The sequence below is a fragment of the Salinimonas marina genome, from assembly GCF_015644725.1.
In the GTDB taxonomy this organism is placed as follows: domain Bacteria; phylum Pseudomonadota; class Gammaproteobacteria; order Enterobacterales; family Alteromonadaceae; genus Alteromonas.
The window spans coordinates 1,238,312-1,353,654 of the sequence record NZ_CP064795.1 but is presented as its reverse complement, the minus strand read 5'-3'; the positions used below and the strand labels follow the sequence as shown (position 1 = coordinate 1,353,654).

Genomic DNA, 115,343 nt, shown 5'->3' with positions numbered 1-115,343 from the left:
GAACATATCCAGACCGACATCTGGACCCGGTTTCAGCGTCTTCGTGGTCACGAATGCTACAGCGTGTGTGCTGATGATGCACATGGCACCCCGGTGATGCTAAAAGCACAGGAACAGGGTATCACACCTGAAGAAATGGTCGCTAAAACCCGCGCCGAGCATCATCAGGATCTGCAAGACTTTTATGTTAACTATGACAACTATTATGTGACTCACTCGCCTGAAAACAAGGCATTGTGCGAAGAGATTTACACCCGCCTTGATAACGCCGGGTATATCTCCAAGCGTACGATCAACCAGTTGTACGACCCGCAAAAAGAAATGTTTTTGCCCGACCGGTTTGTTAAAGGCACCTGCCCCAGCTGCGGCGCCGAAGATCAAAACGGCGACAGCTGCGATGTGTGTGGCGCGACCTACAGCCCGGTAGAAGTGAAAAATCCCCGTAGTGTAGTTTCAGGTGCGACCCCGGTATTAAAGGAATCCGAGCACTTTTTCTTCGATCTACCTAAGTTTGAAGAGATGCTAAAGGGCTGGATCCGCTCCGGTGCCATCCAGGATGAAATGGCCAACAAACTGCAGGAATGGTTTGAAGAAGGTTTGCAGCAATGGGACATTAGCCGTGACGCCCCCTACTTCGGGTTTGAAATTCCAGGCGCACCGAACAAGTTTTTCTATGTTTGGGTCGATGCCCCGGTGGGCTACATGGCCAGCTTTAAAAATTATTGCGATCAAAACAATCTGGAATTTGATGATTTCTGGAAAGCCGGTTCGGATGCCGAGCTGTATCACTTTATTGGTAAAGACATCACTTATTTCCATTGTCTGTTCTGGCCAGCCATGCTTGAAGGCGCAGGCTATCGTAAGCCTACCGGCGTGAATATTCATGGTTTTGTGACCGTTAATGGCAAAAAGATGTCTAAGTCACGGGGCACCTTTATTAAAGGCCGTACCTATCTTGACCATCTGAACCCGGAATATCTGCGCTACTACTTTGCTGCCAAACTAGGCGACAATGTGGCCGACATCGACCTGAACTTTCAGGACTTTGCCCATAAAGTGAATTCTGATCTGGTTGGCAAGGTGGTCAATATTGCCAGCCGTTGTGCCAGCTTTATCACTAAGCGTTTTGATGGCAAATTATCCGACACCGTAATCGATCAAAGCTTACTGGACGAGTTCCATAATGCCGCCGATAGCATCGCGCAACTGTATGAAAAGCGTAAATATCATCAGGCCATCCGTGAAATCATGGCACTGGCTGACAAAGCCAACCAGTTTATTGATGCCAATGCGCCCTGGGTGACCATCAAAGAAGACGGTAAACAACAGTTTACCCATGATGTATGCTCACTGGGTATCAATATGTTCCGCATTCTGGTGACCTACCTGAAACCGGTATTGCCGGTACTGGCAGAAAAATCCGAAGCCTTCTTGAACGACACTTTGAACTGGGAAAGTACCCAACAGGTACTGACCGGCCATGCCATCAATAAATTCAAACCGATGATGCAGCGGGTTGAAATGGAGAAAATCGACGCTATGGTAGATGCCTCAAAAGAAAGTCTGGAAGCGGCCGCACCGGCAGCTGACCCTGACAGCGAACTGGCCAAAGATCCGGTAAGTGAAACCATCAGTTTTGATGAGTTTGCAAAGGTTGACCTTCGGGTTGCCCTTATTGCCAATGCCGAGCATGTTGAAGGCGCAGATAAGTTGCTGCGACTGGAACTTGATCTGGGCGAAGAAAAGCGTCAGGTATTTGCCGGCATTAAATCGGCCTACGATCCACAAAACTTAATTGGCAAGCACACTTTGATGGTGGCCAATCTGGCACCGCGCAAGATGCGTTTTGGCATGTCTGAAGGCATGGTGCTGGCCGCCGGCCCGGGTGGCAAAGACCTGTACATTATGGAGCCTCATGAAGGCGCCAAACCCGGAATGCGGGTGAAATAGATCGCGCAACCTGCGCATTGCTGGTAAAAGCGAGAGACAAAAAAGGCAGCTTTGACGCTGCCTTTTTTATTGGGCAGGGGTTTCAGAATGGCTAACCGACGCCGATAAACCGGCCCCCACCGTCGAAAAACGTGGATTGAGTTTCCATCTGGGACGTACCGTTGTCATCGGCCATACCCGTTTACGGGCCAGAATCACGTAGACCGACGAACACCACGGCAAATACCGGCTTAACTGATGATGCCAACGAGTCGGCAGCCGTTTACGCTGATTAAAAAACAGCATTGAAAATAAAATGTTTCGTTGCTCGATAATGTCATAGCCCAGCAGCCCCAGCCAGTCCTTTACCCGATGCGCAGAATAACAGCCTGCTTCGTGCAAAACATTATCGCGCTTAATCGGCAAATACCGCCCCAGCCCGGTCAGACTGTAGGGGTTAAAACCGCTTAAAATTATGTGCCCGCTAGGGGTCATACAGCGGTCTACTTCTCGTAAAATCTGGTGGGGGTCCTGAGCAAAGTCCAGCTCATTGGCCAGCAAAAAACCATCAATGCTGTTTTCCACATACGGTAATTCTGAGGCCTCGGCCACTACGCTTCCAAACGGACTGAGCCCCGGGGTCTGACCAAACTGATGGTTTACCGCACAGCGGGTCAGCTCAATCTGACTGCTGAGGTTACCCAGCTTCACCAGATGATAACCAAAAATGCGCTGGCTTAATTCATCACTGACCGTCGCGACCGCCCGTTTGATGGCAGCGCCGCCGGTAAACTCCGACCAGTCGGTAGGATAGCGTGGTACTTTTTTGCGCAGCGCCGATCTCATAGTAGACACATCTGATCTATCTGGTTGCAGTGGGCTTATCAAGTTTCTATAGTATCCTAATTCAACCATTTCACAAGCAGGTACGCCATGTCCCATGCGAAAGACGCCCTGCCCGATGGCATCAAAATCTCCCCCATACGGGCATTTACTGACAACTACATCTGGTGTATTCACAACCAGGATGAAGCGATTATTGTTGATCCGGGCGAGGCCGATCCGGTACTCGACTTTTTGAAAGAACAAAGTCTGACGCTGACCGGAATTTTGATTACTCATCATCACCACGACCACACTGGTGGTATCGCCAAACTCGTTTCCATGGCGCCGGACATTCCTGTGATAGGCCCCCGGGCGGTCATATTCGTGGTATTACCCGCTCGGTCAGTCAGTCCGATACCTTCACGCTGGAGAATTTGCAACTGTCGTTTGCGGTGACTGAAGTCCCTGGCCATACGCTGGATCATATTGCCTTTAACGGCCACGGGGTGCTGTTTTGTGGTGATACATTATTCAATGGCGGCTGTGGTCGACTGTTTGAAGGCTCCCCGGCGCAAATGCTGCACTCACTGAACAAACTTACCCAACTGCCTGCTGATACGCTGGTGTATTGCGCCCATGAATACACCGCCGCTAACCTGACATTTGCCATGGCCGTGGAGCCTGCCAATAGCGAACTGGCAGATTACCAACAGGAGGTGGAGCGGTTGCGTCAGCAAGATACGCCGACGGTGCCTACGGTGCTGGAAAAACAGCTGGCCATAAACCCGTTTTTACGCACCAATAAGTCCGCTGTGCAGCAGGCTGTGGCCAAAAAAAGTGATGAGTCACTTACCGATGAAGTGGCCGTATTTGCCGCTGTTCGGCAATGGAAAGATGGGTTTTAATGCAATTTACCGTGCTTCGCATTACAATATGGCGTTCAGGATCATCCTGTAAGCTTAGTTTGTATTAATAGAAGGTTCGGTTTTTATGCGTCGACAGTGGTTTGCTTTTTCCTCCATTGCCCTGGCTGTTTTTTTAAGCGGATGTCAGTCATCCACCTCTGAGCAGCAGGCGGATGCGGCAGCATCGAAGCAGACTGTGCCAGCGGCTTCTGCCGGTACTCCGGTCACAGACGATAGTTGTGAAGTGGGTAATGTGCCGGTAGAGGGTCAACAGGATTGCCAGGTTGCTAAAGCCGGTGTTATCGATGTTATTCATCCTATTGAAGATATGGATGTTGAGTTAAAAACCGATGAGCCCGAAGCCGAGGAGCCCGCCCCGGTTGAGATTACCGATGTATGGGATCGTATCGGTAACCAGCTTCGTTTTGAGATCCCCAACGACCGGCGGGTAACGGTACAGCGTAACTGGTATCTTAAACATCCTGAATATATGGCACGGGTCGTGGAACGCGCCCGCCCTTTTTTGTTTTATATTACCGAGCAAATCGAACAGCATAATATGCCGCTGGAACTGGCGCTGTTACCCATTGTAGAAAGTGCCTTTGACCCGTTTGCCTACTCTCATGGCCGTGCTGCCGGCATGTGGCAGTTTATCCCCGGTACCGCCAAGCGTTTCGGTATTCACCAGTCGTGGTGGTACGACGGCCGGCGTGATGTCAAAGCCTCCACTCAGGGCGCCCTTGATTATCTCACCTACCTGAATAAATATTTTGATGGCAACTGGCTACATGCCCTGGCTGCATATAACAGTGGCGAAGGCCGGGTCCGCAGAGCCATCCGAAAAAACAAAAAAAAGGGTAAGCCTACCGATTTCTGGGCGCTGGACCTGCCTCGCGAAACCCGTGCGTATGTACCCAAATTGCTGGCGCTGGCCGATATTTTACGTAACAAGCAAACCTATGATTTCGCCTGGCCGACCATTGATAATGTCCCGGTAATAGAAGTGGTGGACATCGGCTCTCAGGTAGATTTGGCGTTTGCTGCCGATCTGGCGGGTATGGAATTAGATGATTTACAGGCCCTTAATCCGGGTTTCAACCGTTGGGCAACCGATCCTGAAGGTCCCCATCATTTGATTCTGCCGATTGAAAAGGCTGATGCTTTTACCACTGAACTGGCCAGTATCGATCGCCAGGAACGTCTGAATTGGGTACGGCACAAAGTACGTCCGGGTGACAGCCTGCTGCGACTGGCAAAAAAATACCACACCACCGCCGCTATCATAAAGCAGGTCAACAATCTGGATACCAATATGATTCGTATTGGTCAGGCCATTATGGTGCCGGTGGCATTAAAAGAATTAAATGCGTATTCATTGTCGCAGGATCAACGCCTGGCCTCGTTGCAAAATATAGAGCGGGCCGATCATAAACTAAGACACACTGTGGTCTCTGGCGACACTTTTTGGGATTTGAGCCGTAAATATAAGGTATCGACCCGGGAACTGGCCAAATGGAATGGTATGGCCCCAACGATCCATTGTTGCCGGGTAAAGAGCTGGTGATCTGGTCCAACAAAGTCAGCAGTTCCCAACATAAAGATGCCATCATTAAAACATTGACCTACACCGTTAAACGGGGCGACTCATTATCCCGTATTGCCAGTAAGTTCAATGTTAAAGTAAATGACATTAAAAAGTGGAACGAGATCCAGAAGCAACGCTTTCTGCAACCGGGACAGAAGCTGAAATTATTTGTCGATGTGACCCGGCTAAAAAATATAGGATAAATAAATATGTTGAGGATTAACCGGGACAAACTTCGCCAAAGTAACGAAACGCCCTGGTTGATGCTCGATTTGTTAATGCTGGCATTATTGCTGGTGAATCTTTCCTGGCTTATCTTTGATGCGCTGTACGCTACCCTGGCAATGCAGCGCTTGCTGTTAGAACACCTACCGGGTTTTTACAGCGCCTACATGCCCATTCACAAAAACTTTTTGCTTATTGATTTGGTGTTCATTGCCATCTTTTTTATAGAGTTCTGTTTTCGCTGGTCGGTGTCGGTGGCAGAAAAAGAACATCCCCGATGGTATTTTTTCCCGTTTTTACACTGGTACGATATTATCGGTCTTATTCCACTGCCCGCTACCCGGCTGTTCCGGTTTTTACGGATATTTTCCATTTTGCACCGGCTTCAGAAAAAGCAGATTATCAGCCTAAACCATACCCGTGTGTATCGCTTTTTCTCATTTTACTATAATGTCTTTATGGAAGAGCTCAGCGATCGTATTGTGATTAAAGTGCTCGGTGATATGCAAAAGGATATTCGTCAGGGCGCGCCACTGGTAGATGAGATCAGTCAACAGGTGCTGACTCCGCGCCAGCCAGTGATTGCACGGTGGCTGGCCGGTGTTATGCAGCATATGGGCAATACCCTGGCAGGCCAGGACAAGGACTCGGTGATTCGTCAGCATGTACAGCAAAGTGTCGCGAAAGCGGTGAAAAACAATCCGCAAATGGCCAATCTGCAGTTTTTACCCGTAGTGGGTAAAACCATAGAAAGTACCCTGGAGCAAACTGTGACCGATATCGTCACTTCTTCGGTGGTGCATCTGCTCGCGGATATGGACGAACGCCGGATAAATCAGTTTATCGATAGTCATATTAAAGGTTACACCAATCATCATGATGATCTGGATCAGGAAGTAATGCAGGTTATTGATGAATGTTTTGAGCTGGTAAAAAAACACGTAGCGACCCAGCGCTGGAAAACACAACTAACCCCAGAGGGCGGCATTCCGCCTTATACGGACTCTCAATCACCTGTCACGGAAGCCACTAAACGCCCATGAGACACTCGTTAGAATTAAAAGTACCGCCCGCCATCGTATTTGCAGGGGCGCTGTTTGCGGTATGGCTACTGTCGCGTTTATCCGAACCGGGCTTTTGGTGGGGGCTGGAATTGGCCGGACGGCTACTGATTGGCGCTGGCGCGCTGGTCATCGTAGCTGCCACGCTGCAGTTTCGGCGGCATCGCACCACGCTGGATCCCAGGGAGCCCGACAAAGCGACGGCACTACTGACCCGGGGCATTTTTGCGTTTAGTCGTAACCCCATTTATCTGGCATTTGGATTGATTGTGCTGGGTTTCGCCCTGGCAGCAGAAAGCGTAGCGGCGTTGATTGTGGCGCCTTCGTTTATGGCCTACTTACAGCTGTTTCAGATAAAACCTGAAGAAGCCTATCTGCGCCAGAAATTTGGTCAGCGTTACCTGAATTATTGCCAGCGCACGAGGCGCTGGCTGGGAAGAACGCTTACTGACGACGCCAGGTAGTACCCTGGGCGCTGTCTTCTAATACCACGCCCATGGCGGTAAGCGCATCGCGGGCTTTATCCGCCGCAGCCCAGTCCTTGCCTGCGCGGGCATCGTTACGCTGCTTTATCAGCGCTTCGATTTGGGCAGCGTCGTCATCTTCACCCTGCAAGAAGCTCTGCGGATTATTCTGCAACAAGCCTAAAATGCCACCTAACTGTTTTAACACGCCGGCCAGACGAGCGGCTTCGCCGGTATCGTCACATTTATTTAAATCCCGCGCCAAATCAAACAGTACTGAATATGCTTCAGGCACATTCAGATCATCGTTCATGGCGGTTTCAAAACGACTCAGGTAGCCGCCGTGGGCAATATCAACACTGGTATCGGCCTCTACCTTTCGCAAGGCAGTATAAAGCCTTTCCAGGGCCGCCCGGGCCTGGGTGATATTGTCTTTTGAATAGCTTAACTGGCTGCGATAGTGCGCAGACATCAGAAAAAACCGCAGGGTTTCGGCATCATGCTGTTGTAATACATCGCGCAAGGTAAAGAAATTGCCTAGCGATTTAGACATTTTCTCATTATCGACCTGCACCATCCCGGTGTGCATCCAGGTGTTCACATACGGGGTGTCGTAAGCGCAGCACGACTGGGCCACTTCATTTTCATGATGGGGAAAAGTTAAATCCGAACCGCCCCCATGGATATCAAAATGGGCACCCAGATGTTTGTAATTCATCGCTGAACATTCGATATGCCAGCCTGGACGGCCATCACCCCAGGGCGAAGACCAGAAGGGTTCGCCGGCCTTGGCGGATTTCCACAATACAAAATCTAGCGGATCGTCCTTGCCGGCGGCCACATCCACCCGCGCCCCGGCGTTAAGCTGTTCCAGATTTTGCTTACTGAGTTTGCCGTATTCGTCGTACTTGCTCACATCAAACAAAACATCACCACTGCTGGCCTGATAGGCGTAGCCTTTATCAATCAGCGTGGTAATGATGCTGATAATCTCATCCATGTGCTCGGTAACCCGCGGTTCAATATCCGGCTGCACCAGATTAATGGCCGCAAAGTCTTCATGCATCATCTTGATAGTGCGCTGGGTCAGGGCATCCATACTTTCGTTATTTTCCTGAGCCCGGGCAATGATTTTGTCATCAACATCGGTGATATTGCGCACATAATTCACCTGGTAACCGAGATGGCGCAAATAGCGCACCAGCACATCAAACGACAGGTACGTTCGCGCATGGCCCATATGACTTAAGTCATACACGGTAATGCCGCACACATACAAGCCCACTTTACCTTGTTCGAGCGGTTCAAAGCGCGCTTTTTCACGGGTGCGGGTATTGTAAAGGTGTAGCATTATTAAGGATTCCTGTGGTATTTAAAGGCTGCAAAGTTTAGCACTGTCGAGCGCCCAGTCACAGTATTTGTTCATCCTGGGCAGCGGTAAATGGCGGCAGACAACTGGATTTGGCTAATTTAACTCAGGCAGTAAATAGGCTATGATTAACGCTTTCAAAACTGGCCTAAACAAAGGTAAAGAAGCATGGTAACCCTGAAAACCAATTTTGGTGAGATCAAACTGGAACTGTTTGAAGATAAAGCCCCTAAAACTGTTGAAAACTTCATCAGCTATGTCGAAGACGGTTTCTTTGACAACACCATTTTCCATCGTGTTATTAATGGCTTTATGGTGCAAGGCGGTGGTTTCACTGCTGATATGGAGCAAAAAGAAACAAAGGCACCGATCCAGAATGAAGCAAACAATGGTGTCGCGAACGAGATCGGTACGGTGGCAATGGCACGTACTCAGGACCCTCATTCAGCAACCGCACAGTTTTTTATTAATGTGGGCAACAACGACTTTTTGAACCATACCAGCGAGTCGGTAAATGGCTGGGGCTACTGTGCATTTGGTAAAGTGACTGAAGGCATGGACGTAGTAGAAAAAATTAAAGCGGTTAAAACCGGCAACCATGGTTTTCACCAGGATGTGCCAGTAGAGCCTGTAATCATCGAATCAGCGACTGTCAGCTAATTTGAGATAACCGTGGCGGGCGCGTACAATGCGCCCGTTCTTCTTACTGTTGTAGATAATTAATGCCCTTCACCTACTTTATTGCTGATCTTCATTTAAGTGCCGATCGTCCCGATATCACACAATGTTTGTTTGATTTTCTGGCTGACGAAGCGCCTCACGCAGAAGCGCTTTATGTACTGGGCGACTTATTCGAGGTTTGGATAGGGGATGACAATGTCACGCCCTTTAATACGTCGGTGGCGGACGCCTTCAGGCAATTAAGTCAGCAGGTGCCGGTTTACTTTATTCACGGTAACCGTGACTTTGCCATTCGTGAGCAATGGGCAGCCAAAGCGGGCATGCAGCTGTTGCCAGAACAGACCGTTATTGATTTATACCACACCCCTACCCTCATTACCCATGGCGATGAATTGTGTACTCGTGATGTGGCGTATCAGAAGTTTCGTAAAAAATCCCGAAGCTGGTGGTGGCCGCGTATAATGCTGGCATTACCCTTGTGGTATCGACGCAAGGTAGCAGCAAAAGGCCGTAAACAAAGTCAGCAAAACCAGCAGGGCTTACGTCCCGAAATTATGGATGTTACCCCCTCAGAAGTCGTCAGGACCATGAATAAATTTGGTGTACAACGCATGATTCATGGCCATACTCACCGCCCTAACGTGCACTGCCTGACCGTTAATGATGCCTGTGCCATTCGAATTGTACTGGGAGACTGGTACGAACAAGGCTCGGTACTCAAAGTCTGTCCGGACGAATTTGAACTGCAAACCCGTCGTTTCAGCCGTTAGTTACTTGCGTTGTCTTTGGTCTCTTCACGGGCTTCTTCTATGGCCCGCTGCTGCTTGAAGAACTGCTTTGAACGCAGATTATCATGCAGTTCTGAGTTAATGTAGGTATACAGAAACAAGCCAAAGATAAGCGGGGTAAAGACAACCACCGCTATCCACTCCAGCGAATTATAGCCTTTGTATCGCTCTGCAACCGCCTCATTCTGACACCGCTTGCGAAGTTTATTCAGGCGCCGGTGCATCAGCATAAAATTGACGATAGACACCACCGAAACAATCATCTTGGTCAGCGTTTCGACTTCAAAAATACTGGCTGCGGCGAACACCACACTGCACCCGAAAAAAACCATCATCCATAAATAGTCAAACAGCACCGGCCAGCGCCGCAGATGAAGCTGCTTTTCAGCCCGTCGCAAATACCCGGTAAAACGCACCAGCGCATAGGGCTGTACTACAAAAATTAAGGGCACCAGGGTCCAGGACCAGGGCGATAGTTCATCATCAGTGATACGCCGGATATCCCGTACCGCAAGATAGAACCAGATTGGCAGATAAAGGCCGGCAGTGCAGAATACCAACAAGCCTTCGAGTAAGCTAAAGCGTGGGGGCGCTGTGATAAAGCGTGCTTTGGCCTGATGCTGCATGGGGCTTGGTTTCTCCTGGCTCGGTTTGTCTAACGTAGTATGGTCAAGCACAGACCAGGCCATAAGCGCTCAGACTTATCACCTTCGTGTGATTATGGACGGCCTTGCTATCTTTATTTTTGTTGTTAGTGGGCCCGGGCCGTTCTGGTTCAGTCTTAAGATAACGTGATCTTAAAAAACTGTTTCGGCTTGCTCACTGTGTTGGACCGGTTTACCACTATGAAATTTAAAGTCCGTGTCGGAAGTTGCAATCAGTCGCGCTTCAACCTCCCCAAAATGCCGGATACGCTCACTGATATCTTCGCCCGCTACCTGTTCCGCTAAGGTCAGATAATCCTGAAAATGCCGGGCTTCGCTACGCAGCAGGGACACATAAAATCGTGCCAGCTCATCGTCCAGATGCGGCGCAAGCATGGCAAAGCGCTCACAGCTTCGGGCTTCGATGTACGCCCCACAGATAAGTTTGTCCACCAGGGTTTGCGGCTCGTAAGTGCGAACATGTCGCATCATGCCTTTAGCGTAGCGACCCGCACCGACATTATGATAGTCAATGCCCCGTGAATGCAAAATCTCAAGTACCTGCACAAAATGATGTAACTCTTCTTTAATCAGTAACACCATTTTATTGACCAGGTCATCGGCAAAAGGATTCTGGCCATGAGACTGAATCATTTTTTTCAGACCTGAGTGCGCGTTGGTAAAATTACCGTCACCCTGTTGCCGATAGACAAAGTCTTCATAAGGCTTTAACCAGGCCAGAAGTACTTCCCCATTAGCCTTGTCCACCGCATATCGGCGAATAAGCAACATAGCGGTTTGGGCAGCTTTAAGTTCACAATTACAATGATCGACTAACAACACCGGCAAATTCGCCGGTTTGATGGCTTCATCAATCCAGCTTTGCGGCGTGGGGCACTGTAAAAACTGATTTATCGGACTTAATAGAGTACTAACGTTCATGGGGTCAAAACAGATAAATTAAGGACGCCATGGTACCGTAAATTGCAGAGTGCGGACTAGGTTTGAAGACAAAAAGTTGCATTGATGGGCGCTAATGGGCACTTTTTGCCAGTCTGTTGTGGTTAATGTCTTGGTAAAGCGCTTGGAAAAGCGTATCCGGTTAGCGAAGCCAGTCGGCTAACGGCCGCGGTACTTGGGCCACGGCCTGGTTAAGGTAAACGTCTGGTCACACTATTTTAATGATTAGCACGTATCACGGCTTATACGGTAAGGCGGATCCCGGCGGCAGCGTTCCTGATACCGCTGATACTTATATGGAATGAATGCTGGTTGCGCTCTATTCCAACCCAGAAGCCATGGCTGCTCTGTTCTCCGGGCAAAACATTTTTTGGTTAGTGGGCAAACCTCGACACCTGCAATAGCGTGGCAGCCAATGCGCCTCACAGGCCGGTGATCGCTACAGACGCAAGCAAGCTCTTTGCTTTAAACTGAGTCATTTCTTGAACTCAGGCGTGAAAGCAATCGCGCTGTTGTAGCGCCTTTCTGGCGATGACTTCCAGCAGATGCTGAGCCGCGTAGGGAATACTGCGCTGGTCCCGTGGGTCCTGCCAGCTTTGCAAGGTACGTTCAGACACCCCGATTGTTGCTGCAAGGCTGGCCTGGGGCATCTGCGTAGCCTGCACCAGATACCGGACATATCCCTGATCAGGCCAATACCGTACGGTGGCATCTATGTGGATATCCTCAAGCTGGCCCCATCCCTGTAACTGCCAGCGCGCAATTTGATCACGTAATTGCCCGGTAAATGCCTGTTGCTGAGACCCATTCAACTCCAGTCCTTCGGGCATCGCCGGCAGCGACACATCATCGGTGCTGCTTTCTAACGCAAAGACCACCGGCGCAGCATCAGACTTTTGTATCGTCGGTTGCCCGTCGCGGTTGGTATGACGAGCAATCGCTATGACACCTACTGCCACCGGTGTGCGAAAAATTCCGCCGCCTGCGGGAATTTCTGAGGGCTTGAGCGGCAGCAGATCATTTTCTATGGTGGCGGCCAGTCTCAGTTCCCACTGGGGTGATACCCGCAGATAGTGAATCTCTGCGTCAGGCTGGGGCGCTTTGGGGCTTTGTGCAGACCAGGTCGACTGAGCAGTATTTTTCAATGTAATAGGGAGTTGTTCATTCATTGTGCGCATCCTGTATATCGTTTAAACAACCAGAGAAAAAATGGATTCGGTGCCGGTACAGGGCACTGATACCGGTCATGGCTATGGCTGTTAAACTACGTTGTTTTTTCTAAAATAATAGTAAAGTCTTGAAGCTCTTACGTAAATTCGCATTTGTCGGCCTGCCCCATCTTCTGCCTGAGCGCCCATCGAAAAAAATTGTCAATAACCGGCCATGAAGGCCCGCTGCTGCACATTCTTTGTCAAAGTGTGGCAATAAACCGATGTAGCATACCCTATCCGCAGTGAAGCTACCTCAGAAATACTGCCTGACTACCACGAAGCAGGCATAACCTGCGCAGGTATTGGTATTATAATGCGACTAAAAGCGGCAGACTAAACTTTGGGGCGCCGGCGCTAGCCAGCGAAAGCAACACAGACCTCCCAATCAATCACTTTATCGCTCATGGCTGTACAGCTCGTTACTATATATTTCTATGGCGTGAAGATACCAGCGATCTATCACCACGCACCGGGCAAAAAAGCCGTGTTTTATCGACTTGTGTTTTATTACTGAGGTTCCTGCCAGGCTAGGTTTTGCGCACTGTTGCACAGTTACACCCGGGTGGCGGTCGGTCCAAGACTGTGACTGTCCAGAAGCTGCTTCTCATTATCAAAATGTGTTCATTACTGAGGTCCCTGCCAGGCTAGGTTCTGCGCACTGTCGCACAGATATAACCAGGTGGCGACTAGTTCAAGGATGTGTCTGTCCAGGGCTGAATTGTGTCTGTCCAGAAACTAATGTGACTGTTCAGAAGCGACTAATAGCCAGGCTACGATCTGCGCGCTGGCACACGGTTACAATCAGGTGTTGGCCAGTCCAAGGTTATGATTGTCCAGGGGCTGCTCAGGTGCTGCTTTTCATTAGCGAAATATGTTTCATTGATGGCGCACAGTCACGACCAGGTGGCGGCCGGTCCAAAGCCGGGGTTGTGACTGTCCAAGGGGCTCTGCAGAAGCTGCTTCTCATTATCAAAATGTGTTTCATTACTGAGGTTCCTGTCAGGCTTCGTTCAGCGCACTGTCGCACAGATATAACCAGGTGGCGACTAGTTCAAGGCTGTGTCTGTCCAGGGGTTGAGTATTGCCTGACAAGAGAGCCAGAGCTGTGTCTGTCCAGAAGCTAACTGTACCTGTCCACGGGCTGGGAATTGCCTGACAAGAGCCTGGGTTGTGACTGTCCAGGGGCTAATAAGGTTGTGGCCGGTCCAAGACGGTGACTGTCCAGAAGCTACGACTAGCCAGGCTAGGCTCTGCGCAGTGGCTCACATATTCAATAAGGTTGTTGTGGCCCAAGGCTGTGGCTGTCCAGGCCTGAATTCAGGGGGCTGAATTGTGACTGTCCAAAAACTAGGCCTGTGACTGTCCAGAAGCTACATGAATTGTGACTGTCCAGAAACTAATGTGAGGGGGCTGAATTGTGACTGTCCAGAAACTACATGAATTGTGACTGTCCAGAAGCTTCAGAAGCTAATGACAATGTAGCAATTCAATCATTTTACCTGCACGAAAGGCTGTGGGACCAAACCATCTATAGATGTCACCGGTTATATATCAGGCGTCAATTATCCCAGCCCCACTACCCGCGTTTACCGCAACTCGCCTACCGCCACCTTTACCTTTGTGCATTTTTTAAACTTTTCCATTGACTCCTTTTCTTTCATACCGGATAGTAAACATGTAAACAGAATGTAAATAACCTGAGGAATATTATGATTCTGAACCATCTGCTGGGTATTTACACCCACCCGCGCGAAGAGTGGGAATGCATCGACAAGAAACACGAAAATTACGCTTATGCACTCAGTCACATATTGTTTATTGCGTTGATCCCCTCGCTGGTAACCTATTATTCAGGGACGCAGTTGGGCTGGAGTTTCGGGGCCGGAGAGCTAATACGGCTTACGCCGCAAAGTGCGGTCTTTTTGGCCACAGGAATGTACTTTGGGTTAGTTATTGGGGCCCTTTGCCTGGCTGTAATGATTCACGAGCTTGCCAATATTTTTGACGCAACGCCTACCTATACCCAGTCGCTGGAGCTGGCTGCCTATACCGCGACGCCATTGTTTATGGTCGGCTTCGCCGGCCTGTATCCTGAGCTTTGGTTTGTAATGAGTGTGGGGCTCATCGCGCTATCTTATTCGGTGTACCTGCTCTATTCAGGTGTGCCTATTATTATGCATATTCCTGAAGAAAAAGGTTTTATCTACGCAAGTTCAGTGGTCACCTGCGGTTTGGTGTTGTTGAGTATCCTCATGGCTGCCACGGTTATCGCTTGGGGTTCCGGTCTCGGCCCTGAGTTTTTGCATTAACCTGCAATGATTGATCAGCAATAATCAGCAATTACAAAAAACGCAGCCCGGGGGCTGCGTTTTTTTATTCCACTCAGCTTTTGTCAGTCTGAGTCCATATTGTGCATATCCAGATTGGATAGCTCTGCCTGCAATACCGGCGCCCGGCTAGACTCGCCCCGAGCTAAATCAATCCGTTCAAGATACGCCTGGTCAATATCGGCGGTGATATAATTGCCGTCAAACACAGAGGTTTCAAACCGCTGAATGTCAGGATTCTCTTCGCGTACCGCGGCCACCAAATCTGAAATATCCTGGAAGATAAGTCCATCAGCCTGGATCAAATCGGCAATTTGCTCAATTTCACGACCGTAGGCAATCAGCTCATTGGCAGATGGCATGTCGATGCCATACACATTCGGAAAACGAATTTCCGGGGCAGCTGAGGCAAAATACACTTTCTTAGCACCAGATTCCCGGGCCATCTCAATAATCTGGCCAGAGGTAGTGCCACGGACAATAGAATCATCCACCAACAACACACTTTTGCCTTTGAATTCAGAAGAAATGGCATTGAGCTTACGACGAACCGACTGCTTACGCATGGTCTGGCCCGGCATTATAAATGTACGACCGATATAACGGTTTTTCACAAATCCCTGACGATAAGGCAACTCTAACGTGTTGGCAATCTGTAAGGCTACATCCATGGAGGTTTCAGGAATAGGGATAACCACATCAATATCCAAATCGGCCCATTCCCGGGCAATTTTTTCACCCAGCTTACGTCCCATGTTTACCCGCGAAGCATAGACCGAAATACCATCAATAAAGGTATCAGGACGGGCAAAGTATACAAACTCAAAAATACAGGGTGAAGTCGATGGGTTCTCTGCACATTGTTGGGTATGCAGTTCGCCTTCTTCTGTAATGAAAATGGCTTCGCCGGGCGCCACATCACGGATAAAGGTAAAGCCAACCGCATCCAAAGCCACTGACTCTGAGGCCACCATATACTCTTCGCCCATAGCAGTAACGCGCTTGCCTAACGCCAGCGGCCGGATGCCATTTGGGTCACGAAACGCCACCACACCCTGACCAATAATGGCGGCCACTACCGCGTAGGCACCGCGAATCTTTTTGTGCACGCTGGTCACTACTTTAAAGACATCTTCAGCGCTAACGCTCAATTCGGTGCAATTTTGTAATTCATGCGCAAAGATATTAAGCAGGATTTCAGAATCTGATGAGGTATTAATATGACGACGGGCTATTCGAAAGACTTCTTCCTGCAAGTCATGTGAATTGGTCAGGTTGCCGTTGTGCGCAAACGCAATACCAAAAGGCGAGTTAACATAAAAAGGCTGAGCTTCGGCTGAGCTTGAGGTACCCGCGGTGGGGTAGCGCACATGACCAATACCCATATTACCTGACAAGCGCTTCATATGACGCGTGTGAAACGCATCACGTACCAACCCGTTTGCTTTACGTAAATTAAACCGGTTCTGCTCTATGGTTATGATTCCGGCAGCATCCTGGCCTCGGTGCTGTAACACCGTTAGCCCATCATATAACGACTGCGCTACCGGGGTTTTACCAACTATTCCGACAATACCACACATCTGATTTACCTATTTCAAGCGGGAGTTAAAAAACTGGAGCTGCCTTTTACAAAGGTAAAAAACCACTCAATAATAATTCCAAATTCTGGGATAAGCATAGACTGTTGCCACCAGAGTGCCGTTGCTGCGGCAGTAAATGTATCCAGAAAAAATAATAAAGCGCTGACAATCAGCAAGCCTCGCAGGCCACCAAACACCACCCCAAGTATACGGTCGGCGCCTGACAATCCCGATGCCTGCACAGCCCGGCCTACTATATGATTAACCATCCCGCCCAGGAGCAGAGCGACGATGAACAGTGAGGCAATCGCGGCACCATTTCGTAAAAGGGGATCTTCAATGCGGGTATAATAAACAGCAAGGTCGGCAAAAAACTGACTGGCAATAAAAAGAGCGCCAAACCATACCACCAACGAGATAGCTTCTTTGACAAAGCCCCTGACAAGGCTAATGAGGGTAGATATCGCAATGATACCCAGGATGGTAAAGTCTACCCAGTTCAACACGTTATATCGGCCTTTAATACTAGATGAGCAGATTTAAGCAAACTGCATCGTGACAGATGGCGCGCATTCTACCAGAAGCCCGGATCATTACCAATCGCAAAATAGTTTAACGAATAGACAAATCGGCTGTGTGCATTTGATGGCGCGAACAAAAGATAAGCGCCCGCTTAGTTGACTTTAAACTTGGTAATGCGCCCTTTCAGTCCCGTAATTTCTTTTAAATGAGGAATAGCCGAATCTAACTTTTTCTTGTTTAAATCCGGCCCAACAAATACTTTGGTTAATGATCCCGAATTGGTTTTTACCGGACGGCTAAACGCTCTGTAACCGCCTTTTTCCAGTTTCCTGAGTAACTGCTGCACATTTTTCTGATGCCGGAAGCTACCAAGCTGAACCACCCAACCTGCGTCCTCAGCGCCTGCAACCTGACTCACTACGGTGCGGCTGGCAAGATCATCAGAAGACGCTTCAGCTGTTGCTGCAGGTGCAGTGTCGGCTTCTGGCTCTGCCTGGTCATCGACCGCCTTCTCATTAACGATTTCAAGGGGACGTTGCGCTGCTTTTGCCACCCGTTCAGAAGGAAAGGTATCCGGCTCTACAATTGGTTTTTTTGCAGGGGTATCAGGAATGCTGGAAAATGTGGTTTGCTGGGTTTCTTTTTTACCATCTAAAAAATCAGGCAAAAATATGACCGCCAGTGCTACTACGATTACGGTGCCTACCAGGCGATTTTGCAAAGCCGAACTCACATCGTACTCCTGTTATATGTTGGTATCAGACTCATAGCGCATTATTTCTGCCACGGTTAAAAAAGAGCCAAACACCAGAATAAGATCGTCTTTTGTTGCCTTGCTTAGCGCAGCTTGATACGCCATCGCAACCTCTTCAAAACAGCTTGCCTGAGATTGCTGCTCATCTTCAAGAGTCTCCAGTAACGTTTGCGCTTTGGCCCCTCGGGGTCCAGCCGTGCTACCCAAATACCATAGGGCAGGAGACCCGGAAAATTCAGCCAGCGTGGCTTCTATAGATTTATCTTTGAGCATGCCTGCCACCAGATGCAAACGCATGTACTGCTGCGATTGCAACCAGCTAACCATGGCTCTCACTGCCTGTGGATTATGGCCTACATCCACTACCACCCTCGGTTCATCGCGCACCGTTTGCAAGCGACCTGGCATGGTGGTCTTACGAATCAGGCTGTGCACCTGCTTTTCAGCCGGTAACCACCCAAGATGATGTAACGCCGCCAGCGCCGTCGCGATATTCTGTCTGGGGATATGGGGTTCAGGAAGCTGGCTAAAGCAATGGCTGTCGTTTTGCCATTGCCAGTTTTGCGTCTGGGTAAAACGATAATCTTTGGTGGCCCATAGCGCGTCGACTTCGAGTCGGGAAACCTCTTCTTTCAAGCTGGAAGGCGGTACCAGCTCGCCTATTACCGCCTTTTTATGAGCGCGCATTATCCCCGCTTTTTCCCGGGCAATCGCTTCGCGGGTATTGCCCAGCCAATCCTGATGATCCAGATCTATAGTGGTGATCACCGCCAAATCTGCATCAATAATATTGGTCGCGTCGAGTCTGCCGCCCAACCCCACTTCCAGAATCAGGACCTCGGTGTTGTGTTGCTGCATCAGCAACAGCGCCGCCAGCGTACTAAACTCAAAGTAAGTTAACGTGATATCACCACGCGTGGATTCAATTTGATTAAATGCCTGACAAAAAGCGGCGGCGGCAGCCGGCTCACCATTGATTCGCACCCGTTCGGTATAACACAGCAAATGGGGAGAGCTGTACACACCGGTGGTTTTCTTCTGTTGTTGGCAGGCAAGTTCTAAAAAGCGACAGGTCGTCCCCTTGCCATTGGTCCCGCCCACGATTATCACGGTTTTATCTGAAAAATCTAATCCAAGGTTGTCGGCCACAGCCTTAACCCGATTCAGCCCTAAATCAATGGCGCTGGGATGGATAGACTCCAGGTGCTTGAGCCACTGCGCCAGATCCCCGGAAACTGGCGCAGTGCTTGTATTTGCGTTTTTCACTTAGTCAGTTCGATGCAGTTTTACCAACAGGCCATATAGCTTATCGCGCATATTGCGACGATCAACAATCATATCAATCGCGCCTTTCTCAACCAAAAATTCGCTACGCTGAAAGCCTTCTGGCAGCGTTTCGCGTACGGTTTGCTCGATTACACGAGGACCGGCAAAACCAATCAATGCCTTGGGCTCAGCCACATTGATGTCGCCCAGCATGGCCAGACTGGCAGATACCCCACCCATGGTCGGGTCGGTAAGCACTGAAATATAGGGCAAATGCTTTTCGCGCATTTTGGCCAGGGCAGCGGAGGTTTTCGCCATTTGCATCAACGACATTAGTGCTTCCTGCATCCGCGCTCCGCCACTGGCAGAAAAACACACCAGCGGAAGATTGTGTTCTAGACACACATTCACCGCGGCCACAAACCGGGCGCCCACCACCGAGGCCATAGACCCACCCATAAAGGCGAATTCAAAGCTGACCGCTACCACCGGCTTGCCTTTCAGTTTGCCCTTCATGGCAATCAGCGCGTCTTTTTCGTTGGTACTTTTTTGCGCCGCAGAAATACGGTCTTTGTAGCGCTTAGAATCTTTAAATTTCAGAATATCCTGAGGTTCAAATTCGCTACCAATTTCTTCCCGATCGTTTTGATCAAGAAATGAGTCCAAACGGCGGCGCCCACTGATGCGCATATGGTGGTCACACTTGGGACACACTTCCAGCTGTTTCTCAAGATCGCTTTTATACAATACGGCCTGACAGCTGCCACATTTTGTCCAGATCCCTTCTGGCACATTGCCTTTGGTGGAGGTCTGTGTCCGCGGAAGAATTTTTTGAATCCAGCTCATTTAAGAGAATCCTTTTGCTCGTTGGTTGTGCGGAGGCTTAGTTAATCTTTATTGGTGCACCGCAATGTTTCAATACAGCCCGCTATTAGACCACAATACAGAATAATCGAAAAAATAAAACTGGTCTTAGAAGTTAACCCTATCATGCCTGGTTAGTTATCCGGCAAAAATAAAGGCCCTAACGGGCGAGCGGGCAACGAAAACTGCTCGGGATAGGTGACATCCACCAAATACAAGCCATGGGGTTTGGCGGTCGCCGCGGCCTGGGTCCGGTCTTTGGACTGTAACAACTCGCTTAGCCATTCCACCGATTGCTCTTTAGCGCCTATCTCTATCAGGGAGCCTACGATATTTCTGACCATATGGTGCAAAAATGCATTTGCGCGAATATCCAGGATCACATAGCGACCTTGCCGGCTTACCGCAATATCGGTAATTTTACGAAATGGCGAGTTCGACTGGCAATGCGCCGCACGAAAAGCACTAAAGTCCTGTTCGCCCACCAGCGCCTGGGCAGCGCGATGCATACGGTCTTCATCCAGGGGTTTGTAAACATGGGTCACCCCTTTACCTAGAATGGCCGGGCGCAGTACAGCGTTATACATGATGTAGCGATAACGCCGGTGGGTGGCCGAAAACCGGGCATGAAACGCATCAGGCACTTCACATGCCCAGTTTACCGCCACCGAGGCTGGTAAATTGGTGTTCGCGCCCATTTCCCAGGCTTTAAGTGGCCGGGTATTTGGCGACTCAAAATGCACTACCTGTCCGGTGGCATGCACCCCGGCATCAGTGCGACCAGCACACTGCACATTAATTCTGGTATCAGCCACTTTTGAAAGCGCGTTTTCCAGATATTCCTGCACGGTTTTTACACCGCGCTGGCGCTGCCAGCCATAAAGAGCAGCCCCATCATATTCTATGCCTAAGGCGTATCGCCTCATGTTACCTACCCATTTTTAAAAAATCGGCTAAGTGTAGACTCAGGGCCGCCCAGATGCAATGTGTTCGCCGGGGCAATCTTCTTTGTTTGATGACAAAAACCGGCTTCCCGCCAGTTATCAATCCTGGTTCTGCATGCAGATAAAGCTAAAGGGTAAATACTGGTTTATTATACTTATTATTAGTCTCTCACTATGGCACTTTTTAACGCAAAGCCGACAGAACTGAACTAGGCTTTGTGTAAGTGGCTTGTGAGAACCGATATGCCTGATACAAATTATCCAACAACCATTGTCCCTATTTTATCCGGTGGCGGAACACGTTTACCGGCCCATATTGGTATTCTGCAGGCACTTGATGATTTGCACGTCTCCTACTCTACCATTGTAGGCGTTTCAGGAGGCTCCATTATTGCGGCCCTGGTGGCCAAAGGGCATAGCCTGACCTATCTGAAGCAGCTGGCCCTGACCACCGACTTTCGTCAGTTTACCGGCTTTTCGTTATGGCGGTTATTAAAACAGGGCGGGTTGTCATCAGGAGATCATCTGGAACAATGGCTGGATGCGCAACTTGAAGGCATTACGTTTGAGGCCTTACCCTTTAATCTGAATATTGTCGCCACCGACGTCAACGGCGGCGGCCCGGTTATTTTCAACCGTGACACCACGCCTACGGTCAAAGTCTCGCAGGCGGTACGCTCTTCCATGTCCATCCCACTGATATTCGCCTTCAAAGAATTTGGCGATAAGTTGTTGGTAGACGGTGCTATCTTATCTGAAGATGCCTTATTTCGGGATTGGCAGAAGGATGGCACGCCCTCGGTATGCTTCAGGCTTCGTAGTGAGCCCAGAAAAGAATCGTTAGCAGACAAAGGCCATTTTCCCCTGCCCCTTTATCTGACCATGCTGACCCGCACATTTATGTCGGCATTGTCCCGGGAGTATGTTGATACACGATTTTGGCAACGCACCATTATTATCAACACAGGCCAGATTTCAGCGGTCGATTTTAAAGCTGCACAAAGTACCAAACTAAAGCTTTATCAGCTGGGTTACGATACGACTCTATCTTTTATTCCTAAAAAGCTACAGCAGCAAAGCGAGGTCCCCGGCGAATGCCGGGGGCCGTGTTATCAAGGTATGAATCGGCACATTAGCAGGGTTGCGACCTTATACCAGTGTCGCTAACAGATCGCTGGCCTCTTTCTGCTGCTCTTCGCTGCCATTTTTAATGACATCTTCCAGTAGCTCACGGGCGGTTGGCATATCATCCATTTCCAGATAAACCCGGGCTAAATCAAGATTGGCGTTTTGGCCAGCATCCTTATCAATATCAATAATATCCGCATCATCGCTGATACCACTGTAGTCCGACAGGCTGACATCTAAATCCAGCGGCATTTCTTCAAACTGATTGCCTTCATCCTGCAGGCTTTCATCCAGTAACGACTCTACGGTCAGGTAGTCGGTCTCTTCATTTTTAGAAGGAGTGAGATCGTCAGGCTCATTGAGCAGCGCTGACAAGTCCAGATCGGGGTTTTGCTCTTTAAAGCGCCGCTCGGTTTCATCCGGCAGATTTGAGGGCGAAGCATCGGTAGTTGGCTCAGAAGATTCCCCGCCCATATCATCAAGCAAAGCATCAAAGTCAGAGCTTTCCAGCTCATCAAAAATATCTTTATCGGTGCCTTTGGTACCCGACAACCAATCATCCAGGCCGGGCACATCCGCCAACTCGTTGATATCACCCTGGGCAGGTTTTACCGACGGTATAACGCCTTCTTCTTCCTGCTCTAGCTTAAACTCAGGTGCATCATCAAAATCGCCCAGAATACTGTCATCGAACTCGCTCTCAGCCTGCGGCGCCCCGTCGGTAAACGAGGGGATGTCTTCCATCATCTGCTGATCAAATTCGGCCAACGCAGAGTCAAGAGGATCAACCTGAACGTCCGAGCGCGGTTCAGAAGCGGGGGTTGATTCCGCGGCCGTTGCTAAGTCCGCGGGGGCGGCATCGCTTGCTTCATCTTCAAACTCAAGTGAAGGCTCGCCGGCAAAATGGTCTTCTGACTCTTCAGGTTGCTCTATCTCGCTGAGCAGGTTCTCCGCGGCGTCTTCTGAAGCGAGATCCTGATTGGGCGCTGCAGTCGACTGAGGGCTGGGATCCTCCATCATGCTGTCAAATAAGGCGTCAATGTCCTCATCGGACATATCCTCATCGGTGAACTGACCGGCCGTTTCTGCCTCTGGTGTTTCGCGCTCGGTTATACCCTCTTCAGGTGTTTGTTCATCTTCATGAGTAAACTCATCACCGGATCTGGCTGTTTGTTCCAACTCGTGTTCAGCAGCAGATTCTTCTGTTGCAGCCGGTACGGTGTCACTATCGCTCATTGTATCTGCTGCTGAGTCAGACTCAGCTTCATCGCCGCCGAGACTGTCGAGCAGAGCTTCAATCTCTGCATCGGCCATGGCCGGGCCAGCGGGCTGCTCACTGACGGGCTCTGATTGTGATGTTTCAGCGTCGGTGGCACCCTCTTCAGATACTTTATCCTGTGCGGTGGTGTCATCAGCCGTACTTTCAAAAGGGCTTACTTCCGGAATTTCGCCTGACTGCTGCGATTCGCTGTCAGCATGTTCTAAGTCAGGCTGCGCTTCATCGCTTTCCAGACTATCGAGCAACGCTTCAATCTCTGCATCCGCCATGACCGGGCCGGCGGATTCATCGGCTGAGGCTGATGCTTCATCGTCGGTGTTCACCTCAGCAGGCGCGGACTCAGAATCAGACTCAGCATTATCTTCAGCCACACTAGCAAGCAGTGCATCGATGTCGTCATCGGCCGCATCCGTATCGCTGCTGTCGCTTTTTGATGCTGACTCGGGTGCCGGCTCAGGCTCAGACTCTGAATCAGGCTCAGCATCATCTTCAGCCACGCTATCGAGCAGCGCATCAATGTCGTCATCGGCTACATCCGCATCGTCGCTATCGCTTTCTGATGCTGACTCGGGTGCTGATTCAGACGCGGACTCAGAATCAGACTCAGCATTATCTTCAGCCACGCTATCGAGCAGCGCATCGATGTCGTCAGCGGCCACATCCGTATCGCTGCTGTCGCTTTCTGATGCTGACTCAGGCGCGGACTCAGTATCAGACTCTGAATCAGACTCAGCGTTATCCTCAGCCACACTATCGAGCAGCGCATCAATGTCGTCAGCGGCTACATCTGCTTCGCTGCTGAAGCTTTCTGATGCTGACTCGGGCGCTGATTCAGGCGCGGACTCTGAATCAGACTCAGCGTTATCCTCAGCCACGCTATCGAGCAGTGCATCGATGTCGTCAGTGGCCACATCCGCATCCGCGCGGTCGCTTTCTGATGCTGACTCGGGTGCTGATTCAGGCGCGGACTCAGTATTAGACTCTGAATCAGACTCAGCGTTATCCTCAGCCACGCTATCGAGCAGTGCATCGATGTCGTCAGTGGCTACATCTGCTTCGCTAATGTCGCTTTCTGATGCTGACTCGGGCGCTGATTCAGGTGCCTGCTCAGGCTCAGACTCTGAATCAGACTCAGCGTCGTCCTCAGTTACACTATCGAGCAGTGCATCAATGTCGTCATCGGCAACATCCGCCTCGGTGCTGACACTTTCTGATGGCGATGAGCCGACGCCGGCCGAGGGCTGTTCTTCTCCGGCAGAGATACCGGCTTCCAGTTCGGCTAATAAATCATCAGTAAGCTCTTCGTCCTGGCCGGCCTGCTCACCCGGTGAGGCTTCAATATCGCTGGGATCGCCTGCAGCATGATCAGTATCCAGTTCAGCAAGCAGCTCTTCAGACAGCGCATCCAGTTGTTCCTCACTATCATCCTGCTCGGCATTTAATTCCGCCAGTAACTCATCGCTTAACGGATCATCAAAACCTGCTGCGGGCTGGGGCTCTAATAACTCGTCTTCTTCAAAGTCATTTTCGGCTTGCAGCTGGGCAATAAGCTCATCAGAGAGTGGATCAGCAAAGTTCTCGGCATTATCGACATCATCAAGTTCGATATCATCCAGGTCATCGGCAAACGCATCCAAATCCTGGATACCCTGCGGCGAGGGTCCGCTGTTTTCTAATTCTTCACGCTCTATGTCTTCAGCGGTCGGCAGTCCGCCCATTTGTTCAAGCTGGTCTATCTCTTCGAGTATGCCATCGGCAAGCCGGTCCAGTTCGGCATTTTGCTGATTGATTTCATCATCCAGCTTCCCCAGCATGGCATCATCAACAGTGTCGTTGTCCGTAACAAAGCTTTTTTCACCTTTCGCCTGCTCGGCTTCCAGCAATTCATCAATGCTGATTTCAGGTTGTTCATCATTGCCCACGGACGCCGCCGTTATCGGGGGCAGGCTGTTGTCATCGGTGTCAAGCTCGTTAGCCAGCGCCGCATCATCAGTATTCACCGTGAAGTCGTCTTCAGAGACCGGCTGTTCGGAAGGTTTTTTCTCTGGGACCTCCTCCGGCTCTTCGGAAATTACGTCGTTCTGACCGGCCGAATCAATATCATCAACCTCTTCGGTTAACTCAACCGTATCCATGTCTTCGTCATCAAACAGGCTGTCCAGATCACCCTGACCTAATTCGCTGTCACCATCTTCAAAAATTTGCTCATTTTCATCGGGCACCAGCATGTCATCAGAGAAGTTGTCCAGCTCGGCATCCAGGGTATCTTCAAGCTCGCTGGACAATACATCATCCAGCAGTTCATCATCGTTAAACAGCTCATCATCAGACAACTCCGGCGTATCATCTTCTATGTCGGTGCTGATGCTACTGGCAATGTCTTCTGTCACTGTAGGCGGTGCCGCCTCAACCTCACTTTGAGGCGGCATTTCCGGCGCCTCGTGGTCGCGTTTTCTTAGGAACCAGGCTGCCAGACCGCCGGCCAGGAGTAAGGTTAATATGCCTGAGCCGATAATCAGACTTACAGGCTGAGTAAGCGTCGAGATAATGCTGGATTGTTGCTCGGCCTGCCGCGCGGCCTGATCCTCTTTAACCATGGCTAGCAGTTCACGCTGCAAGGCAAGCTGTTCATCCATCTGGCTTTGAACATCGCCTTCTACCTGTTGGCGCAGACTCATCAAATCAGTATTAACCTGCTCTACACGTTCATACAGCTTGCGATTTTCATCCAGCATTTGTTGTACATTGTTCAACGAGGCGGCAAATTGTTGACGCAATTCATCGAATTGTTGAATTTGTTGCTCATCCAGGCGGCTGATTTGTTGTTCGATGGCGGTGCGGGTATCGGATAAATCCGACTTTTTAACAAGGGGTTCCGGGGGTTTGATATTGTTGCTGGCAGAGGCCGGTTGCTTTAAAAGTTCGGCATATTGTTTATCATCGGCTTCAGCATTTGTGCGGGCCTCTTCAACATCAATACGGGCTGTATAGCGACGAGAAGGCAAACGCAGTGTGGCGCCTTCTACCAGAAGATTGCGGTTCTGTTGCTCAAAGGCATCGGGGTTCAGCTCATAGATCGCCTGCATAACCTGGTACATCGACAACGAACTGTCCTGCCGGTAGCGCTGCGCAATTCGCCATAGCGTATCCTGCTCGTCGATGGGACCATAAACCGCTCCCGAGTATTGGTTGGTCGCATCTTTGGGCCCACGAAGCTGGGTTTGCCGTTCCTGTGCGCTAATGTCGGCAGCGGGGAAAGTACTTAAACACAACAGCACCAACAAGCCCGATAAATGCAGTTTCATAGCGTTCCTATATGCCCTCAAGTGTGTTCACCGGTTCATGACACACAATCAATCAGAATAAGGTAGTCATGTTGCTTGTCACTAAACGGGCTTATTCTGAGCCTTTTATTTTTATATGGTGCAGGCCAGCCCCAAAGGCGGCCTGAAGTAAATCTATTTTTCAGATAGTTAGCAGCGTGAGCCAAACCTGCTCCGGGCACACGGCAGAATTATTCAGCACCCTGCTATGGGCAATTCGCTCGTGTACGTATGCTGCTGTAATATAAACTATAAACCAGAGCCGCCCGGCAATCTAGCTGGTTCACAAAAAACTAAAATAACCGCCGGCTTAGCTTATTCTATCGGCCGCAGGCAAAAAATATTTACCTGCCTGCCGAAGATTGTTTTACAGGTAGTCACGCACCAGGGTTTCAGCAATCTGCACACTGTTGGTGGCCGCCCCTTTGCGAACATTGTCCGACACCACCCACAGATTCAGGCCATTAGGATGGGAGATATCGTTACGCACCCGGCCCACATGGACCCAGTCATTGCCGCTGGCACTGGATACCTGAGTGGGGAACGCTGCCGGGGTGTCATAAAGCTTAATGCCTTCGGCCTGTTCTAATAACGCTTTGGCGTGATCGGCTTCAATCGGCATCCGGGTTTCAATATGAACCGCTTCGCCATGCCCATAAAACACCGGCACCCGAACCGCGGTGGCATTTACCAGCACACTGTTATCGCCCATGATTTTCTGGGTTTCCCAGGCCATTTTCATTTCTTCTTTGGTGTAGTCATTGTCCATAAACTCATCAATCTGCGGAATGGCATTAAACGCAATTTGACGGCTAAAGGCTTCTGTCTCAACTTCCCGGGCATTCAATAAGCTGGCGGTTTGCTTAGCCAGCTCTTCCATTGCCGACTTACCGGCACCAGATACCGACTGATACGTAGCCACATTAATTCGTTCAATACCAACTTCATCGTGAATAGGCTTTAAGGCCACCAACATCTGAATGGTCGAACAGTTGGGGTTGGCGATAATATTGCGGTTTCTGAAGTCAGCCAGAGCATGAGCGTTGACCTCAGGCACCACTAACGGAATATCGGGCTCGTAACGAAAATGCGAGGTATTGTCTATGACAATACAACCGGCTTCGGCGGCCAGCGGCGCAAATTTTGCTGAGACACTGCCACCGGCTGAGAAAAAACCAAATTGCACCAGACTAAAATCAAAATCATCGGCGTTTTGGACTTCGATCTCTTCACCTTTGAAATTTATCGTCGCGCCCGCTGAACGCTCACTGGCCAACGGATACAATTTATTGATTGGAAATTTCCGTTCTTCCAGTATTTCGATCATGGCCTGGCCCACCAAACCGGTAGCACCTAATACCGCAACATCAAAGGCTTGTGACATAGAAATAAAGTCTCCTGCTGATAACAACGTAAAATAAAAAAGTTAGAGCGTTTCTAACGTAAAACCGAGTCCGGTAAGCTGGCGCAAGATACCTTCCGAGACCACGCCTGACAAGCGCAATGTATACGCATTGTATTCGCGCCGTACCCGATACCCTTTTCGAAACGCCGTAAATTGATTAGATTCTGCCATCATCTGGCGAAAAAGCCTATCGTCCTCGGCAATATCATAGATACCTAATAACAGCTGCGCCAGCTCTGCAAAGCTTAATGCCTCTACCGACGGATCCCGGGGGGTAAAATCAAAGGGCATGGGCGCAGCCAGAAAATCTTCCATCTGCAACGCTACCGGTTGTGCTGCCGCCTCGCAAAATGCCTCGTAGACCAGTTGCGTGCCGCGCAGTTTGCCTTCAATACTATGGCCGGCAATGTGGCCGGTAGCAAACCACAGGAAGTCCAGCAGACGAGTATCTATCGCTGGCTCATTCATAAACACATCCAGCACCGCCGTAGGAGCCGGTTTTTGTTGCAGGCGTTGTGCCAGCGCCTGTTCATCGACGACTTCGCCCCGGCAGGCATTAATAAATAGCTGATGGGCAGATAAACCGGCCAGCTGCCTGGCCCCGATGAGCCCGGCTGTCGGGTGGGCGCCCTCGCGGGTAAAGGGAATATGCAGGCTGATGACATCACAGGCCATTATCTCTTCCAGGGCCACAAAATTACGCGAGTCACCGGCCTCTTCCCGGGGTGGATCGTTCAGTACATAACTGATGTTCAGGGCTTCCAGTAATCTTGAAAGGGTCGTACCGACATGCCCTGCCCCGACGATGCCCACAGTTATCCGATCGAGCTGGATTTTGTCCTCAACACTGGCTTTTAACAAAATACTGACCACGTATTCGGCCACGGCGATGGCGTTACAGCCCCCCGCATCGCGCCAGGCGATATTGGCCGACTCCAGATAAGGAATATCCAGATGATTGGTGCCCGCGGTCGCTGTTGCCACCATTTTTAATTGCTTAGCCTCTTGCAGCAGCGCGGCATTCACCACGGTGGTGGAACGTACCGCCAGATACTCAACATTCGCTAAATCAGCCGGGGAAAGAGCCCCGGTCTCAAAAGAGCGGGCCTGACCTAAAGCAGAAAAGTATTCGCCCCCGTGGGGAATGCTGCTTTCATAAAGAATGTTCATGATGCGGTAAATTCTCTTTTTAAATGCGGGATTATCTGGATAGCCAGCATAACACCGCCCTTACAGATAAAAAAACAGCGCCGGAACAGGCGCTGTTTTTATTCAGTTTACCACCACAATCGCTGATTGCTATTTGTGATAACGCTGCATCACCAAAGTCGCATTGGTGCCACCGAAGCCGAAGCTGTTCGACATGACGGTATTGAGCTCAGCATTGCGCATCTGTGTTACTACATCCAGCCCCTGAGCCTGTTCGTCCAGTTCGTCGATGTTGATAGAAGGCGCGATAAAATTATTTTGCATCATTAGCAGGCTGTAAATAGCCTCATTCACCCCGGCTGCACCAAGGGCATGCCCGGTCAGTGATTTGGTGGCACTGATGGGAACCGGTGAATCGCCGAACACTTCGCGAATCGCACCCAACTCTTTCACATCACCAACCGGTGTAGAAGTGCCATGGGTGTTCAGGTAGTCGATAGGCCCTTTGACATTTTCCATCGCCATCCGCATGCACCGAACGGCGCCTTCACCAGAAGGGGCCACCATGTCAAAACCATCCGAGGTTGCCCCATAGCCTACCACTTCACCATAAATGGTGGCGCCGCGGGCCAGAGCATGTTCAAGCTCTTCAACCACGACCATACCGCCGCCGCCAGAGCTGACAAAGCCATCCCGGCCGGCATCGTAAGTGCGCGAGGCAACCGCAGGGTTGTTGTTATATTTGGTCGACAGTGCGCCCATGGCGTCAAACTGACTGGATAACGACCAATGCAATTCTTCACCGCCACCGGCAAACACCACATCCTGCTTACCAAGTTGGATAAGCTCCAGCGCATTACCTATAGCATGTGCACTACTGGCACAGGCTGAGGCAATTGAGTAGTTCACACCACGAATTTTAAACGGTGTCGCCAGACACGCTGATACGGTGGACGACATACAGCGCGGAACCATATACGGCCCCACACGCTTGACACCTTTTTCGCGCAGAATATCGGCGGACAACACCTGATTTTCAGATGAAGCACCGCCAGAGCCGGCAATAATACCGGTGCGCTCGTTGGAAATATCTTTTTCCTCCAGCCCCGAGTCAGCGATAGCCTGCTGCATAGCCACATACGCATAGGCCGCGGCATCGCCCATAAAGCGCATCGCTTTACGGTCAATATGGTCTTTAAAGTCGATGTCTACATCGCCCCAAACCTGACTGCGTAAGCCCATCTCGGCAAACTGTTCAGAAAATGTAATGCCTGACTTGCCCGCTTTTAAAGAGGCAAGTACGTCGTCTTTATTGGTTCCGATGCTTGACGTAATGCCAAGTCCGGTGATAACTGCTCTTCTCATAATCTACCCTTAACTGTGCTGGGGCATATGGTAACGATTCTGGCAGACAAAGTGGTCTGCTCTTTCAGATATTGTTTATCAATTCATCAACGATATCGTAAACAACTATTCACACTGTATCATGCACGCTATGATCATGCAGTCTAATCACTACAAGGCAGGATTAATTGCGTGAAAACCCGCCACGCCACAGTACACTTTAATGAACAGGGCACTCCGGTGGCCGATGATTTTGATGATGTTTATTTTTCTAATGACAGCGGCATAGATGAAACGCTGCATGTTTTTGTGGGCGGTAATAGCCTTCCTGAGCGCTGGTTGCACCATACCCAGCCCCATTTTGTTATCGCCGAAACCGGCTTTGGTACCGGTCTGAACTGCCTGGTCGCAATGCAGGCCTTTGCCCGGTTTCGACAGCAACATCCTGAACATCCTTTACAGCGGCTATATATTCTTACCACTGAATGCTTTTTGTTAAAGCACGCTGATCTGCAGCGGGCCTTGGCGCATTTTCCCGGGTTAGCCGCCGGCGCCCGGGAACTGCTGCGCCAATATCCTTTAGGGCTGGACGGGTGTCATCGGCTGCACTTCACAGACTTTAGCACCACCCTGGATATCTGGCTGGGGATGTGCACGACCTGTTACCCCAATGGCACGCTCCCGGGGAGACGCCTGAGCAAGGACTAGTGGACGCCTGGTTCTTAGATGGCTTTGCGCCTAGCAAGAATCCGCAGATGTGGACCGAGGCCTTATTCGGGCAAATGGCCCGGCTCAGCAAACCCGGCACTACCTTCGCAACCTTTACCGCGGCCGGAATCGTCAAGCGTGGGCTGGCTGCGCAGGGATTTGCCGTTACCAAATGCCGCGGATTTGGCCGTAAACGCGACATGCTGACGGGCACCTGGAAGCCTGCAGAAGCGAGCACTGAGGGCGAGCGCGGGCCGCGCGCGGGGGTCTCTGATGCACCTTATTATCGCTACACCACCGAACCGCTCACGGCTGCTGACAATGTTGCCGTGGTAGGGGCAGGACTGGCCGGTGCCATGACCGCCCTGGCCCTGGTCCGGCGCGGCATCCGGGTAAGTTTGATTACTCAGGCCCAGCAGCCTGCCGATGGCGCCTCAGGTAACCCGCAGGGTGGATTCTATCCGCAATTGCATACAGTACGCAGTCCGGCCAGCGAATTGCAAGCCCACAGTTTTATCTATGCCCGGCGTTATTATGATTGGCTACTAGACCAGGGCGGGTCATTTGCCCATCAATGGTGTGGGGTATTGCTGCTTGATTTTAATGACAAGGTGGCAGCGCGCCATCAGCTGATGCAAGAAGAGCAAACCTGGCCGCAGGAGTTGATTGATGGTGTAGATGCGCACCGCGCCAGTAATCTGGCTGGGGTCAGCCTACCCTACCCGGCGCTGTTTTGCCCCATGGGCGGCTGGATAAGCCCGCCCCAGCTGGTTGAAAGCCTGATAGAGCAGGCTCAGCAAACCGGGTTACTGAGCTTTCAGCCAAACACCCAGGTGACGGGCTTCAGAACCCATCCTGACCATGTCACCTTAACTACCGGCAACACCGAAACAGATTTTTCCCACGTGGTTTTTGCCAGCGGCGAAAGCCCGGCGCTGTCGCTTGAGCAATATTTACCCCTGCGTCCGGTCAGAGGCCAGGTAGAAGCCGTTAAATCGGTGGCTCCGCTCAATCAGCTGCAAACGGTGTTGTGCCACAAGGGTTATCTCACCCCCGCGCTAAATGGTTATCACGCCATGGGCTCGACCTATGTAAAAAATGATACCGCGACAGAGACTCGGCAGCAGGAAAGCCAGCAAAATGAACAATTGCATCAGCGGGTACTGGGAATGACATCATGGGGCACTGCTTACGTGCCAGCGGCAAGGCCCGGGCTGCGACCCGGCAGACATTGCCTGATCATCAGCCCGCGGCAGGCAATCTGCCTCTTACTGCAACCACCTGTGAGCCATGGCTGGCGCTGGGCAAAGGCATTGGGTTGGCCAGAGTACCCACGCCGCCGGCCCAGCGGGTGCAGGTACTCACCGGCCTGGGTTCCAGAGGTTTAACCACCGCGCCAATGATGGCAGAAATCCTGGTCAGCCAGCTAACCGGCGAGCCGCTGCCGTTAAGCAATTCATTGCTACAAACCGTCAACCCACAACGTTTCATTGTGCGTCAGTGTATACGTAGCGAAGTGACCGGCAGTGGGGCGACCAAACCATAGATTCGGTGCCCCCCAGGCCGGGCTAGCGGGACTCGGCCTGGGGGTGGTTTAAGCTGGTAACCATAAAGGCAGGAATTTGTAAACTTGAGGCTGCCACCAGCTGACCGGTTTTCAGTGTGACTATCCGGGCATTAATCTGCACGCCTCTTGGGGTTTCCACCATAGTGCCGGTAAGCACATGATCGATGGCGGCCGTGGTTTTTAATAAGCGTGAATCGCGGGTTAGCGCAATATCGCCATGGGGCGTTACAAATAACGAAGGTGCCAGCTTATATTCCACCACCGACACCCCGTAATCCTGTAACACGGCCATCAGATATTCGGACAGCTGATTTCCCAGTACCGTGGTTTCCTGCAACGACTGGTTTAACCGGACAAAGCTGGCCACCCCGATATTGGCATCATCCAGACTCGGCGTATGGGCCATCAACTGCATGGCCAGCTGATCGGCATAGTCGTGCAGCGGTTTATGGGTGAGGCTGGCGCGAAAACCCGAAGGCAGCGGATCCTGATACTGGTGAGCTACGGGTTGAGGACGCTGGGTCATCAAATCACGGCGATCCGGCCGGTAACTTAAACCCGACCCGGTAGGAGCTGACACCACAGAGTCTTCACCGCTGACCTGCCAGCGGTCTGCCTGCGTGGAGGCCTGGGCTTGCGACTTCTGCGGGTCGATGTTGCTATACAGCAGACTGCACCCGCTTAGCGCCAGCAATGGCAATAATAAAACGCTTAGGGTAAATTTCATGCCCTTATCCTTTGCTCAGTTTCACACCGTCTTTGGCACCGTCAGGCTGGGTTCCATCGCTGGGAATAAGCGCATCCACCACATAAAAAGGAATAAGCATCTGCGCGCTGGCCACCACCGCGCGTGATTCAATCCCTAGAATACGAGCATTAACCAGCACGCCCCCCTGGTGTTTCGCCATGGTGCCGGTAAGAACATATTCGATGGGTAGGGTACTGTTTAACTCAAGGTAATCCCTGGACAACATAAAATCGCCCACATCTGAGATACGAATATAATCGGTGGCTTTGTGATCAAGTACCGGAATTCTGAATTTATGCAGCTCGTGCATAAACGACTCGGCCATCTGCTGTCCGAGCAAATTGGTTTGCTGCAAATCAGAATCAAGCAACGCAAAGTGTGTCACCGCCACCGGGGTTTTCACCGAGATATACTCCATATTGGAGATTAAATCCTGTGTCAGGTTTTTGACATAATCGCCCACATGCCGCGTCAGGGGCCGCCCTTTGTAGGCCCCCTGCACCGAGGAATAAATACGCGGTTTATCAATGGCCCCAAAACTGTCCTGGGCTGGTCCGGCGGCAGGTCGCGCCTGACGATCGGCGGCACTAATATCGACCACCGTCAGCGAACTGACCGGTTTACCCTGCGACTCAGACCCTGTAGTGGCCTGGTTTTGCGGCATCGCACTACAGCCGGTCAGCAGCAACAATGCTGCCGCTGCACTCCACCACGGCTTAATCATCTTTTTACCCCTTAGATTCGGTTCTGTATAATCGCCCGTTACGGGTGGTCACCTGTTCACTGCTCCAGAACAAGCCCGCCGGGAAAAATCGGGTGGCCGCGGCTACCACATCTTTGTTGCGGGCATCGATGATTTTAGCATTGACCATCGCTCCGCCCTGCTGATGTATCAGCGTACCGGTGATGTAATAGTCCACGCGCTGAAGCCCTGAAAGTTGTTCAACCTGACGGGACAAAACCCGATCGCTGTCATCACTCATTATTATATCGTTCGTTAGCCGAAACTCTTGAGCGGTAAACCCGCGTTTTGTGGCCTCAGTGACTAACCCCTGCTCCAGCTGATGTCCTAATTGCATCAGGGGTTGCTGTTCATTGCGGTCATAGCGCATGGTCCGGGCAGGCACGAACCCTGCGACCGCATAGCGTAAATGGCGTGCAGGGGCAAGACCATCAAACAGTTCGTTGGCCAGTAAATAGATTTCGTATTCGGTATTTCCCAGTGCATTCTCTGGCGAGGGCTGGACGGTAGCAGCGGAATCTGTGACCGAACTACACCCGCTCAGCAGCAGCGGCAGAATAAGAAGTGCGACCTGGCACAAAGAAATTTTCGGCCCTGGGCCGGGCTTGTGGTTTAAACGCCAATTCATCGTATACGCCAAAAAAATTACAATTCAGCAGTAGTACGGCAAGAAGTGTACCAGGTGGAATTTGACGCTTTATCAGCGACGCCCGGCCGGCAGGCAGGGAATACGGGCACTTGCGAGGCAAAAAAAGGAGGAAAAGACGGCAAACGGTCATCGTTTGCCGTCTGTGGCAGGATAAATCTTGCCGTGGGGCAAAGCTAAGTGTTTACCTTTGCCACCTGCTGTTGCCACAAGGCCCAGACTTTTTGTTGATCGTCGGCTTCAAGTTCCTTATTGGCAAAAGCATCTTTTAAGCTGGTCGTAACCGCCTTGTCCAGAACCTCCAGATTGGCCTCGGGCTCGACTTCAAGGGGTTTGGAAATCACGGCAAAATGTCCTTGCAGGTAACTGGCGATGAACAGCTCATCGTCATCGCCATGGTCAACCACACTATCGAGGTTTTGTTCTATCTGAGTGACCGCGTCTAAAAAAGATGGATCTGCTGTTTTGGGATTTTGCATCCTGGGGGAGTTCCTCTTATTGAGCCGGGTAGATGACTTTGTCTTCGTAGCCGGTTATTACAGTTAAACTGCCTGCTAATGCGGCATCTAGTGTTTCGTCGCCGGTATCCAGCCGCAACGGTTTTCCGTCCAGGGCCTGCAGCTTTTGCTTGGTAGCGACGATGAGAATATTGTGCTTGCCGAGCGTTTTCAAAAATGACGGGCTAAGCTGCTGATTGCCCCGCCCAAACACATGCCCCTGACCGCCAATAACGGTTACCACAAGCTTGGTGGGACTATCGCCGGTAAGCTCCACCAGCGTGCTGGCGGTGACATCGCTGGCCACCAGCTCGCCATTTTTAATCACATCGACCCCTAACAGGGTATTGGGTACATCCAGTTGTGCCATTATGCTGGCCACTGTGGAACCCGAGCCCATAACATAATAGGAGTCAGGGTCTTCGGTGATCATTTGCGCCAGGTATTCGGCGATGTCATCTTCCACCAGCTCTTCGTGTTCTTTGCCACCCATTTTCACCGCCTGAATATATTCAAGCTGTCGGGGCACCCGCATTTCGCCAAAATGACGAGCCAGCACTTTGCCCTCTCGAAACGCCTCTTCATCAATGTCACGTACTTCTGCGTCAAACTCGCTGACCAGCTCACCGGCGACCATCATGGCGGTGACTTTGCCCGCAGCCGACGGCGTGACCGCATAGACGCCAGAATGAATTTTACACCCGGCAGGCACCCCCAGTACCACCACGGCATTATTTAAACAGCGGTACAGATTGCGTGCGGTCCCATCGCCCCCGGCAAACAACAGCAAGTCAAGATCCTGCTGGGACAGGGCCGTAGCGGCTTCTTCGCTATGATGAGCTTCAGTTTGTTCAGCATCCGGGTGATAAACCACCTCACAGCTGAGCCCCGCGGCGTGACAACTGTCTTCGCCCATGGCCCCGGCCGCGGTAAAAAGCTTCAGGTTGGCGGTCTGATCCTCAAGCTGACGTAATGCTTTGGTCATTTTTCGCGGGGCTTCCTGCGCGGCCCCCATGGAAAGGGCTTTTTCACGAATCTCGGCGCCATCACTGCCTTTAAGTGCCAGGGCGCCGCCAATTCCGGCAAAGGGGTTTACCAATACGCCTAATCTGAATGCTCGTGACATAGTTATGCTGCCTTTTCCTTTTCCATTTCCAATAAGCGGGCCAGTGAGGCGTCTTTGGTGCCAAACCTGTGTTGTAAAGCCTCGATAAACAGACCGGCACGTGCCGGAAAACCGCTTTGTAAAAAGCAAAGCAGCTGTTGTTCTACCGCCCGGCTGAACCCTTCGCGATCTGGTTCCGCGCCATCAAGATTATCGGTGCTCACTCTGAATTTTCGGCCTGCGGCCAGGGTAAACGCCCACTCTATCGCCTGCGGTTTAATCTCCACCTGCTCAAAAGCTGCCTGCTGTTGGGCATTACGGCCATCGGGGCAATACCAGTACCCATAGTCTTCCAATAAACGCCGCTGCTGACCGGCCACACACCAGTGCGCCACCTCATGCAAAGCACTGGAAAAAAAGCCATGGGCAAACACAATACGATGATAGTCACAGTCTGTATCAGCAGGCAGGTACACCGGCTCATCCGTGCCCCTGACCAGTCGCGTATTGAAACGCTCATAGAAGCTCGAATTGAATACCCTGATCAGGATATCCACCTGAGGATCCTGATTGGCATGGCCCTGTTCGGCATTGCAATGGCGAGACGAAAATTGCGTATCCACTTTACCCCTGAATCGGCTGGCACTAAATGGCGCTGAGTCTAGCAAAACCGCGGAGGTAAGACCATATCTCAAAGTCGTCGCCCACGGTTGCCACTGGTTTAAGAAAAATGGTACAACCCCTGCCTGTTTGATGAAAATAATACCTCTATGCAAACATCATTACCCTGGCTGTACCCAAAGCCATACGTGGTGGACTGGACCATCAGTGCGGCCCATATTGATCACTACGGCCATGTAAACAATCAGGCTTATCTGGCTCAGGTTGAGGCGCTGGCCTGGTCTCATACCAATGCCCTGGGATTGAGTTTTACCGATTATCAGCGACTTGACCGGGCCATGGTCATTCGTCGCCATGAGCTGGATTATCATCTGGCATGTCATGAGGGTGATACCCTTAAGTGTGCCACCTGGATAACCTCCTGTGATCAGCGCCTGACCCTCACCCGCGAATTTCAGTTTGTTTGTCAGCGGCGGCAAAAATCCGTATTTACCGCCACCACCCGTTTTATTTGCACCGCCTTGTCTACCGGCGCGCCAAAACGATTGCCTCCCGAGTTTATTGATATTTATGGCAGTGCCTGCGTGTTTTAAGAAGACGGTTGGCACCGGTCGGCCGCTGTTGCTGCGCTAAACCTGTGTTAGATTTAATGTTTGTAAACGATCCCATCCGGTTTTGCTGTGCGTAGGAAGAGGCACATTGTCAACTGAGGAGGAAACTACAATGGGTGTATTAACAGGTAAATCCGTTGCCATTCTTGCAACCGATGGTTTTGAACAAGTTGAACTAACTGAGCCAATGAAGCGCGTGAAAGATGAAGGTGCCGAGGTCCATATTGTTTCTCTGGAGTCGGGTCAGATTCAGGGCATGAACCATGACGAGAAGGGCGACACATTTTCTGTAGATAAAACCGTCGATGAAGTTTCAGCCGATGATTATAACGGTCTGATTCTGCCTGGTGGCGTACTTAATCCTGATACCTTGCGTACTAATGACAAAGCCGTGCAGCTGGTACGTGATTTCTTTGTTCAGCACAAACCGGTCTCGGCAATTTGCCATGGACCGTGGTTGCTGGCCGAAGCCGATGTATTAAAAAATCGCACCATCACCTCTTTCTCATCAATTAAAACCGACCTTATTAATGCCGGTGCAAAATGGGTTGATGAAGAGGTAGTGGTAGATCAAGGTCTTACCACCAGTCGTGACCCCAACGATATGGAAGCATTTTGCAAGAAAGTTGTGGAAGAACTTCGCGAAGGAAAGCACGAAAAGCAAACTGTCTAGTGATTTAAGCCCATCCGCGATTGCAAGCCGGGTGCTCTCACCCGGCTTTTCTTTCCCTAACCGAGATATCTGATGACTGATTTATTTTCTGCCGGTAACACCGGCAATATCGAAATTCGAAACCGTATTTTTATGGCCCCGCTGACTCGCAGCCGTGCCCATGACGACACCGATGTGCCTTCTGATATGGCCGTAACCTATTATGAGCAACGTGCGTCGGCGGGCCTGATAATCGCAGAAGCCACGCAGATTAATCAGGAAGGCAAGGGTTATGTTAAAACGCCTGGCATTTACTCTCAGGAACAGGTGAACAAGTGGCGTGAAATCACCGATGCGGTTCACGCAAAAGGCGGCAAAATTGTGTTGCAGTTGTGGCATGTAGGCCGTATCAGTCATTCTCATTTTCAGCCAAATGGCGATGCGCCCCTGGCCCCATCAGCCATCAAGCCCGATGTCGATGTATTTTTTGATGGTGAAAAAAAACCTGCTTCAGAACCTCGTGCAATGACAACCGAAGATATTGCCCGCACCGTAGAAGATTATGGTAAAGCGGCCAAAAATGCTTACGATGCCGGCTTTGATGGCATCGAGATTCATGCGGCCAATGGTTATCTGATTGACCAGTTTTTACGGGACAGCACCAATAAACGGGAAGATGAGTACGGCGGGTCGCTGGAAAATCGCATGCGCTTTTTAAATGAAGTGGTAAATGCAGTTCTTAAATCATGGGACAGCGCTCAGGTAGGTGTACGTTTATCCCCCATTGGTAATTTCAATGATATAGAAGACAGCGACCCACTGAATACCTTTACCTATATTATTGATGTGCTGAATCGCTATAACCTGGCTTATCTGCATATGGTGGAACGCTTTCCAGGTATGCCAACCGAAAATACCGACTTAAAAACCCAGGAAATATTGCGTAAGGTCTGGAACGGTTTTTATATTGCCAATGGCGATTACGATTATCTGACCGCTAAAGCGGCTGTAGAGTCCGATTACGCCGATGCGATCACCTTTGGCCGGTTGTATATTGCTAACCCGGACTTAGTCGAACGTTTAGAGGTTGGTGCGGGCTTCAATGAGCCTGATCAGGAAACCTTTTATGGCGGCGGTAAAGAAGGTTACATTGATTATCCGTTTATGAATGAGCAAAACGGGTAACTCTGGCTCAAGTCAAATAGATAAATAGATACAAAAAGGCCGGGGAGCATGACGCCTCCCCGGCCTTTTTTATTTTGGTACGGGCAATAGTTACAGGCTCGCCGCCAGTCGGGTGCCTTGCTCGATGGCACGTTTGGCATCCAGCTCCAGGGCTTCATCTGCGCCGCCAATCAAATGGTGAGGCATTTTCAGACCTGCTACCAATTCGCGCAGAGGCTCCTGACCGGCACAGATAATAATATTGTCTACAGCCAGGGTTTCAGGTTTGCCATCAATACTGATATGCAAACCGTTGTCATCAATTTTATGATATTGCACGCCCGGAATCATTTTCACGCCTTTCATCTTGAGACTCGCGCGATGCGCCCATCCGGTGGTTTTACCCAGTCCGGCACCCATCTTTGTGGATTTACGCTGCAACAGCACGATGTCACGAGACGATGGCTCGGGCTGAGGCCGCATATCCTTGACCCCGCCACGTGCGGTAAAGGTCATATCGATACCCCACTCGCGCATAAATTCAGCAATATCCAGGCTGGGTTGGGTTTTGCCGTGAGATAAAAACTCGGCGGTATCAAAGCCAATGCCTCCTGCCCCGATAATAGCGACTTTTTGCCCCACGGGTTTGTGCTGTTTGATCACTTCGATGTACGACAGCACGCTGGGATGATCAATGCCTTCAATATCAGGGGTGCGCGGCACAATACCAGTGGCCAGCACCACGTCATCAAAGCCTTCGTCATTGAGCTGCGCGGCATCGGCGGCCGTGTTCAGTCTTACCTCTACACCATGGATTTCAAGCTGGCGGGCAAAATAACGCAGGGTTTCGTTAAATTCTTCTTTACCGGGAATCTGCCGGGCAATATTAAACTGCCCCCGATACTGTCATCTTTATCGAATAACGTTACCTTGTGCCCCCGGGAGGCGGCGGTGACGGCCGCTGCCAAACCAGCCGGACCGGCCCCACCACCGCCACTTTCTTAATATTATCGGCCGGAGATATTGTTAGCTGCAACTCATGACAGGCTCTTGGATTAACCAGACAACTGGTTAATTTGCCATTAAAAACATGGTCCAGGCAGGCCTGATTACAGCCAATACAGGTATTAATTTCGTCGGCTTTATTCTGTTGCGCTTTAATAACAAACTCGGCATCAGCTAAAAAAGGCCGGGCCATCGACACCATATCGGCATCACCCCGGGCCAGAACTTCTTCCGCCACTTCAGGGGTGTTGATACGGTTTGAGGTAATAACAGGAATTGACAGTGCCTGTCTGAATTTGGCGGTCACCCAGGTAAATGCGGCCCGGGGCACACGGGTTGAAATTGTGGGGATGCGGGCTTCATGCCAGCCGATACCGGTGTTGATAATGGTGGCTCCGGCACGTTCAATTTCTTTACCCAGTTGCACCACTTCGTCGTAGTTCGACCCGTCTTCTACCAGATCCAGCATAGATAACCGGTAGATAATAATAAACTCTTTACCCACTGCTTCGCGCACCCGCTGCACCACTTCGATAGGCAGCCGGATACGATTTTCGTACGCTCCGCCCCAGGCATCATCACGATGATTGGTGCGTTGTACAATAAACTGGTTGAGGAAGTAGCCTTCGGACCCCATAATTTCCACCCCATCATAGCCAGCACGTTGGGCTTGTTTGGCGGCAAATACAAAGTCATCGATTTGTTGATGAATTTCCTCATCGCTCAGCGCTTTGGGTTTGTAAGGATTAATCGGAGCCTGGATGGCAGAAGGCGCTACCAGTTTTTCGCTATAGGCATAGCGGCCTGTATGCAAAATTTGCATACAGATTTTACTGCCCGCAGCATGCACCGCATCGGTCACTTCCCGATGCTGCGCTACGGCTTTGTCAGTATCCAGACGCCGGGTTGCCGGGTGGGTGGCACCTTCTTCGTTAGGCCCTATACCGCCGGTCACTATCAGACCTACCCCACCTCTGGCACGCTCGGCATAAAAGGCCGCCATATGTTTATGCCCGCCAGGCATTTCTTCGAGTCCGGTATGCATAGAACCCATTAATACCCGGTTTTTGAGTTGGGTAAAACCCAGGTCCAGTGGTTGAAACAGATTCGGGTAAGCCGGATGTGGTGAGGTATTTTCCATAACAGCGCCTGTAATTTAGCAAAAATAAGTAAAGCCAATAAAGCGTAGCCGAAAAGACCGGCCAGGCCAAACTAGACAGTGTCAAGATATGATGTAATATGAACCCTGTCAACATGCAGCTTTTCATTTTATTTACATTGGGTGGCTTATTCCGTGAATACCAAACAAACCTATCATCATGGCGATTTACGCAGCGCACTGGTGGCGGCGGCAACCCACCGTTTAGAAACTTATGGTATTGAACAGCTATCGCTGCGTAAGCTGGCTGAGGATCTGGGCGTGTCGCGTACCGCCCCGTATCATCATTTTAAAGATAAAAATGCGCTGTTAAGTGCGGTGGCCGCCAGTGGTTTTGCCCAGTGGAAGCAAAATGCACAACATATTTTTGAAAATACCGCCGACTCTGCGGCCGTGCGCTTACGCGCGTTTATTCATGCCTACATAAGGTATGCGGCGGCGCATCCACAGCTTTATGATTTGATGTTTGGTCGGACATTATGGCGACACAACGAAGCGGATCAGAGTTTAAAAGATATCGCGTATCCTACCTTTCAGTATCAGGTGGAAATGACCCGCTTCTGGCAACAGCACGGCTTGCTGCCGGCCCATCCAGAGGCGTTGCGCCTGGCCCAGGTAACCTGGGGGACTTTGCATGGTATCGCCCGGCTGGTGATAGACGGGGTGTACGCGAACAGCTCTCATATTGACGATATGTGTGACACGGCGGCGGATTTGTTTATGCAGCGCCCGCCGGAGGTAAAGCATGAGAGCCAGCCTGAGACGGTGCATAATCCTGTAAAATAAACGCAGCGGCCCGCTCTGCTATCATCACTACCGGTGCATGAGTGTTGCCTCCGGTAATCGTCGGCATAACCGACGCATCCGCCACTCGTAACCCTTTCACCCCTATCACCTGCAAGCGGTTATCGACCACCGTGTTTGGATCCTCGCCATGACCCATTTTACAGGTCCCTACCGGATGATAGATGGTTTCGGCCCGTTGCCGGATAAATTCGGTTAATTGTGTGTCTGACTGACAGGAATCGCCGGGCAGCCACTCGGATTTAAAATAAGGCGCAAAGGCCGGGGCCTGTAAAATCTTTCTGGCCAGGCGTATCCCCTCAAGCATAACCTGAAGATCCTGCTTATCTTTTAAATAACCCGGGTCTATCTGCGGTGGCAGTGCCGGATCGGCGCTTTGCAAGGTGATTTGCCCCCGACTGCGCGGGTACAAATTGCACACGTGCAAGCCATAACCATAGCCAAACGATGTTTTACGGCCATGATCCTTTAACCGGGCGGGTAAAAAATGAAACTGCAAATCAGGTTTGTTCGTCGCCGCGTTAGACGAACAGGCAAAGCCACCGGCTTCGGCAATATTTGAACAAAGCAGACCATTGCGGTGCAACAAATAGTCGATAGAAGCTTTTAAGTATCTGGGTATCGCCGTGGGGGCAATGGCATAGCCATCGTGGGTTTTACCTTTACATTGCACAATAACATCCAGATGATCCTGCAAATTCTGCCCCACCCCGGGCCGATGGCACACCACCGGGATAGTATGCCGGGCGAGCTCCTCACCGGGCCCTACCCCAGAAAGCATTAGCAGTTGTGGGGTATTAACGGCCCCGGCGCAAACAATCACTTCCCGGCGGGCCGTTAAATTCACACACTCAGACTCCGACTGGATTTGTACCCCTGTGGCAATACCTTCGGTAATATTGATTTTGTTAACCTGTACCTGGGTTCTGATATCCAGATTCTGGCGCGCCTGAGCCTCGCCCAGGTAAGCCCTTGCACTCGACCAGCGCTGGCCATTGTGCTGAGTGACATGATAAAGACCGGCACCTATCCGCTGCTGGCGATTAAAGTCTGTACATGGTGGCAGATCGGCCTGACCGGCTGCTTTAATAAAGGTGTGGGACAGCGGATCGGCATGGCGTAATTCGTTCACCTGCAGAGGTCCTCCTTCGCCATGATATTCATCAGCGCCGCCACAAAAGTTTTCTGCTTTTTTAAACCAGGGGATAACCTCCCGGGCCGACCAGCCGCTGGCACCGGCCGCTTCCCAATCATCAAAATCACTATACTGACCACGAATGTAGCACATGGCGTTGATAGAGCTACTGCCGCCCAGGGTTTTGCCCCGGGGCCAGTACAGCGCGCGGTTGTTCAGTTCCGGCTGTGGCATGGTGTGGTAATGCCAGTTCACCGTCTGAAGCCGGCTAAGCATAGATAATCCAAACGGAATATGAATCAGCGGATGGGTATCGCGGCCACCCGCTTCAAGTAAACAAACCCGAATCGCGGGATTTTCGCTTAAACGGGCGGCCACCACACAGCCGGCTGAGCCAGCGCCGACAATAATATAGTCATAGTTGCTTGCGGGTATCGTTGTCATCCTATTCCATCACGGTTTTTATTGCCTGGCTTTGCCAAAGCACTCATCCACTGTTAACACCTTTATAACATAGCGCCGTTAATTAACGATATTTTCAGCCATAGTTTCCGTTTAGCATTGACCTTAACTATATTGTGAATATGATGACGCCAGACCCCCGTTACCCGATGGCTTACCTGTCGCCGGTCTTACCCGGTAGCAAAAGGACCGCTGTGAACAAAAAAATAGAACATCCTGACAATGTGTATACCCAGCAGGTAAAAAAACTGTTGGATAAAGTCTCGCCGGTGGATGGCCGTTCGCCTTCTTTGTATGCTGATGCGAAGAACTATTTTTCACTCACGCCTTCCCTGATAAGCCATATTCGCGAGCTCGAAGCCAAGCGCCAAAGCGCCCTTACGCGCGAAACATCTGCTGTCGACATCGGCGAGTTGCAGCAGCATATCCAACAAAGCAAACAAAAGCTCGAAGACGAGAGGCTGGCTCGTATTGCCCGGGTCAATGAGGTAAGCCGGCACATTATTGAATTGTGTGAAGGCGACTCTTATGAAGAAACACAGACTCAGAGCGCCAGATTTCTGGGCACGCTAATGCTGCTCACCCAGGGGCCGGCCACCGGCTTCGCCCGCCTGCATCAGCGCTTAAAACCACTATATAAGGCGGTATTGTTGTTACGGCTGGTAGACAAGCTGCTGCAGGATGAAACCACGTCCCATCCCTATCTTGCCCTTTACCGCCCCTCGCTAGCGCGCATGAGCGGTGATGAACACTGGCAGAAAAAATGGCAAACCGAGTTGGCTATCCCACTGATTTCGAGCGCGCTGCTGCAGGATATCGGCTTACAGCACAATGATGCACAAGCCATTTTGCTGGGTGAGAAACGTAATCTTGATGAATTTCGACTATTAGAGGAAAGCCAGCGTAAGCAGCTACTTAAGCTTAATTATTTGCATACAATGAGCTACCTTAAGCGTGGATTAGGACAACCGGTTTATGAGGGGGACAATACCGAAGAGCAACATCGCTTCGACAAAACCCATGAGGCAGCCAATCAGTTTCGTGAAAAGCTCATGTACGATGCGTTTGTTTCTAAAACCGGGCTTGGCGAATTGCTTAAAATTCCGCAAATATATGTTTCAATCATTTTGTCTACCAAACACGATTACACGCGTAAAGAGTTGGCGAAAGGCTATCTTCTCATCGAGCAGCTGGCTAAAAAAGGCGGGCTGAATACCAAGCTGGCACAAGCTTTCATGAAAATTGTAGGCTTTTTTCCTCAGGGATTCGGGATCACCTTTATCCCCGTAAATGAACGCGGTGAAGAAAAAAAGCAGTTTGAATACGCCATTGTAAACCAGCTCAATCCAAAAAATCCGGGGGAGCCCCATTGCCGGGTGGTATCACGTAACCTGAACTTTGTTACCTCGGGTGGCGATGAAGTGATTGAAAAAGGGCGCAATCTGTTTTTCCCGGCCAATCAAAAGAAATTAATGCGTATCGGTCGCGACCGTATTTCCGAAATCATGAGTCAGCTACAAAGTAACTTCAATGATAAATCAGTAGACGGCCTGGCGCCGCCATACTGGGAGCCAGCTGACTATTTTGCCGAGAAAAAACACCAGAATCTGTGGAAGCGCGGCCCCAAGTAGCGTTAACGGGCGTGCTACCGGGTTGAATGAAACCCGACAATATTGCCTTCGGTGTCTTTGGCCAGTGCGATAAATCCGTATTCCCCTATAGCCATTTTGCTTTGTACCACCGCACCGCCGGCGTTTGCTACCCGGCTTTCTTCATTACTGCAATCTTCGCAACAAAAATAAACTAGTGTGCCCCCGACTCCGGCACTTAATTCGGGGGTATGTACCAGCGCCCCACTGCAGCCGGGAGCCTCCATATCGCCACTAAACCCAAGCATAGTCAGATTTTTGTCGGGGGCATCAATGGACGCCAAAGTCGTTTGTAAAACTGCTTCGTAAAATGCCTGGGCACGGGCCATGTCGTCGACATAAATTTCGAACCAGACAAGTGGATTTTTTTCATGGAAGGTCTACCGGTTAAAAGATTACAAAGACCAGCCCAGGCTATATCAGCCTGCCTAAGAGGATGCCGAACGCTTACACTCACTATGCTCACTAAAAGAACACGCCATCATTGACGCAGTAACGCCAGCGCCAGATGACCTGAACAAACTATAGTCTCCCACGCTTAAAGATACAAAAAAAGACGCCCAATGGCGTCTTTTTTAAAACCGTTACCTGAATGTCGAAAATTAGTCGACCAGATCTTTAGGCATATCTTCGCGAACCTGCAGCCACACTTTGCCAGACTCAATACCATAATTGCGCACTACCACCGGCACGTCATCGTATTTACCCTGCTCTGCAACCTCGAGCAATTCCTTATAAAAATTGCGTGCTACCTGCTGCGCACTATCGTGTGAGAAGAAGTATCCGCCAATGCGAGAGTACAGTCCCCGAAAGCCGTTCATCATCAATACAAACACATTATTGCCTGACGCCAGCGCCAAATCATGATTCATCTGATAATCATATTCTGCGAACGCGGCCCCATCTGCTTCTAAATCTTTATAGCGTGAGATAATCTTGATGGCTTCTTCAGGGTTGTGGCGAATCGCGCCACGAATAAAAACAGCGCTTAAATTAGTACGTGCCGCCAGTAGGTTATCCACCAATTCGGGGATACCTTCCTGGTCCAGCCGCGCCAGCGTTTCAAGAATGTTCAGCCCACAGGTTTCCCAGAAATTATTTACTTTAGTGGGTTTACCATGTTGAATGGTCAGCCAGCCATCACGGGCAAGGCGTTGTAATACTTCACGAAGTGTAGTTCGGGTTACCCCGATAAGCTCAGACAATTCGCGTTCGGCAGGCAATATGGTGCCAGGAGGGAAACGACCACTCCAGATTGATTCAACAATATATTCTTCAGCAAATCCGGCAGGACTCTGGGCCTTGTAAATCATAATTTTTTCGCCTGAGCATCTCTTCTTATAATAATCAACTGATTGTACCAGATGATTTTTGAAATAAACAATTTTATCCTTCGCCAAATGTGGCATTGGCCACTTAAGTTGGGATTTTGCGGCAAGCTGAGATTGATTGTGCAGATATTAGCGAGGTGCGCTTCGCTGTTAAACAGCTATAGACAGTGGTTAAGCAACGCTGTAGGAATATCCGAAGGTGCCTGTTTTAACAGGTGGCGAGTCAGGAGAAAGAATGCAGCGTTTTAATATCAAGCGGTAATGGGTCAGAAGCATCTGAATGACGCCTGCATTCGATGTTGTTCACATCGTGACTGAGAACCGAAGTATAAGGAAGCGGCACTTTCGGGGCCGGGCTTTAGTTCTGGAGTCAACTTGGTGTTATTGTCCACTCCCCCTTTAATGACACAGTTCTAAATTAGAGTTTTCCAGTTTCGCCCGATACGCTGCCGGAGGCAGGTCACCGAGACTTTCATGAGTTCGTTCTTCGTTGTAATCCAGTTGCCAGACCCAGGCCATTTCTCTGACCTGATAAATAGTTTCAAACAAGTAAGCATCCAGGAACTCTCTGCGGAACGAGCCGTTGAAGCGCTCGACGAAGCCATTTTGCTGTGGTTTGCCAGGCTGGATGTAAATCAGTTTGATATTGTGCGTTTCGCACCAATCCGCCAGCGTCGCTGATATCAGTTCCGGGCCGTTGTCGACGCGCAGCTGCTTGGGCAATCCGCGCTCGGCCTTGAGTTGCTCTAGCAAGCGCACCACACGGCCCGCAGGCAAAGAGGTATCCACTTCGATGGCGAGGCACTCTCTTGTACCTTCATCCACCACATTCAACGTTCTAAAGCGTTTACCGCAATAAAGTGTGTCGTGCATAAAATCCAGTGCCCACTGATGATTAACCCGAGCAAGCACTTCCAGGGGCTGAGCTATCCGCTTGGGCAACACACGCTTGGTTCTGCGCTTCAGGTTCAGCCCCATCTGGCAGTACACGCGATAAACGCGTTTGTGATTGAAGGCAAAGCCTTTAAAACGCATACGCCCAAAACACTTCCAGAATCCCGCCCGTGGCGACTTCTTCAATTCTGCATTGATGGCATCAATGACAGCAGCATCTGCTTTGCGCCAGTCTCGTTGGGGGCGATAGAAGGTCGAACGGCCAATACCAACAAACAGGCAAGCCTTTACGATACTCAGCCCCGCACCAACCAATACGCTGACGCACTCTCGTTTCTCTGCTGTCACCAACCCTTTTTTGCGACCAACTCCTTAATAGCATGGTTTTCCAGACTGACATCGGCATACATCTTCTTGAGCTTGGCATTTTCCTCTTCAAGCTCTTTTAACCGTTTAACGTCAGAGGCTTCCATCCCACCGTACTTGGATTTCCAATTGTAGTAAGTTGCATTGCTGATACCGTGCTGGCGGCACACCTCTTCAACCTTCATTCCGGCATCGACTTCTTTCAACACAGCGATGATCTGTGATTCAGTAAAGCGTGATTTTTTCATTGTCGTCTCCTGCATTAATCATTGCAGAAAACTCCAATTAAGTCTGTCTCAGTTTAGGGGTAGTGGACAATGAAGCTAAAGGCGATTTAGCCATGGCGCTTAAGATGAGGAAGAAAGCGTTAGCGATGAGCTATGAGCTATGAAGAAAATGTTGAGAACGGTGCTTATAAAACGCGATTGAATAATTTAGAGAAAAAGATCGGTAAAGGCGTAAAAAAGTAAATCGCAAAAGAACCTAGCATCTTTTTGTCAAAGGCTGGTTTACGTACGAGCAAGTCGCTCGTTAACGAGACTGTAAAATATTTTGTGTAAATGGCTGATTGCACTGTTAAATCCGATCCTGGTACATAATCTCGAACTGCGCCATGGCCGGTTTCCAGTTGCGTATGGGCATCGTCCACTTTTTCGAAGCCTGATGCAAGGCTAGGTACAACACCTTCATGACGGCTTCGTCGTTCGGGAACGACCGGCGGGTCTTGGTGATTTTTCGCAGGGACGCGTTCAGCGACTCAATCGCATTGGTGGTGTAAATGGCCTTGCGTATCTCGACCGGATAATCGAAGAATACGCATAAACGTTCCCAGTTCGCCCGCCAGGAGCGGCTGATGGTCGGGTGTTCGCAATCCCATTTTTCTGCAAAAAGCTCGAGGGCCTGCTCGGCTTCAGCACGAGTGGCCGCACCATAAATCAGTTTTAAATCCGCCGCGATAATCTTACGCTGCTTCCAGTTCACGTAGCGCAGCGAGTGGCGAATTTGATGCACGATACACAGCTGCACCTGTGTTTTCGGGTATACCGCTTCAATGGCTTCCGGGAAGCCTTTGAGGCCATCACAGCAGGCGATGAAGATATCCTCCACACCACGATTTTTAAGCTCGTTCATCACCGACAACCAGAACTTGGCGCCCTCAGTTTGGGCCATCCACAGACCTAATAACTCTTTTTCACCGTCGGTATTAATGCCAAGCGCCAGATACACGGATTTATTTTGTACCACGCCAGAGTCACGACTACGAACCACTAAACAGTCGAGATAAACCACCGGGTAAAGCTTTTCCAGCGGCCGATGCTGCCAGGCCTTAACCTCGTCCATCACCGCGTTCGTTACCTGCGATATGAAGGTGGCAGAGACCTCAACACCGTAAGCTTCTTCAAGGTAAGCCTGAATATCCCGCGTGGTCATGCCGCGCGCGTAAAGGGCAACAATGCGCTCATCAAATCCGTTTAGCTGATGTTCGCCTTTGCGTACTAACTTGGGGTCAAAACTGCCGTTGCGATCGCGTGGAATATGGAGTTCAACATCACCATTGGTGCTGCGAACACTCTTCTTCGTTTTACCGTTGCGAGAGTTGCCGCTGTTGTTACCAGCCGCATCGTTGGGCGCGTAGCCCGGATGGGCTTCCATTTCGGCTTCTAACGCTCGTTCAGCAACCTTCTTGGTAAGCTGCTTGAGCAGGCCAGCTTCGCCTAAAATGTCTTCTGGTGAATCACAGTCGTCAAGCAGTTGGTCGATGAGTTTGTCTGATATTGGCATTCTGATATCCTTCTAAGGAGTTGATAAGAATGCCATTTACACAGTTATTTTTACACTCTCTCGTTAACAGTCAGTAGACGCTCAGCAGGATACTATCTACAAATGCCCATTAATGCTTTCCATGAATCCAGTCTAGTCCTTGGCTCAAAGTTGTTGGGAATGCTGTCGTATGTCTAGCCCCTCAATGACTTGAAACTTAAGAACAACCTTTTCACTTCTATCTTCACCTATCTTTTTAGCTAGTCTCCTAGCTCCTGCGACCATGTCTTGTGGTTCACCAAAATATGGCTGCTCTAAACTCCCAACAGATAAGTACACCTTTGTTTCGCGCGTAGGAGTGGCTGTTGTTGATGCAAGAATTTCATTATCGTTAAACCAAACCGATGGACTTCCTAGAATATAATTATTAAACATGTCAGGGTGTTTGAATAAGGTGTAAGCGCCAAGAAGTCCACCTAAAGAATGACCTGCGAAGGTTCGGTTCGAGGCGTCAACTCTAAAATGCTTTTCTATGTAAGGGAAAACCTCACTTCGAACAAAATTCAAATAGTTTTCCGCATTACCTGTTTCCATTTTCCATTCTGATGCATTACTGGGCGTATAATCTCTGACTCGACTCGAAGAGCCTCTAGAGCCTTCTTCATACGAAATACCAACAATTATCGCCTCTTCTAACAGGCCACTATTCATAGAAGGACGGGTAACGGCAGAGACTAGCTGAAATGCGTAAGGAGCATCAGTTAAATAGATTACAGGATAAACTTTGTTTGTCTTGGAAGAGTAAGAGCGAGGTGTTTTTATATAAAGTGGGTAAGCTCTAGATGTCGCTTTTTCCGTAACGTTAACTATTTTACTTCGAGTGATTTCTACTGATTCGCAGTAGCCGAGAAAGGTACTGAACATGAAAAAGGTGAAAACTAATGCTCTCAAGGCACTTTCCTATGCTAATAAATTTATAATTTATGAAAGAATATCGTATTTTTAGATTACCGAAAATGTCTACTCCTGGCACTATGCAACCCCTCTCTGAACCAGGCTTGCTGTTCAGCTTCAGACAAGGAGCAGACGGTCAACACCCCACTAATGGGCGATAACAAATTGGCTAAAATTAGGAACGAAGTGACGCAGCCCATGTGTTATCGTCCCAGCGAGCAGCGCGAGCGCCTTTAGTGTTTTGTTATGTGAATGATGTACTTAGGTCGATAGGTGTCCTGCAACGACCCCGACTCCTGTAGCCCATAAACTTTCAACTACTGAGCTTAAAAAAATACGAGTACGAGCTTTTAATGTTTTAACCATAGGCACCTCCTTAGTGCTGTCTTGATCCGATGGAACCAATCTAATACTAACGTAACGCAACAAAAACAACAGAAGGACTACAGAAATCACAATCGCCATGGGGATTGTTAGTCCGCCACCTATTACCCCTATCGGCCTAAATACACCATCTAATTCAGTCACATAACGCCGGGTTAAGCGGTTAGTAATAGTTGGCTAAACTTTGGAGCGAAGCGGAATCAAGCCAACCTTTTCAAATCCGCCTTTAACACCTTGTTATGCTCCTTTTATATTATTGCTCTTTGCTTTTTATACCCAGTGTTTGATAAAGGTACTTATAATTCGATTTATTATGCTTATTGAATTTATAACTCCAAATGGCGTTGCTCAAGTTGAAGTAGTCAGATACGGGTATAGTTTGTACACCAATAACATATTGATTTATAAAATCAGAAAAGTTTATACCTGTTGTTTTTTCCAGGCCCAATACAATATCCTCAGTACTGTACAGTTTTTTATGTCTCGGATAATTCAAGTACATGTATGTCATGAGATCATCAAGGCTTTTAGCCCCATTAGTTTTTAAGCGAATTTCGTGGTCTAGAATCATAGCTACAACCCAGCCGCCATGATAAACAAGGAAATAGTTTTCAAATTTAGTCTCATTGCTTTTACCCGCATCACGCATCGAAATCTTTCCCAGCCCGTTTGAGGCTGAATAATATCCAATGGGAAAAGCTGCGATTGATGTCGCTTCATCAGCGGAAATAAGCCCAAGTTGCAGAGCAGTCTTGAAAGCGTAGTATTCGGTAAAACCTTCGTTAAACCAATGCTCGCGCCCGTCTTTATATCTTATAGATTCTGCACTCCATAAATGGAAAATCTCATGAAGCAATACGGTCTTCCAGCCACCGAAACCAAACATATTTCCATCTGACCATGTCAACATGATCAATTTAGGATCGGCTTCGCCCCTAAATACTTACCCTGCTTTACATGGATATCAATTTCGGAGTATTCATCTCCAGACAGATCTCTTGGCAATCCACCAAATAGCTCCGTATAAATTTCAAAAGCTTTAGATACTAATTCACTTATTTCTTCTTCTTTTTGAATGGAGTCCTTGTCCATAAAGTGATAGTTGATGCTGACATCGTCTTTCTGAACTTTTTTCTTAGTCATCTCGCTAGCATCAACAGAGTAAAATGGTACTAATAAAGCGAAAATGACCGAGAAATTTAAAGTATATTTGAATGACATAAACGTCCTTGTTTCAGTGGTGGCGCATAACGCCCCGCTTAGGGGCAATAATACGTGGGCTAAAATTGGAGCGAAGCGACTGAGCCCACGTGTTATTGTCCCAGGGAGCTTGCGACCGACTACAGCGGTTTGTTATACGACTTTTACCGCTTCAGCCTGAACAGTTAGCTGACAACCTTGCTCACAGGGTAAAACATTGTTTTTATCAGGCCAGAGCATCACCAGAACTTCAAATGGTTTTTGATAGTAGTCTTTCGCAGTCCCGGCGTATTCAGACTGAAATTCAGTTTTCATCCTTTTAAACATGACTTCAAAATTGCCATTCAATACTTCCTTAACTTTTTCGTTAGGTTGAAAAACAACGCCACTTTTAATATCAGTGGCCAGATTAGAAAGTAGCGAGTGCATGACATCTTTTGATAGACCGAAAATCATAATTTCAGGGTGTGAATACGATTCTTCAAAGCCAATGGAGTATGCGAAGCTTGGCAGTTCTTCATTTTCGTCGAACACGGACTGATACTGCCATCCGTGCTTTCTAATATTTTCAGCAATACTGGAATTCATAATTTAGTCGTATAACAATTTAATATAGCGCGATTTGCGCGTTTTTCTGCCAACGCATCGCTTGCTTTTATACTTTCACTATTAATACCAAACTAGCTATCATATTGCTATATAAAGGAAAGCAGACAACCTAGATAAAGTGCTAAAGAGAAAAAACGAGCGATTGGGTCGTTTCCCTGAATATGGAAGCGAAGCTAATACGCTCATGTCATTGCTCTCTCGTACTTAGATAGAAAGAGCCAACGACTGCAATACGTACGTTTCAGCCCCTCAGAGTCAGGGGCACCTTAATACAAACTGCGGAGGGTCAACGCCTTGCCTACCGACGCGCAACTGGGTGCTAGCATATAAAATTGTTATGCGTGATATTGCTATAGTACCAGATATAACTTGTCTAGGAGATTGCCGAGCGGACGATGGCTTGCGCGAGGAATAGAGTTGTAAAACTCACTAGGGTCATCCAGCAACAAAAAGTCATTTATAGTAATTTGGTTCTTCTGCATATGACTAATCAGGTTAGTGCGAAAACGTTCAATAAGTATTTGATAATTCTCTGGATTACCGTAGTCTCTATTAAGGAGTGAAACGCTTCCGTTGTCGTAAGCAACATAGACTCCCATATTCAACAATGACATCCACTTTGATAAATATATGTTTTCGCCCGATGGTCGAAATGTACGAGCAATATTGGCGAGATACTCACATTGCCAATTGCTACAGATCAAAGATGTTTTTGTCTCGACTCGACAGACTTCTTGTATTTCATTCCAATGCTGCCGAATCCGTTCCGTAGCAACCACCGCGTTTAACCCGCGACCTGACCTGCGGCCATTGCGCACAGAGTCATGCGCTCGTACATCAACATAGCAGGACAAAAAATGTCTATAATGCTCTTCGAAGCCACATTCGTTATCTCGTACCCAATGGTGAGTACATCCGAAAGACTTACATTCACAGGACTCTTCGCAAGGACATTTAATCCATCGATATAAGTGTTTAAGCGCATCTTGTATCCGTACAGGGTAATCATTTCGATTAAACGTTGACCAATAGTTAGAAGTACGCAATATTGCCCGTAATTGTGCGGAATCAAATCTTGTGAGTAAAGACACCCATTTCTCCTTGCCTTATAGCAGTTCCTAAAAGCATGGCAACTGACTGATTTGTGAATAACGCCCGAAGAAGGGGCAGTAACACGTAGGCTAAAATAAGGAACGAAGTGACGAAAGCCTACGTGATAATGTCCCTATGACTTGGTTAGTTATATTTTCAAATTACCATGAACTTATAGTTTTTGGGTAATAAATGAGATGATGGTTCATCTTCTAATACTGCATTTATTACCTCTCGATACTCCTTCAAATAATAGGTAGTACTTAAGCATTGGCCATAACCCTCATGTGGCACAATAAAGGTTACATTTTCTGGTTCAATTTTTAGACCTTCAGACTCAATGCGCCACTCTCTCTCCCATGTAAAATCAACTTTTGGTGGATCAAATGTGACATGTCTCCATTTTAGAGAGTTTGGAAGCAGTTCGTAATCGCATTTGGGTTGATAGATAACAGGTCTTCCTCCGCGAGAAAATATATAGTTTTTCTCAAACCGTAAGCCAAACTTTTCGTACCTGTATTACTCTCTATGAAATTGACTCATCGGTGATTCAGTATGACTTCTCCCTCAAAAATAACACCATGACATTGATGAGATTTCCAATAAACTGGAGAGAATGGAGATCTCAAAATGAAAAAACGCTACAGCGAAGAACAAATTATCAAGGCCATCAAGCAGCATGAGGCTGGCGCAAAGGTGGACGACATCTGCCGTGAGATGGGTATTTCGTCGGGGACTTTTTATAATTGGCGCAGCAAGTATGCGGGCCTGGAGGTTAACGAAGCCAAGCGCTTAAAAGAGCTTGAGTCTGAGAACAACAAGCTGAAAAAGATGCTGGCTGACAAGCTCTTAGAAGTAGAAGCGATGAAGGATGAAGGCAAGAATGGACAGGCACTTTTTTGAGTCGGGCCACTACAACACTCCTTTGATTAGTTGTACTCATAATCAGAGAGTCTGCCCTGTGCGTGCTTACTTGAATATCCCTTGAAGTCAGAGGATATCTACGATGTTGATGAGGATCTTTGAGAAACACAACATTTCAAAGCTTCATGTTCCGATTAAGGAGCAGACAAAAACTTTATACACCTCGGCCGCAAAAAATTCCCCCTTAGACAACTCGAATGGTAATTCTCGTAAAACTTTGGCGTCACTCGGCCTTAACAGTCACAAATACAGGATCTGCTAAGGCGTGTAGACAATGAGTGACGACGTTATATGTTGGGCGAGGGGCCCCAACCAACGTGACATCTTTATTTTACTTTGTCATTTACTACCAGGATTAGGGACGTCTTCCTTGCTGACATCTTCATCATCGACGATATCATCTGCTTGTTCCTCATCGTCTTCATCTGACTCAACGCCTTGTTGAGGCGCGCCTACCACCGGCTGAAATGCCATTTCTGTTAACAAAGGGAAATGATCTGAGCCAATCCAAGGCAGTCGCTGCATATGGCTTAGCGTGAAGTGGTCGCTATGAAATATGTGGTCTAACGGCCAGCGGAGGAACGGATACGTGGCATGGAAAGTATTGAACATGCCTCTGCCAATTCGGGGGTCAAGCAACTTACTGACCTTTCGAAAAAGGTGTGTGGTGGGAGACCAGGCTACATCATTAAGATCGCCGGTAACAATAGTTGGTTCATCGCTATTCGCTACACTGCGCCCAACTATTATTAGTTCAGCATCCCTTTCTGATGACTCTTCGTTTTCAGTAGGGCTAGGCGGCGCGGGGTGAACAAAGTGCGCCCTTATTTTATGACCATTGCGCATTTGTATTAAACAATGGATGGAGGGTACGTCTTCTTCCACAAGATATTTTAAGTCTACATCTTTTATCGGTAAACGGGAGTAAAGGTGCATGCCATAAAGATTATCAAGCGGGCATTTCACAGTATGCGGCATGCTCGACTCTATCGGCTTTAAATGATCTTCCCACCATTGATCAGATTCAAGCGTAACAAGCACATCGGGCTGGTGTTTTTCGACAAGCTCAATCAATAAATGCGCCTTACGATTAGGCGTGAGCACATTCGATGTCATAATGCGTATCTTGTCTTCATCCTTTATTTCTGCATCTATGCTTTTTACTTCGCTCTTCCAAAGCGGGGTATAAGGTAATATCCACCATAATTGATAGGCCAAACAAATAGCGGCTAATAACACCAAGCCCCACGTAAAGATTGACGATAAGTCTAAGAGTATTAAATCAGCTACAAGAATGACGCCGAGGCAACTTGCGATTTGCACACGGGGGAAGTCCATGCCTCGGACTATCCAGTGAGACTGGCGAGAAAGCGGAATTAAAGTAATTAATATCAAAAATAAGGTAGATAACCATAAAGTCAGTAACATAATATATCCTGTATTTATTAAGCCAGCGTTATCCTATCGGGCCCGCTCACCACCAGCGGATGCTCTGTGAACAGCAGTTTTGGCAAACTCTGTCTCAAGTGTACCTAGCGACCTGCAGCATATAAGCATATAAGGACAGTCACTTTTCATAGTGCAGATACAGACAGTCACTTATCATTGCAATCATCTGGCATTATTAACTGATCAAAGCATGCCTATGTACGCGCACTTTTCGAATGCGACCACTACGCCCGGTATCTCTACATGTAACCAAGGAGTTTGGTGACAAATAAACCTTAGCTGGACTATGTTTCGGAAAGCCGCGGTAATGCCATCATTGGGTGTTGGTCAACCTGGATGATTCCCTGGCGCGGGCGGTCTAAATCAATAATTAAAAATACAATGAGTGTAATGATGAGTGCCACTAGTAAGATTGGCATAATAATCCGATGACCGCTTAAGCCAGCTGAGTATCCCATCATGCCACCGGCAATGGTGAATACCGCGAATAGCACCAGCAACACAATTTGCGGAACTTGCATGTGTAGTACTGCATTGCGTTTGCCCTGAGCATCAAACATGGCGTTCAATGCCGTGATCATCATGCCGGTGGTAACCGGCCTCGGGTCCTGCTCTGCGGCTTCGCGTACCAGCTGCCATAGCTTTTGCTGTAACTGTGAGGTTTGGGTTAACAATGATTGCTGCTCATCCTGTTCATTCATGGGCAAGGTCGCCACCGCCAGTCGCAAATCGAGATAGGTATCCAGCAGTTTTTCTGCGGTGGGTTGCATTTGCGCCGGTAGCAGCTCTACACGTAACTGAACCGTGCCAATCGCGTTAGCTTCATCGATAAGTGCCATGCTGCGCTGGTCAAAACGCTGCATCGCCATGCTAAAGGTAAACCCTAGTAGCAATGCCAGCAAACCTAATATGCTGGCCTGAATCGACCCAGTATAGGATTTAACCTCCTCATCGGTATGCCGTTGCACAAAGCGACCAAGGCGAAACCCCACCTCATTGGTCAGTACTATCGCACTAAACAGCACCGCTACTATCAGCAAGCTGGAAAATGAATACAACAAAATCATGATCTCCGTAAACCGGCATGAATAAGTAAGCCGGGTAGTTTCCGGTGGCACAGGCCGACTTTGTCAGGACAATCGGCCATTGGTCAGATACTTAGCTTTGCCTACTATAACGTTCATACTGCACAATACACAGCAAAATCGGCGGGCATACTATTGTTATTAGTAATCTTTCATTACAGATGCAAAATAGCGCACAATGAGTGACTGTCTCATCTTCTGTCTATCCTCACTGACCACGAGCCCCCCGCAGACTTAGCACTAAGAATTGAAAAGACACTCACTCTCCATCCTCAGGTACAGTTGGATTTACGAAAAACTCCTGCACAATTGAATTATTCAATCAGGAATTATTTAACTTCATGCCCAGACCCCGTAAATGCCTTATTAATCTGTCAGAGACACCCTACTACCACTGTGTCTCTCGCTGCGTACGTAGCGCATACTTATGTGGCGTGGATAAGCTAACGAGAAAAAGCTATGAGCACCGTCGTGGGTGGGTAGAAAAACGCCTATTGTTTCTGGCGGACGTATTCTGTGTGGATGTGTGTGCCTACGCGGTAATGAGCAACCACACCCATGTGGTATTACACATCAACAAGGAAAAAGCGGATTCGCTATCAGTATCTGAAGTTATCAGGCGCTGGCACAAACTCTACAAAGGCATGTTGTTAGCTCAGCGGTATATAAACCCAGCTGAAAGTGATGCATTATCTGCTGCAGAAAAAGAAACCGTAAGAGATCTTGCCGAAGTTTATCGCAATCGTTTGTTTGATATAAGCTGGTTTATGCGGTTGCTGAATGAGTACATTGCACGGCATGCGAACAAAGAAGACGGCTGTACGGGTCACTTCTGGGAAGGACGATTTAAGTCTCAGGCTCTCATGGATGAAGCTGCGTTAGCAGCTTGCATGGCGTATGTTGATCTAAATCCCGTACGCGCCTGTTTAGCGAATACGCCCGAAGAATCTACGCATACCAGTATAAAAAAACGGATTGAAGCCGCTAAGTCACATTACCAGCCCACCCGCTTATTTCCTTTCGCTGGTAACCCTAGAGCGAATATGCCTGCCGGATTACCTTTTCGACTCGAGGAGTATTTCGCCCTTGTGGAACAGACAGGCCGTTACTTTCACCCCGAAAAGCGAGGCAAAATTGGCGATACCGCCTCTCCAATCCTTATCCGCGTGGGGTTGCAGCATGCTGACTGGACTGCATTCGTCTGCGCAATCGAAACAGAATTTAAAACCACCGTCTGCCTGGAAAAGCTAAAGTCGGCACGCAAGAAAAATTTGAAATACAACTTTGCCTAATCAGGCTAGTTTTTCTACTACTACCTGGAGCATTTACATCATTTAGTGTTGAACGTTTCCCTTTTTCTTCTAGGGTATTTAATCTCACTGTTTTTTAAGCTTAAGCTGCAAATTAGACGTTGATATTGCTGCATCACACTAAGTATGAGTGGATGCCTGTATGCACTACAACCTACATTCAGCGCAGATACGGGTAGTGACTGTCTTGTATTCACCGGTCCTCTCTTCAGCGCTGAATTCACTCTACTCTGAGCGTATTACTCCATCATACAAACTTGTTCAGCCTGAAGGTGGCAATGCGCTCACAGAGTCGTAAACCACAACTTTTTTCCAAAGATGGCTGTATTCTTCTATAAATTTTTTGTGTAGTGGATGGTTTTGATATGCATTCTGATCATCAATACTTTTAAACATCATCATCTCAGACACCTGATAGCTGCTATCAATTACATCTCGGGGGGCCGTATCTGCCGGAACGCCAACATGCAATGCCTGTATATGCTCAATCTCACGTAAACTGTTTAAACCTTCCACAAGGGCCTGTTGATCTGCTTCTGATTCAGGATTTTTCAGCCAGAAATACACCATATGAACCACAGGCCACACCTCTTCACACGGAGCGGTGTCATGGGCTTTGACAGTAACTGCCGATGCTGCGCACAAAGCACCGGCCCCATACCGGCAAAAGATAAAAATCTGCGTCTAGCTGGTTGTTTCATATTGCTTTCCTTTTTTCAGTCACTTTAATGAGCCCCGTTCAATTAATTAATATTCAATAAGTTACAATACTGATACCCACGCGGACATTTCATTCTTTTCGGACGCTCTATTATTTGTACAATGCCGTTCGCCTAAAGACAAATTCAACCTTCGACCCAGGATCCGGAATGAACAAATAAGGACAGTCACTTTTACCCCCCTACTCTGCTGTCTTCGCGATTTCAAGGTCTTTACCAAATACCATGAGTGACTGTCCTACTATCTCTACTATCTCCACTGTCCGACTTCACCTCTACATGTGGAGAGTGCCTGTCCACTTTCTCTTGTGTAGAGAGTGCCTGTCCACTTTCTCTTTTAGTTATTATTTTGCTAGCTGGGCGTTAGCTACACTGTGTTCAACATTTCGGGCTGCTGTTTCTGACACCAGTCCTAGCGTCACAGCATGGTTAGCGGCTTTTGCGGCGTCTTCAACAAACATAAAAGGCACGCCGTAATCCACAAACTCCTTTGCCGCTATAGTAATCTCCTTTGAACGGGAGGAGGCCTTTAAATCCCGAATATAAACAGCCAGAACTCTGTCTGGATGACTTTTTGCTATTTCTAAATAGGCATAAACATCGTGCTGCCCCGAGTCGCCTATCAGCACAAGTTTCAGTTGGGGGTAGGTTTTTAAAATCGCTTCGATGCGGTCTTTTTTGTAGCTCGCATGACCGCTTTTAAACCAGCGATCGTCTCGTAAACCAAAATCTTTGAGTAACACGGGGCCTTTAGGCAAATCATTAATTTCAATAAATTCGGCAATAAGATCGTAGATATTCCAGGGGCTACTCGACACATAGAAGAAGGGATTGCAGGACCTCTCTGTCCCCCTTGTTTTAATGCGTTATAAAACTCTGAGGTCCCAGGAAACAACTCCCGACTGTGAGCGTTGTTCAGCAGTACCGTCTTAGTATGCCTGAATAGATTGGTTGCTCCTGTGCGCATGATGGTGTCGTCGACATCACTGATAACGGCAAATTCAGCGCTGTCAGTGAGTACTGATACCTCGGCGATACTTTGTTTTTCAGCTTTAGGCAGTGCAGGGTCAGCAGCTTGCAGCGTCAGACAAGTCCAGGGCTGCTTTACACTCCCCGCAGCAGGTGCTTTCCACTGATAGTGAAAATAACCATCAGCATCCGTGCTCACAGTTCGCCTCTGGTCACCTAAGGTTAAATGAATATCCGTAAACGGTATTTCATCGCTTTGATAGCGGCGTAGCATGTGCACCAGATTTTTCCAGCGACTACTCTCAAGGCTTCCCTCCACACCTTTTGCTTCTAACAGCCTACCGGCAATCCATAACTCATTAGTGGTGCCATAAGTTATGTACGGCTGCACAATTACCGGAGCATACCCATACCATCTTTTGTATTTATGCTTTAGTCGGTCCAGGCGTCTTTCAACACGATGTACCCATTGGCGAATGGTATTCTGCATTTCAATCCTTACAAGATAGTGCAAACAATCCAGCATTACTTATCCATCTTTCTCGGATTGCTGTAAGCGTTAATGTTCGGTGCGTACCAGTGAATTTGCTAGCGGACATAAATCTTCCTCTGTTTATTATGGCTTAATCAAGATTAAAGATTATCTTTGACCAAATACAATGTTGGATTGCTGTTAGCTACCCGTATTCAGTAAGTCCCAGTTTTATCGGGTGGTGCTGAAAGTAAAACCATGGAACGGCACAAGCCGCGAGGCGGTTCGCGAAAAACCTGGAGCAGGTCGCTATTCGAGGGTCTGATGCAAGACTCAAAAGGCGCACCAACTACCACCAACGTTAACATCCCGATACAGTTTCGTGGCTAAACATATTCTTCAAAAAAACATACGTATAATCAGATGCCTGGAACAAAAGCTAATTTCGTGCTTTATTGGCGCTACTGCCTTCCGCAGGTTAAAAATTTACGCTAGGCTTAGGTACGCCCGTATTAGCGCGGCAATGACCTGATTATTATCGCTGGCCCGGCATTACGCCTACGGAAAGTGACATCTTTTATTTTCACACAACACATGTCTACGATTGGTAGAAGGATTTAAATCATGCAAACCTCCATGCCTGTGGCGCTGTACCGGAATTTTCTGGGGCATGCACCGGACTGGTACAAAAAAGCCATCATCGGCTGTCTAATCGCCAACCCGTTTATATTTATGTTCGACAGTTACCTGGCGGGCTGGGTGCTGGTTATTCAGTTTATTTTTACGCTGGCGATGGCTTTAAAATGCTACCCCTACAGCCTGGAGGATTACTGCTGATAGAGGCGATGTTTATCGGCATGACCTCGCCTGAACATATGCTGCATGAGATTCAGGTTAATCTGGAAGTCTTATTATTACTGGTCTTTATGGTGGCCGGTATTTATTTTATGAAAGACTTGCTGATGTACCTGTTCACCAAGCTGGTCATCAAAGTTCGCAATAAAACGACGCTGTCCATTTGCTTTATCGCCGCGTCGGCATTTTTGTCAGCGTTTTTAGACGCACTGACGGTAGTGGCGGTGATCATCAGTGTCGGACTGGGCTTCTATACGATTTATCATAAAGTGGCGTCGGGTAAGGAATTTCATCATGATCATGACCACACCAGTGATGACAAGGTGCACGAACTGGGTAAAAACGATTTAGAAGATTTTCGGGCATTTTTACGTAATCTGATGATGCACTCTGCGGTAGGTACCGCCCTTGGGGGTGTCATGACCATGGTAGGCGAACCGCAAAACCTGATTATCGCCGATAAAGCCGGATGGAATTTCCTCGAATTTTTCATTCGTATGTCGCCTATCACTTTACCTGTTTTTGTCTTCGGCCTGGCGACCACCTTTGTGCTTGAAAAAACCAAACTGTGCGGTTACGGGGCTAAACTGTCACCCGCCGTACGTGAAATTCTGGTTGACTATGACACTCACTCGGACCAGGAGCGAACCAAGCGCGATAAAGCCCGCTTAGCGGTACAGGCGCTTATCGGCGTATGGTTGATAGTCGGACTAGCCGGCCATTTTGCCTCGGTCGGTTTGATTGGTTTGTCGGTAATTATTCTGGCCACCTCAATGAGTGGCATTATTGAAGAACATGCTTTAGGCAAAGCCTTTGAAGAAGCATTGCCGTTTACCGCGCTACTGTGTGTATTTTTTGGGGTGGTGGCCGTGATTATTGACCAGGGATTGTTCCAGCCGGTAATTCACTGGGTGTTGAGCTTTGAGGGTAAAACCCAGCTGGTAATGTTCTATCTTGCTAACGGTGTGCTGTCGATGGTTTCCGACAATGTATTTGTGGGTTCCGTCTACATAACCGAGATCACTGCCGCCTTAAACGAAGGCCAGATAACCCGTGATCAGTTTGATTTGCTGGCCGTAGCCATCAATACCGGTACCAACCTTCCCAGTGTTGCTACGCCCAATGGCCAGGCTGCCTTTTTGTTCTTGCTAACCTCGGCTATTGCACCGTTGTTGCGGTTGTCTTACGGCAAAATGGTGATCATGGCGCTGCCCTATACTATCGTGCTGACACTAGTTGGGTTAGCCGCTACATATTATGGTTTGCTGGACGCTACGCAATGGTTGTACGATTCACATTTAATAGAACATCATAGCGCTGACCCCGGCGCCGTGTCGTCATCGCATTAACACAGGTGTATTGAATATCCCATGAGCTTGATACAGTCGATAAGCCGGCTGGCCGCCCATAAAGCGGCCTGGCTGATACTTTTTATAACCTCGCTGGGGCTTGAACTGGCAGCGTTATATTTTCAGTATGGTCTGGGGCTAGCGCCCTGCATTATGTGTATTTATCAGCGCACCGCCATGTACGGCGTGGTTCTGGCCGGATTGCTGGTAATGTTGATCAACAACCGCCTTACCCGCTTTGCCGGCTTTGTTATCTGGTTAGTGTCCGCTGGCTGGGGCTGGCTCATCGCCCGTGAACATGTCGAAATTTCAAATGCATCAAACCCCTTCTTCGCCAGTTGTGAAATTGTTCCCAATTTTCCCTCGTTTTTGCCACTGCATGAATGGCTACCGGCTATATTTGCCGCCAAAGGCGATTGCATGGAAGATGGCTGGCGCTTCATGTCGATGGGCATGGCCGAATGGATGGTGATCTTGTTTGGTGCCTATTTTATTACCGGTGTCGTGGTATTGAGCTGTCGGTTACTGGACAAAAAGTCGTTTTGATTGATTTGTCGATATTGCCGGCGCGCCTGCCTACAGCGCCCAATACGTACGGCGAGGTCACCGTAGTACGTCTGGGCTCGCGGCATATTGAGGCCCTCACCGAAGCCTGCCGCGCCTCAGCGGATCATGTCAAACCCTGGCTGGGCGCCGGGCTATGCCCGGTCACCCCGGCTGCGGTTCGCAAGTTTGTCCAGGACTGCGAACAAAAGCGCCAGGATGGTTATGGCATTGTGTATCTGCTGATGCATGATAATGTGTGTCTGGGAATGGGCATTATTAACCATATTCACCCGGTGCATGAAGTAGCAAATTTGGCTTACTGGATACGTCCCGAGGCCTGTGGCCGCAATCTGGCGGTGACCCTGTGTCAGAGTTTGCAAAAACTGGCGTTGTCGCAGATTCAGCTAAACCGGCTCGAATTGCTTATTGAACCGGCCAACAAAGCCAGTATGAAAGTGGCCACTAAGCTGGGTGCACAGGCAGAAGGCTTGTGTAAGAAAAGAATCTTCGGGCGGGATGCCTATCTATATGCGCTAACCAGCAACGACTAGCATTAGCCCCGCTTTAATCAAGATCTTCGAGCGGCCATAGCGCGATATAATCTTCGAAATGGTCTAAATCCACGTCGCATTCATACACCGTTTTGCCCCGCACCGACATTTTTTGCTGGTGCATTTTGCTTTTTTTGCCCTGATTAAGCAGCGGATGCCAGGAAGGCAGCCCCCGGTTTTCATATAAGCGGCGGTAGCTGCAACTGGTCGGCATAAAGAAAATATCTTTAAGATTGGCTTTGGTGAGCTTTACACAATCAGGGACCAGGGTCGTGCGATTTTCATACTCGGTACACTCGCAGGTCCGGGTATTTAAGTAGCTACAAACAATATTGGTATAGTGAACCTGTTCATCCCCGTGCAGCTGATCAGTGGGCGCTGCTTCCTCGGCGCTGTCATCCTCGATAAATTTATGCAGACAACACTTGCCGCAGCCATCGCACAAGGCTTCCCATTCTTTATCAGTCATTTGTTCGAGTGTTTTGGTTTCCCAGAACCGGTCTGTCATGCTGCTACTACACTTGTGGTTAAATCAATTACAGAAGATAAACGGGCGGTGATGGTATCGCCATGGGCTAATGGGCCGACGCCTTTCGGGGTGCCGGTAAGCACGATATCACCTGGTTCCAGCGAAAACTCCGCAGACATTTCTGCCAGCAACGCCAAAACGGGGCGCATCATAGCAGCGGTATTACCCTGTTGGCGAATCTTTTGGTTCACGGTCAGCGAAAACTCAAGATTTTGTAAATCCTCGAACTGAGTGCGGGGGACAAAACCGGATACCGGGCAACTGCCATCAAAGGCTTTGGCGCGCTCCCACGGGTGCCCTGCTCCTTTCAAGCGAGTCTGAACCTCCCGCAAGGTAAGATCCAAAGCAATTCCTACGCCCCATATCGCCTGTAATGCTTCCTCTTCGCTGGCGTTTTTAAGCGGCTTTTTGATTAACACCGCCAGCTCAAGTTCATTGTGACACTCGCCTTTATCGCCGGGGATAACAATAGGCTGTTGCAGATGGCAAAGCGCGGCTTTAGGCTTCATAAACAATAGCGCTTCGTCGGGCACCTCAGAACGCATTTCCTGTACATGATCCAGATAATTTCTCCCCACACAGACGACCTTTCCGGCAGGCAATTCAATTGGCAGGTCCAGATTATTCAGATGCTGGTACATATCAGTGTCCTTTTTTGATGCGGTCGGCCAGGTAGCCGACAGAAACGCCAAAATAACTGGAGCGGTTCCATTTCATCAGAGTATGAAAGTTATTATAAACCAGATAAACCCGCCCATCAGGGCCATCAGGCATAATTAATGAGGCCTTAATATCCACGACGGGCAGCTTATTGCCATTATATCGAGTCACGCCCCGCTCGCTCCAACGCGCCAGCGTCACGAACCCGGTTTTCTTCAGCCCGGCATGCTCACCCTGATAATGCTCCTTCAGTTTAACCTGACGACCCCAGGTATACTGATCGTTCCAGCCTTCAGAGGCCAGAAAATTGGCAATGGAAGCAAACACATCGGCGGGTGTATTCCAGATATCTTTACGGCCATCCTGATCATAATCTACTGCATAGCTTAAAAAGGAAGTTGGCATAAACTGGCTTTGGCCCATGGCGCCGGCCCACGAGCCTTTCAATTTACTAACTTCGATATGACCTTGCTTCAATAGCGTCAGGGCAGCAAAAAACTGCTTTTTGAAAAGCGCTTCACGCCGGCCTTCATAAGCCAGCGACGCCAGCGCAGACAATACATCAAACTTGCCCTGAAGTTTGCCAAAGTTAGACTCGTTCCCCCACAATGCCACAATAAACCTGGGCTGGACGCCATAGCGCTGGCCTATCTCTTCCAGTAGTGACTGATGTTGTTGATACAGAGAAACAGCCTGGCTCACCTTCCAGTCTGGCACCCGGGTCGCCAGATAATTGTCCAGCGTAATCTTACGCTCAGGCTGATTTTTGTCGGCTTTGACGACCGTGGGCCGGTAAGCAATATGCTCAAGCTGGGTGTTCAGCCAAGCTGCTGAAAATCCCTTTGATTGTGCCTCTTCCTGAAGCTGTTTTACATAACTATGAAACCCTGCTTCGCTTTTTTCCGCCGGCTGCGATTGGGCCAAAGCAAAGCGTGAGGTAGCGATTAGCAGAAGCAGACTAATGAGGGTAAAAAGCTTCATATCAGAATTTTTTCGATTCTTCGCGGGCGCTCAGCCCCATTGCCAGACGATGTTCCGCCAGCCAGTCTTCCCGCTTAGGCGGTATCTGCAGGTAATATCCCTGCTCGTTCAGGGCCGACATTAATTTTTCTTTACTGACCCGCCCCAACTGTTCGCGTTTATCCAGCGGTAACAGCATTACCAGCTCAGGCTGCCCAAACTGTTGCATCAATACCTCGGGTACTGACGAAAAATCTTCTTTGTTTTTAACATAGAGGAACATGCCCTCTTTTTTTCGTGATTTGTACACTGCGCACAGCATAGGTATTCCTATTTAGAGTCATCTAAAAGTTGGGTTAACCGGTCACCGAACAGCCGGCCCCGCCAGCCGCTTAGCAAATCAGGCTGCAAGCCCTGAGCCCGGGTTTCATCTATCGTGAGCCAATACCATTTTATGGCCTGGTTCATCTGTTTTTTAGACGCCACCACTTCGACCGGGATCGCCTGTTCCTGAGCCACGTCATTGGCAAGTGATTTTACTTTTGCCAAGGTCTTTTTGTATGCTGGAAATTCCATCAGGCGCCGGGTTTTAGGCAAATGCCGGGTTTCTGGCAATTGTTCAAACTCGTTCAGGGCGTCTTGCACCAGGGTCACCAGCGTATCTCCATAACGGCGCATGGTTGGGCCTATCATGCCGTCAATGGCGCTTAAGGCATTGCGGTTTTGGGGCAAGCGCAGCGCAATATCCAACAGTACCGTTTCTTTGACCACAAAATTAAGTGCGATATCCTTTTGCCGAGCCAGTTGTAACCGCCACGCCGCCAGATACTGCAATACCGTCAATTGTTTGGGGTTGAGTTTCCAGTTGTTCTTGATAGGTAAATAGGCATGTTCCAGCGGTAATTGCGATTGCTTTTTTACCCCCAGTCCAGCCATTTCTTCTATGATCCAACCGGTTTTGCTGGCCGCTTCGCTTTGCTGATAAAGCTCACGGTAAACCGGCAATAAATACAGTACATCATTAGCCGCATACACCAGTTGTTTGGGACTTAGCGGCCGCGCCAGCCAGTCGGTTCTTGACTCACCTTTATCCAGCACTACACCGCTTAGCAACTCCACCAGTTTTGCATAACCTAAGGAGGTGCCCATGCCCAGCATTGCCGCGGCAAACTGGGTATCATAAATTGGCGTCGGCAGCGTCTCAAACGCATTTAAAAATGCTTCTAAATCTTCTGAGCATGAGTGCAGCACTTTCACCACCTCAGGGTTGGTCAACAACGTGACAAAGGCGGACATATCGTCAATGGCCAAGGGATCGATCAGCACCAGCTGTTCGCCATCGTACAGTTGTAATAGCCCCAGTTGCGGAGTCAGTGTGCGGGTGCGTACAAATTCGGTGTCCAGGGCAATTGCATCGCATTTGCCAGCCTTTTCACACACCGCATTGAGCTGGGCGGTGGTGGTGATTAATTCATAGTCCATAATAATAAAAACAGCCGGCAAATGCCGGCTGTCCCTGAAAAAACCTTGAAACACTGCGTGTCCCAAGACACCCAGCAACGAAATCTATTTTGCCATCAGTCGCGCAGCTCGCGTCGCAAAATTTTACCGACATTGGTTTTTGGCAACTCGTCTTTAAACACAACCTGTTTTGGAATTTTATATCCGGTCAGGTGCTTGCGACAATGAGTAATAACATCCTGAGCCGTCAGGCTGTCATCTTTTTTAACCACGTACAGTTTGACCACCTCACCACTGACATCATGGGGTACACCAATCGCTGCCGCTTCGATGACGCCTTCATGCATGGCGGCGACTTCTTCAATTTCGTTAGGAAATACATTGAAGCCAGATACCAGAATCATATCCTTTTTACGGTCAACAATATAGAAGTAACCTTGTTTATCGACTTTAGCGATATCGCCCGTGGCTAACCAGCCATCCTGCAAAATTTCATTGGTGGCGGCTTCACGATTCAAATAGCCGCGCATAACCTGTGGTCCTTTCACCCACATTTCTCCGGGTTCGCCTGCAGCCACCTCATTACCGTCTTCATCCAGTAATTTGATGTCGGTGGAAGGCACCGGCAGCCCGATGGTGCCTTTGTATTCACCAATCTGAGGCGGCGTAACGGCGACCACCGGTGAACATTCCGTCAGGCCGTAGCCTTCCAGCAATACGGTACCGGTCACTGCTTCCCATTTTTCGGCCACCGGCCGCTGCACGGCCATACCCCCGCCTAAGCCAAACTTGAACTTAGAAAAATCCAGCTCACTGAACCCGGGGGTGTTAAGCAACCCGTTAAACAGAGTATTGACCCCTGGCAGAATGGCAAACGGATATTTCCCCAGCTCTTTTACAAAGCCTGGCATATCCCGTGGATTAGTAATAAGCAGGTTAGGACAGCCGTATTTCAGGAACAGTAAGCCATTGGCCAATAGGGCAAAAATATGATAAAGCGGCAGTGCCGTGACAACCAGATCTTTGCCTTTTTCGATGACGGTTTCCAGGATCCCCGAAACCTGTTCCAGATTAGCAATCATATTGCGATGGGTAAGCATGGCGCCTTTAGATACCCCGGTTGTACCCCCGGTATACTGTAAAAATGCCAGATCCTCGCCGGTTATCTCAGGCTTGGTAAACGTCAGATTTGCGCCTTCTTTTACCGCCTTCATAAAGGAGGTCGATGATTTTAAGCCAAACGCAGGCACCATTTTCTTAACGTGTTTCACCACCAGGTTTACCACCCAACGCTTGGGTGCAGGCAGCATGTCGCCTAAGGCAGTAAGAAAAACCTGTTGGATGGGCGTATCGTCGATAACCTCTTCCAGGGTACAGGCAAAGTTTTCAACAATTACAATCGCTTTGGCGTTGGAGTCTTTTAGCTGATGTTTAAGCTCTCTGGCGGTGTAAAGCGGGTTAACATTTACCACCACCAGCCCGGCACGCAGAATACCAAACATTGCCACCGGATATTGCAACAGGTTGGGCATCATGATCGCCACCGGATCACCCTTCTTAAGACCACTATTTTGCAAATAGGCAGCAAACTGTGCACTCAGTTCGTCTAACTCGTTAAACGATATTTCATGCCCCATATTGATATAGGCGGTACCGTCGCCATAATTTTTTACAGATTGCTCAAAGATATCGACAACTGATGAATAGTGGTCCGGGTCGATTTCTGCATTAACGCGAGGGTCGTAATGCTCAAGCCAGGTTTTCTCCACAAAACCTCCTACTTATTATTCTTTTATATTACTTCCAGGGCATGTTGATTGAGAAATGCACAACTGGTCTGATTACTTCGGTATAGTATCGGAAGTCCCCGTAAAGATAAATGACCACGTTTACAATTGTTCAACAAAATGAGCTACTGCAGGCCCTATTTCCTCTGGCTTTTCCATATGAACATGATGACCGCCGGTAAAATAATCACATTGGGCATGTTTAAACCAACTGGCCCGCTGCCCGTAACGTTCGCGAAGGTTTTTGAAGCTGTCACTGGCCGCGGCGAAATAGACCGGGCAGGTTATTGACGCCATCAGGGCTTTGGCCTGCTCTTCGGTCAGGCGTAAGTTTGAGCGGGTACGCAGTTTTGGATCGCTGGCCCAAAAATAATGTCCACCGGCATCCTGGGTGAGGTTACGTTGCAATATCGCCCTGGCATGGGACTCGCCGATATCGCTAATCTGACAGCGGGCTGCGACCGCCTGTTCAAGATCGACCACCTTCAGCCGGTTGCGACTTCGCTTATAGCGACTTTCAATACTGTCTTTGAGCTGGGCTGCCGTGGTGTCTGCAGATTCAGTAAGGGGCCCGCAGGCGTCAATACTCACTACCCCGATTACTTTGTCAGGAAAAATACCGGCATACATGGTCGCCAGAATCCCACCCAGAGAATGGCCTAGCAGCACCACCTGCTCAAATCCCTGGTGTTCAATCATGGCATGCAAGTCCTGCAGATAATCCACCAAATTATAGTGGCTGCCGTAAGGCCGGTGAGTCGAGCTACCGTGCCCGGCCATATCCAGCGCGATAAAACGAAAATTATGTAAAAACGGGGCCAGGGGCTCTAAGCTGGCAGCGTTATCCATATACCCATGCAAGCCGATGATGACGGTGCCGCCGCCCTGGTTATCCAATGCAGTAAGAGTGACTGCACCGGCCTGAAATTCTGTTTCAATCATGTCACATCCTTTTATCGTCAAAACACGAACGGCGGCAAAAAGCCGCCGCCTCTATGGCATATTGTTGCCGGTAAGCGGCAACGATATGCTTAGTCAATCTCAGATTTTATACCGTCTTTGACGCGTTCGGATCGTCTTTCAAGACGTTTTAACCGGTTTTCCTTAAGTGCTTTTTGTTGTTTCAACTTAGGCTGAAAGCCCCGGCTTTCAATTACCCTGATATGCGACCGACTAAAAACTGGGTGTGGCCCCCAATGTGGGTGCCCATAATAAAAGGGGGAATACCAACCCGTGCCGTAATTGAAATACAGGGTAGATACATCGTAGGTGGTTGTTTCCCGCCACAGGTGATAATCCCGGGCCTGGACCGCTGGAAACATGTAGGGTTGTTCCCCCACCATTCCGGTAATGGGCTTGGCGACGTTGCCTAAGAAGGTGGCCGAACGGCCTTCATCAAATACAATAGGATCGACAAAGCCGTCAATTTTGACTTTGAAGCGTCCGATGGTTTCTTCCGAGGTGTTGGGTCGACCGTAATGGTTAAGCGGGAAATGCACAACTTCTATAAAAGTTTTGTCGGGTTTGTTTTCTACCCCGACAATCACCCCGCCCCATCGTGCAGTGCGCCCGGTAACCTCACTGCCGCCGGTCACTGCCCCCTGGTAGGACACCAATGTTGTCCCTTCAGGCACCGCCAGATTATCAGGTACCATGGCACAACCACTTAGCAGTAATACCACGCTCACGGCCATTGCTTTTAACAACATAACTATCCCCATAAAGGCTGAGATTATTGTTTACGATAGTATAGAAAATTGGGATGAATAACAGCTGAACAAACTTAATTTTTACGCTGTCAGGCGTACAGATCGACGCCCATCATGGTCCGGATAGTATCGCGCTGAGCTTCACGTTCCAGACTCATATACGCCAGAACTGCTTCATTGCCCTTGCCCTGGGGCTGATCGTAGCCGGACTCCTGGGCAAAACGACGGGCTTTATTCAGCGTATCCGGATTGGCAGTGGTACGCAGGCTTTGGCTGGACTCTATTGCCGGGGTTTGCTCTTCACGAGTAAGACGGCGCACCTTACCCGCATCGTGGCTGGTACGACTTTGCGAGTCCGGAGCAATAACTGAAAAGTTAGAGTTTATATCCATAACAACTAGAGACGATTAACACCTGCAATAATATAACGATAGCAACCGGCGACAGAAATTTTGTTTTTCGAAACATTACATAGGCAAGATTCATGCCCTTTTCTGGTTTCACTACTCTCGGCCAGGCAGTTTTTTCCATGTCACTTTATCCCGCAGATAAACCGGTTCTGCGGTTTCCGCGCTATAAGTGCGCCCCGCCTCAAACTCCGGCTCGGCCAGCGCCAGCATATATCGGGCGTGTGGATAAAGTATGGATACCGCTTGCGCGCTGCACTGCTCAGTCAGGGCCGGGTAAGCCTGCCAGCCGGTACCGACAGCCACAAAGTGCTGCCCCCCTATTGGGACAGGTAACAATTGCGCGGCAAGCTCGGGCGCGCAAACCTGCTCATCCAGGGTACTCACGGCGAGCTGTTCTACGGCTTTAAAGCACCCAAAATACACCTCGTTCATACGCGCATCGATAGCAGTAACAATGTGTGACGCCTGCTGCTCTGCTACCGCCTGCTGGGCCATTGCTGCCAGCGTGCTGACCCCCACCACCGGTAGCTGGGAACCCAACGCCAGGCCCTGAATCATGCCTGTGGCAATTCTTACTCCGGTAAAGCTTCCCGGCCCACGCCCAAAGACCAGACCATCCAGATCCTGCAGTGCGGCCCCGGCCTCATTAAGCACTTCATCAATCATCGGCAGCAACTTCTGGCTGTGCTGCTGCGGACATATTTCAAACCGATGAAAGGTTTGCTGGTTAAATTGCAAGGCTACAGAAAGGGCTTCAGTGGCCGTATCAATGGCTAATAGGTTTTTCATAAGTTACTACTCTATGTCGGCCAGAAAGGATGCTACCTGGTCCAGGCTTCGGGTTCTTTGCATATCGGGCAAGCTGGCTAAAAATGTTTTGGCATAAGGCTTGGTGACCAGCCGATTATCGCAGATAACCAGCACGCCTTTATCGCTCGGGTCACGGATCAACCGACCGGCACCTTGTTTGAGGGTAATCACCGCCTGCGGTATCTGGATAGCGGCAAACGGATTGGCCCCGCGTTTTTTGACATCTTCCATCCGCGCCTGCAACAGCGGATCATCGGGCGAGGCAAAGGGCAGTTTGTCAATCATTACGCACACCAGATCGCTGCCGCGCACATCCACCCCTTCCCAAAAGGCGCCGGTGCCCATGAGTACTGCGTTTTCGTTGGCCAGATACTCTGCCAGCAGCGCTTGCTTGGTGGTACTGCCTTGCACCAGCAATGGGTTGTCAATTTGTTCTTCCAGGCGCGCGGCGGTTTCACGCAGCATCGCATGGCTGGTAAACAGTAAAAAACAGCGGCCGCGGCTGGCTTCAATCAACGTTTTCGCGGTATTTAGCAAGGTTTCGCGCATGCTAAAACTGTTCGGTTCTGGCAAATACCTGGGCACACACAGCATGGCCTGCTGCTGATAATCAAATGGGCTGTCCAGGCCCAGGGTTTTCGCATCCTCAAGCCCCATGCGTCGCTGAAAATGCTCAAAGCCACCATCCACCATCAGCGTGGCCGAGGTAAAAATCCAGCCCCGGGGGGATCGCTGATAAAGCGTCGGAATTTTGCGGCGATGGATAACGGGGTCAGGTGCAAAACCATATGACGGGGCGTGGTTTCATACCACAGACTCACGCCCTGTTGTTCGGTATTACGAAATGAATCAAGCTGTTCCCGTGCTTCCACCACGCGTTCGTACAAATTATCCAGGTCTTTGTCGCGTCCGATATTAAGTTTACAGACTTCATGCAACACGCCTAACGCATCGGCCAACCGGCTTATCTGTGTCTGTACATCTTCGCGTTCCATCGCTTCCACCCAGCTCCCACGCTGAGGATTTTCGGGAAACAACAGGCGTAAATCTGAGGCCACGATGCGGCATTTGTCGGCGGCTTTATCTAATTGCCCGGCATCTTTTAAGACGGTTCTGAACAACAGGGTAATGTCTTTGGCCATGTCGTGAATCTGGCGGGTGGACAAGGTCTCACCAAAATAGTCACTGGCGATATCCGGGATCTGATGGGCTTCATCAAAAATGACGGCATCGGCTTCGGGGATTAATTCTCCAAAGCCGGTATCTTTTAGTGCCATATCGGCAAAAAACAGATGGTGGTTGACCACGATAACATCGGCTTCCAGCGCTTTTCGACGTGCCTGCACCAGATAACAATCTTCATAATCGGGACAATCCCGGCCCAGACAATTGTCTACTGTGGAAGTGACCAGCGGCAACACCCGGGCATCTTCAGGCAATGTTTTCAACTCACCCATATCGCCGCTTTTGGTGGTGGTCGACCAGGTTTTAACCGCTGATAACTGATCCAGCGTTTCTTTTTCCAGCAGGGTCGAATTGCCCCCATGCTGAGCCAGACGATGCAGGCAAAGATAATTTGAGCGCCCTTTTAACAGCGCGGTTTTTCGCAAGCTGCCCAGGGCTTTTTTAACCAGCGGTAAGTCTCGATGATACAACTGTTCCTGCAGATTTTTGGTGCCGGTGGAGACGATCGCTTTGCCCTTCGCCCGCAGTGCCGGCGCAAGATAGGCAAAGGTTTTACCGGTGCCCGTCCCCGCTTCGACCACCAGGCTGTGTTTTTTATCCAGCGCGGTCTGCACTGCTTGCGCCATGTCGGTTTGCGCTTCTCTGGGTACAAACCCATCAATTGTTTTGGCCAGCAGACCGTCAGCAGAAAAGACTTTAGAGATAGAGGACATACAAACCGCAGATAACTGAAAAGCGCTATTATGCCAGACTCTGCCTCAAAATGGCGAGCCACTATAATTTAATCATTTGTTATTTTTGCATTTTGATCGGTTTTTCGGCTAGGGTTAGTAAAAGCCTATGCAGTAAAAAATAATAAACCTTTAAAAAAAGCAATAATTAGGGAACAAGAACGTGAAATCCACCATCAGGCTGGCGATCATACTCTGTGCGCTATGGGTACTATTGTCTGGTCACTTCTCTATTCTTCTGCTCAGCCTGGGTGCTGCCTCAGTGGCGCTGGTATTGTGGCTTGACTGGCGCATGGACGAAATTGACCACGAGCAATTTCATATCCCGGTCAGCACCGATCTGTTCATGTTTATAGTACGGCTAAGTCGATTAGTGGTCATGTCGAATATCGACGTGTGTCTGCGCATTTACGGCATTCGCAAAGCGACCCCCACCTTTCGTGAGATCCCCCTGCCCTTTGACAATCCGTTGTCCCAGGTTATCTATGCCAATGCTGTCACTCTGACGCCCGGCACGGTAAGCATGGTGGTAGAAAAAGATACGCTGCTGATTCACAGCATCAGTGCAGAAGGCGCTCAGGATCTGGCCGACGGCAACATGAGTGATATCATCCCGCGCATCAAGCAGTCCGATGTGCGGATTGTCGCGCCCCGTAACAAAAGAAAAACACTATGAATGCATTGTATCTGGGCGCGGGCATCGCGTTTCTGGTCACTATGGCCCTGGCTCTGGCGCGCGCCTTTGTCGGCCCAACCGTATTTGATCGTATTTTAGCGGTGAATATGTTTGGAACAAAAGCGGTACTGCTGGTCGCGCTCATCGCCTTTTTTTCAGGCCGAGAAGATCTGCTGGATATTGCTTTGTTGTATTCATTGCTGAATTTTATCGGGGTGGTGGCTGCACTTCGCCTGGTCGAGCGCGGTCGCTTTTTTGCCAGCACCGACAATACGGATCCGGATGAGGAGCACAAGCAACCATGATGGAGATACTGTCTTATGTACTGGTGTTTCTGGCTTGTTTTTTAAGCCTGACCGGCGGTCTGGGTTTATTCCGGCTTCCTGATTTTTACTCCCGCCTGCACGCGGTGGGGATCACCGATACCCTGTGTTCTTTTTTGCTGCTGGCCGGCTTAGCTTGTCAGTCGGGCTGGTCTCTTACCACCGCAAAATTGCTGATTGTGTTCTTATTTTTGTTGTTTACCAGTCCGGTATCGTCTTACGCACTGGCCAATAGTGCGTGGCGCTGGGGCTTACCAGGCGACGCCTCCAAAAATAATGACGAGGCCGACTTATCATGAGTTTGTTACTTAATACGGTATTGTTGATTTTTTTACTGGTTACCGCCTTTGCGGTGATGCGGGTAAAAGTGTTGCTGGCCATGGTGATGTTGTTTGGCCTGTATAGCTTGCTGGTATCCAGCTTATTTGTGGTGCTTGATGCCCCCGATGTGGCTTTCACAGAAGCCGCCGTCGGCACCGGCATCTCCACGGTGCTGATGCTGGTAACACTGGCGGCGGTGCGTCACGGTCACAGCGCGCCCATTAAACCGGGTAAACGGGTGTTGCCATTGCTGCTGAGCCTGTCTATGGGGTCGCTGGTAATCTTCGGGATTCAGGATTTACCAAATTTTGGCGATACCCAAACCCCTTCTTATCAGCAGGTCGCCCGACATTATATTGAAAAAGGGGCCGAGGAAACCGGCGTACCGAATCTGGTGACCGCGGTGCTGGCCAGTTATCGCGGCTTTGACACCTTAGGCGAGGTTACCGTGGTGTTAACCGCGGGTATTGGTGTGTTGTTGTTATTGGGCCGCCGCGAAAAAGTGCATTTAAAAGCCAGGAGAAACGATGAGTGACAGTCTGATTTTACGGGTTGTAACCAAATGGCTGGTGCCGGTTATTTTGTTGTTCGCCCTGTATGTGCAGTTTCATGGTGATTATAGCCCGGGAGGCGGCTTTCAGGCCGGGGTTATCTTCAGCAGTGCTTTTTTATTGTATGCCCTGGTTTATGGAGTGGATGCCACAACCCGCGTCGTGCCTGAAGCAATACTGCGTATTGGCGCCTCGCTGGGCGTCTTACTGTTTGCCGGCGTCGGCGTGGTGTCCCTATTCAAAGGGGCAACCTTTTTAAATTATAGCGTACTGGCCGGCACTCCCGTAGCTGGCCAGCACCTGGGAATTATTTTGATTGAGCTTGGTGTGGGTATTACCGTGGCCTGCGTCATGTTGCTGTTGTTTTACACCTTTGCAAGGACAATTCCACCACAATGATGGCTTATCTGCTTGGACACATAAATTACTGGCTCATTATCGGGGTCATGATGATTGGCATGTTCACCATGATGAGCAGCCCGAATTTAATGAAAAAACTGGCGGGACTCAGTATGTTTCAGACCGCGGTTATCTTGTTTTATGTCAGCCTGGGTAAGGTGGATGGCGGTACCGCTCCCATAATCACCGAGTCAGCTACCCGTTATGCAAATCCCCTCCCCCAGGTATTGATGCTGACGGCCATCGTGGTTGGCGTGGCGACCATGGCCCTGGGCTTTGCCCTTATTATCCGAATTCGTAGGGCTTATGACAGCATGGAAGAAGACAACATTCACCATCAGATGGAAAAAGAGGAGCTGGACTGATGGAATTGTTTACGGTGTTACTGGTAGTGATTCCGCTTATCAGCGCTCCCATTACCGCGATGATCGCAAACCGTCAGGTTGCCTGGACTATTACCCTGGTAACGTGTCTGGCATTAGCCGTGCTAAGTGCGATAGTGCTGCAACATGTGATCAGCGGCGAGGTTATTCATTATGAGCTGGGCGGCTGGAAGCCACCCTGGGGTATCGAATACGTCATTGACTCACTCAATGCCCTGGTTGCAGTAATCGTTGCGTTTATCGCCCTTATCAGTGTGATCTATGGCAGCAAAAGTGTGCAACAGGAAATTGATGATTCGCAAATCCATCTTTTTTACGCCGCATTTCAGTTGGTTATATTAGGTTTGATGGGTATGGCCCTGACCGGCGATATTTTTAACTTATTTGTATTCCTGGAAATATCGTCGCTGTCTTCTTATGCATTAATCGCTATGGGACAAAAGCGTCAGGCCCTGGTAGCGTCGTTTAATTACCTGATGGCTGGCACCCTGGGGGCAACCTTCTTTTTGCTGGGAATTGGTTTTTTGTATGCCGCCTCGGGCACGCTGAATATGGCGGATATCGCCGCGCGCTTCGACGACTACTCATCAATGACCCTGGTTCTGACCGCCTTGCTGTTTATGTTGATCGGCCTGACCCTGAAAGCAGCCGCCTTTCCGCTGCATTCGTGGCTTCCTGAAGCGTATACTCAGGCTCCCACCATGGTCACGGTTTTTCTGGCATCCACCTCTACCAAGGTAGCTATTTATGTGCTGATCAGAACCTTGTATCACGTATTCCCCAGCGCCTACTGGGCCGATATGCTTTTGCCCGGACTGCTGTTGTTAAGTGGCTGCCTGGGAATGTTGTATGGTTCCTACAAAGCCTTGTGTCAGATTTCCATTAAGCGACTGCTTGCCTATTCCAGTGTGGCTCAGTTGGGCTACATGGTGGTCGGCGTGGGTCTGAACAATGAAGCAGGTTTGATTGCAGCGACGGTACATATGTTCAATCACGCCATTACCAAAGCTGCCCTGTTTATGGCCGCCGGCCTGGTGTTAATGCGTCTTCATACCACCAACCTGGAAAAACTGCGGGGGGCAGGCAAAACCATGCCCTGGACCACCGGCGCCTTTGCCCTGGCCGGCCTTAGCCTGATTGGCGTACCGGGCACCGCCGGCTTCGTCAGCAAATGGTATCTGGTGCAGGGAGCTTTAGAAAATGACAATTATATTGTCGCGGGCTCTATTCTGGTGGCATCGATCATGGCCATTATGTATGTCTGGAAGATTATCGAAGCCTTGTATTTTGATGGCCCTCAAAAGCTGACGGTCCACAAGGTCGGTTCGGGCAAAGAAATTGTGCCGGAGTTGCCGGTCGCTACCTGTTGCTGCTACCTGATGGTGGTAGCCTGCTTTTATTTTGGATTGTATACCGCAATCCCACTGGAGGCCGCCAATACCGCGGTAGAAGTGTTATTTCGTAGCGGAGGTGGTCAATGAGTGCCTCTGCTCTGCTGCTTATTGCATTACTGCTACCGTTAGCAGGTGCGGTATTAATTAGCCTGACCTCAAGCCGACCCAATCTGCGTGAAAGTGTGTCGGTGATTACCGCAACCTTGCTGTTTGCGGTCATTTGCAGGTTGTACCAACTGCCTGGCGAAGCCGCCACCCTGGTTATGGCGACACCGGTAGAAGGACTTGAAATTGCTTTTGCCCTGAACCGTTTCGGCGTTATGTTTGCGCTTATAGCCAGCAGCCTGTGGATTGTGACAACCCTGTACGCCATGGGATACATGCGCGCTCACCACGAGCGTAATCAAACCCGCTTTTATATACTGTTTGCCGTCTCTATTGCCTGTGTGATGGCTATCGCCTTTGCGGAAAACTTACTGACCCTGTTTTTGTTTTACGAAGTTCTTACCGTTGGTACCTATCCGCTGGTAGCCCACGCCGGCACCCCCACTGCACGGGCTGGCGCTCGCAAATATCTATTGATTCTGATGGGTTCTTCCATTGCTTTCTTTTTACCTGCCATCGTAATTACCTACATTCAGGCCGGGACCCTGAGCTTTTCCCAAAACGGTATCCTGGCAGGCAATATGGACGCGTTGTTTATTGCGCCCTTACTGCTGATCTTTTTACTAGGGATCAGTAAAGCCGGTATTATGCCATTGCATCGCTGGCTGCCATCAGCAATGGTGGCCCCCACTCCGGTTAGTGCACTGTTGCACGCCGTGGCGGTGGTTAAAGCCGGTGTTTTCACCGTTTTGAAAGTGGTGCTGTTTATCTTCGGCCCTGATGTTATTGCCCAAAGCGTAAATACTGAATATTTACTGCTGATCCCTATGGCTACTATTATTCTGGCTTCGTTGGTCGCGATGACCCGGGATAATCTTAAGGAACGTCTGGCATACAGTACGATCAGTCAGCTTAGTTATATTGTCCTGGGCGCATTGATGGTGAATCAGGTGGCCTTAGTGGGCGCTACCCTGCATATTGCCATGCATGCTTTTGCGAAAATCACCTTGTTCTTTGCGGCAGGCGCCATTTTAGTTGCAGCGCATAAAACCAAGGTCAGTCAGTTCGATGGCCTGGCCAGCAAAATGCCGATTACCTTTGCCTGCTTTGCGATAGGCGCCATGAGTATAATTGGTATCCCGCTGCTGGGCGGCATGTGGAGCAAATGGTACCTGGTTAGCGGTGCCAGCGCCTTTGCCGGCCCTGCGTGGCTGGGGTGGGCGTTAAGTATCACCCTGATGCTTAGTACGCTTTTAAACATCTGGTATTTATTGACGATCCCGGTCAATGCCTGGTTTAAACCCCTGGCTGACACGGCGTCCGATGTCACCGAAGCGCCCTGGCCTTGTCTGGTGGCCATGGTGATCCCATCGGCCGCCTGTGTTTATTTCTTTTTCCAGCCAGACCTTTTCCTGGAACTGGCGCAAAGCATTGTAGGTGGAGGCCAACCATGAGTGACAAACCTTCCCAGGACGGCTTTTTTGACGATCCTAAAGTGGTGAGCTGGATCCTGCGCATTTTTTATGTACTGTGCGCATTGCTGGTCGTGGCCGATTTTGTCGTACACCGGCATATCTATACTGAGCTGGAAGAAATCCCTGCATTTTATGCCCTGTACGGGTTTATTGCCTGTGTGCTGCTGGTGTTTGCGGCCTCAGGCCTACGCAAGCTGCTTATGCGCGACGAAGACTACTATGAAGCCCCCTTGAATAATAAGCCGGACCGGCAGGAGCAAGAATGATGTGGACCGCCAGCCTTCCGCCCTTCGTGGTATTTTTCGCGTTTGCCTTATTGGCGCCGCTGCTCAAAGGAAAACTTAAAGTTCTGTTGTTGCTGGCACCTTTATGGGGTGGCTTCAATCTTTACATGACCCATGCTGAAGCCGGCGGCCTGACCTGGCAAATCGGCGATCTGGTATTGCAGCTCTATCATGTGGATAAACTGAGCTTACTGTTTGGTTATCTGTTTCATATCGCGGCCTTTATCGCCCTGATTTATTCTTTACATGTTAAGGATCACACCCAGCAGGTTTGTGGTTTATTGTATGCAGGCAGCGCATTGGGAGCTGTATTTGCAGGCGATTTGCTGACCGTCTTTATGTTCTGGGAATTGCTTGCCATAACCTCAGCATTCTTAATCTGGGCCCGTCGCACGCCCGAAGCCATTCGGGCAGCCAACCGCTATGTGGTCATTCAGGTGGTATCCGGCGTACTGCTGCTGGCTGGCGCCATTATGCTGTATCAGCAAACCGGTTCGTTGAAACTGGACTACGTCGGCCTTGATGGCAGCGCTTCGTGGCTGATATTTATTGCTCTGGGTATAAAATGTGGTTTTCCGTTTTTGCATACCTGGCTTACCGATGCCTACCCGCTGGCAACGCCCACCGGCACCTTGTATCTGTCTGCGTTTACCACCAAGGTGGCAATCTATTTACTGGCCCGTATGTTCCCCGGCGAGCCGCTGCTGATTTACATCGGTGCGGCCATGACATGTTTCCCCATCTTTTATGCGGTGATTGAAAATGATTTGCGTAAGGTGCTGGCTTACTCATTAATTAACCAGCTTGGCTTTATGGTGTGCGGTATCGGCATTGGCACGGCACTGGCACTTAATGGCGCGGTGGCCCATGCCTTTAACGATGTAATTTTTAAAGGCCTGTTGTTTATGACCATGGGCGCGGTACTAACCCGGGTCGGGCATGTCAACGGCTCGCACCTGGGCGGGTTGTACAAGACGATGCCACGTACCACGGTGTTTTGCCTGGTGGGCGCAGCGTCTATTTCGGCCTTCCCACTGTTTAGCGGGTTTGTCAGTAAAAGTATGGTGATGGCGGCGCTGCTGGAACAAGACCAGATTATCATCTGGCTGATGCTGCTGTTCGCCTCTGCCGGGGTATTCCACCATGCGGGCATTAAGATTCCGTTCTTTGCTTTTTTTGCCCACGATTCAGGACTACGCCCTAAAGAGGCACCGGTTAATATGCAGGTGGCGATGGGGCTGGCTGCCGTGTTGTGTATCGCCATTGGCGTAAACCCTCAATGGCTGTATCAGCTGTTGCCCTGGAAGCTGGATTATACCCCTTATGACCTGACTCACACTTTGACCCAAATTCAGTTGCTGTTCTTCTCAGCGCTGGCGTTTGTGTGGCTTAACAAGCAAGGGCTGTATCCACCTGAATTGCGCTCGGTGAACCTGGATGCGGAATGGTTCTATCGTAAACTGTTGCCAAAATCCGGCCGCAAAGTTGTGGCTATGGCCAGCCGGGTGCGTGATGAAGGGCGTCAGCTTGGCACCAGTGTTTCCGAGCAACTTGAGCAGCGGGAAAAGCCGGCGCCTACCGGCACCGTCACTATCATCACCCGCCGCATGGCCTGGGTGTTTATAGCGATGATGCTACTGGCGTTAACCAGCCTGATTTTTTAACACCCGGTATTCACCGGCGTTCAGCGTCATCGGTTCGCGGGTCGATAAATGGCACTCAGTCTGGCTTAACAACTCGAGGTAGTGTCCCGGGTATAACGGTGAGTTAAAGCTCACCGTGGCCGGTTGTTGGGACAGATTAAGAATAACCAGTATTTTTTCATCGTCCTGCTGACGCACAAAACTAAAAACCTGGCCCATAACGGTATTGGGTACCTGCAGCATCGTAGCGCCATATGGCCCATTATGTAGGGCCCGGTGCTGTTTTTTGATGGTAATCAGATCACGATACAGCGTTCCTATCGGATGGGACTGCCACTCAATCGGATCTCGCTCAAAAAATGCCAGCTGCTTGTTGTCACCCGCTTCCTGGCCGTTATAAATCAGCGGCATGCCCTCACCGATCACCGAAAGTACCATGGCCGCCTCCAGTAAATCCCCAAATATAGCATGCTGGGTGCCATCCCAGGCATTCATATCGTGATTAGTGACAAAGGTCATACGATAGGCGCTATCTGGCCACGAACGCTCATTCCACGAATAATACTTACGTAACTTATCCAGCGGCAGCGTGTTGCTGGCAATACCATGCATGGTTTCATGCCAACTCCAGGCATAAGTCATATTAAAGGCTTGCTCATGAAGATCGCGATTTTCCCATTCAGCCAGCATGAACACTGGCTTGACGGTCTCTAGCGCCGGGCGCGCCTGCTCCCAAAAATCATTGGGTACATAGCCGGCTACGTCGCATCGAAAGCCATCAATATCATATTCTTTTAGCCAGAATTTCATGGCTTCAATCATATAGTGTCGCAACCCGGGCTGATCATAATCAAATTCAATGATGTCCTGCCAGTCCCACCACGGCGAGGGTCTGAAATCATTGTTGAAGTCCCGGGCATACCATTCGGGATGCGAAGCCACCAGATTGCAATCCCACGCGCTGTGATTAGGAACCCAGTCAAGAATGACCCGCATGCCACGCTGATGTATCGCCTCTACCAAGGAGGTGAATTCGGCGGGGGTACCAAATTCAGGATTGATTCCATAATAATCCTTCACCGCGTAAGGCGACCCCAGACTTCCTTTACGATGCTTTTCTCCTATCGGCTGTACCGGCATCAGCCAGATAATGTCTGCACCCAACGCCTGTATATGCGCAAGACCATCCTCAACGTCTTTGAATGTCCCGCGAGGGCCAAATTGTCGGGTATTGACCTGATAAATCACCGCATCTTTTGACCATTCGGGCTGAAAAACCTGATATTTTTGAACCGGATGAAAGGAGCTTTGAGACATAACCAATAACCTGAAAAGACAAGGAATGAATGGCTAATTACGCCGTACAGCAGTTTTAGATTGGTTTGGTCAGACCGTCAAAAGCGCCTAAAACAGAGGCAAGCCACTGACTCCCATTAGCAATACCCAAAGGCCAAAAAAGATTTTCAGGTGCCTGGCATTAAAGGCAAGCACCACCTGTTTGGCCAGCCTGCCACCGATCGCCGCGCCAAACCCGGCAAACATCACTATTTGCCAGACTACGGCATGGGTTTGTAGCCAGTGAAAGGCCATTGCGGCCCACACACATATCGCGCTTAATATCACCGCCGTGGCAATCGCCATCGTAATATTAAAGCGACGAATGATCAGATACACCGCCAGCAGCTCACCCACCCCTACCGACAACCAGGCAGTTATAATACCGCCCGTAAAGGCGATAAGGGGCAACATCAGAATATCCACATTGTGTAGCGCCGTACGAAACTGAGTCCGTCCCAGCAAAGGCACGGACGCTAAAATGGCGATGGCCAATACGATAGAAAAAATCCCAAAGCCTATATGCAGCTGGGTCAGATGCTGATTAAGCCAGCTGAAGGCTGGCAAATGTGCGCCCCATTGGGCCAGCAATAAACCTCCTACGGCCCCGGGAATACACAACATCAACGACAGGGCTAGCGGCTGCCACTGAGCATCGTGTTGATGGCATCGCCGATAATACTGGCCCCAGGTGATGGCGCCGGCCGTCATTCCAAAGCACTGAATCGCAAAACTGGTTGCCACAATTTGTACCGCGTTCAGGCCCAGGTGATGAAAGAAAGGCACAAACACTACGCCACCACCAGCACCGGTCGCATTGGCAAACACTGCGCCTACCACACCCAGGGCAGCAAATGCGCCATATTGAGCGATCAGAGCCTCTACCGCTGGCTGCAAGAACAACACCATTAGCCATAGGGCACCGAGTCCGGCCCACCACACATTTCGTTTTACTACCGCAAGCATCCGATGCGACCACAACATATCATTCAGGAAGCCAGAACTTTGCCAGATTCCGGTGTAAAAAGGAATCCTGTGTTAGGCTTATAACTGTGTGAAACGCAATCTCTGGCCAGCCACTTTGATCAGAATAATCCAGCGAGACCAAACCACCGAAATCCTGATGTCTCCGAATCGCTCGGCCAGCTGGGACGAAATAAAACTTGTGCTACTGGGGTTTGCGGTGGTGATTTTCAGTATCGCTATCGCCTGGACTATGGCCGGTGTCTGGATTGTACTGCCCTTTGCCGGCGCCGAACTTGCCCTGCTAGGGTATCTGATGTACCGGGCTAACTGGCAGGCATACCAACATCAGCGTCTGATCATCACGCCCGTGTGGCTGGTGTTAGAACAAGGCTACCGTCACCAAAAAGTGGTAAAGCTGATTCGTGCTGAGTGCCAGATTATGGTGACCGAAACCGAAGGCCACTGGCAGTTACCACTTTACGTTATTTATTGTGGGGGTAAGGAATACCCGGTGGGCACCTTTTTGAACCTGAGCGATCTGAAACAACTGCAGTATTGTCTGCACCAGTGCGGCCTTGGATTGTGTCGAAATCGTTGGTGGGAGAGCTAACCCTTAGCCACAGGCAACGAAGTGTTACATGAATCCAGTTGCGCATTAGTCACAACCCGATTACATTGCTGACTCACCAACACAAGATTCGAAACGGAGTTCACCCCAAATTATGCGTAAATTGATAACCTCGCTGGCAGCGCTGTTGCTAAGTTGCCAGGCGCACAGTGCCGCCGTATGGCAGGTAAGTAATGGCGAGCACACTTTGTATCTGGGTGGCACTCTGCATATTTTAAGCCCACAAGATTATCCCTTACCCGCGCCGTATGAAACCGCCTTTGAAAAGGCCGACACGCTGGTTTTTGAAACCGATATGGAGACGGTCAGCTCTGCCGCATTTGCGACAAAAATGATTGAGCAAAACAGCTATGAAGATGCCGGAACGGTGGCGCAGGAGCTGAATGACGAAACGTATCAGTTACTCACCGCCTATATAAGCAAGCACAATTTGCCGTTGGACACGCTTAAACATATGAAGCCCGCCATGCTTGGGCTAACGCTGACCATGCTGGAGTATCGCCGGGCAGGCCTGACAAGTCAGGGCGTTGATGCGTATTTTTTCAGCAAGGCCATGGATGAGGGCAAAGCCATTGACTGGTTTGAAACGCCCGATGAACAGCTGGCGTTTATCAGCGCGATGGCCGAGGGCAGGAAAACGAATTTATTCGCTACACTCTTGAAGATATTGAAGACCTGGAAGCTATTATCACCCCCATGAAAGACCAGTGGCGGGCAGGAGATATGCAAGCCTTACACGATACCGCCATGGGCGATGTCGCCGAGCAGTATCCTCAGGTTTATGACGATTTGCTGGTGAATCGAAATCATAACTGGATCCCGAAAATCGAAGCCATGATGAAATCGCCGGAAGTAGAGCTGGTGCTGGTAGGCACCCTTCACATGCCGGGCAACGAGGGGGTACTGGCCTTACTGAAACAAAAGGGCTACACCCTTACCCAGCTTCACTAACCTGGTTATATGGTCTTGTCGCCGCAGCGGCTATGCTGCGGCCTTTTGTCTTGCAACAACCCGCGTCGTGGCGTAACAATTGAACAAGGCACGCCCTGCAGCAGTCGAGCCCAAATGGCTTTCTGTTTGCCGTGTTCTTTTGCTAAATAAAACCTTTGGCTTTTTGTCACTGTATCTATAGCTATCAGACTTACAAACAAAACCTGCTAACTACGGCCTGGTCTTACCGGCGGTTGTTATCGGTTAAAACCCTATATTGTGTTACCAAAGGAGAGATCATCTTGAAACTTTCACATTCCATTCAGTCCATGCTGGTCCTGGCCGGCCTGTTTATTGTCACCGGCTGCGCGTCGATGGGCGAAGGCACCGTGGCGCAAAAACGCCAGGCAATATTGGCGATGCAGGACAAGGCTCTGACGCGCTTGTATCAGGAAAAGCCGGACACCCGCGCACAGCTGCAAAGTGCCGCCGGGTACGCCGTGTTCAGCAATGCCAATATCAATGTTATTTTTATCGCCGCGGGCACAGGCTATGGCGTGGTCAATAACAATACCACCGGGGCCAAAACGTATATGAACATGGCCGAAGGCGGCGTGGGCCTCGGGCTTGGTGCCAAAGACTATCGCCTGATTATGGTGTTTCATAATCAAGAGGCATTAAGCTACTTTATCAACAAGGGCTGGACCGCCGGCGGCAATGTTGATGCTGCGGCCAAAGCAGGCGATAGAGGCGGCTCGGTTCAGGGTGAAGGTTATTTGGGCAATGTGACTGTCTATTCTATGACCGAAAGCGGCCTGGCGTTGCAGGCCACAGTAAAAGGAACCAAATTCTGGCAGGACAAAGAGCTCAACTAAATACAATGCGGCGGGTGTGATCAAAACCACGTCAGGCTCGGTACTCATGTGCATTAATATTGTTTAATTAAAATTGAGCGTAACAGTTTAGGGCCCGCCTGACGTGCAGGCTCCCGGTGTTTTTTCAACGCAATTCTGATGAAGTTAATCGTGAAGGCTTGCATTCTAAAAAACAATTGATTACTGTTCTCTGGTCTTGAAGAATTTCGAATTTTAAAAATTATGTATAACTGCGCTGCAAACCATCATCACCATCATATAGCATAACCTTTCAGGTTCGTGCTGGAAGGCTATTGTTTCCTTCCAGTGGCGCAGATGAAGATTTCTAAGGCCCCCGGAAGGAAACTTTCGGGGGTTTTTCGTTTTAGGCGCCACCAACACCACAAAAGAGGAAGCAACATGAGCGACAGCAGAAGACTACGCATTGCCGTACAAAAGTCAGGTCGGTTAAGCAAAGATAGCATCGAATTATTAAACGCTATCGGTATCAAATTAAACATCCGCGACCGTCTGCTTATTGCCCACTCCACCAATGAGGATATCGACCTGTTGCGGGTTCGCGATGACGATATTCCGGGCCTGGTGATGGATGGCGTGGTGGATATGGGTTTTATCGGCGAAAATGAGCTGGAAGAAAAGATGCTCGAGCGCGCCGCGGCGGGTAAGCCCGCTGACTACGAAGTGCTGCGTCGGATGGATTACGGTGGCTGCCGGCTATCGATTGCGGTACCGAATGAGATGGATTACGCCAATATCGAGACCCTGCAGGGTAAAAAAGTGGCCACCACTTACCCATTTTTGCTGGAGCGTTATTTTAAAGAACAAAATGTGAATGCCCAGGCGGTGATGCTGACCGGCTCGGTGGAAGTAGCACCTCGCGCTGGGGTAGCAGATGCCATTTGTGACCTGGTCTCCACGGGTGCCACCCTGGAAGCTAATGGGTTGGTGGAAAAAGATGTCATCTTTCGTTCAAAAGCGGTATTAATCAAGCGCACTGGTGAAATGCCTGCTGCCAAGCGTGAATTGCTTGAACGTCTGGTTCCTCGTATTGATGGGGTAATGCAGGCCAAAGAAAGTAAATACATTATGCTGCATGCGCCCAAAGCCAAACTGGAAGAGGTAAAAGACTTGCTACCTGGCGCTGAAAATCCGACGGTACTGCCTTTGGCCGGGGTGGACGATACCGTGGCTATTCACGTGGTGAGCCCGGAAAATCTGTTCTGGGAAACCATGGAAAAACTCAAAGACCTGGGTTGTCGGTCGATTCTTGTCATGCCAATTGAAAAAATGATGGGTTAAACAATGCTTATCTGGAATGAACTGGATACCGCAGCTCAGCGTCAGGCGCTGGCAAGACCGGTACTAAAAAACAGCAGTGCGTTAAAGCAAACCGTCAGCGAGATTCTTGCAGATGTTGAAGCTGAGGGCGATGAAGCGGTACTGGGGTTTACCCGCAAGTTTGATTGTCCGGGGTTAACATCACTGGTATTGACCAGCGGCCAGCGCGATGCGCTGGCCAATCAGGTAAGCGATGAGGTAGCTCAGGCTATTGATACGGCATTTACCAATATCAAGCGGTTTCATGAAGCCCAGCAGCCCGATGATGTGGTTATGACCACCAGCCCGGGGGTTACTTGTGAGCAGCGCTTCGTGGCCCTTGAATCGGTGGGCTTATATATTCCTGGCGGTACCGCGCCCCTGCCCTCGACCGCCCTGATGCTGGGGGTGCCGGCCATGGTCGCCGGGGTGTCGCGCAAAGTGTTATGCACCCCGCCCTCGGCGGACGGCACCATCGCCCCTGAAATTGCGTTTGTGGCCAAGCGCTGTGATATTGATGAAATCTATCTATGTGGCGGCGCGCAGGCTATTGCAGCCATGGCATTGGGGACAGATTCTATTGCTCAGGTGGACAAGATTTTTGGCCCCGGCAACAGCTTTGTCACCGAAGCCAAACAGCAGGTCAGCCTGCGCCCGGACGGCGCGGCCATTGATATGCCTGCCGGGCCGTCGGAAGTGCTGGTACTGGCCGATAAAGACGCTAATCCGGCGTTTGTAGCCTCCGATTTACTGTCGCAGGCTGAACACGGCACCGATTCCCAGTCTATTTTGGTAAGCGACTCCAGGACCTTAATTGAGCAAACCCAGGCGGAAGTAGAAAAGCAGCTTAGTGTGTTATCCCGCAATGAAATCACCGTGCTGTCGATGGAAAATGCCCGTTATATTTTAACCGACGATTTGAACAGTGCCATTGAGGTGAGTAACCGCTACGCCCCAGAGCACTTAATTGTTCAGGTGGCAGAGCCGCGCCAGGCTATGGGCCGGATTAAACACGCCGGCTCAGTGTTCTTAGGGCCATGGTCGCCCGAATCTGCCGGCGACTACGCCTCGGGGACTAACCACGTGCTGCCCACATACGGCTATGCGAAAAATTACTCGTCGTTAGGCTTACTTGATTTTATGCGTCGTTTTACGGTGCAGGAACTTACCGAAGATGGTTTACGTCAGCTAGGCCCCCAGATTATGACCCTGGCCGCGGCTGAAGGCCTGGATGCCCATGAAAAAGCCGTCGGTCTACGGTTAAAGGCATTACAGGAGTCGGGTGATGAGTAACATTGTGAATACTTTGCTCAATGACAATCTGGTTAATCTGAAACCCTATGAATCGGCGCGCCGGCTATTTGCCGGGGGCCAGGACTGGCTGAATGCCAATGAGTCGCCGTTTGCCAATGAGTATAGCATCGACAGCGAGCGCTTTAACCGCTACCCCGCCTGTCAGCCAGAAGCGGTGACGGCTGCTTATGCAGACTACGCCGGCGTGGACATCAGTGAATTACTGGTGACCCGGGGCGCGGATGAAGGCATTGAACTGCTGATTAGAACCTTTTGTACCCCCGGCGAAGATAATATTCTGATTTGCCCGCCCACTTATGGCATGTACGCCATTAGCGCTGAAACCTGCAATGTCGGGGTAAAAAAGGTCCCGTTGAAGCCTGACTTTGCTTTGGATACCCAGGCAATCTGTGCCCAGAATGATGTCAACCTGGTGTTTATCTGTGCTCCCAATAATCCCACAGGTACCACCGTCGACCCAGCTGATTTAGAGCAGATCCTGACACATTTTGCCGATAGCGCTCTGGTGGTGGTGGATGAAGCCTATATCGAGTTTGATAAAGACAATACCCGGGCCGGGCAATTAACTCGCTACCCGAACCTGGTGATTTTGCGTACTTTGTCCAAGGCCTTTGCCCTGGCCGGATTGCGCTGCGGCTTTACCCTGGCCAACCGACCGGTGATTCAGGCATTGCTGAAGGTCATTGCCCCCTACCCGCTGGCCGAACCTGTGGCCCAGATAGCAGAGCAGGCTTTGTCGGTAGCGGGTCGCACGAAGGTTGAACTGCAGGTGGAAACCATCAATCGACACAAGCACTGGTTACAGGAACAAATTGCCGCGTTGCCAGGCTTTAGCATCACTGGCGATACCCGGGCCAATTTTGTGTTATTTCACAGCATTCACAATAAAGCCCTGATGGCTTATCTGGTGGAACACGGCATGTTGATACGGGACCAATCCAAACAGCATAACCTTGAAGGTTGTCTGCGGGCGACGGTAGGAAACGAAGCACAGAATCAGCGTCTGATCAGCTTAATCAACGACTTTTTACAACAAACAGGAGTGTCGGCATGAGCCAGCAAGCCATTTTATTTATCGACCGTGATGGCACTCTGGTTGAAGAGCCTGCCATCGACAAACAACTCGACTCACTGCAAAAACTAGTGTTAGAGCCAGCGGTGATCCCGGTGCTACTGAAATTTCAGGCCGCCGGCTTCAAACTGGTGATGGTGTCAAACCAGGATGGCCTGGGCACCGCCAGTTTCCCACAAGCCGACTTTGATGCGCCGCATAATATGATGATGCAGATTTTTGAAAGTCAGGGCGTGAAATTTGACGATGTATTAATTTGTCCACATTTTGATGCAGACAACTGCGCCTGCCGTAAACCCAAGCTGGGGCTGGTGAGCGACTACCTTCAGCAGGGCAAGGTCGACTTTACCCGCTCTGCGGTTATCGGCGATCGCGACACCGACTTACAACTGGCCCAGAGTATGGGAATCCAGGGAATTCGGTACGACCGCACCGACAATAACTGGCTGGCCATTGAAAAAAGCCTGCTCAATTCAGCCCGTATTGCTGAAGTCATCAGAACCACATCAGAAACGGACATCAGGGTAAAAGTGGATCTGGACTCTGATGCCAAAAGCCATATGGCCACCGGCCTGGGTTTTTTTGACCATATGCTGGATCAGATTGCCACCCACGGCGGCTTTGAGCTACAGGTTGAGGTCAGTGGCGATTTGCACATCGATGATCATCACACCGTTGAAGACACCGCGCTGGCTTTAGGTGACGCCCTGAAAAAAGCGTTGGGTAACAAACGGGGATTGGTCGTTTTGGCTTTGCCCTGCCAATGGATGAGTGTCGTGCAGAATGTATTATGGATATTTCCAACCGCCCGCACCTTAAATTTGAGGCCAGTTTCACCCAGGAAAAAGTCGGTGAGATGGGCACACAGATGGTAGAGCACTTTTTCTACTCTCTGGCACAAAGCATGGGCTTATCGCTGCACCTGTCCACCAGCGAAGGCAATGCTCACCATCAGGTAGAAAGCCTGTTTAAAGTATTTGGCCGCGCGCTGCGTCAGGCCATCACCCGTCAGGGCGATGCATTACCTAGCAGTAAGGGAGCATTGTAATGTCACAGCGGATTGTGATTGTAAATACAGGGTGTGCCAATATCTCTTCGGTGCGTTTTGCGCTGGAGAGACTTGGGGTCAGCGTAGAAGTGTCTGATCAGGAAAAAGTGATAAAGGCCGCCGATAAGGTATTTTTGCCTGGGGTGGGCACCGCCTCGGCCGCCATGCAAAGTATCTTGCAAAAGCAACTGACACCGACGTTACAGACACTGACCCAGCCGGTTTTAGGTGTGTGCCTGGGGATGCAGCTGATGGTCAGCACTTCGGCCGAAAGCAGCGCCGGCGAAATTGATTGTCTGAAGCTGATGCCCGGCGCAGTTAAACGCATGCAGGCCAATGGCCAGCGTCTGCCGCATATGGGCTGGAATACGGTAAGCAGTGCCACTGAAAACCCGCTATTTGCAGGGATTGATGATGGCACCTACTTCTACTTTGTCCACAGCTTTGCCGTCCCTGTGTATGAACATACGCTGGCAAGCTGTGAGTATGGACAGCCATTTTCAGCGGCTATCGGCCATAACAATTTTTATGGCGTACAGTTTCACCCGGAGCGCTCTGGCGATGCCGGCGCTCAGTTACTGACTAACTTTGTGAACATGTAATGATTATACCTGCAATTGATTTGATAGATGGCGCAGTGGTACGACTGTATCAGGGCGACTATGAACAAAAAACAGAATATCAGCTTGACCCGGTGGAGGTGGTGCATCGTTATGCCGATGACGGCGCCACCTGGTTGCATATTGTTGATTTGACCGGCGCCAAAGATACCAGCAAGCGTCAGTTAGAGCTTATCCGGTCCATGGTCGATACCAAACGGATGCAGTTTCAGGCTGGCGGCGGTATTCGCAGCGAAGATGATGTGGCGCAGCTGCTGGCCGCAGGGGTCAGCCGGGTGGTGATTGGCTCACTGGCGGTTAAAGAGCCGGAGCTGGTTAAACACTGGATAACCAAATATGGCACCGATGCGATTGTGCTGGCGCTGGATGTAAATATTGACGAGCATGGTAATAAACTTATCGCCACCCACGGCTGGCAGCAAAGCTCAGGGGTCGCCCTGGAAGACTTACTTAATGATTTTGCCGAAGTGGGTGTGACCCATGTACTGTGCACCGATATTAGCCGCGATGGCACCTTACAGGGCGCTAATGTCGAGCTCTATCAGCAGATGCAGCAACAGTTTCCGGCAATTGCATGGCAGGCCTCGGGCGGCATCGGTGGTCTGGATGATATCCGTGCCCTGCGTCCGGCTCAGGTAGAAGGAGTGATTCTGGGGCGAGCCTTGCTGGAAGGTAAATTCACGGTGAAGGAGGCGATTGCATGCTGGCAAAACGGATAATCCCCTGTCTGGATGTACGTGACGGTAAAGTGGTAAAAGGTGTTCAGTTCAGAAACCATGAAATCATTGGCGACATTGTCCCATTAGCCGAGCGGTATGCTCAGGCCGGTGCCGACGAGCTGGTGTTTTATGATATTACCGCCAGCTCTGATCGGCGGGTAGTGGATAAAAGCTGGGTAAGCCGTATCGCGCAGGTTATCGATATCCCCTTTTGTGTGGCCGGTGGCATTAAATCGGTTGAAGATGCAGGGCGTATACTGGAGATGGGCGCTGACAAAATCTCAATCAATTCGCCGGCGCTCACCAACCCTGACCTTATTAACGAGTTGCACGATGTGTATGGCCAGCAATGCGTGGTGATCGGCATCGATAGCTTTTATAACGAAAAGACCAATCAGTACGAAGTATATAAGTTTACCGGCGATGAAAGTCGTACTCAGCAAACTGCCTGGCAAACCCGGGACTGGATCCAGGAAGTACAAAGCCGCGGCGCTGGTGAAATCGTGCTTAACTGTATGAATCAGGATGGCGTCCGCCAGGGCTACGATGTTCGTCAGCTGACCGCCATTCGTGATGCCTGTCACATTCCGCTTATCGCTTCAGGCGGCGCGGGTGCTATAGAGCATTTCCGGGCCGTGTTTGAACAGGCGGATGTCGATGGCGCGCTGGCGGCCTCGGTGTTCCACAAAGACCTGATAAATATTCAAGAGCTTAAAGACTATCTGTCAGACGCAGGTATTGCCATGCGTAAAGCTCATATCCGTAGCAAGGATTAACGCCATGATTATTGATATTTCCAATCTGGGCGAATTAGCCTGGGAAAAAATGGATGGCCTGTTGCCGGCCATTGTGCAGGATGCCACCAGCGCTAAGGTGCTGATGCAGGGTTACATGAATACCGATGCGCTAAAAACCACCCTGGAAACCGGCAAGGTAACCTTTTACAGTCGCTCGAAGCAACGTTTGTGGCAAAAAGGGGAAACGTCGGGCAACACGCTGGATTTAGTAGAAGTCGGCTGTGACTGCGATCACGACTCGCTGCTGGTCATGGTAAATCCCAATGGCCCCACCTGTCACACGGGTGAGGAAAGTTGCTGGTTTACCAGTAAACCTGCGGATTTCACCTTTCTGGCGGACCTGGAGCGGGTGCTTGCGGCCCGTAAAACCGCGGATCCTGACTCAAGCTATACCGCCAGCTTGTATGCCAAGGGTATTAAGCGTATTGCTCAGAAAGTCGGTGAGGAAGGCGTTGAAACCGCGCTAGCCGCCACGGTAAAAGATACCGAGGAGCTTAAAAACGAAGCGGCAGATCTGCTCTATCATCTGACGGTGTTAATGCAGGCCAGTGATATGTCATTAAGTGATGCTATTGAGGTGCTCAAGGCCCGGCACCAATAACCGCCAGACTAACTTTTTTGATACTTAAAGCCCGTGCCCTACGGGCTTTTTTTATGTTTGTTGTAATTTTATCGATAACACTAAGACTATATACTGCAACAGGCAAATTAAGGATAAACACCATGTGGCCCCGACTGCTAACAGTAGTAAAAGAAAATCTCGGCTTTATCGTGCTGATGCTGGCACTGCTCAGTGTGCGCAGCAGTATTGCTGACTGGTATCATGTGCCTTCGGGGTCCATGCAGCCCACCATCAGCATCGGTGACAGAATTTTTGTCGATAAAGCCGCCTACCGGGTGGATATCCCGTTCACCGATATTGCGCTGGCTCGCCCGGCTGAGCCCGCCCACGGCGATATTGTCATCATCAACTCGGCCCAGGCTCATGAACGTTTAGTCAAGCGGGTAGTCGGACTGCCGGGCGACTCGGTAAGGCTGAGCAACAACCACCTCATAGTAAATAACACCCGCTATGACTACCGCAAACAATCCGGCGATATTTTTGTTGAAAGCAGTGCCCATACCCAGCACCAGGTGCAACTGACTGATGCGCAAACCCTAACCAAAGACGCGCTAAAATATCGAAGCTTCGGGCCTGTCACCGTGCCTGCCGAGCATGTGCTGGTATTGGGAGATAACCGCAACCACAGTGCCGACTCACGGGTGCACGGATTTGTGCCTATGAATGAAATTGCGGGTAAAGCCACCGCGGTATTATGGAGCTGGCCTGAAAACAGTACCTGGCCAGACCTGCAATCCTGGTGGGAGCCCCTGAAATAATTTTTTCAAATTTTTTTAGAATTTGTACTTGAAAACAGTTGGAATGATTCTATATAGGTATTGTCGACGCCGCATGAGCGGGTTGACACTACCGCCGCCGGCCTGCCGGGGCATAACTTAACCATATTGCTTTTAATCGAGGATATGACTATGCGTACTATCGATCTATCTCCACTTTACCGTTCTTTTATTGGTTCAGACCGTCTGGCTTCTTTAATTGATGCAGCCAACCGTACCGATAATCAAAGTACTTATCCGCCCTATAACATTGAATTGTTAGCTGATGACCAGTACCGAATTTCGATGGCCGTGGCCGGATTTGGACAGGATGATATCACCATCGAAGCCCAGGATAATACGTTGAGTATTCAGGGTAAAAAGCCTGAATCGACTGAGCAAGAAGAACGAAAATTCCTGCACAAAGGTATTTCTGAAAAGAACTTTGAGCGTAAGTTTCAGTTAGGCGACCACGTTAAGGTAATGGGAGCGAATCTGGCCGACGGCTTATTGCATGTCGACCTGGAACGCCACATTCCGGAAGCGAAAAAACCACGCCGGATTGAAATCGGCAGTCGTTTGATTGAAAACAAAAACGACCAATAACCTGTAGCAGGTTTTAAGTGGGCCCGGTCAAAAACGGGCCCAAATATTGTGTTGCTGGATTACCAGGACACCCAATCACATATTGCTTAATAAAGGATATGAAAATGCGCAACATTGATTTATCTCCACTATATCGTTCATTCATCGGCTCTGATCGTCTGGCCTCTTTAATTGATGCAGCCAACCGTACCGATAATCAAAGTACTTATCCGCCCTACAATATTGAATTGTTAGGTGATGACCAGTACCGAATTTCTATGGCAGTGGCCGGATTCGGACAAGACGATATCACCATCGAATCCCAGGATAATACCTTAAGTATTCAGGGTAAAAAGCCTGAATCGACTGAGCAACAAGAACGCAAGTTCCTGCACAAAGGTATTTCTGAAAAGAACTTTGAACGGAAGTTTCAGTTAGGCGACCACGTAAAAGTAGTGGGAGCGAATCTGGCCGACGGTTTATTGCATGTCGACCTGGAGCGCCACATTCCGGAAGCGAAAAAACCGCGCCGGATTGAAATCGGCAGTCGTTTGATTGAAAACAACAATGACCAATAACCTGTAGCAGGTTTTAAGTGGGCCCGGTCAAAAACGGGCCCAAACAGTGTGTTGCTGGATTACCAGGACACCCAATCACATATTGCTTAATAAAGGATATGAAAATGCGCAACATTGATTTATCCCCACTATATCGTTCATTCATCGGCTCTGATCGTCTGGCTTCTTTAATTGATGCAGCCAACAGTTCCGATAATCAAAGTACTTATCCGCCCTACAATATTGAAGTGCTGGGGGAAGACTCCTACCGTATTTCAATGGCGGCAGCAGGCTTTACCCAGGATAATTTAACCCTTGAGACCCGAGAGAATACGCTGCTGGTAGAAGGCAAACTGCCCACTGATAATGCCGATAGCCAGGCAACGCCCCGGTATTTACACAAGGGTATTTCGCCCCGTAATTTTAAACGCAAATTCCAGCTTGGCGATTATGTTAACGTTCAGGGCGCCGAACTCAGTAATGGTTTGCTGCATATCGATTTAAAGCGAGTGCTGCCCGAAGCTAAGCAGCCTCAGCAAATTCCTATCGGTCATCCTAACAGCTAGTTTTAGCAATTGAGGTAGAACATATTCAGGCTCCCTGGCCACTTTTGCCCTCTAAGACTAAGAGGGCTTTTTATTGCCCAATGCGGGTCAAAAACCTGTTGCCCCACCGTTTTGTCCTATAGCAGGATGGGAATCCCCCTGGCACGTTGCAGTCACAGTATGGTCATCTTACGGTCTATATCAGGCATCCCCGACCTGATCATTATCGATTTACGACCTTTATTACAAATATTCCCATGCCGCTCGGCCCAATGATGTTGTTTCTTCGTAATTCATTATGGTTTATAAGACCACTATGTATAACCGCAAGTTGCGGCAAAGCCATACTATTGGTACAGTGGCGATGGATTGCCCGGGCGGCCACCTTTTTTTAAAGCCTGTCCTGACAATTTGCTAAACATCAGGTTTAAGCTTGCAACGTAGGAACCAAAAGCATGTTACTGGCCATATTAGCGGTGGTGTTTGGTTTGGTGTTGTTAGTGTGGAGTGCCGATAAGTTTGTAGAAGGCGCGGCGGTAACCGCGCGTAACGCCGGTATGCCACCGCTGCTGGTCGGCATGGTGATTGTGGGGTTTGGCACCTCAGCCCCGGAAATGGTGGTGTCGGCAATGGCTGCCATTGATGATAATCCGGCTCTGGCGTTGGGCAATGCGTACGGCTCTAATATCACCAATATTGCCTTAATTATAGGGTTAGTCGCTTTGCTGAGTCCTATCAGGGTGCATTCACAGGTACTTAGAAAGGAACTGCCGGTATTACTCGCGATCACGCTGTTAGCGGGCTGGCAACTGTTTGATCATTACCTCAGCCGTGTCGATGGCTGGACACTTCTGACGGTGTTTGCGTTATTGACTGGCTGGTCTGTGCGGCAGAGCATGCACTCAGATGCTGCCACTCCTGGCACCCAAACGACCGCCGAGCCCGATTCCTACGCCATGAGCCAAAAACAAGCCTGGGGCTGGCTGGTGCTGGGCTTGTTACTGCTTATTCTGGCATCGCGCTGGCTGGTTTACGGCGCCGTGTACATTGCCGAAAGTTTGGGGGTCAGTGACCTGGTCATTGGTTTAACCATCGTCGCTGTTGGCACCTCATTACCCGAACTGGCCTCCTCGCTCATCGCGGTGAAAAAAGGCGAACATGATATCGCCCTGGGCAATATCATCGGTTCTAACTTATTCAATACCCTGGCCGTAGTTGGCCTGGCGGTAGTCATCAAACCGATGGCGGTTGATACGGTAATACTGAGTCGTGACTGGTCACTGATGTTTTGTTTAACATTAGCCCTGGTTATTCTGGGCGCAGGCATCAAAAAGGTCGGCCGGATTAATCGCTGGGAAGGTGCATTGCTGTTAGCCGTGTTTATTGGCTATGTCGGCTACCTGCTAATGAGCGCATTTTAGATCAGCCACCCGTGCGCCCCGCCCCCCCATGCCTTTACAATAACTAGTCAAAGCTATGGGGGTAATTGACTCTGATACCGTCAACACCAACAGAACGCTTTGTTATTTATTCATCTTTTTTGGTATTTAAAACGTAAGTATTTTGCTTTCCCGCCGCGGTGAGTTTGGTAACATCGCGCCTTCTGTAACGATTAAGCCTCATCCATAAGAAGTGCCGGTCATTACAGCTATAACAAATGCCATTTCACAGAACTTCTGCATCATTGTTATCACTGAGGATGAACACACATGAAAGCATTCACACTTTCTCCCATCGCTGCCACACTTATGGCGGCCAGCTTTCTTCCTGGTGCGTATGCCCAGGAAAATACACCAGGCAGTCCTGACTCGGCAGAGCAGGAAGCTGAACAAATTCTGATCCTGGGATCACGTCGCCCAGGCCGCTCCGTGGTACAAAGTAATGTGCCGGTTGATCTGATAGACGAGGAAACCCTTGGGGCCGGCGGTTTTAATGACATCAGCCGCCAACTGCAAAATGTGGTGCCAAGTTTTAATTTTTACCAGCCGTCTTTGGTAGATGGTACCGAGCACATTAAGCCGGCGTCGCTGCGTGGGCTGGCACCGGATCAGACTCTGGTATTGCTTAATGGTCGCCGCTTTCATAGCAGCGCCCTGTTAAATCTGAATGGCTCTACTGGCCGTGGCTCGGTGTCTGTGGATTTAAACGCCATACCTTCTGCTGCCATCAAACGTATTGAAATACTGCGGGATGGCGCCGCTGCCCAGTATGGCTCCGACGCCATTGCCGGGGTGATTAATATCATCACCAAAGATGCGGCTGAGGGTGGCATGGTATCGGTGTCAGGCGGTAGCTACTTTACCGAACTTGATGGCGTGCCCGAGCTTCTCGGCATACAAGTTGACGACCAGGGTAATATTATCCCGAACGAAAATGGCAGTAACCGGGTTACCGGTGTCTACGGCGATGATATTCACCGCAATGATGGGGAAAACATAAACCTGGCAGCCAATTTCGGGCTGGCCATAGGCGATGATGGCTTTGTAAATTTCACCGGTGAAATCGCCAATGCAAACCGCACGAATCGCGGTGGGTATGATGATGGCGATACCTACCCAAGAAATGCAGACGGCACCTTTGATGAGCGTGAATTATCGGTCGACAGAAACCGCTTTAATTTCGGTGCGCCGGATTCAGAATCCTATACCCTGCTGGCCAACGCCGGGTATTATCTGGACAATAATGTCCAGTTGTATTCAACCCTTTCCTTTCAGGATAAAGAAAGCATATCCGGTGCGTTTTTCCGTGAAGCTGCGGATGAAGGTTTCTTTATTCAAAATATTTATCCGGATGGTTTTACCCCACAAATTCGCGCCGAAATTCAGGACTGGTCGGTATTAACCGGGATTAAAGGCAGCACCGAAAACTGGGATTATAATGCCAGTGTGGTAACCGGTAGCAACGAAGTGGATTACACCACGTTTAATACGGCAAACCCGACGTTTTTGCAGCAGACCCCCACTAGTTTTTATGGTGGCCAGCTGGCCAATCAGCAAACCACGGTAAATTTTGATGCCTCCCGCTTTTTAGATATTGATACTCTGTTTTCACCTTTGTCGTTTGCCATCGGTGCAGAATACCGATTGGATGAGTTTGAAATCAGCGCCGGCGATGAAGCCGCCTATACCAATATTCAGGCCACTGGCGACAATGGTGAGCCAGTGTTTGACGAAAATGGCAACCCGGTATACCAGTCTGATCGGCTGTTTGCACAGGGCGCGTTGTATTTTTCAGATGCCGCTGAGGTAGATGAAGATCGCCACAGCTATGCATTTTATGTAGATTTAGACGCTGATATCACCCAACGCTGGAATGTTACTCTGGCTGGAAGATATGAAGATTACTCAGATTTTGGGTCTACCTCCAATGGCAAAATAGCGACCCGCTACACCTTTAGCGATTCGTTTTCTGTGCGCAGCTCTGTGAGTACCGGTTTTCGGGCGCCGTCACTTCAGCAACAGTTTTACACATCGGTAAGTACCAACTTTATCAATGGTGAAGCATTGGAAATTGGCACTATCTCGGCCACCAGCCCGGCTGCCATGGCCTTAGGTGGCAGTCAGCTTGAAGCTGAAGAGTCGACCAACGTCAGTGTCGGCTTCACCTGGACCGTGATTGATAATCTCACCATTACTGCTGATGCCTATCGTATTGATATTGACGATCGCATCGTATTGTCAGAAACATTAGGCAATGATGCGGATGAGGCTGCTGTGGTACAGCAGGTATTCAGTGAAAACAACATTGAAGGTGTGGGTGCGGTGCGCTTTTTCATCAATGGCGTTAACAGCCGGACCGAAGGTGTGGATGTGGTGGCTAACTACAGCATTGATGATGTGGCTTCTGGCATACTAAATCTTTCTGTTGGTGCTAACTACAATGAAACCGATGTGAGCGGCGTGGTGGCTAGTGCCGGCCCCAGCGATTTGTTTGCACCAGAAACCCTGTTTGCCCGGCGCGAGCGCGCTCGCCTGGAAAATGCCGCCCCCGGGTTAAAGCAAATGCCACAGCAAACTGGCAGGGCGAAGATTTATCGTTGATGCTTCGGGGTAACTATTTTGGTGAAGTCACCCAGCCTGGTAGCACACAAACCGGCGATGTTACTGTGGATACTGCCTTTATTGTCGATGTAGAAGCAGGCTACTACCTGAGCGATGATTTGGAGCTGAACATCGGCGTGAATAACCTGTTTGACACCTACCCACAGTCGGCGGTCATCACCGATGCCCCGAATGTCGGCCAGTTTGACTATGTTATACCCTACCCTAACTTTTCCCCTTATGGATTTCAGGGACGGTATGTCTACGGTGAGCTGACTTACCGATTTTAACTGACACAGCGGACCAGTCCTGGTCCGCTTTTTTTTGTCCATAATTTAGCATTTCCAATTCTTTCAATCCCTTATGCACACTACGCTATCGCTACGCGCTCGCCGGCTTTGGTTATAAAAATTTACACGACTTGTTACGCATTAGTGAATTTCCATGATTGCATTAGACCTTATAAAAGTGCTATTTATTGTGCCGTAGCATTCGCTACCCACAACTACATCATTAAGGAAATACATATGAAACAAGGTGTTAAACGTAGCGCTTTGGCGGTAAGTCTGGCGTTACTGGGAATGTCCTCAGCGCCGGTTGTGCATGCACAACAAGATGACCAAACCGCTTCCGATGTTGAACGTATTGCGGTAACCGGTTCTCGTATCAAGCGCACCGATATGGAAGGCCCCTCACCTATTCAAAGTATCGATGCCTCTATGATTGAAGGCATGGGCTATGAAAATCTTCAGCAACTTCTTGAGCGCATGCCTTCTACCGGCGCCGGTACTTTTTCAACCCGCGGAAACAGCCAGGACTCTACGGCTAACGGAGCGGCAGCGGTTTCTCTTCGAGGCATGGGACCGGACGCCACATTGGTACTTATCAACGGCCGCCGGGTGGCCATCAGCGCGTTTGCCGAAAGTATCACGAATTCATTTGTGGATATTAACTCCATTCCCGTTTCTGCTATTGAACGAATTGATATCCTGAAAGACGGTGCATCGGCAATTTATGGTTCTGATGCCGTCGCCGGGGTAGTGAATGTTATTTTACGTAAAGATTTTGAAGGTCTTGAGATCAATGTCGGCTATGGCGGCACCGATGGCGACGCCAGCTACGACGAAACCACCGCGAACATGGTCTGGGGTGCTCAATCAGCCAAAAGCAGCTCGACGGTAATTCTTGATTATTTTAAAAACAGTCGTTTAGGCGCCGATGAAATGGGTCGCTTTGGGACGGCCAATCAAACCCCCTACGGCGGTAATGATTTTCGCTCCTCACGAGGTTATCCGGGTTACTTCTATGTAGATGGTGAAAAAACCATCGATCCCGATTGTCCTGCCGATCAAGCCACTGCGTCGGGCAGTTGTCTGTTCGACTATGGCCCGTTTGGGTTAACTATTCCGGCGGCAGAACGGGTGGGAATGATTGGTCAGTTTGATTACAAACTGGATGACGAATTAACCGCCTTTATGGAGCTTGCGGTTCAGCATAACACCTCTGAAGCCGGCGGTGCAGCTACGCCGTTAGATGAAGATGCCGGGCTTACGGTTCCCGGTAGTCATCCTGACAACCCATTTGGGCAGGATATTGAGATTGGCCGTTATCGTCCGGTGGACGCCGGTCCGCGTCGCTGGGATATTTCTACCGACACCTTGCGGATGGTGGCCGGTTTGCGTGGCGAATTTATGGACTACGACTGGGAAGCCTCGGTGCAGAAAGGTCGCAGCAAATCAGAACAAAGCGGCGATCAGTCTCAGGGATGGGTTCGGGTAGACTGGCTGCAGCAAGAGATTGATGCGGGTAACTATAACCCGTTTGGTGGTGTTACCAACCCCCAAAATGTCATCGACAACATTACCACCAGCCTGGTTCGCCGCGGTGAGTCGCGCATGACCAGTGTCGATGCCCACATTACCGGTGAAGCTTTTGATTTTGGTGATGATGTGGTCATGATGGCTGCCGGTGTGGAGTATCGGGAAGAAGAAGTCTCTGATATTCCGGATATTCAGTTCCAGCGTGGTTTGATCTTTGGTACCGAATCAGTATCGGCTCAGGCTGAGCGGGACCAATACGCCGCCTATCTTGAGTTATCAATTCCTCTGGCCGAACAGTTAGAGCTACAACTGGCCGGGCGGTACGACCATTACAGCGATTTCGGAAGCACCACAAATCCCAAAATCGCCTTGCGCTGGGCGCCGTCGGATCAAGTCACTGTACGTGGTTCCTGGGCACAAGGCTTTCGGGCACCGTCACTGGCTCAGGTTGGCCTTGGCCCTCGGAAAAAAGCGTATTCTTTGTGGACCAGTATCGCTGCGAAGCCACCGGGCTGGATTGCGAATCACTGGACTACAATATTCAGTTTTCCGGTAACCCAGGTCTTGAAGCAGAAGAATCTGAATCGTGGAATGTTGGTGTTATTTACGCGCCATTCCAGGAGCTTGGCTTAAGTGTTGATGTGTGGAGCATCACGCAGGACAACAAGATTGACGAGCAGCAATTTGGCTTAGTCTATGAAGCTGAATGTAACGATCAAAACAGTGAAATCTGTGTGCGTCTGCCACCTCAGTCTGGTGAATCACTGGGCACCATCCAAAAAATCTTCAACACTTACCAGAATGTTTCTTCTCAGGAAGCCTCCGGGGTCGATTTCAGTGCCAACTACATGCTGGCCCTGAATGAGTACGGTGAAGTGAAATTTAATCTGGACTGGTCTTATCTAAATGAATTTGAAAAAGACAACCTGGATTACACCGGTGAGTATGGCTATCCGGAACATCGCTGGTTATTCGGCACTACCTGGATGCTAGGCGCTTTTGATGCTAACCTGAACATCAGCTATATTGGCGAGTTTGAGGATACTCCGGATATCAATTTTGACGGAGTACTGGATTTTGAAGATAACACCTCCAGAACCGTAGATTCTCAGTTCCTGGTCGACCTTCAGGGTGGCTATAATGTTTCTGATACTCTGCGCCTGGTGCTTGGTGTTAATAACTTACTGGACGAAGAGCCGCCGTTTGCCATCGGTAACGGCGATAGTGATTTGTACGGGTATGTTGGCGGCGTGCATAACCCGCGAGGCCGCTTTATCTATACCAAAGCTACCTTCCGCTTTTAAGCCTCCCAGATGAATTAAAAATGCCCGCTATTTAGCGGGCATTTTTGTGGCTACCAGCCGTTGATACGTGGCCAGCTTGCATGGGTATGTTCATTATCCTGCGTCACGTGATAGCTGTGGTACTGAGCCGCAGTAGCACAGGCATGCACGGGCAGAATACGTAACATGGTGCCATAGGCAAAACTCTCGTCTGGCGTCCGACCATCCCGATGCTTAACAACGCCGTGCTCCTGATTAGTATGGGCAACATACCACCCTTCAAGAATCTTGCCTTGTTCATCACACACCAGACCATAACCACAATCAAGGGGATGATTCTGGGTTCCGGTGTCTCGTGATAAGGCCATCCAGCCAGCATCTATCAACACCCAGTGCTTATCTTTCTGATGACCAATGACACAGGTGAGTACGCTTAACGCGATATCAGAATAAGCGCACACCCCTAGCCCCGCCATGACCAAATCGAAAGTGGCATAAACACCGGCGCGCATCTCGCTCAGGCCTTCGCGACTGGCGCTTGCCAGCACAGTGGGCGTAGAGCCGGCCGATATCATGGTGCAGGGATAGCCTGCATCCGCCAGATTTTTTGCTGCCAGCAAGACCTGCTGACATTCCTGTTGAGCCATTTGGTCTCGTGAGACCGCATCAAAACATCCATACGACGCCCCGGCATGGCCCATCACTCCGGCGAAGGTCAGCGACGGGGTGGTGGCGACTTTAGCGGCAATGGCGATTAGCGACTCATCAATCGCGGCTACGCCGGCGCGCTGTCCATCAACATCAATTTCAATCGCCACCCTCAGCGGATGGTCAAGTTGATGGGCCTGGTCACACAGCTGTGCTGCAGCATCGGTACTGTCTATGACCACCGTTAGCGTGACCGCATCGTTTAACAGCGCGTTGACTTGGGCAAATTTATTGGGACTTAACCCCACCGCATAAAGAATATCCTGATACCCGGCCTCAGCAAATGCCCGGGCCTCGGCCAGGGTTGAAACGGTGATAGGCATCGGTAACGGCGCATAAATTGCCGCCGCCTCAAGCGACTTCAGGGTTTTTATATGCGGTCGTAAGGCTACACCCTGCGCCTCACATTGTTGTGCCACACGCCGGGCATTAGCTATTAACTTTGGCTCATCGATTATACAAGCTGGGGTACTAAGAGTGTTCAGGGCCTGCATTACACCACCGTATAGTGAATCATATAAAGATTGGCCGTGGCTAAAAACAGCATGGCACCGAAAGTAAACAGCATGCCGGTAACCCGTTGCCAGCTTGTACCATTGTGATGACGCAAGCCATAGGCATGAATAACCCGTCCAAACAACAACAGGCTTCCGCCTATATGTAAAATCCAGCCAAAGGCGCCCAGACTTTCCAGGCAGGCGAGCAATATAATGGTAATAGGCACGTACTCGCTAAAATTACCATGCACCCGGCTCAGTCTTTCTAATTCGGGACTGTCCCGTGCCCCAGACTTATCTGCTCACGTCGACGAACACTGATCACCACCGCTGACAAGTACAGATAACATAAAGCGAGCAAACTCGCGTAAAAAGCAGTTATAAGCAAGCCCATCCAAAAACTCCCTGATTGTAATAATTATGCAGCTGGCCAATGATGAGAAAGGGTATAACCCCGCATGCCACGAGAAACAAAAAAAGGCCGCCAGGCGACCTTTTTTAAAAAATTGTTGCCAGCCTGGGCAGACCTGAACAACTGTAGCGTTAGCTTAGGAGTTCGTCCAGTTCTTCACTTACCTGATCGACCGGCTTGGTACCATCCATTTTGTGATAGGCACAGTTGCCTTCATCGGCTTCTTCAGCATAGTAGTCCACCAGGGGCTTGGTCTGCTGATGATAAACGCTCAGCCGATGACGAACGGTTTCTTCTTTATCATCATCACGAATAATAAGATCTTCACCGGTAACATCATCTTTGCCTTCCGTCTTTGGCGGATTGTGAGAAACATGATACACGCGGCCAGAAGAAGGGTGAACACGACGGCCACTCATACGCTCGACAATAACATCATCAGGCACATCAAATTCGATAACATGATCAATAACAATGCCCGCTTCTTTCATCGCATCCGCCTGGGGAATGGTGCGCGGAAAGCCATCCAGCAAAAATCCGTCTTCACAATCTTCACGAGTGATACGTTCTTTTACCAGCCCAATGATAATATCATCAGAGACCAGCTTACCTTCATCCATCACCCGCTTTGCCGCCAGGCCAAGATCTGAACCTTCTTTTATAGCAGAACGCAGCATGTCACCGGTAGAAATTTGCGGAATCCCAAATTTCCCCATCAAAAACTGAGCCTGTGTTCCTTTACCGGCGCCCGGTGCGCCCAGAAGAATAATTCGCATTGTTGCGCTCTCCGCTTTTATTTTTAAACTTTCGGCACTTTACACACTCAATCTGATAGTGACAAGTCCGATACCTATTTTACCAAAGATGAGACGAGGGTTTTATGCTGGCTTTGCCTACATCGTGTAAGTAAATATGAACATTGCTTTGGTCACCGACGGTGTTGTCGTCTCAAAGATAGCGCATGGTCGGGACCGTTGATGCTCCCTGCCCTTCACCAGTAAATTTATAAATACACTGCTTTAACCAAAGCTTCGGCGGTTACGCGCTATTTATCTATATTTTCTGATTTACTTATTGGCTGTTTGCTAACACCATGCGGGAAATAAACTATGCGCGTAATCGGTGATGCTAGTTGGATAACGCACAGACATAAAAAAGCCGGCGAAACCGCCGGCCTTTAGTTCACTTACTATAAACTCTGGTTTATTTTGCCAGATTCAGTAGCAGTTCATTCAGATTTTTCGCAAATGCCGCAGGGTCTTTCAGACTTCCTTGCTCTGACAACGCAGCCTGATCAAACAGCACGTTGGTCCATTGAGCGAACAGGCTTTCATCCTGTACATCGGCCAGCATTTTGACCAGGCTATGTTCAGGGTTAAGCTCAAACTGATACTTCACTTCCGGCACCGGCTGACCCGCCGCCTGCATAAGCTTCATCATCTGTGTGGTCATGCCATTTTCATCCGCGACAATCACCGCCGGTGAATCAGTCAGGCGGTGGGTGAATTTAACATCCACGACTTTATCGCCAAGGGCTGCTTTAGCACGCTCAATAACACCTTCAACTTCTTTTTCGGCGGCTTCCTGCTGCTTTTTGCTTTCCTCGTCGTCCAGGTCACCTAAATCTAAATCACCTTTAGAAATAGACTGGAATGACTTGCCGTCGAATTCGGTGAGGTGTGACATCAGCCATTCATCTATGCGTTCGCCCATAAGCAACACTTCGATACCCTTCTTGCGGAAGATCTCAAGATGTGGGCTGTTCTTCGCTGCCTGATAGCTATCGGCTGTCACATAATAAATCTTGTCCTGGCTTTCTTGCATACGCTCGATGTAATCAGCCAGCGAGACGGTTTGTGCATCCGTGTCTGCCTGAGTTGATGAGAAGCGCAACAGACCCGCAATTTTTTCTTTATTGCTAAAGTCTTCTGCCGGACCTTCTTTCAACACATTACCAAACTCGTTCCAAAAAGACTGGTATGTGTCGGCATCGTTTTTAGCCATTTTCTCTAGCATACCAAGCACACGTTTCGTGCAGCCCTGACGCAACGCCTGCGTAATCTTATTGTCCTGTAAAATCTCACGGGAGACATTTAACGGCAGGTCATTAGAGTCCACCAGACCTTTTACAAAGCGCAGGTAGGTTGGCATAAACTGCTCAGCATCATCCATAATAAAGACGCGCTGAACATACAGTTTCAAACCATGATTCTGGTCACGGTTCCACATATCAAACGGGGCTTTGCTGGGAATGTACAGCAAGCTGGTATATTCCGTCTTACCTTCGACTTTATTGTGTGCCCATTTTAGTGGGTCGGCAAAGTCATGGGAGATATGCTTATAAAACTCTTTATATTCTTCATCAGTAATGTCTGATTTATCCCGTGTCCACAATGCCGTGGCTTTGTTAACCACTTCCCACTTGCCGGGTTCAGCCGGGATTTTTTCGCCATCAGGGCCATCACGCTCAGGCACTTCTTCTTTGTACATCTGAACGGGAATGCTTATATGATCAGAGTACTTGCTGACGATTGAGCGTAAACGCCAGTCGTCCAAAAACTCCTGCTCATCTTCGCGCAGGTGCAGCACAATCTCTGTGCCCCGGGCCGGCTTGTTGATTTGTGCAATGGTGAATTCGCCTTCACCTTCTGAGGCCCATTCGATACCTTCATCGGCAGGGGCTCCAGCAGCCCGGGTACGCACCGTCACTTTATCTGCGACGATAAAGGCAGAGTAAAACCCGACCCCAAACTGACCGATCAATTGAGAGTCGCGAGCAGAGTCGCCTGATAACTTACTGAAAAAGTCTTTCGTACCAGACTTTGCGATAGTTCCCAGATTCGAAATCACTTCATCACGAGTCATTCCTATGCCGTTATCGGCTACGGTAACTGTACCGGCGTCTTTGTTGACGCTGATCTTTACACCCAGATCACCATCTTCTTCGTACAGGCTGTCATTTTCTAACGCGCGAAAACGCAATTTATCGGCAGCATCAGCAGCATTAGATACCAGCTCCCGCAAAAAGATTTCTTTGTTAGAATACAGGGAATGAATCATCAGTTGCAGAAGTTGTTTTACTTCTGTCTGAAAACCATGTGTTTCGTGTTGGGCTGTCTCAGCCATAAACCAGAATCTCCTAGTTAGATGGAACTCAATTCAAACAGGGAGGTAGGGTCATATGACCATTTTTCAACGGGCAAGCTGACATTTTTGTAAAAAAAAAGTGGTTAAAGTTTGCGGCGACCTGAAAAGGCGTGGGTAAGAGTATTCCCATCGATGTATTCGAGTTCCCCGCCTACCGGCACCCCATGAGCGATTCGGCTGGCACCGATATCAAACTGCTGGCACAACTGGGCAATATAATGGGCGGTAGCTTCACCCTCCACGGTGGGATTAGTGGCCAGAATCACCTCTTCAATCGGCTCATTCTGAAGTCGTTGTTCAAGCTCATCCAAACCAATATCTGCCGGCCCAATACCGTCAATCGGGGACAAATGCCCCATCAAGACAAAATACATGCCCTGATATGAAGAGGTTTGCTCAATGGCAACCACATCCTGCGGGCTTTCTACAATACACAGTAAACCACTGCTATTACGCTTAGGATGCTGACAAATCTCACAAACTGGATGTTCGGTGAAGGTCCGACAGCGCTCACAATGCCGGATATGCTCCATGGCATTGTGCAACACTGAACTGAGCTTCAGCGCCCCTTCCCGATTACGCTCAAGTAAATTAAACGCCATCCGCTGGGCACTTTTATTGCCAACGCCCGGTAAGCAGGTCAGCGAGCTAATCAGCTCGGCCAGAAGGGGACTGAATTTCATGTTTTACTTAAAACGGCATTTTGAAGCCAGGAGGCAACGGCATTCCGCCGGTGACATCCCCCATGCGCTCTTTGCTGGTTTCCTGAATCCGGCGCACGGCGTCATTGAATGCTGCCGCCACCAGATCTTCTACCATGTCTTTATCATCGTCCATTAAAGAAGGATCGATATTCACACGACGAACATTGTGGTTACAGGTTACCGTAATTTTGACCATTCCGGCACCCGCTTCTCCGGTCACTTCCAGATCAGCCAGTTCTTCCTGGACTTTTTGCATGCGCTCTTGCATTTCCTGCGCCTGCTTCATGATGTTGCCCATTCCACCTTTAAACATAATGTTTCACCTTTTAAATTGTCGTAATTCGTTAGCGCGCCTTCACCGACTGGGCAACTACTGAAGCGTTAAACGAGCTGATGAGACTCTGAAACTGTTCATCATTACTCACTACCCATTCGGCATGTTGTTGTCGCATCGCGTTAATTTTTTGCTGTATTGAAAACGGCGTAAAGCCTGGCTTTCCAATCTGAATATCCAGCTGAATCTGCTCACCCAGCGCATCAGACAATGCCCGGGCAACCTGCTCCTGGCTGTTGTCATTCAGTAGATGTGTCTGCCCGGGGTCTAATTCAAGCATTACCTGATTATCTTTTTTCTTATAGGCAGAATGTAATACGATTTGTTTCACTAAACCGGCTACCGGCATTGAAGATATTAAGCGGCTCCAGTCATCTATTTGATTCGCATCGACCAGTTTACTGCCATCCGGGAGATAAGCGCTCAGCGCTTCGTTACTGTCTATAGAAGCAAGCTCTGTGGGGGCTGCCTGAGATGGTACCGGACGCTGTGAGTCCACCGACGCGGCCTGTGCCTGGCTATTCTCAAGTGCGCCCTCTCCGCCATAGGTTTCATCAGCTACCGGAGCGCTTGCAAGATTCTGAGAAGCCTGCGTCGGGGCTTCTGAATACGTTTCGCAGGAAGCGTGCGCCTGCGCGGGATCCGGCATCGATTCCGTAACCCACGGCGGCACATCATCAAAATCAGCATTTTGACTGCTACCAGTAACCTCGTCTGCCGGGTTACCGGGGGCACTTTGCGCGGTCGCCGGACTATTCGCAGAGGCCGCTGGGCTATTCGCAGACGCCGCCGGCGCCTGGTCACTCGAGTGTTGAGGCGGAACCGGTCGTTCTCCGCGACTTAGCCGGGCAACCGAGTCGTGGGTTTCAGACTTTTTTCAGAAGGAGCCTCCTCCTGTCGACTGCGTTTCAATTTTTGGCGAAGTGCCAGCATCTCCTGCATGCTATTGCTGCTTGGCGTCACCGGTTCCTCATTCAGAGGCGGCTCATGGAAAGGCTGCTCCGGGGCTGCCGCTGAGCTGGCACCGTGCGAAGCCTCCTCCTGATATTGGTATGGCGGGGTTTCGTCGGCGCTGGACGAAGGTATCGGTGTCTCGGGCATCTGCGGTGGTGGGGTTGAATCGGCAAACTCACTGCCAGCTGTAGACACTTCCCGATATGACCTGGCTTGCTGCTCAATTTGTGCTTGTTCAGCCTCAGCCTGCTGCGCTAAAAACGAGTCAGTATCGTCTTTTTCGTCAGCGCTGGCTACCGTACTTTGTTGGCGCTGCTCCGCATCCGGCTGGGATGTTTCTTGCTCCGCCTCAGACCGGTAATGTTCTGAGGCTGGCGAGGACATTGTCTCATTGCCAGAAGGTTGCCCGGGCAGTGTTTCAGGTCCGGATTCACTGATGAGTTTTTCTGGATCGGCCACCGGAGCGGCAGGCGCAAATGACATCATTCGTAATAATGTCATTTCAAGCGCACTCTTTCCATCCACGGCGAAAGGCATATCTTTACGCCCCTGTAAGGCAATCTGGTAAAACAGTTGCACCTGCTCGCCGTTCATCTGTTTGGCTAAACTATAAATGGCTTTGGCGGCCGTGGTTTCAAGCTTACACGCGTCTGGCACCCACTGAGTTAAGGCTACCTGATGTAACAGACTACTCAGCTCCGCCAGAATCTGAGCATAGTCCGGCGCCTGCTCTGCCATCTGCTCAACCAATTCCAGAACCTCGTGAGATTTCTTCTGAACCACCGCATATAACAGTCGCACCAGCAAATGCTTGTCCATCAGACCCAGCATATCGGTCACAATTTGCTTCAGAACCTGGTTGTCACCCTGGGCGATAGCCTGATCCGTCAGACTGAGTGCATCGCGCATACTACCCTGCGCGGCGCGTGCCAGCAGACCGAGTGCGGCTTCTTCAAAGGTGACCTGCTCTTGCTGCAAGATATGCTGCAATTGCTGACCAATCTGCTCACGTGAAAGCGCCTTTAAATTAAATTGCAAACAACGCGACAGGATCGTAATCGGCAACTTTTGAGGATCGGTAGTGGCCAACAGAAATTTGACATGCGGCGGCGGCTCTTCAAGGGTTTTAAGTAACGCATTGAAGCTGTGTTTTGACAACATATGTACCTCATCTATGAGGTACACTTTGTAGCGGCCACGGGTAGGCTTGTACTGAACATTGTCGAGCAGTTCCCGGGTATCTTCCACTTTGGTGCGGGATGCAGCATCAATCTCAAGCAAGTCTACATAGTTTCCATGCTCGATTTCTTTACAGGTTGCACACTCACCGCACGGATTAGACCCCTGCCCCTGCTCGCAATTCAGGCTTTTGGAGAATATCCGCGCAATGGTGGTTTTACCTACCCCACGGGTGCCGGTAAATAAATAAGCATGATGGAGCCGGTCATTGTCTAAAGCGTTTGCTATAGCGGCTACCACGTGTTCCTGACCAACCAGCTCACTAAAGCGGCCGGGACGCCATTTACGCGCTAAAACCTGATAACTCATAGCCCTGACGGCTCCTGTGTGTGCTTAAAATTCACAGATAGAATAGGTCTGAATATCCAGTGCAGTCAGTTTTTCATCGCCGCCCAGTTCGGGCAGTTCAATAACAAAACCGGCATGGTTAATGGTTCCACCTAACCGACGAATCAGCTTTGCTGACGCGGCAATAGTGCCACCAGTGGCAAGCAGATCATCAATCAACAATACATTGTCGCCTGGTAAAATTGCGTCTTTATGTATTTCAAGAGTATCGGTGCCGTACTCAAGATCGTACGATTCACTGACCACTTCACGGGGAAGTTTATTGGGCTTTCTGACAGGCACAAATCCTATGCCCATTTCTATCGCCAGTGGGGCTCCAAATAGAAACCCGCGGGCTTCGGTGCCTGCCACTTTATCAAATTTAACGTCTTTGTATTTTTCAAGAAGCAACTCAATACAGGCGCTAAAGGCCTTATGATCTTCTAAAACACTGGTTACGTCCCGAAATTGAATGCCTGGTTTGGGATAATCAGGTACAGTCTTTACGACTGATTTTATATACTCAGCAGTCACTAGTACGCCTTTTAATCGTGCTGGTTAGAGCCAGAATGTGAACCAGCCGCAAATGATGTGCAGTAATGGAAAAGCAATCAATACAGCTAATGAAGCAAGGAACCACCACCCATTGTAGGGTTCATTGAAATTTTGGTTATCGGCCATCCGGTATACCCTTCATTTTTGTTCACGCAAATGGGGGTAAATGGTAATCGAATAGCAACAGAAATGACAGTTTTTCTGAGAAATAGTCAGGTTAACTGAGTAGCAGATAGCCAACCTCAGACTTACGCTTTCAGAAATATCTGATGACTCAATAACTGTTGCAACGTTTGGGTAAGCGCGGTGGTGATGTCGGTTTCATCTAAATGCGGCAGCGCCGCTTTCATTCTCACTAAAAGCTCGTTAAAAGATTGCTTATGGTCAACATTCTGAATTAAAAAAGCGGTGACTTCGTTTACCTGCAAAAACTTAACCTCATGGGCGGCATTGCGGTACACCACATAATAATATACCTGTCCCTCCCCTCGTGCCGGTTGGTAATCGGGGCCAATACGGTGTACTTCATATTGGTAAGACACGAGGCTGGCTAAGGCAGAACAGCAAAACTGCGAGGGCAACTCTGCCTCAGCCCAAACTTTTTCTGAAATATCCTCCTGACGTATGCTCAGATCTAATTCCAGCCATTCATAATGTGCCAGCTCCGGCACCCAGTCCGGCAACCGTTCCAGTACGGGGGGCGCTGCGCCAGAAAATCGATGAACTCTTTTGAAATATTGCAAAAGTAAGGGCTGGCTGCAGGGTGCTGGATAAAGAAGTCACGAGCCAGCGCCTGCCACTGTTTGTCTGACAGTGTTTGATGCAAAACCGGAAAGCCATTACATAGAAACTGGTTGATATTGTTGAAAAATAACGCCTGGTAAATCTCCATTCGACGTTGAGCTTCGCGATCCGAAATAGCCATTTTCTGAGGATCACGAATGGCCCGGGTAAAGTTTCGCTGAACCGTTTTGAAATCGTCCATTAGGCTGTCCTGCTACATAAAGCATTATTTGTCTGAGTCTGAAGGTGTTTAATCCGCCTGACGTCTTTTATCAGATCTGCCACCGGGGGAATATTGAAGTCTCGTTCCAATAAGGTAGGAAAGACGCCATGTAATGCATATGCCTTCGATAACAAGTCCCAGACCGGTTCAATAACATCGGCTCCATGGGTATCTATTTTGAGATCATCGGACTCATCATAATGGCCGGCAATGTGCCCATACACAATTTTGTGAGAAGGCAGACTTTCAAGAAAGTGGTCGGCATCATAATTGTGATTAATGCTATTTACATAAAGATTGTTTACATCAAGCAGCATCTCGCAGCCGGAGCGCTGTAAGACTTCGAGGGTAAAATCAAGTTCACTCAGCTGCTGACCCGGGGCGAGATAATAAGAGGTATTCTCTAATACCAGTGGCCTTTCGAGTATATCCTGCACCTGATGGATGCGTGCTACCACATGATCGATCGCCTTAGGCGTAAAGGGAATCGGGAGCAAATCGTACATATGGCCATCAGCGGAACAATAGCTTAAGTGCTCTGAATACATTGAGATGTTGTAGCGCTGGATAAATTGTTTAATCTGACGCAGAAGTTGCAAATCCAGCGGGTCATAGCTACCTATAGATAATGAAAGCCCGTGGCAGGTAAGTATTGTTTGTTCGGCACAAGCTTCTAACTGAGCCTGAAATACGCCCCCATTGTCAGCCAGTTTTCAGGCGCAATTTCCCAAAAATCAACGTCCTGCGGTAACACAGGAAGAATTTCTGAAAGCATTTCTCTACGAAGGCCTAAACCGGCTCCGGGTAGCTGCATATTTTCTATTCCACTCATTTATTAAAAAGGCGTCACTCCGACGCCTTTGGTTTGGTCAGGCCGCGCCGCCACACGTGCCTTCTTTTTTAGCTTTATCGCCACCGCACTTTCCTTCTTTTGTGGCTTTATCACCGCCGCATTTTCCTTCGCCGCACTTACCTTCTTTTACCGCTTTGCCATCGGCGTGGTGACCGTCTTTAGCCGCTTTATCGCCGCCACATTTTCCCTCGCCGCACTTACCTTCTTTTACCGCTTTGCCATCGGCGTGGTGACCGTCTTTAGCCGCTTTATCGCCGCCGCATTTTCCCTCGCCACACTTACCCTCTTTTTTGGCTTTGTCACCGCCGCATTTTCCTTCTGCAACAACCTGCATATAGCCGGACTCAAGATGC

At 49.7% G+C, this 115,343-nt stretch carries 101 protein-coding genes, 12 pseudogenes and 1 other annotated feature (2 of these 114 running past the window's edge); of the genes and pseudogenes, 51 read left to right on the top strand and 62 right to left on the bottom strand.

The genetic code is table 11. From position 1 onward, the window contains the following. Window positions 1–1,950, top strand: the 3' portion of a protein-coding gene (gene metG / locus IT774_RS06010; RefSeq protein ID WP_195811774.1) for a methionine--tRNA ligase. Its footprint begins 114 nt before the window's first position; 1,950 of the gene's 2,064 nt are visible here — the last part of the coding sequence; the start codon falls outside the window, past its left edge; it ends in the stop codon at window positions 1,948–1,950. A gap of 66 nt (window positions 1,951–2,016) precedes the next feature. Here metG and IT774_RS06005 read toward each other — a convergent pair whose 3' ends face one another. Next, window positions 2,017–2,775 carry a methyltransferase domain-containing protein gene (locus tag IT774_RS06005; RefSeq protein ID WP_195811773.1) on the bottom strand — a complete coding sequence of 253 codons (759 nt, stop codon included), beginning with the start codon at window positions 2,773–2,775 and terminating at the stop codon, window positions 2,017–2,019. 87 nt (window positions 2,776–2,862) lie between these two features. Here IT774_RS06005 and gloB point away from each other — a divergent pair. From gloB to IT774_RS05985, 4 genes and pseudogenes are all read left to right on the top strand, one after another. Continuing rightward, window positions 2,863–3,659: pseudogene (gene gloB / locus IT774_RS06000) on the top strand (hydroxyacylglutathione hydrolase). Between the two features lie 85 nt (window positions 3,660–3,744). After that, a pseudogene (locus IT774_RS05995) lies at window positions 3,745–5,447 on the top strand (LysM peptidoglycan-binding domain-containing protein). A 6-nt stretch (window positions 5,448–5,453) separates the two neighbouring features. Next, on the top strand, window positions 5,454–6,512 hold the full coding sequence (locus IT774_RS05990) for an ion transporter (RefSeq protein WP_232365140.1): 1,059 nt from the start codon (window positions 5,454–5,456) through the stop codon (window positions 6,510–6,512). Then, window positions 6,509–6,994, top strand: a complete 486-nt coding sequence (locus IT774_RS05985; protein WP_195811772.1) for a methyltransferase family protein — start codon at window positions 6,509–6,511, stop codon at window positions 6,992–6,994. The genes IT774_RS05990 and IT774_RS05985 overlap by 4 nt, the downstream gene beginning before the upstream one ends. Here the strand turns inward: IT774_RS05985 and cysS are convergent. After that, a complete protein-coding gene (cysS, locus tag IT774_RS05980; protein WP_195811771.1) occupies window positions 6,975–8,345 on the bottom strand; it encodes a cysteine--tRNA ligase in 1,371 nt (456 codons plus the stop codon). The genes IT774_RS05985 and cysS overlap by 20 nt on opposite strands. A gap of 186 nt (window positions 8,346–8,531) precedes the next feature. On the opposite strand from cysS, the gene IT774_RS05975 reads away from it, so the two are divergent. Both IT774_RS05975 and lpxH read left to right on the top strand, forming a co-directional pair. After that, complete coding sequence (locus IT774_RS05975; protein ID WP_195811770.1) at window positions 8,532–9,023, top strand: peptidylprolyl isomerase; 492 nt, start codon at window positions 8,532–8,534, stop codon at window positions 9,021–9,023. 62 nt (window positions 9,024–9,085) lie between these two features. Beyond that, complete coding sequence (gene lpxH / locus IT774_RS05970) at window positions 9,086–9,814, top strand: UDP-2,3-diacylglucosamine diphosphatase (protein ID WP_195811769.1); 729 nt, start codon at window positions 9,086–9,088, stop codon at window positions 9,812–9,814. Here the strand turns inward: lpxH and IT774_RS05965 are convergent. From IT774_RS05965 to IT774_RS05955, 3 genes are all read right to left on the bottom strand, one after another. Next, entirely contained in the window at window positions 9,811–10,458 is a 648-nt protein-coding gene (locus IT774_RS05965; RefSeq protein WP_195811768.1) for a hypothetical protein, read from the bottom strand. The genes lpxH and IT774_RS05965 overlap by 4 nt on opposite strands. Window positions 10,459–10,629: 171 nt before the next feature. Then, complete coding sequence (gene miaE, locus IT774_RS05960; protein ID WP_195811767.1) at window positions 10,630–11,418, bottom strand: tRNA isopentenyl-2-thiomethyl-A-37 hydroxylase MiaE; 789 nt, start codon at window positions 11,416–11,418, stop codon at window positions 10,630–10,632. 506 nt (window positions 11,419–11,924) lie between these two features. Further along, window positions 11,925–12,605 (bottom strand): helix-turn-helix domain-containing protein, encoded by a 681-nt coding sequence (locus IT774_RS05955; protein WP_195811766.1) that lies wholly within the window; start codon window positions 12,603–12,605, stop codon window positions 11,925–11,927. 1,751 nt (window positions 12,606–14,356) lie between these two features. Here IT774_RS05955 and IT774_RS05950 point away from each other — a divergent pair. Next, a complete protein-coding gene (locus tag IT774_RS05950; RefSeq protein ID WP_195811765.1) occupies window positions 14,357–14,956 on the top strand; it encodes a Yip1 family protein in 600 nt (199 codons plus the stop codon). Window positions 14,957–15,039: 83 nt separating this feature from the next. Here the strand turns inward: IT774_RS05950 and purF are convergent, their stop codons facing one another. The 6 genes from purF to truA all read right to left on the bottom strand — a co-directional run bounded on the left by purF (window position 15,040) and on the right by truA (window position 20,889). Continuing rightward, window positions 15,040–16,557, bottom strand: a complete 1,518-nt coding sequence (gene purF / locus IT774_RS05945; protein ID WP_195811764.1) for an amidophosphoribosyltransferase — start codon at window positions 16,555–16,557, stop codon at window positions 15,040–15,042. Window positions 16,558–16,571: 14 nt separating this feature from the next. Beyond that, window positions 16,572–17,060, bottom strand: a complete 489-nt coding sequence (locus IT774_RS05940; protein ID WP_195812221.1) for a CvpA family protein — start codon at window positions 17,058–17,060, stop codon at window positions 16,572–16,574. A gap of 170 nt (window positions 17,061–17,230) precedes the next feature. Continuing rightward, window positions 17,231–17,812: an SPOR domain-containing protein gene (locus IT774_RS05935; protein ID WP_195811763.1), complete on the bottom strand. Its 582-nt coding sequence runs from the start codon at window positions 17,810–17,812 to the stop codon at window positions 17,231–17,233. Between the two features lie 12 nt (window positions 17,813–17,824). Beyond that, window positions 17,825–19,099, bottom strand: coding sequence for a bifunctional tetrahydrofolate synthase/dihydrofolate synthase (folC, locus tag IT774_RS05930; RefSeq protein ID WP_195811762.1), 1,275 nt, complete (start codon window positions 19,097–19,099; stop codon window positions 17,825–17,827). Further along, window positions 19,100–19,945: an acetyl-CoA carboxylase, carboxyltransferase subunit beta gene (gene accD, locus IT774_RS05925; RefSeq protein WP_195811761.1), complete on the bottom strand. Its 846-nt coding sequence runs from the start codon at window positions 19,943–19,945 to the stop codon at window positions 19,100–19,102. A gap of 152 nt (window positions 19,946–20,097) precedes the next feature. Further along, complete coding sequence (truA, locus tag IT774_RS05920; protein WP_195811760.1) at window positions 20,098–20,889, bottom strand: tRNA pseudouridine(38-40) synthase TruA; 792 nt, start codon at window positions 20,887–20,889, stop codon at window positions 20,098–20,100. Between the two features lie 261 nt (window positions 20,890–21,150). Here truA and IT774_RS05915 point away from each other — a divergent pair, with 261 nt between their 5' ends. Next, window positions 21,151–22,074, top strand: a complete 924-nt coding sequence (locus IT774_RS05915; protein WP_195811759.1) for a patatin-like phospholipase family protein — start codon at window positions 21,151–21,153, stop codon at window positions 22,072–22,074. Here the strand turns inward: IT774_RS05915 and IT774_RS05910 are convergent. The 4 genes from IT774_RS05910 to fabB all read right to left on the bottom strand — a co-directional run bounded on the left by IT774_RS05910 (window position 22,057) and on the right by fabB (window position 30,556). Continuing rightward, window positions 22,057–26,619, bottom strand: coding sequence for a FimV/HubP family polar landmark protein (locus tag IT774_RS05910; protein ID WP_195811758.1), 4,563 nt, complete (start codon window positions 26,617–26,619; stop codon window positions 22,057–22,059). The two genes, IT774_RS05915 and IT774_RS05910, sit on opposite strands and share 18 nt — an antisense overlap. Before the next feature lie 385 nt (window positions 26,620–27,004). Further along, the gene (locus IT774_RS05905) at window positions 27,005–28,021 is read right to left on the bottom strand and encodes an aspartate-semialdehyde dehydrogenase (protein ID WP_195811757.1); all 1,017 of its coding nucleotides are present in this window, start codon (window positions 28,019–28,021) and stop codon (window positions 27,005–27,007) included. Window positions 28,022–28,063: 42 nt separating this feature from the next. Beyond that, a complete protein-coding gene (locus IT774_RS05900) occupies window positions 28,064–29,212 on the bottom strand; it encodes a 4-phosphoerythronate dehydrogenase (protein WP_195811756.1) in 1,149 nt (382 codons plus the stop codon). A 129-nt stretch (window positions 29,213–29,341) separates the two neighbouring features. Continuing rightward, on the bottom strand, window positions 29,342–30,556 hold the full coding sequence (gene fabB / locus IT774_RS05895) for a beta-ketoacyl-ACP synthase I (protein WP_195811755.1): 1,215 nt from the start codon (window positions 30,554–30,556) through the stop codon (window positions 29,342–29,344). A 171-nt stretch (window positions 30,557–30,727) separates the two neighbouring features. On the opposite strand from fabB, the gene IT774_RS17350 reads away from it, so the two are divergent. From IT774_RS17350 to IT774_RS17345, 3 genes are read left to right on the top strand one after another with little or no spacing between them, the layout of a single operon-like run. Beyond that, window positions 30,728–31,243 carry a hypothetical protein gene (locus IT774_RS17350; protein WP_232365139.1) on the top strand — a complete coding sequence of 172 codons (516 nt, stop codon included), beginning with the start codon at window positions 30,728–30,730 and terminating at the stop codon, window positions 31,241–31,243. Further along, a complete protein-coding gene (gene mnmC, locus IT774_RS05890) occupies window positions 31,186–32,631 on the top strand; it encodes an FAD-dependent 5-carboxymethylaminomethyl-2-thiouridine(34) oxidoreductase MnmC (protein WP_232365138.1) in 1,446 nt (481 codons plus the stop codon). Before IT774_RS17350 ends, mnmC begins: the two co-directional genes overlap by 58 nt. Before the next feature lie 11 nt (window positions 32,632–32,642). Then, window positions 32,643–32,789, top strand: coding sequence for a hypothetical protein (locus IT774_RS17345; protein ID WP_232365137.1), 147 nt, complete (start codon window positions 32,643–32,645; stop codon window positions 32,787–32,789). Between the two features lie 22 nt (window positions 32,790–32,811). Here IT774_RS17345 and IT774_RS05885 read toward each other — a convergent pair whose 3' ends face one another. From IT774_RS05885 to IT774_RS05860, 6 genes are all read right to left on the bottom strand, one after another. Next, a complete protein-coding gene (locus IT774_RS05885; RefSeq protein WP_195811754.1) occupies window positions 32,812–33,537 on the bottom strand; it encodes a FlgO family outer membrane protein in 726 nt (241 codons plus the stop codon). Between the two features lie 4 nt (window positions 33,538–33,541). Next, window positions 33,542–34,282 carry a FlgO family outer membrane protein gene (locus IT774_RS05880; protein WP_195811753.1) on the bottom strand — a complete coding sequence of 247 codons (741 nt, stop codon included), beginning with the start codon at window positions 34,280–34,282 and terminating at the stop codon, window positions 33,542–33,544. A gap of 4 nt (window positions 34,283–34,286) precedes the next feature. Next, window positions 34,287–34,928 carry a FlgO family outer membrane protein gene (locus IT774_RS05875; protein ID WP_195811752.1) on the bottom strand — a complete coding sequence of 214 codons (642 nt, stop codon included), beginning with the start codon at window positions 34,926–34,928 and terminating at the stop codon, window positions 34,287–34,289. Between the two features lie 194 nt (window positions 34,929–35,122). Next, window positions 35,123–35,425 (bottom strand): YfcL family protein, encoded by a 303-nt coding sequence (locus IT774_RS05870; RefSeq protein ID WP_195811751.1) that lies wholly within the window; start codon window positions 35,423–35,425, stop codon window positions 35,123–35,125. A 16-nt stretch (window positions 35,426–35,441) separates the two neighbouring features. Beyond that, a complete protein-coding gene (locus IT774_RS05865) occupies window positions 35,442–36,569 on the bottom strand; it encodes an ATP-NAD kinase family protein (RefSeq protein WP_195811750.1) in 1,128 nt (375 codons plus the stop codon). Between the two features lie 2 nt (window positions 36,570–36,571). Beyond that, window positions 36,572–37,171 carry an elongation factor P hydroxylase gene (locus tag IT774_RS05860; RefSeq protein ID WP_269749792.1) on the bottom strand — a complete coding sequence of 200 codons (600 nt, stop codon included), beginning with the start codon at window positions 37,169–37,171 and terminating at the stop codon, window positions 36,572–36,574. A gap of 147 nt (window positions 37,172–37,318) precedes the next feature. Between IT774_RS05860 and IT774_RS05855 the strand changes: the two genes are divergently transcribed. The 3 genes from IT774_RS05855 to IT774_RS05845 all read left to right on the top strand — a co-directional run bounded on the left by IT774_RS05855 (window position 37,319) and on the right by IT774_RS05845 (window position 39,617). Continuing rightward, window positions 37,319–37,762: an acyl-CoA thioesterase gene (locus tag IT774_RS05855; protein ID WP_195811749.1), complete on the top strand. Its 444-nt coding sequence runs from the start codon at window positions 37,319–37,321 to the stop codon at window positions 37,760–37,762. A gap of 130 nt (window positions 37,763–37,892) precedes the next feature. Then, entirely contained in the window at window positions 37,893–38,453 is a 561-nt protein-coding gene (locus tag IT774_RS05850; RefSeq protein WP_195811748.1) for a type 1 glutamine amidotransferase domain-containing protein, read from the top strand. Between the two features lie 72 nt (window positions 38,454–38,525). Further along, window positions 38,526–39,617 carry an alkene reductase gene (locus IT774_RS05845; protein ID WP_195811747.1) on the top strand — a complete coding sequence of 364 codons (1,092 nt, stop codon included), beginning with the start codon at window positions 38,526–38,528 and terminating at the stop codon, window positions 39,615–39,617. 90 nt (window positions 39,618–39,707) lie between these two features. Here IT774_RS05845 and IT774_RS05840 read toward each other — a convergent pair. Continuing rightward, window positions 39,708–41,742, bottom strand: a pseudogene (locus tag IT774_RS05840) (NADPH-dependent 2,4-dienoyl-CoA reductase). A 153-nt stretch (window positions 41,743–41,895) separates the two neighbouring features. Between IT774_RS05840 and IT774_RS05835 the strand changes: the two are divergent. Further along, the gene (locus IT774_RS05835; protein ID WP_195811746.1) at window positions 41,896–42,546 is read left to right on the top strand and encodes a TetR/AcrR family transcriptional regulator; all 651 of its coding nucleotides are present in this window, start codon (window positions 41,896–41,898) and stop codon (window positions 42,544–42,546) included. Here IT774_RS05835 and IT774_RS05830 read toward each other — a convergent pair. After that, window positions 42,479–44,143 (bottom strand): GMC family oxidoreductase, encoded by a 1,665-nt coding sequence (locus tag IT774_RS05830; protein ID WP_195811745.1) that lies wholly within the window; start codon window positions 44,141–44,143, stop codon window positions 42,479–42,481. The genes IT774_RS05835 and IT774_RS05830 overlap by 68 nt on opposite strands. Window positions 44,144–44,355: 212 nt before the next feature. On the opposite strand from IT774_RS05830, the gene IT774_RS05825 reads away from it, so the two are divergent. Next, window positions 44,356–45,792: a hypothetical protein gene (locus IT774_RS05825; RefSeq protein WP_195811744.1), complete on the top strand. Its 1,437-nt coding sequence runs from the start codon at window positions 44,356–44,358 to the stop codon at window positions 45,790–45,792. Window positions 45,793–45,806: 14 nt separating this feature from the next. Here the strand turns inward: IT774_RS05825 and IT774_RS05820 are convergent. From IT774_RS05820 to IT774_RS05785, 8 genes and pseudogenes are all read right to left on the bottom strand, one after another. Further along, a pseudogene (locus IT774_RS05820) lies at window positions 45,807–46,163 on the bottom strand (VOC family protein); the annotation flags it as partial. A gap of 249 nt (window positions 46,164–46,412) precedes the next feature. Beyond that, on the bottom strand, window positions 46,413–47,123 hold the full coding sequence (gene fadR / locus IT774_RS05815; RefSeq protein ID WP_195811742.1) for a fatty acid metabolism transcriptional regulator FadR: 711 nt from the start codon (window positions 47,121–47,123) through the stop codon (window positions 46,413–46,415). Between the two features lie 417 nt (window positions 47,124–47,540). Further along, a protein-coding gene (locus IT774_RS05810; protein ID WP_195809581.1) for an IS3 family transposase occupies window positions 47,541–48,649 on the bottom strand; the annotation gives its coding sequence in 2 pieces (ribosomal slippage) (window positions 47,541–48,397 and window positions 48,397–48,649; 1,110 coding nt in all). A gap of 328 nt (window positions 48,650–48,977) precedes the next feature. After that, the gene (locus IT774_RS05805) at window positions 48,978–50,183 is read right to left on the bottom strand and encodes an IS256 family transposase (protein WP_195811741.1); all 1,206 of its coding nucleotides are present in this window, start codon (window positions 50,181–50,183) and stop codon (window positions 48,978–48,980) included. A 144-nt stretch (window positions 50,184–50,327) separates the two neighbouring features. Continuing rightward, the gene (locus IT774_RS05800) at window positions 50,328–51,113 is read right to left on the bottom strand and encodes an alpha/beta hydrolase (protein ID WP_232365136.1); all 786 of its coding nucleotides are present in this window, start codon (window positions 51,111–51,113) and stop codon (window positions 50,328–50,330) included. Window positions 51,114–51,753: 640 nt separating this feature from the next. Beyond that, window positions 51,754–52,386, bottom strand: a complete 633-nt coding sequence (locus IT774_RS05795; RefSeq protein WP_195811740.1) for a M61 family metallopeptidase — start codon at window positions 52,384–52,386, stop codon at window positions 51,754–51,756. Between the two features lie 26 nt (window positions 52,387–52,412). Next, window positions 52,413–52,721 carry a hypothetical protein gene (locus IT774_RS05790; RefSeq protein ID WP_195811739.1) on the bottom strand — a complete coding sequence of 103 codons (309 nt, stop codon included), beginning with the start codon at window positions 52,719–52,721 and terminating at the stop codon, window positions 52,413–52,415. A gap of 132 nt (window positions 52,722–52,853) precedes the next feature. Next, window positions 52,854–53,288 carry a DUF4262 domain-containing protein gene (locus tag IT774_RS05785; RefSeq protein WP_218958951.1) on the bottom strand — a complete coding sequence of 145 codons (435 nt, stop codon included), beginning with the start codon at window positions 53,286–53,288 and terminating at the stop codon, window positions 52,854–52,856. A gap of 1,743 nt (window positions 53,289–55,031) precedes the next feature. Between IT774_RS05785 and IT774_RS05780 the strand changes: the two are divergent. After that, window positions 55,032–55,274, top strand: a pseudogene (locus IT774_RS05780) (transposase); the annotation flags it as partial. Window positions 55,275–55,664: 390 nt separating this feature from the next. On the opposite strand, the gene IT774_RS05775 reads toward IT774_RS05780, so the two are convergent. Both IT774_RS05775 and IT774_RS05770 read right to left on the bottom strand, forming a co-directional pair. Then, on the bottom strand, window positions 55,665–56,753 hold the full coding sequence (locus IT774_RS05775; RefSeq protein WP_195811738.1) for an endonuclease/exonuclease/phosphatase family protein: 1,089 nt from the start codon (window positions 56,751–56,753) through the stop codon (window positions 55,665–55,667). Between the two features lie 305 nt (window positions 56,754–57,058). Beyond that, on the bottom strand, window positions 57,059–57,841 hold the full coding sequence (locus IT774_RS05770) for a bestrophin-like domain (protein WP_195811737.1): 783 nt from the start codon (window positions 57,839–57,841) through the stop codon (window positions 57,059–57,061). A gap of 359 nt (window positions 57,842–58,200) precedes the next feature. On the opposite strand from IT774_RS05770, the gene IT774_RS05765 reads away from it, so the two are divergent. Next, window positions 58,201–59,151, top strand: a complete 951-nt coding sequence (locus IT774_RS05765) for a transposase (protein ID WP_195811736.1) — start codon at window positions 58,201–58,203, stop codon at window positions 59,149–59,151. A 279-nt stretch (window positions 59,152–59,430) separates the two neighbouring features. Here IT774_RS05765 and IT774_RS05760 read toward each other — a convergent pair whose 3' ends face one another. The 3 genes and pseudogenes from IT774_RS05760 to IT774_RS17865 all read right to left on the bottom strand — a co-directional run. Continuing rightward, entirely contained in the window at window positions 59,431–59,739 is a 309-nt protein-coding gene (locus tag IT774_RS05760) for a Dabb family protein (RefSeq protein WP_195812218.1), read from the bottom strand. Window positions 59,740–60,232: 493 nt separating this feature from the next. Continuing rightward, window positions 60,233–60,706: a phosphatase domain-containing protein gene (locus IT774_RS05755; RefSeq protein WP_195811735.1), complete on the bottom strand. Its 474-nt coding sequence runs from the start codon at window positions 60,704–60,706 to the stop codon at window positions 60,233–60,235. Between the two features lie 41 nt (window positions 60,707–60,747). Further along, window positions 60,748–61,131: pseudogene (locus IT774_RS17865) on the bottom strand (phosphatase domain-containing protein); the annotation flags it as partial. A gap of 822 nt (window positions 61,132–61,953) precedes the next feature. On the opposite strand from IT774_RS17865, the pseudogene nhaB reads away from it, so the two are divergent. From nhaB to IT774_RS05740, 3 genes and pseudogenes are all read left to right on the top strand, one after another. Continuing rightward, window positions 61,954–63,533: pseudogene (gene nhaB / locus IT774_RS05750) on the top strand (sodium/proton antiporter NhaB). 21 nt (window positions 63,534–63,554) lie between these two features. Next, window positions 63,555–64,079 (top strand): disulfide bond formation protein DsbB, encoded by a 525-nt coding sequence (gene dsbB, locus IT774_RS05745; RefSeq protein ID WP_195811734.1) that lies wholly within the window; start codon window positions 63,555–63,557, stop codon window positions 64,077–64,079. After that, the gene (locus tag IT774_RS05740) at window positions 64,076–64,630 is read left to right on the top strand and encodes a GNAT family N-acetyltransferase (RefSeq protein ID WP_195811733.1); all 555 of its coding nucleotides are present in this window, start codon (window positions 64,076–64,078) and stop codon (window positions 64,628–64,630) included. Before dsbB ends, IT774_RS05740 begins: the two co-directional genes overlap by 4 nt. 13 nt (window positions 64,631–64,643) lie before the next feature. Here the strand turns inward: IT774_RS05740 and IT774_RS05735 are convergent, their stop codons facing one another. The 11 genes and pseudogenes from IT774_RS05735 to IT774_RS05685 all read right to left on the bottom strand — a co-directional run bounded on the left by IT774_RS05735 (window position 64,644) and on the right by IT774_RS05685 (window position 74,854). Further along, a complete protein-coding gene (locus tag IT774_RS05735; RefSeq protein WP_195811732.1) occupies window positions 64,644–65,138 on the bottom strand; it encodes a YcgN family cysteine cluster protein in 495 nt (164 codons plus the stop codon). Further along, entirely contained in the window at window positions 65,135–65,800 is a 666-nt protein-coding gene (locus IT774_RS05730; protein ID WP_195811731.1) for a fumarylacetoacetate hydrolase family protein, read from the bottom strand. The genes IT774_RS05735 and IT774_RS05730 overlap by 4 nt, the downstream gene beginning before the upstream one ends. Before the next feature lies 1 nt (window position 65,801). Next, complete coding sequence (locus IT774_RS05725; protein ID WP_195811730.1) at window positions 65,802–66,800, bottom strand: lytic murein transglycosylase; 999 nt, start codon at window positions 66,798–66,800, stop codon at window positions 65,802–65,804. 1 nt (window position 66,801) lies between these two features. After that, entirely contained in the window at window positions 66,802–67,101 is a 300-nt protein-coding gene (locus IT774_RS05720) for a YcgL domain-containing protein (protein WP_195811729.1), read from the bottom strand. 8 nt (window positions 67,102–67,109) lie between these two features. Continuing rightward, the gene (rnd, locus tag IT774_RS05715) at window positions 67,110–68,261 is read right to left on the bottom strand and encodes a ribonuclease D (RefSeq protein WP_195811728.1); all 1,152 of its coding nucleotides are present in this window, start codon (window positions 68,259–68,261) and stop codon (window positions 67,110–67,112) included. Between the two features lie 95 nt (window positions 68,262–68,356). Next, window positions 68,357–70,009 (bottom strand): long-chain-fatty-acid--CoA ligase FadD, encoded by a 1,653-nt coding sequence (gene fadD / locus IT774_RS05710; RefSeq protein ID WP_195811727.1) that lies wholly within the window; start codon window positions 70,007–70,009, stop codon window positions 68,357–68,359. Between the two features lie 120 nt (window positions 70,010–70,129). Further along, window positions 70,130–70,969, bottom strand: coding sequence for an alpha/beta fold hydrolase (locus IT774_RS05705; RefSeq protein WP_195811726.1), 840 nt, complete (start codon window positions 70,967–70,969; stop codon window positions 70,130–70,132). A gap of 89 nt (window positions 70,970–71,058) precedes the next feature. Then, complete coding sequence (locus IT774_RS05700) at window positions 71,059–71,736, bottom strand: Slp family lipoprotein (RefSeq protein ID WP_232365135.1); 678 nt, start codon at window positions 71,734–71,736, stop codon at window positions 71,059–71,061. A gap of 89 nt (window positions 71,737–71,825) precedes the next feature. Then, window positions 71,826–72,128 carry a hypothetical protein gene (locus IT774_RS05695; protein ID WP_195811725.1) on the bottom strand — a complete coding sequence of 101 codons (303 nt, stop codon included), beginning with the start codon at window positions 72,126–72,128 and terminating at the stop codon, window positions 71,826–71,828. 111 nt (window positions 72,129–72,239) lie between these two features. Then, entirely contained in the window at window positions 72,240–72,935 is a 696-nt protein-coding gene (gene tsaB, locus IT774_RS05690; RefSeq protein ID WP_195811724.1) for a tRNA (adenosine(37)-N6)-threonylcarbamoyltransferase complex dimerization subunit type 1 TsaB, read from the bottom strand. Between the two features lie 6 nt (window positions 72,936–72,941). Next, a pseudogene (locus tag IT774_RS05685) lies at window positions 72,942–74,854 on the bottom strand (ATP-dependent DNA helicase). A gap of 181 nt (window positions 74,855–75,035) precedes the next feature. Between IT774_RS05685 and IT774_RS05680 the strand changes: the two are divergent. Genes IT774_RS05680 through IT774_RS05635 form a run of 10 tightly spaced genes read left to right on the top strand, consistent with a single transcriptional unit; the run spans window position 75,036 to window position 82,447 of the window. Continuing rightward, window positions 75,036–75,548 carry a Na+/H+ antiporter subunit E gene (locus IT774_RS05680; protein ID WP_195811723.1) on the top strand — a complete coding sequence of 171 codons (513 nt, stop codon included), beginning with the start codon at window positions 75,036–75,038 and terminating at the stop codon, window positions 75,546–75,548. Then, the gene (locus tag IT774_RS05675; protein WP_195811722.1) at window positions 75,545–75,853 is read left to right on the top strand and encodes a monovalent cation/H+ antiporter complex subunit F; all 309 of its coding nucleotides are present in this window, start codon (window positions 75,545–75,547) and stop codon (window positions 75,851–75,853) included. Before IT774_RS05680 ends, IT774_RS05675 begins: the two co-directional genes overlap by 4 nt. Continuing rightward, complete coding sequence (mnhG, locus tag IT774_RS05670; RefSeq protein ID WP_195811721.1) at window positions 75,850–76,170, top strand: monovalent cation/H(+) antiporter subunit G; 321 nt, start codon at window positions 75,850–75,852, stop codon at window positions 76,168–76,170. Before IT774_RS05675 ends, mnhG begins: the two co-directional genes overlap by 4 nt. Then, window positions 76,167–76,727 (top strand): DUF4040 domain-containing protein, encoded by a 561-nt coding sequence (locus IT774_RS17335; RefSeq protein ID WP_195811720.1) that lies wholly within the window; start codon window positions 76,167–76,169, stop codon window positions 76,725–76,727. The genes mnhG and IT774_RS17335 overlap by 4 nt, the downstream gene beginning before the upstream one ends. Beyond that, the gene (locus tag IT774_RS17330; protein WP_195811719.1) at window positions 76,720–77,142 is read left to right on the top strand and encodes a Na(+)/H(+) antiporter subunit B; all 423 of its coding nucleotides are present in this window, start codon (window positions 76,720–76,722) and stop codon (window positions 77,140–77,142) included. Before IT774_RS17335 ends, IT774_RS17330 begins: the two co-directional genes overlap by 8 nt. Next, complete coding sequence (locus IT774_RS05655; RefSeq protein WP_218958950.1) at window positions 77,139–77,507, top strand: cation:proton antiporter subunit C; 369 nt, start codon at window positions 77,139–77,141, stop codon at window positions 77,505–77,507. Before IT774_RS17330 ends, IT774_RS05655 begins: the two co-directional genes overlap by 4 nt. After that, window positions 77,507–79,006, top strand: coding sequence for a monovalent cation/H+ antiporter subunit D family protein (locus IT774_RS05650; RefSeq protein WP_195811718.1), 1,500 nt, complete (start codon window positions 77,507–77,509; stop codon window positions 79,004–79,006). Before IT774_RS05655 ends, IT774_RS05650 begins: the two co-directional genes overlap by 1 nt. Further along, window positions 79,003–80,478 (top strand): proton-conducting transporter transmembrane domain-containing protein, encoded by a 1,476-nt coding sequence (locus IT774_RS05645; protein ID WP_195811717.1) that lies wholly within the window; start codon window positions 79,003–79,005, stop codon window positions 80,476–80,478. Before IT774_RS05650 ends, IT774_RS05645 begins: the two co-directional genes overlap by 4 nt. Continuing rightward, on the top strand, window positions 80,475–80,765 hold the full coding sequence (locus IT774_RS05640; protein ID WP_195811716.1) for a hypothetical protein: 291 nt from the start codon (window positions 80,475–80,477) through the stop codon (window positions 80,763–80,765). The genes IT774_RS05645 and IT774_RS05640 overlap by 4 nt, the downstream gene beginning before the upstream one ends. Continuing rightward, window positions 80,762–82,447 carry a Na(+)/H(+) antiporter subunit D gene (locus IT774_RS05635; RefSeq protein ID WP_332308883.1) on the top strand — a complete coding sequence of 562 codons (1,686 nt, stop codon included), beginning with the start codon at window positions 80,762–80,764 and terminating at the stop codon, window positions 82,445–82,447. The genes IT774_RS05640 and IT774_RS05635 overlap by 4 nt, the downstream gene beginning before the upstream one ends. Here IT774_RS05635 and IT774_RS05630 read toward each other — a convergent pair. Both IT774_RS05630 and IT774_RS05625 read right to left on the bottom strand, forming a co-directional pair. Then, on the bottom strand, window positions 82,427–83,743 hold the full coding sequence (locus tag IT774_RS05630; RefSeq protein WP_195811715.1) for an alpha-amylase family glycosyl hydrolase: 1,317 nt from the start codon (window positions 83,741–83,743) through the stop codon (window positions 82,427–82,429). The two genes, IT774_RS05635 and IT774_RS05630, sit on opposite strands and share 21 nt — an antisense overlap. 87 nt (window positions 83,744–83,830) lie before the next feature. Further along, window positions 83,831–84,727, bottom strand: coding sequence for a sulfite exporter TauE/SafE family protein (locus IT774_RS05625; protein WP_195812214.1), 897 nt, complete (start codon window positions 84,725–84,727; stop codon window positions 83,831–83,833). Between the two features lie 157 nt (window positions 84,728–84,884). Here IT774_RS05625 and IT774_RS05620 point away from each other — a divergent pair, with 157 nt between their 5' ends. The 19 genes and pseudogenes from IT774_RS05620 (at window position 84,885) to IT774_RS05525 (ending at window position 104,275) form a co-directional block, all read left to right on the top strand. Next, entirely contained in the window at window positions 84,885–85,337 is a 453-nt protein-coding gene (locus IT774_RS05620) for a DUF2244 domain-containing protein (protein WP_195811714.1), read from the top strand. A gap of 112 nt (window positions 85,338–85,449) precedes the next feature. Then, a pseudogene (locus tag IT774_RS05615) lies at window positions 85,450–86,306 on the top strand (TraB/GumN family protein). Between the two features lie 308 nt (window positions 86,307–86,614). Beyond that, window positions 86,615–87,160, top strand: a complete 546-nt coding sequence (locus IT774_RS05605; protein ID WP_232365177.1) for a lipid-binding SYLF domain-containing protein — start codon at window positions 86,615–86,617, stop codon at window positions 87,158–87,160. A 242-nt stretch (window positions 87,161–87,402) separates the two neighbouring features. Next, window positions 87,403–87,524, top strand: a sequence feature (His leader region). A gap of 35 nt (window positions 87,525–87,559) precedes the next feature. Continuing rightward, on the top strand, window positions 87,560–88,459 hold the full coding sequence (gene hisG / locus IT774_RS05600; protein WP_195811712.1) for an ATP phosphoribosyltransferase: 900 nt from the start codon (window positions 87,560–87,562) through the stop codon (window positions 88,457–88,459). A gap of 3 nt (window positions 88,460–88,462) precedes the next feature. After that, window positions 88,463–89,770 carry a histidinol dehydrogenase gene (gene hisD / locus IT774_RS05595; protein WP_195811711.1) on the top strand — a complete coding sequence of 436 codons (1,308 nt, stop codon included), beginning with the start codon at window positions 88,463–88,465 and terminating at the stop codon, window positions 89,768–89,770. Next, window positions 89,763–90,845 carry a histidinol-phosphate transaminase gene (gene hisC, locus IT774_RS05590; RefSeq protein ID WP_195811710.1) on the top strand — a complete coding sequence of 361 codons (1,083 nt, stop codon included), beginning with the start codon at window positions 89,763–89,765 and terminating at the stop codon, window positions 90,843–90,845. Before hisD ends, hisC begins: the two co-directional genes overlap by 8 nt. Beyond that, window positions 90,842–91,911 (top strand): annotated as a pseudogene (hisB, locus tag IT774_RS05585) (bifunctional histidinol-phosphatase/imidazoleglycerol-phosphate dehydratase HisB). Before hisC ends, hisB begins: the two are co-directional and overlap by 4 nt. Next, a complete protein-coding gene (gene hisH / locus IT774_RS05580) occupies window positions 91,911–92,513 on the top strand; it encodes an imidazole glycerol phosphate synthase subunit HisH (protein ID WP_195811709.1) in 603 nt (200 codons plus the stop codon). The pseudogene hisB and the gene hisH overlap by 1 nt, the downstream one beginning before the upstream one ends. Further along, window positions 92,513–93,250 (top strand): 1-(5-phosphoribosyl)-5-[(5-phosphoribosylamino)methylideneamino]imidazole-4-carboxamide isomerase, encoded by a 738-nt coding sequence (hisA, locus tag IT774_RS05575; protein ID WP_195811708.1) that lies wholly within the window; start codon window positions 92,513–92,515, stop codon window positions 93,248–93,250. Before hisH ends, hisA begins: the two co-directional genes overlap by 1 nt. After that, window positions 93,232–94,026, top strand: coding sequence for an imidazole glycerol phosphate synthase subunit HisF (gene hisF, locus IT774_RS05570; protein WP_195811707.1), 795 nt, complete (start codon window positions 93,232–93,234; stop codon window positions 94,024–94,026). The genes hisA and hisF overlap by 19 nt, the downstream gene beginning before the upstream one ends. Window positions 94,027–94,030: 4 nt before the next feature. After that, window positions 94,031–94,648, top strand: coding sequence for a bifunctional phosphoribosyl-AMP cyclohydrolase/phosphoribosyl-ATP diphosphatase HisIE (hisIE, locus tag IT774_RS05565; protein WP_195811706.1), 618 nt, complete (start codon window positions 94,031–94,033; stop codon window positions 94,646–94,648). A 122-nt stretch (window positions 94,649–94,770) separates the two neighbouring features. Next, window positions 94,771–95,427, top strand: a complete 657-nt coding sequence (gene lepB / locus IT774_RS05560) for a signal peptidase I (RefSeq protein WP_195811705.1) — start codon at window positions 94,771–94,773, stop codon at window positions 95,425–95,427. 150 nt (window positions 95,428–95,577) lie between these two features. After that, window positions 95,578–96,030 carry an Hsp20 family protein gene (locus IT774_RS05555; RefSeq protein WP_195811704.1) on the top strand — a complete coding sequence of 151 codons (453 nt, stop codon included), beginning with the start codon at window positions 95,578–95,580 and terminating at the stop codon, window positions 96,028–96,030. Window positions 96,031–96,134: 104 nt separating this feature from the next. Beyond that, window positions 96,135–96,587: an Hsp20 family protein gene (locus tag IT774_RS05550; RefSeq protein WP_195811703.1), complete on the top strand. Its 453-nt coding sequence runs from the start codon at window positions 96,135–96,137 to the stop codon at window positions 96,585–96,587. A gap of 104 nt (window positions 96,588–96,691) precedes the next feature. After that, window positions 96,692–97,132: an Hsp20 family protein gene (locus IT774_RS05545; protein ID WP_195811702.1), complete on the top strand. Its 441-nt coding sequence runs from the start codon at window positions 96,692–96,694 to the stop codon at window positions 97,130–97,132. Between the two features lie 434 nt (window positions 97,133–97,566). Beyond that, entirely contained in the window at window positions 97,567–98,532 is a 966-nt protein-coding gene (locus IT774_RS05540) for a calcium/sodium antiporter (protein WP_195811701.1), read from the top strand. Between the two features lie 288 nt (window positions 98,533–98,820). Then, complete coding sequence (locus IT774_RS05535; RefSeq protein WP_195811700.1) at window positions 98,821–101,151, top strand: TonB-dependent receptor plug domain-containing protein; 2,331 nt, start codon at window positions 98,821–98,823, stop codon at window positions 101,149–101,151. Then, window positions 101,151–101,441, top strand: a complete 291-nt coding sequence (locus IT774_RS17700; RefSeq protein WP_269749791.1) for a TonB-dependent receptor — start codon at window positions 101,151–101,153, stop codon at window positions 101,439–101,441. Before IT774_RS05535 ends, IT774_RS17700 begins: the two co-directional genes overlap by 1 nt. A gap of 291 nt (window positions 101,442–101,732) precedes the next feature. Beyond that, window positions 101,733–104,275, top strand: a pseudogene (locus IT774_RS05525) (TonB-dependent receptor). A 50-nt stretch (window positions 104,276–104,325) separates the two neighbouring features. On the opposite strand, the gene IT774_RS05520 reads toward IT774_RS05525, so the two are convergent. The 13 genes and pseudogenes from IT774_RS05520 to IT774_RS05460 all read right to left on the bottom strand — a co-directional run. Then, entirely contained in the window at window positions 104,326–105,456 is a 1,131-nt protein-coding gene (locus tag IT774_RS05520; RefSeq protein WP_269749790.1) for an alanine racemase, read from the bottom strand. Beyond that, window positions 105,456–105,710, bottom strand: coding sequence for an MAPEG family protein (locus IT774_RS17325; RefSeq protein WP_232365134.1), 255 nt, complete (start codon window positions 105,708–105,710; stop codon window positions 105,456–105,458). The genes IT774_RS05520 and IT774_RS17325 overlap by 1 nt, the downstream gene beginning before the upstream one ends. Window positions 105,711–106,002: 292 nt before the next feature. After that, window positions 106,003–106,647: an adenylate kinase gene (gene adk / locus IT774_RS05510; protein WP_195811698.1), complete on the bottom strand. Its 645-nt coding sequence runs from the start codon at window positions 106,645–106,647 to the stop codon at window positions 106,003–106,005. Window positions 106,648–107,074: 427 nt separating this feature from the next. Beyond that, entirely contained in the window at window positions 107,075–108,997 is a 1,923-nt protein-coding gene (gene htpG / locus IT774_RS05505; protein WP_195811697.1) for a molecular chaperone HtpG, read from the bottom strand. 104 nt (window positions 108,998–109,101) lie between these two features. Then, window positions 109,102–109,701, bottom strand: a complete 600-nt coding sequence (gene recR, locus IT774_RS05500) for a recombination mediator RecR (protein ID WP_195811696.1) — start codon at window positions 109,699–109,701, stop codon at window positions 109,102–109,104. Between the two features lie 7 nt (window positions 109,702–109,708). After that, on the bottom strand, window positions 109,709–110,035 hold the full coding sequence (locus tag IT774_RS05495) for a YbaB/EbfC family nucleoid-associated protein (protein WP_195811695.1): 327 nt from the start codon (window positions 110,033–110,035) through the stop codon (window positions 109,709–109,711). Window positions 110,036–110,066: 31 nt separating this feature from the next. After that, window positions 110,067–110,705, bottom strand: a complete 639-nt coding sequence (locus tag IT774_RS05490) for a DNA polymerase III subunit gamma/tau C-terminal domain-containing protein (RefSeq protein ID WP_195811694.1) — start codon at window positions 110,703–110,705, stop codon at window positions 110,067–110,069. Window positions 110,706–110,896: 191 nt separating this feature from the next. Then, on the bottom strand, window positions 110,897–112,558 hold the full coding sequence (dnaX, locus tag IT774_RS05485) for a DNA polymerase III subunit gamma/tau (protein WP_408641201.1): 1,662 nt from the start codon (window positions 112,556–112,558) through the stop codon (window positions 110,897–110,899). Window positions 112,559–112,582: 24 nt separating this feature from the next. Beyond that, complete coding sequence (gene apt, locus IT774_RS05480) at window positions 112,583–113,110, bottom strand: adenine phosphoribosyltransferase (protein ID WP_195811693.1); 528 nt, start codon at window positions 113,108–113,110, stop codon at window positions 112,583–112,585. Between the two features lie 269 nt (window positions 113,111–113,379). Then, window positions 113,380–113,814 carry an HvfC family peptide modification chaperone gene (locus tag IT774_RS05475; RefSeq protein ID WP_195811692.1) on the bottom strand — a complete coding sequence of 145 codons (435 nt, stop codon included), beginning with the start codon at window positions 113,812–113,814 and terminating at the stop codon, window positions 113,380–113,382. Beyond that, the gene (locus IT774_RS05470) at window positions 113,766–114,116 is read right to left on the bottom strand and encodes an HvfC/BufC N-terminal domain-containing protein (protein ID WP_195811691.1); all 351 of its coding nucleotides are present in this window, start codon (window positions 114,114–114,116) and stop codon (window positions 113,766–113,768) included. Before IT774_RS05470 ends, IT774_RS05475 begins: the two co-directional genes overlap by 49 nt. Then, window positions 114,116–114,969: pseudogene (locus tag IT774_RS05465) on the bottom strand (HvfB family MNIO-type RiPP peptide maturase). Before IT774_RS05465 ends, IT774_RS05470 begins: the two are co-directional and overlap by 1 nt. A gap of 37 nt (window positions 114,970–115,006) precedes the next feature. Continuing rightward, window positions 115,007–115,343: the 3' portion of an HvfA family oxazolone/thioamide-modified RiPP metallophore gene (locus IT774_RS05460; RefSeq protein WP_195811690.1), read on the bottom strand. 107 nt of this gene lie beyond the right edge of the window; only the last 337 of its 444 coding nucleotides appear in the window; its start codon lies beyond the right edge, outside the window; it ends in the stop codon at window positions 115,007–115,009.

Bases quoted from the DNA above. Each gene is read 5' to 3' on its own strand.
- IT774_RS06005 (WP_195811773.1), bottom strand. From the start codon at position 2,775: ATGAGATCGGCGCTGCGCAAAAAAGTACCACGCTATCCTACCGACTGG.
- IT774_RS05990 (WP_232365140.1), top strand. From the start codon at position 5,454: ATGTTGAGGATTAACCGGGACAAACTTCGCCAAAGTAACGAAACGCCC.
- IT774_RS05985 (WP_195811772.1), top strand. From the start codon at position 6,509: ATGAGACACTCGTTAGAATTAAAAGTACCGCCCGCCATCGTATTTGCA.
- cysS (WP_195811771.1), bottom strand. From the start codon at position 8,345: ATGCTACACCTTTACAATACCCGCACCCGTGAAAAAGCGCGCTTTGAA.
- IT774_RS05975 (WP_195811770.1), top strand. From the start codon at position 8,532: ATGGTAACCCTGAAAACCAATTTTGGTGAGATCAAACTGGAACTGTTT.
- lpxH (WP_195811769.1), top strand. From the start codon at position 9,086: ATGCCCTTCACCTACTTTATTGCTGATCTTCATTTAAGTGCCGATCGT.
- IT774_RS05965 (WP_195811768.1), bottom strand. From the start codon at position 10,458: ATGCAGCATCAGGCCAAAGCACGCTTTATCACAGCGCCCCCACGCTTT.
- miaE (WP_195811767.1), bottom strand. From the start codon at position 11,418: ATGAACGTTAGTACTCTATTAAGTCCGATAAATCAGTTTTTACAGTGC.
- IT774_RS05955 (WP_195811766.1), bottom strand. From the start codon at position 12,605: ATGAATGAACAACTCCCTATTACATTGAAAAATACTGCTCAGTCGACC.
- IT774_RS05950 (WP_195811765.1), top strand. From the start codon at position 14,357: ATGATTCTGAACCATCTGCTGGGTATTTACACCCACCCGCGCGAAGAG.
- purF (WP_195811764.1), bottom strand. From the start codon at position 16,557: ATGTGTGGTATTGTCGGAATAGTTGGTAAAACCCCGGTAGCGCAGTCG.
- accD (WP_195811761.1), bottom strand. From the start codon at position 19,945: ATGAGCTGGATTCAAAAAATTCTTCCGCGGACACAGACCTCCACCAAA.
- truA (WP_195811760.1), bottom strand. From the start codon at position 20,889: ATGAGGCGATACGCCTTAGGCATAGAATATGATGGGGCTGCTCTTTAT.
- IT774_RS05915 (WP_195811759.1), top strand. From the start codon at position 21,151: ATGCCTGATACAAATTATCCAACAACCATTGTCCCTATTTTATCCGGT.
- IT774_RS05910 (WP_195811758.1), bottom strand. From the start codon at position 26,619: ATGAAACTGCATTTATCGGGCTTGTTGGTGCTGTTGTGTTTAAGTACT.
- IT774_RS05905 (WP_195811757.1), bottom strand. From the start codon at position 28,021: ATGTCACAAGCCTTTGATGTTGCGGTATTAGGTGCTACCGGTTTGGTG.
- IT774_RS05900 (WP_195811756.1), bottom strand. From the start codon at position 29,212: ATGAACATTCTTTATGAAAGCAGCATTCCCCACGGGGGCGAATACTTT.
- fabB (WP_195811755.1), bottom strand. From the start codon at position 30,556: ATGAGAAGAGCAGTTATCACCGGACTTGGCATTACGTCAAGCATCGGA.
- IT774_RS17345 (WP_232365137.1), top strand. From the start codon at position 32,643: ATGATGGCAGAAATCCTGGTCAGCCAGCTAACCGGCGAGCCGCTGCCG.
- IT774_RS05885 (WP_195811754.1), bottom strand. From the start codon at position 33,537: ATGAAATTTACCCTAAGCGTTTTATTATTGCCATTGCTGGCGCTAAGC.
- IT774_RS05880 (WP_195811753.1), bottom strand. From the start codon at position 34,282: ATGATTAAGCCGTGGTGGAGTGCAGCGGCAGCATTGTTGCTGCTGACC.
- IT774_RS05875 (WP_195811752.1), bottom strand. From the start codon at position 34,928: ATGAATTGGCGTTTAAACCACAAGCCCGGCCCAGGGCCGAAAATTTCT.
- IT774_RS05870 (WP_195811751.1), bottom strand. From the start codon at position 35,425: ATGCAAAATCCCAAAACAGCAGATCCATCTTTTTTAGACGCGGTCACT.
- IT774_RS05865 (WP_195811750.1), bottom strand. From the start codon at position 36,569: ATGTCACGAGCATTCAGATTAGGCGTATTGGTAAACCCCTTTGCCGGA.
- IT774_RS05855 (WP_195811749.1), top strand. From the start codon at position 37,319: ATGCAAACATCATTACCCTGGCTGTACCCAAAGCCATACGTGGTGGAC.
- IT774_RS05850 (WP_195811748.1), top strand. From the start codon at position 37,893: ATGGGTGTATTAACAGGTAAATCCGTTGCCATTCTTGCAACCGATGGT.
- IT774_RS05845 (WP_195811747.1), top strand. From the start codon at position 38,526: ATGACTGATTTATTTTCTGCCGGTAACACCGGCAATATCGAAATTCGA.
- IT774_RS05830 (WP_195811745.1), bottom strand. From the start codon at position 44,143: ATGACAACGATACCCGCAAGCAACTATGACTATATTATTGTCGGCGCT.
- fadR (WP_195811742.1), bottom strand. From the start codon at position 47,123: ATGATTTACAAGGCCCAGAGTCCTGCCGGATTTGCTGAAGAATATATT.
- IT774_RS05805 (WP_195811741.1), bottom strand. From the start codon at position 50,183: ATGCCAATATCAGACAAACTCATCGACCAACTGCTTGACGACTGTGAT.
- IT774_RS05795 (WP_195811740.1), bottom strand. From the start codon at position 52,386: ATGTTTGGTTTCGGTGGCTGGAAGACCGTATTGCTTCATGAGATTTTC.
- IT774_RS05790 (WP_195811739.1), bottom strand. From the start codon at position 52,721: ATGTCATTCAAATATACTTTAAATTTCTCGGTCATTTTCGCTTTATTA.
- IT774_RS05785 (WP_218958951.1), bottom strand. From the start codon at position 53,288: ATGAATTCCAGTATTGCTGAAAATATTAGAAAGCACGGATGGCAGTAT.
- IT774_RS05775 (WP_195811738.1), bottom strand. From the start codon at position 56,753: ATGTTACTGACTTTATGGTTATCTACCTTATTTTTGATATTAATTACT.
- IT774_RS05770 (WP_195811737.1), bottom strand. From the start codon at position 57,841: ATGATTTTGTTGTATTCATTTTCCAGCTTGCTGATAGTAGCGGTGCTG.
- IT774_RS05765 (WP_195811736.1), top strand. From the start codon at position 58,201: ATGCCCAGACCCCGTAAATGCCTTATTAATCTGTCAGAGACACCCTAC.
- IT774_RS05760 (WP_195812218.1), bottom strand. From the start codon at position 59,739: ATGGTGTATTTCTGGCTGAAAAATCCTGAATCAGAAGCAGATCAACAG.
- dsbB (WP_195811734.1), top strand. From the start codon at position 63,555: ATGAGCTTGATACAGTCGATAAGCCGGCTGGCCGCCCATAAAGCGGCC.
- IT774_RS05735 (WP_195811732.1), bottom strand. From the start codon at position 65,138: ATGACAGACCGGTTCTGGGAAACCAAAACACTCGAACAAATGACTGAT.
- IT774_RS05730 (WP_195811731.1), bottom strand. From the start codon at position 65,800: ATGTACCAGCATCTGAATAATCTGGACCTGCCAATTGAATTGCCTGCC.
- IT774_RS05725 (WP_195811730.1), bottom strand. From the start codon at position 66,800: ATGAAGCTTTTTACCCTCATTAGTCTGCTTCTGCTAATCGCTACCTCA.
- IT774_RS05720 (WP_195811729.1), bottom strand. From the start codon at position 67,101: ATGCTGTGCGCAGTGTACAAATCACGAAAAAAAGAGGGCATGTTCCTC.
- rnd (WP_195811728.1), bottom strand. From the start codon at position 68,261: ATGGACTATGAATTAATCACCACCACCGCCCAGCTCAATGCGGTGTGT.
- IT774_RS05705 (WP_195811726.1), bottom strand. From the start codon at position 70,969: ATGATTGAAACAGAATTTCAGGCCGGTGCAGTCACTCTTACTGCATTG.
- IT774_RS05700 (WP_232365135.1), bottom strand. From the start codon at position 71,736: ATGTTGTTAAAAGCAATGGCCGTGAGCGTGGTATTACTGCTAAGTGGT.
- IT774_RS05695 (WP_195811725.1), bottom strand. From the start codon at position 72,128: ATGGATATAAACTCTAACTTTTCAGTTATTGCTCCGGACTCGCAAAGT.
- tsaB (WP_195811724.1), bottom strand. From the start codon at position 72,935: ATGAAAAACCTATTAGCCATTGATACGGCCACTGAAGCCCTTTCTGTA.
- IT774_RS05675 (WP_195811722.1), top strand. From the start codon at position 75,545: ATGAATGCATTGTATCTGGGCGCGGGCATCGCGTTTCTGGTCACTATG.
- mnhG (WP_195811721.1), top strand. From the start codon at position 75,850: ATGATGGAGATACTGTCTTATGTACTGGTGTTTCTGGCTTGTTTTTTA.
- IT774_RS17335 (WP_195811720.1), top strand. From the start codon at position 76,167: ATGAGTTTGTTACTTAATACGGTATTGTTGATTTTTTTACTGGTTACC.
- IT774_RS17330 (WP_195811719.1), top strand. From the start codon at position 76,720: ATGAGTGACAGTCTGATTTTACGGGTTGTAACCAAATGGCTGGTGCCG.
- IT774_RS05655 (WP_218958950.1), top strand. From the start codon at position 77,139: ATGATGGCTTATCTGCTTGGACACATAAATTACTGGCTCATTATCGGG.
- IT774_RS05650 (WP_195811718.1), top strand. From the start codon at position 77,507: ATGGAATTGTTTACGGTGTTACTGGTAGTGATTCCGCTTATCAGCGCT.
- IT774_RS05645 (WP_195811717.1), top strand. From the start codon at position 79,003: ATGAGTGCCTCTGCTCTGCTGCTTATTGCATTACTGCTACCGTTAGCA.
- IT774_RS05640 (WP_195811716.1), top strand. From the start codon at position 80,475: ATGAGTGACAAACCTTCCCAGGACGGCTTTTTTGACGATCCTAAAGTG.
- IT774_RS05635 (WP_332308883.1), top strand. From the start codon at position 80,762: ATGATGTGGACCGCCAGCCTTCCGCCCTTCGTGGTATTTTTCGCGTTT.
- IT774_RS05630 (WP_195811715.1), bottom strand. From the start codon at position 83,743: ATGTCTCAAAGCTCCTTTCATCCGGTTCAAAAATATCAGGTTTTTCAG.
- IT774_RS05625 (WP_195812214.1), bottom strand. From the start codon at position 84,727: ATGCTTGCGGTAGTAAAACGAAATGTGTGGTGGGCCGGACTCGGTGCC.
- IT774_RS05620 (WP_195811714.1), top strand. From the start codon at position 84,885: ATGTCTCCGAATCGCTCGGCCAGCTGGGACGAAATAAAACTTGTGCTA.
- IT774_RS05605 (WP_232365177.1), top strand. From the start codon at position 86,615: ATGCTGGTCCTGGCCGGCCTGTTTATTGTCACCGGCTGCGCGTCGATG.
- hisG (WP_195811712.1), top strand. From the start codon at position 87,560: ATGAGCGACAGCAGAAGACTACGCATTGCCGTACAAAAGTCAGGTCGG.
- hisD (WP_195811711.1), top strand. From the start codon at position 88,463: ATGCTTATCTGGAATGAACTGGATACCGCAGCTCAGCGTCAGGCGCTG.
- hisC (WP_195811710.1), top strand. From the start codon at position 89,763: ATGAGTAACATTGTGAATACTTTGCTCAATGACAATCTGGTTAATCTG.
- hisH (WP_195811709.1), top strand. From the start codon at position 91,911: ATGTCACAGCGGATTGTGATTGTAAATACAGGGTGTGCCAATATCTCT.
- hisA (WP_195811708.1), top strand. From the start codon at position 92,513: ATGATTATACCTGCAATTGATTTGATAGATGGCGCAGTGGTACGACTG.
- hisF (WP_195811707.1), top strand. From the start codon at position 93,232: ATGCTGGCAAAACGGATAATCCCCTGTCTGGATGTACGTGACGGTAAA.
- hisIE (WP_195811706.1), top strand. From the start codon at position 94,031: ATGATTATTGATATTTCCAATCTGGGCGAATTAGCCTGGGAAAAAATG.
- lepB (WP_195811705.1), top strand. From the start codon at position 94,771: ATGTGGCCCCGACTGCTAACAGTAGTAAAAGAAAATCTCGGCTTTATC.
- IT774_RS05555 (WP_195811704.1), top strand. From the start codon at position 95,578: ATGCGTACTATCGATCTATCTCCACTTTACCGTTCTTTTATTGGTTCA.
- IT774_RS05550 (WP_195811703.1), top strand. From the start codon at position 96,135: ATGCGCAACATTGATTTATCTCCACTATATCGTTCATTCATCGGCTCT.
- IT774_RS05545 (WP_195811702.1), top strand. From the start codon at position 96,692: ATGCGCAACATTGATTTATCCCCACTATATCGTTCATTCATCGGCTCT.
- IT774_RS05540 (WP_195811701.1), top strand. From the start codon at position 97,567: ATGTTACTGGCCATATTAGCGGTGGTGTTTGGTTTGGTGTTGTTAGTG.
- IT774_RS05535 (WP_195811700.1), top strand. From the start codon at position 98,821: ATGAAAGCATTCACACTTTCTCCCATCGCTGCCACACTTATGGCGGCC.
- IT774_RS17700 (WP_269749791.1), top strand. From the start codon at position 101,151: ATGCTTCGGGGTAACTATTTTGGTGAAGTCACCCAGCCTGGTAGCACA.
- IT774_RS05520 (WP_269749790.1), bottom strand. From the start codon at position 105,456: ATGCAGGCCCTGAACACTCTTAGTACCCCAGCTTGTATAATCGATGAG.
- adk (WP_195811698.1), bottom strand. From the start codon at position 106,647: ATGCGAATTATTCTTCTGGGCGCACCGGGCGCCGGTAAAGGAACACAG.
- htpG (WP_195811697.1), bottom strand. From the start codon at position 108,997: ATGGCTGAGACAGCCCAACACGAAACACATGGTTTTCAGACAGAAGTA.
- recR (WP_195811696.1), bottom strand. From the start codon at position 109,701: ATGAAATTCAGTCCCCTTCTGGCCGAGCTGATTAGCTCGCTGACCTGC.
- IT774_RS05495 (WP_195811695.1), bottom strand. From the start codon at position 110,035: ATGTTTAAAGGTGGAATGGGCAACATCATGAAGCAGGCGCAGGAAATG.
- IT774_RS05490 (WP_195811694.1), bottom strand. From the start codon at position 110,705: ATGCCGGATCCCGCGCAGGCGCACGCTTCCTGCGAAACGTATTCAGAA.
- dnaX (WP_408641201.1), bottom strand. From the start codon at position 112,558: ATGAGTTATCAGGTTTTAGCGCGTAAATGGCGTCCCGGCCGCTTTAGT.
- IT774_RS05470 (WP_195811691.1), bottom strand. From the start codon at position 114,116: ATGGACGATTTCAAAACGGTTCAGCGAAACTTTACCCGGGCCATTCGT.